88 protein-coding genes, 1 pseudogene and 1 riboswitch (1 of these 90 running past the window's edge) are annotated in these 115,343 nt (G+C 47.0%); of the genes and pseudogenes, 49 read left to right on the top strand and 40 right to left on the bottom strand.

Annotated elements, in window-relative coordinates; translation table 11 throughout:
• The 3 genes in view from NC994_RS07585 to NC994_RS07575 are tightly spaced (at most 52 nt apart) and all read left to right on the top strand, a layout consistent with a single transcriptional unit that may run on beyond the window.
• Positions 1 to 1,381, top strand: the 3' portion of a protein-coding gene (locus tag NC994_RS07585) for an efflux RND transporter periplasmic adaptor subunit (RefSeq protein WP_190432460.1). 266 nt of this gene lie to the left of the window's left edge; 1,381 of the gene's 1,647 nt are visible here — the last part of the coding sequence; its start codon lies beyond the left edge, outside the window; it ends in the stop codon at positions 1,379 to 1,381.
• Positions 1,382 to 1,411: 30 nt separating this feature from the next.
• The gene (locus tag NC994_RS07580) at positions 1,412 to 4,537 is read left to right on the top strand and encodes an efflux RND transporter permease subunit (protein WP_190432457.1); all 3,126 of its coding nucleotides are present in this window, start codon (positions 1,412 to 1,414) and stop codon (positions 4,535 to 4,537) included.
• Between the two features lie 52 nt (positions 4,538 to 4,589).
• The gene (locus tag NC994_RS07575) at positions 4,590 to 5,078 is read left to right on the top strand and encodes a hypothetical protein (protein ID WP_190432455.1); all 489 of its coding nucleotides are present in this window, start codon (positions 4,590 to 4,592) and stop codon (positions 5,076 to 5,078) included.
• Between the two features lie 228 nt (positions 5,079 to 5,306).
• On the opposite strand, the gene NC994_RS07570 is transcribed toward NC994_RS07575, so the two are convergent.
• On the bottom strand, positions 5,307 to 5,666 hold the full coding sequence (locus NC994_RS07570; RefSeq protein WP_190430095.1) for a hypothetical protein: 360 nt from the start codon (positions 5,664 to 5,666) through the stop codon (positions 5,307 to 5,309).
• 137 nt (positions 5,667 to 5,803) lie between these two features.
• Positions 5,804 to 6,931 carry a saccharopine dehydrogenase NADP-binding domain-containing protein gene (locus NC994_RS07565; RefSeq protein WP_190432453.1) on the bottom strand — a complete coding sequence of 376 codons (1,128 nt, stop codon included), beginning with the start codon at positions 6,929 to 6,931 and terminating at the stop codon, positions 5,804 to 5,806.
• Positions 6,932 to 7,373: 442 nt separating this feature from the next.
• On the opposite strand from NC994_RS07565, the gene NC994_RS07560 reads away from it, so the two are divergent.
• On the top strand, positions 7,374 to 9,893 hold the full coding sequence (locus NC994_RS07560) for a GAF domain-containing protein (RefSeq protein WP_190432451.1): 2,520 nt from the start codon (positions 7,374 to 7,376) through the stop codon (positions 9,891 to 9,893).
• A gap of 47 nt (positions 9,894 to 9,940) precedes the next feature.
• On the opposite strand, the gene crtO is transcribed toward NC994_RS07560, so the two are convergent.
• Complete coding sequence (gene crtO, locus NC994_RS07555; RefSeq protein WP_190430098.1) at positions 9,941 to 11,635, bottom strand: beta-carotene ketolase CrtO; 1,695 nt, start codon at positions 11,633 to 11,635, stop codon at positions 9,941 to 9,943.
• A 439-nt stretch (positions 11,636 to 12,074) separates the two neighbouring features.
• Between crtO and NC994_RS07550 the strand changes: the two genes are divergently transcribed.
• A complete protein-coding gene (locus tag NC994_RS07550; protein WP_190411640.1) occupies positions 12,075 to 12,395 on the top strand; it encodes an STAS domain-containing protein in 321 nt (106 codons plus the stop codon).
• Positions 12,396 to 12,465: 70 nt separating this feature from the next.
• Here the strand turns inward: NC994_RS07550 and NC994_RS07545 are convergent, their stop codons facing one another.
• Positions 12,466 to 13,605 (bottom strand): SpoIIE family protein phosphatase, encoded by a 1,140-nt coding sequence (locus NC994_RS07545; protein ID WP_190411641.1) that lies wholly within the window; start codon positions 13,603 to 13,605, stop codon positions 12,466 to 12,468.
• A 174-nt stretch (positions 13,606 to 13,779) separates the two neighbouring features.
• Between NC994_RS07545 and NC994_RS07540 the strand changes: the two genes are divergently transcribed.
• The 3 genes from NC994_RS07540 to NC994_RS07530 all read left to right on the top strand — a co-directional run bounded on the left by NC994_RS07540 (position 13,780) and on the right by NC994_RS07530 (position 17,084).
• Positions 13,780 to 13,962, top strand: coding sequence for a hypothetical protein (locus NC994_RS07540; protein WP_190432444.1), 183 nt, complete (start codon positions 13,780 to 13,782; stop codon positions 13,960 to 13,962).
• Between the two features lie 116 nt (positions 13,963 to 14,078).
• The gene (locus NC994_RS07535; RefSeq protein ID WP_190411642.1) at positions 14,079 to 14,513 is read left to right on the top strand and encodes an ATP-binding protein; all 435 of its coding nucleotides are present in this window, start codon (positions 14,079 to 14,081) and stop codon (positions 14,511 to 14,513) included.
• Positions 14,514 to 14,870: 357 nt separating this feature from the next.
• Positions 14,871 to 17,084: a phosphoketolase gene (locus NC994_RS07530; protein ID WP_190432442.1), complete on the top strand. Its 2,214-nt coding sequence runs from the start codon at positions 14,871 to 14,873 to the stop codon at positions 17,082 to 17,084.
• A 473-nt stretch (positions 17,085 to 17,557) separates the two neighbouring features.
• On the opposite strand, the gene NC994_RS07525 is transcribed toward NC994_RS07530, so the two are convergent.
• Together NC994_RS07525 and NC994_RS07520 are read right to left on the bottom strand one after the other, a co-directional pair.
• Positions 17,558 to 19,372 carry a hypothetical protein gene (locus tag NC994_RS07525; RefSeq protein ID WP_190432440.1) on the bottom strand — a complete coding sequence of 605 codons (1,815 nt, stop codon included), beginning with the start codon at positions 19,370 to 19,372 and terminating at the stop codon, positions 17,558 to 17,560.
• Positions 19,369 to 20,673: a hypothetical protein gene (locus NC994_RS07520; RefSeq protein ID WP_190430946.1), complete on the bottom strand. Its 1,305-nt coding sequence runs from the start codon at positions 20,671 to 20,673 to the stop codon at positions 19,369 to 19,371. Before NC994_RS07520 ends, NC994_RS07525 begins: the two co-directional genes overlap by 4 nt.
• Positions 20,674 to 21,284: 611 nt before the next feature.
• Here NC994_RS07520 and NC994_RS07515 point away from each other — a divergent pair.
• The 14 genes from NC994_RS07515 to NC994_RS07450 all read left to right on the top strand — a co-directional run bounded on the left by NC994_RS07515 (position 21,285) and on the right by NC994_RS07450 (position 48,315).
• Positions 21,285 to 22,610: a four-carbon acid sugar kinase family protein gene (locus NC994_RS07515; RefSeq protein ID WP_190432439.1), complete on the top strand. Its 1,326-nt coding sequence runs from the start codon at positions 21,285 to 21,287 to the stop codon at positions 22,608 to 22,610.
• 125 nt (positions 22,611 to 22,735) lie between these two features.
• Positions 22,736 to 23,536, top strand: a complete 801-nt coding sequence (gene minC / locus NC994_RS07510) for a septum site-determining protein MinC (RefSeq protein ID WP_190432437.1) — start codon at positions 22,736 to 22,738, stop codon at positions 23,534 to 23,536.
• A 298-nt stretch (positions 23,537 to 23,834) separates the two neighbouring features.
• Positions 23,835 to 24,641, top strand: coding sequence for a septum site-determining protein MinD (minD, locus tag NC994_RS07505; RefSeq protein WP_190411646.1), 807 nt, complete (start codon positions 23,835 to 23,837; stop codon positions 24,639 to 24,641).
• Between the two features lie 20 nt (positions 24,642 to 24,661).
• Complete coding sequence (gene minE, locus NC994_RS07500; protein WP_190432435.1) at positions 24,662 to 24,946, top strand: cell division topological specificity factor MinE; 285 nt, start codon at positions 24,662 to 24,664, stop codon at positions 24,944 to 24,946.
• A gap of 536 nt (positions 24,947 to 25,482) precedes the next feature.
• Complete coding sequence (locus NC994_RS07495; RefSeq protein ID WP_190432432.1) at positions 25,483 to 27,054, top strand: PKD domain-containing protein; 1,572 nt, start codon at positions 25,483 to 25,485, stop codon at positions 27,052 to 27,054.
• Positions 27,055 to 27,748: 694 nt separating this feature from the next.
• A complete protein-coding gene (locus NC994_RS07490) occupies positions 27,749 to 28,051 on the top strand; it encodes a hypothetical protein (RefSeq protein ID WP_190690037.1) in 303 nt (100 codons plus the stop codon).
• 619 nt (positions 28,052 to 28,670) lie between these two features.
• The gene (locus NC994_RS07485) at positions 28,671 to 29,363 is read left to right on the top strand and encodes a hypothetical protein (RefSeq protein ID WP_199299433.1); all 693 of its coding nucleotides are present in this window, start codon (positions 28,671 to 28,673) and stop codon (positions 29,361 to 29,363) included.
• Positions 29,364 to 30,030: 667 nt separating this feature from the next.
• A complete protein-coding gene (locus tag NC994_RS07480) occupies positions 30,031 to 30,849 on the top strand; it encodes a PEP-CTERM sorting domain-containing protein (protein WP_199299432.1) in 819 nt (272 codons plus the stop codon).
• 496 nt (positions 30,850 to 31,345) lie between these two features.
• Positions 31,346 to 31,528 (top strand): hypothetical protein, encoded by a 183-nt coding sequence (locus NC994_RS07475; protein ID WP_190432427.1) that lies wholly within the window; start codon positions 31,346 to 31,348, stop codon positions 31,526 to 31,528.
• 552 nt (positions 31,529 to 32,080) lie between these two features.
• A complete protein-coding gene (locus NC994_RS07470; protein ID WP_190411652.1) occupies positions 32,081 to 32,929 on the top strand; it encodes a choice-of-anchor L domain-containing protein in 849 nt (282 codons plus the stop codon).
• 942 nt (positions 32,930 to 33,871) lie between these two features.
• On the top strand, positions 33,872 to 34,690 hold the full coding sequence (locus NC994_RS07465) for a choice-of-anchor L domain-containing protein (RefSeq protein WP_190432425.1): 819 nt from the start codon (positions 33,872 to 33,874) through the stop codon (positions 34,688 to 34,690).
• A gap of 443 nt (positions 34,691 to 35,133) precedes the next feature.
• Positions 35,134 to 36,582, top strand: coding sequence for a F0F1 ATP synthase subunit beta (gene atpD / locus NC994_RS07460; RefSeq protein ID WP_190411654.1), 1,449 nt, complete (start codon positions 35,134 to 35,136; stop codon positions 36,580 to 36,582).
• 98 nt (positions 36,583 to 36,680) lie between these two features.
• A complete protein-coding gene (atpC, locus tag NC994_RS07455; protein WP_190428339.1) occupies positions 36,681 to 37,097 on the top strand; it encodes an ATP synthase F1 subunit epsilon in 417 nt (138 codons plus the stop codon).
• Positions 37,098 to 37,905: 808 nt separating this feature from the next.
• Positions 37,906 to 48,315 (top strand): CHAT domain-containing protein, encoded by a 10,410-nt coding sequence (locus NC994_RS07450; RefSeq protein WP_190432423.1) that lies wholly within the window; start codon positions 37,906 to 37,908, stop codon positions 48,313 to 48,315.
• Between the two features lie 27 nt (positions 48,316 to 48,342).
• Here the strand turns inward: NC994_RS07450 and NC994_RS07445 are convergent, their stop codons facing one another.
• Positions 48,343 to 49,215 (bottom strand): S-methyl-5'-thioadenosine phosphorylase, encoded by an 873-nt coding sequence (locus NC994_RS07445; RefSeq protein WP_190411657.1) that lies wholly within the window; start codon positions 49,213 to 49,215, stop codon positions 48,343 to 48,345.
• Between the two features lie 233 nt (positions 49,216 to 49,448).
• Here NC994_RS07445 and NC994_RS07440 point away from each other — a divergent pair, with 233 nt between their 5' ends.
• Complete coding sequence (locus NC994_RS07440; protein ID WP_190432421.1) at positions 49,449 to 49,652, top strand: hypothetical protein; 204 nt, start codon at positions 49,449 to 49,451, stop codon at positions 49,650 to 49,652.
• 174 nt (positions 49,653 to 49,826) lie between these two features.
• Positions 49,827 to 50,222 carry an SH3 domain-containing protein gene (locus NC994_RS07435; RefSeq protein ID WP_190432420.1) on the top strand — a complete coding sequence of 132 codons (396 nt, stop codon included), beginning with the start codon at positions 49,827 to 49,829 and terminating at the stop codon, positions 50,220 to 50,222.
• 146 nt (positions 50,223 to 50,368) lie between these two features.
• On the opposite strand, the gene NC994_RS07430 is transcribed toward NC994_RS07435, so the two are convergent.
• The 6 genes from NC994_RS07430 to glgP all read right to left on the bottom strand — a co-directional run bounded on the left by NC994_RS07430 (position 50,369) and on the right by glgP (position 58,467).
• A complete protein-coding gene (locus NC994_RS07430; RefSeq protein WP_190432417.1) occupies positions 50,369 to 51,964 on the bottom strand; it encodes a cytochrome P450 in 1,596 nt (531 codons plus the stop codon).
• Between the two features lie 295 nt (positions 51,965 to 52,259).
• Positions 52,260 to 52,745 carry a WbuC family cupin fold metalloprotein gene (locus NC994_RS07425; protein WP_190432410.1) on the bottom strand — a complete coding sequence of 162 codons (486 nt, stop codon included), beginning with the start codon at positions 52,743 to 52,745 and terminating at the stop codon, positions 52,260 to 52,262.
• A 72-nt stretch (positions 52,746 to 52,817) separates the two neighbouring features.
• The gene (locus NC994_RS07420; RefSeq protein ID WP_190432408.1) at positions 52,818 to 53,843 is read right to left on the bottom strand and encodes a GDP-mannose 4,6-dehydratase; all 1,026 of its coding nucleotides are present in this window, start codon (positions 53,841 to 53,843) and stop codon (positions 52,818 to 52,820) included.
• Positions 53,844 to 54,535: 692 nt separating this feature from the next.
• Positions 54,536 to 54,991 (bottom strand): pentapeptide repeat-containing protein, encoded by a 456-nt coding sequence (locus tag NC994_RS07415; protein WP_190432405.1) that lies wholly within the window; start codon positions 54,989 to 54,991, stop codon positions 54,536 to 54,538.
• Positions 54,992 to 55,280: 289 nt separating this feature from the next.
• On the bottom strand, positions 55,281 to 56,117 hold the full coding sequence (locus NC994_RS07410) for a Tab2/Atab2 family RNA-binding protein (protein WP_190432403.1): 837 nt from the start codon (positions 56,115 to 56,117) through the stop codon (positions 55,281 to 55,283).
• A 154-nt stretch (positions 56,118 to 56,271) separates the two neighbouring features.
• Positions 56,272 to 58,467 carry an alpha-glucan family phosphorylase gene (glgP, locus tag NC994_RS07405; protein ID WP_190432401.1) on the bottom strand — a complete coding sequence of 732 codons (2,196 nt, stop codon included), beginning with the start codon at positions 58,465 to 58,467 and terminating at the stop codon, positions 56,272 to 56,274.
• A 467-nt stretch (positions 58,468 to 58,934) separates the two neighbouring features.
• Here glgP and NC994_RS07400 point away from each other — a divergent pair, with 467 nt between their 5' ends.
• On the top strand, positions 58,935 to 60,212 hold the full coding sequence (locus NC994_RS07400; protein ID WP_190432399.1) for a valine--pyruvate transaminase: 1,278 nt from the start codon (positions 58,935 to 58,937) through the stop codon (positions 60,210 to 60,212).
• A 266-nt stretch (positions 60,213 to 60,478) separates the two neighbouring features.
• Positions 60,479 to 61,126: a ribosome maturation factor RimM gene (gene rimM / locus NC994_RS07395; RefSeq protein ID WP_190432397.1), complete on the top strand. Its 648-nt coding sequence runs from the start codon at positions 60,479 to 60,481 to the stop codon at positions 61,124 to 61,126.
• 154 nt (positions 61,127 to 61,280) lie between these two features.
• Here the strand turns inward: rimM and NC994_RS07390 are convergent, their stop codons facing one another.
• The gene (locus NC994_RS07390; RefSeq protein ID WP_190432393.1) at positions 61,281 to 61,859 is read right to left on the bottom strand and encodes a hypothetical protein; all 579 of its coding nucleotides are present in this window, start codon (positions 61,857 to 61,859) and stop codon (positions 61,281 to 61,283) included.
• 301 nt (positions 61,860 to 62,160) lie between these two features.
• Here NC994_RS07390 and NC994_RS07385 point away from each other — a divergent pair, with 301 nt between their 5' ends.
• Positions 62,161 to 62,772: a L,D-transpeptidase family protein gene (locus NC994_RS07385; protein WP_190411671.1), complete on the top strand. Its 612-nt coding sequence runs from the start codon at positions 62,161 to 62,163 to the stop codon at positions 62,770 to 62,772.
• 49 nt (positions 62,773 to 62,821) lie between these two features.
• Here NC994_RS07385 and NC994_RS07380 read toward each other — a convergent pair whose 3' ends face one another.
• The 3 genes from NC994_RS07380 to NC994_RS07370 all read right to left on the bottom strand — a co-directional run bounded on the left by NC994_RS07380 (position 62,822) and on the right by NC994_RS07370 (position 67,338).
• Entirely contained in the window at positions 62,822 to 64,315 is a 1,494-nt protein-coding gene (locus NC994_RS07380; protein WP_190432391.1) for an ATP-binding protein, read from the bottom strand.
• Between the two features lie 130 nt (positions 64,316 to 64,445).
• A complete protein-coding gene (locus NC994_RS07375; RefSeq protein ID WP_190432389.1) occupies positions 64,446 to 65,987 on the bottom strand; it encodes an ATP-binding protein in 1,542 nt (513 codons plus the stop codon).
• Positions 65,988 to 66,246: 259 nt separating this feature from the next.
• On the bottom strand, positions 66,247 to 67,338 hold the full coding sequence (locus NC994_RS07370; protein ID WP_190432387.1) for a diguanylate cyclase: 1,092 nt from the start codon (positions 67,336 to 67,338) through the stop codon (positions 66,247 to 66,249).
• Positions 67,339 to 67,620: 282 nt separating this feature from the next.
• Between NC994_RS07370 and NC994_RS07365 the strand changes: the two genes are divergently transcribed.
• From NC994_RS07365 to NC994_RS07335, 7 genes are all read left to right on the top strand, one after another.
• A complete protein-coding gene (locus NC994_RS07365) occupies positions 67,621 to 68,634 on the top strand; it encodes a permease (RefSeq protein WP_190432380.1) in 1,014 nt (337 codons plus the stop codon).
• Between the two features lie 94 nt (positions 68,635 to 68,728).
• Positions 68,729 to 69,511 carry a TIGR03943 family protein gene (locus tag NC994_RS07360; protein WP_190411676.1) on the top strand — a complete coding sequence of 261 codons (783 nt, stop codon included), beginning with the start codon at positions 68,729 to 68,731 and terminating at the stop codon, positions 69,509 to 69,511.
• 108 nt (positions 69,512 to 69,619) lie between these two features.
• Positions 69,620 to 71,095, top strand: coding sequence for a hypothetical protein (locus NC994_RS07355; protein WP_242030501.1), 1,476 nt, complete (start codon positions 69,620 to 69,622; stop codon positions 71,093 to 71,095).
• A 111-nt stretch (positions 71,096 to 71,206) separates the two neighbouring features.
• Positions 71,207 to 72,976: a pentapeptide repeat-containing protein gene (locus NC994_RS07350; protein WP_190432378.1), complete on the top strand. Its 1,770-nt coding sequence runs from the start codon at positions 71,207 to 71,209 to the stop codon at positions 72,974 to 72,976.
• A gap of 82 nt (positions 72,977 to 73,058) precedes the next feature.
• Positions 73,059 to 74,066, top strand: coding sequence for an endonuclease/exonuclease/phosphatase family protein (locus NC994_RS07345; RefSeq protein ID WP_190432376.1), 1,008 nt, complete (start codon positions 73,059 to 73,061; stop codon positions 74,064 to 74,066).
• A 305-nt stretch (positions 74,067 to 74,371) separates the two neighbouring features.
• Positions 74,372 to 75,256: a lysophospholipid acyltransferase family protein gene (locus NC994_RS07340; protein WP_347275958.1), complete on the top strand. Its 885-nt coding sequence runs from the start codon at positions 74,372 to 74,374 to the stop codon at positions 75,254 to 75,256.
• Between the two features lie 277 nt (positions 75,257 to 75,533).
• Positions 75,534 to 76,382, top strand: a complete 849-nt coding sequence (locus NC994_RS07335) for a hypothetical protein (RefSeq protein WP_190411679.1) — start codon at positions 75,534 to 75,536, stop codon at positions 76,380 to 76,382.
• A gap of 90 nt (positions 76,383 to 76,472) precedes the next feature.
• On the opposite strand, the gene sipA is transcribed toward NC994_RS07335, so the two are convergent.
• The 5 genes from sipA to NC994_RS07310 form a co-directional block, all read right to left on the bottom strand.
• A complete protein-coding gene (gene sipA / locus NC994_RS07330) occupies positions 76,473 to 76,781 on the bottom strand; it encodes a regulatory protein SipA (RefSeq protein WP_190432374.1) in 309 nt (102 codons plus the stop codon).
• 109 nt (positions 76,782 to 76,890) lie between these two features.
• The gene (locus tag NC994_RS07325; protein ID WP_190432372.1) at positions 76,891 to 77,925 is read right to left on the bottom strand and encodes a sirohydrochlorin chelatase; all 1,035 of its coding nucleotides are present in this window, start codon (positions 77,923 to 77,925) and stop codon (positions 76,891 to 76,893) included.
• Positions 77,926 to 77,967: 42 nt separating this feature from the next.
• Positions 77,968 to 78,103, bottom strand: a riboswitch (cobalamin riboswitch).
• Positions 78,104 to 78,394: 291 nt separating this feature from the next.
• Positions 78,395 to 79,111, bottom strand: a complete 717-nt coding sequence (locus tag NC994_RS07320; RefSeq protein WP_190432369.1) for a hypothetical protein — start codon at positions 79,109 to 79,111, stop codon at positions 78,395 to 78,397.
• A 684-nt stretch (positions 79,112 to 79,795) separates the two neighbouring features.
• Complete coding sequence (locus NC994_RS07315) at positions 79,796 to 80,233, bottom strand: nucleoside deaminase (protein WP_190411683.1); 438 nt, start codon at positions 80,231 to 80,233, stop codon at positions 79,796 to 79,798.
• A gap of 142 nt (positions 80,234 to 80,375) precedes the next feature.
• Entirely contained in the window at positions 80,376 to 80,546 is a 171-nt protein-coding gene (locus NC994_RS07310; protein WP_190432367.1) for a hypothetical protein, read from the bottom strand.
• 150 nt (positions 80,547 to 80,696) lie between these two features.
• On the opposite strand from NC994_RS07310, the gene NC994_RS07305 reads away from it, so the two are divergent.
• Both NC994_RS07305 and NC994_RS07300 read left to right on the top strand, forming a co-directional pair.
• A complete protein-coding gene (locus NC994_RS07305; protein ID WP_190432365.1) occupies positions 80,697 to 81,809 on the top strand; it encodes an acyltransferase family protein in 1,113 nt (370 codons plus the stop codon).
• A gap of 138 nt (positions 81,810 to 81,947) precedes the next feature.
• Positions 81,948 to 82,151, top strand: a complete 204-nt coding sequence (locus tag NC994_RS07300; RefSeq protein WP_190432363.1) for a hypothetical protein — start codon at positions 81,948 to 81,950, stop codon at positions 82,149 to 82,151.
• 12 nt (positions 82,152 to 82,163) lie between these two features.
• Here the strand turns inward: NC994_RS07300 and NC994_RS07295 are convergent, their stop codons facing one another.
• Together NC994_RS07295 and NC994_RS07290 are read right to left on the bottom strand one after the other, a co-directional pair.
• Positions 82,164 to 83,228 carry an ADP-ribosylglycohydrolase family protein gene (locus tag NC994_RS07295; protein WP_190432361.1) on the bottom strand — a complete coding sequence of 355 codons (1,065 nt, stop codon included), beginning with the start codon at positions 83,226 to 83,228 and terminating at the stop codon, positions 82,164 to 82,166.
• 42 nt (positions 83,229 to 83,270) lie between these two features.
• The gene (locus tag NC994_RS07290) at positions 83,271 to 83,696 is read right to left on the bottom strand and encodes a GxxExxY protein (protein WP_190411688.1); all 426 of its coding nucleotides are present in this window, start codon (positions 83,694 to 83,696) and stop codon (positions 83,271 to 83,273) included.
• Positions 83,697 to 83,757: 61 nt separating this feature from the next.
• Here NC994_RS07290 and NC994_RS07285 point away from each other — a divergent pair, with 61 nt between their 5' ends.
• Both NC994_RS07285 and NC994_RS07280 read left to right on the top strand, forming a co-directional pair.
• The gene (locus NC994_RS07285; protein ID WP_190432359.1) at positions 83,758 to 86,763 is read left to right on the top strand and encodes a valine--tRNA ligase; all 3,006 of its coding nucleotides are present in this window, start codon (positions 83,758 to 83,760) and stop codon (positions 86,761 to 86,763) included.
• Between the two features lie 157 nt (positions 86,764 to 86,920).
• The gene (locus NC994_RS07280) at positions 86,921 to 87,379 is read left to right on the top strand and encodes a hypothetical protein (RefSeq protein ID WP_190432352.1); all 459 of its coding nucleotides are present in this window, start codon (positions 86,921 to 86,923) and stop codon (positions 87,377 to 87,379) included.
• Between the two features lie 127 nt (positions 87,380 to 87,506).
• On the opposite strand, the gene NC994_RS07275 is transcribed toward NC994_RS07280, so the two are convergent.
• On the bottom strand, positions 87,507 to 89,624 hold the full coding sequence (locus tag NC994_RS07275; protein WP_190425425.1) for a cation:proton antiporter: 2,118 nt from the start codon (positions 89,622 to 89,624) through the stop codon (positions 87,507 to 87,509).
• A gap of 59 nt (positions 89,625 to 89,683) precedes the next feature.
• On the opposite strand from NC994_RS07275, the gene NC994_RS07270 reads away from it, so the two are divergent.
• Positions 89,684 to 89,863, top strand: a complete 180-nt coding sequence (locus NC994_RS07270) for a hypothetical protein (protein ID WP_190411691.1) — start codon at positions 89,684 to 89,686, stop codon at positions 89,861 to 89,863.
• A 50-nt stretch (positions 89,864 to 89,913) separates the two neighbouring features.
• On the opposite strand, the gene NC994_RS07265 is transcribed toward NC994_RS07270, so the two are convergent.
• The 5 genes from NC994_RS07265 to NC994_RS07245 all read right to left on the bottom strand — a co-directional run bounded on the left by NC994_RS07265 (position 89,914) and on the right by NC994_RS07245 (position 94,154).
• On the bottom strand, positions 89,914 to 90,582 hold the full coding sequence (locus NC994_RS07265) for an HAS-barrel domain-containing protein (protein ID WP_190411692.1): 669 nt from the start codon (positions 90,580 to 90,582) through the stop codon (positions 89,914 to 89,916).
• 115 nt (positions 90,583 to 90,697) lie between these two features.
• On the bottom strand, positions 90,698 to 90,895 hold the full coding sequence (locus tag NC994_RS07260) for an NAD(P)H dehydrogenase subunit NdhS (protein WP_190411693.1): 198 nt from the start codon (positions 90,893 to 90,895) through the stop codon (positions 90,698 to 90,700).
• Between the two features lie 96 nt (positions 90,896 to 90,991).
• A complete protein-coding gene (gene rodA, locus NC994_RS07255) occupies positions 90,992 to 92,245 on the bottom strand; it encodes a rod shape-determining protein RodA (protein WP_190432350.1) in 1,254 nt (417 codons plus the stop codon).
• 71 nt (positions 92,246 to 92,316) lie between these two features.
• Positions 92,317 to 93,381, bottom strand: a complete 1,065-nt coding sequence (locus NC994_RS07250; RefSeq protein WP_190425392.1) for an Mrp/NBP35 family ATP-binding protein — start codon at positions 93,379 to 93,381, stop codon at positions 92,317 to 92,319.
• Between the two features lie 281 nt (positions 93,382 to 93,662).
• A complete protein-coding gene (locus tag NC994_RS07245; protein ID WP_190411696.1) occupies positions 93,663 to 94,154 on the bottom strand; it encodes an SRPBCC family protein in 492 nt (163 codons plus the stop codon).
• Positions 94,155 to 94,519: 365 nt separating this feature from the next.
• Here NC994_RS07245 and hemF point away from each other — a divergent pair, with 365 nt between their 5' ends.
• The 3 genes from hemF (at position 94,520) to NC994_RS07230 (ending at position 96,694) form a co-directional block, all read left to right on the top strand.
• Positions 94,520 to 95,566 (top strand): oxygen-dependent coproporphyrinogen oxidase, encoded by a 1,047-nt coding sequence (gene hemF, locus NC994_RS07240; protein WP_190432346.1) that lies wholly within the window; start codon positions 94,520 to 94,522, stop codon positions 95,564 to 95,566.
• Positions 95,567 to 95,640: 74 nt separating this feature from the next.
• Positions 95,641 to 96,063: an anti-sigma factor antagonist gene (locus NC994_RS07235; RefSeq protein WP_190425388.1), complete on the top strand. Its 423-nt coding sequence runs from the start codon at positions 95,641 to 95,643 to the stop codon at positions 96,061 to 96,063.
• Between the two features lie 262 nt (positions 96,064 to 96,325).
• Complete coding sequence (locus NC994_RS07230; protein WP_190411700.1) at positions 96,326 to 96,694, top strand: STAS domain-containing protein; 369 nt, start codon at positions 96,326 to 96,328, stop codon at positions 96,692 to 96,694.
• Between the two features lie 50 nt (positions 96,695 to 96,744).
• On the opposite strand, the gene NC994_RS07225 is transcribed toward NC994_RS07230, so the two are convergent.
• The gene (locus NC994_RS07225) at positions 96,745 to 97,359 is read right to left on the bottom strand and encodes a chromophore lyase CpcT/CpeT (RefSeq protein ID WP_190432344.1); all 615 of its coding nucleotides are present in this window, start codon (positions 97,357 to 97,359) and stop codon (positions 96,745 to 96,747) included.
• Positions 97,360 to 97,576: 217 nt separating this feature from the next.
• Here NC994_RS07225 and psb29 point away from each other — a divergent pair, with 217 nt between their 5' ends.
• Positions 97,577 to 98,314: a photosystem II biogenesis protein Psp29 gene (gene psb29, locus NC994_RS07220; RefSeq protein WP_190425383.1), complete on the top strand. Its 738-nt coding sequence runs from the start codon at positions 97,577 to 97,579 to the stop codon at positions 98,312 to 98,314.
• 451 nt (positions 98,315 to 98,765) lie between these two features.
• On the opposite strand, the gene trxA is transcribed toward psb29, so the two are convergent.
• Entirely contained in the window at positions 98,766 to 99,083 is a 318-nt protein-coding gene (trxA, locus tag NC994_RS07215; RefSeq protein ID WP_190411703.1) for a thioredoxin, read from the bottom strand.
• Between the two features lie 141 nt (positions 99,084 to 99,224).
• Here trxA and fabG point away from each other — a divergent pair, with 141 nt between their 5' ends.
• Positions 99,225 to 99,989, top strand: a complete 765-nt coding sequence (gene fabG / locus NC994_RS07210; RefSeq protein WP_190411704.1) for a 3-oxoacyl-[acyl-carrier-protein] reductase — start codon at positions 99,225 to 99,227, stop codon at positions 99,987 to 99,989.
• 134 nt (positions 99,990 to 100,123) lie between these two features.
• Complete coding sequence (locus tag NC994_RS07205; protein ID WP_190411705.1) at positions 100,124 to 100,423, top strand: protealysin inhibitor emfourin; 300 nt, start codon at positions 100,124 to 100,126, stop codon at positions 100,421 to 100,423.
• 45 nt (positions 100,424 to 100,468) lie between these two features.
• Here the strand turns inward: NC994_RS07205 and NC994_RS07200 are convergent, their stop codons facing one another.
• Entirely contained in the window at positions 100,469 to 101,542 is a 1,074-nt protein-coding gene (locus tag NC994_RS07200) for a M4 family metallopeptidase (RefSeq protein ID WP_199299430.1), read from the bottom strand.
• A gap of 252 nt (positions 101,543 to 101,794) precedes the next feature.
• On the opposite strand from NC994_RS07200, the gene groL reads away from it, so the two are divergent.
• The 4 genes from groL (at position 101,795) to NC994_RS07180 (ending at position 107,048) form a co-directional block, all read left to right on the top strand.
• Complete coding sequence (gene groL / locus NC994_RS07195) at positions 101,795 to 103,489, top strand: chaperonin GroEL (protein ID WP_190432341.1); 1,695 nt, start codon at positions 101,795 to 101,797, stop codon at positions 103,487 to 103,489.
• Between the two features lie 323 nt (positions 103,490 to 103,812).
• Positions 103,813 to 104,973, top strand: a complete 1,161-nt coding sequence (locus tag NC994_RS07190) for a hypothetical protein (protein ID WP_190432338.1) — start codon at positions 103,813 to 103,815, stop codon at positions 104,971 to 104,973.
• 51 nt (positions 104,974 to 105,024) lie between these two features.
• Positions 105,025 to 106,194: a magnesium/cobalt transporter CorA gene (corA, locus tag NC994_RS07185; RefSeq protein WP_190432336.1), complete on the top strand. Its 1,170-nt coding sequence runs from the start codon at positions 105,025 to 105,027 to the stop codon at positions 106,192 to 106,194.
• 188 nt (positions 106,195 to 106,382) lie between these two features.
• On the top strand, positions 106,383 to 107,048 hold the full coding sequence (locus NC994_RS07180) for a hypothetical protein (protein ID WP_190432334.1): 666 nt from the start codon (positions 106,383 to 106,385) through the stop codon (positions 107,046 to 107,048).
• A gap of 148 nt (positions 107,049 to 107,196) precedes the next feature.
• On the opposite strand, the gene NC994_RS07175 is transcribed toward NC994_RS07180, so the two are convergent.
• From NC994_RS07175 to NC994_RS07145, 7 genes and pseudogenes are all read right to left on the bottom strand, one after another.
• Positions 107,197 to 108,033, bottom strand: a complete 837-nt coding sequence (locus NC994_RS07175) for a J domain-containing protein (RefSeq protein WP_190411709.1) — start codon at positions 108,031 to 108,033, stop codon at positions 107,197 to 107,199.
• 107 nt (positions 108,034 to 108,140) lie between these two features.
• The gene (gene cysK, locus NC994_RS07170; RefSeq protein ID WP_190411710.1) at positions 108,141 to 109,103 is read right to left on the bottom strand and encodes a cysteine synthase A; all 963 of its coding nucleotides are present in this window, start codon (positions 109,101 to 109,103) and stop codon (positions 108,141 to 108,143) included.
• Positions 109,104 to 109,226: 123 nt separating this feature from the next.
• Complete coding sequence (locus NC994_RS07165) at positions 109,227 to 109,664, bottom strand: Rrf2 family transcriptional regulator (protein ID WP_190411711.1); 438 nt, start codon at positions 109,662 to 109,664, stop codon at positions 109,227 to 109,229.
• Between the two features lie 243 nt (positions 109,665 to 109,907).
• The gene (locus NC994_RS07160) at positions 109,908 to 111,929 is read right to left on the bottom strand and encodes an iron uptake porin (RefSeq protein ID WP_190432331.1); all 2,022 of its coding nucleotides are present in this window, start codon (positions 111,927 to 111,929) and stop codon (positions 109,908 to 109,910) included.
• 197 nt (positions 111,930 to 112,126) lie between these two features.
• Complete coding sequence (locus NC994_RS07155) at positions 112,127 to 113,818, bottom strand: iron uptake porin (RefSeq protein ID WP_347276576.1); 1,692 nt, start codon at positions 113,816 to 113,818, stop codon at positions 112,127 to 112,129.
• 647 nt (positions 113,819 to 114,465) lie between these two features.
• The gene (locus tag NC994_RS07150) at positions 114,466 to 114,549 is read right to left on the bottom strand and encodes a hypothetical protein (RefSeq protein ID WP_347275959.1); all 84 of its coding nucleotides are present in this window, start codon (positions 114,547 to 114,549) and stop codon (positions 114,466 to 114,468) included.
• 684 nt (positions 114,550 to 115,233) lie between these two features.
• Positions 115,234 to 115,343, bottom strand: a pseudogene (locus tag NC994_RS07145) (photosystem II protein D2); the annotation flags it as partial.

The following is a 115,343-nucleotide window of genomic DNA, read 5'->3' as shown; positions in this document are numbered from 1 at the left end:
TTTGCCCAGCCAAAAAGCGGAAGTCACAGCACCCACTCCAGGGAAAATCGTTGAGCTTCTAGTGGAACCCGGTGCAGTAGTGCAAGCAGGCAAAGTCGTCGCTGTCATCGCCGCACCCGACTTAGTAGAACTGCGCGTAGGTTCCCAGGAAAAACGAGCTGAAGCCGAAGCGGATCTGCAACAGGCGCAAGCAGATTTAAAGCTAGCTCAAGAAAATTATCAGCAATACTCGCAGATAGCCGCCTCAGACATTCAGCAAGCTCGCACTGAACTAGCAGTCGCTCAAGAACAGTATGAACGCGATCGCGAGTTGGAGCGTGCAGGAGCGTTGCCACGTCGCCAAATGCTGGAGTCTCTTGCTCACCTGGCAGAAGCCAAAACGCAATTGACCAAAGCAACCAGCCGTCGGGAAGTGCTGGAAGCCGAAGCGCAACTCAAACGCGCCAAATCGGCTGTAAAAGTCGCAAATTCCCGGATTCGCCTGAGTAATACCGCTTATCAGACGCGGCTGCAACAACTGGGAACCCGCGCCAATGACAAAGGGTTGGTGACGGTAACAGCTCCCATTTCTGGCACCGTTGCCGACCGGGAAATTACCCTCGGTCAATCGGTGGAGGAGGCGGGGGCAAAGCTGATGACCATCCTGAATAATAATCGGGTGTGGGCTACGGCGAGTATCTACGAAAAAGATTTAAATAAGGTAAAAATTGGGCAACGAGTTAGGGTGAAGGTTGCCAGCTTGCCGAATCGCACCTTCACAGGCAAGATTGCGGTGATTGGCTCGGTTGTAGAAGGGGAAACGCGAGTCGTGCCAGTCAAAGCTGAACTGGATAACCCTGGCGGACAGTTGAAGCCGGGGATGTTTGCAGAATTGGAAGTGTTAACCAACCAAACTCCCGCGCCTATCTTAGTCATTCCGACTTCAGCCGTGGTGGAAACCAATGGCAGGCAGCGAGTTTACGTGCAAAATGGTACCGCCTTTGAGCCAGTTGAAGTCACCTTGGGACGAACTGTGGGGGATGTAGTTGAAGTCAAGGGAAGTTTGTTTGAGGGCGATCGCATTGTCACCCAAGGCGCAATTCAACTGTATGCCCAATCCTTACGCGGCGGCAGCTCAGAAGGCAAAAGCGAAGAGAAACAGCCTTTAATTCCAAACTCAGACGCGATTAATCGGGTTTCTGCCATTCAAAACTCACTTCCTTGGTTGTGGGTTTTGCCAGCCGGGGGAGCGATCGCATTCGTTGCCTTTTGGTTAGGACGCCGCACTCAGTCGCGCCGGGTGCCTAAAACCTTAGAGGCGTTGCCTTCAATACCTTTACCCCACGAATCAGAAATTGTTAATGACTCGGCAAGCAAACAGGAAAAAGTAAAAAGTCAATAATTCTCTTTCTTTTGTCTTTTGCCTTTAACTATGCTTAGTGCGCTTATCAAGTGGTCTATTAAACAACGCTGGCTAGTTGTCCTTGCCGCCATGCTGGTGACAGTTTGGATATTTCGCGTGGCGTCACAAATGCCAGTGGATGTATTTCCCAGCTTTGCTCCACCCCAAGTCGAAATTCAAACTGAAGCCCCCGGATTAGCTCCAGAAGAAGTAGAATCTCTGGTTACTTTACCGATTGAAAGTGCTATTAATGGGACTCCCGGCGTCACAACAGTACGGTCTGCTTCAGCGGTGGGGCTTTCAGTTGTGAAAGTTATCTTCAATTGGGAAACTGATATTTATCAAGCCCGACAGTTAGTGACAGAGCGATTGCAGCAAGCGCAAGAAAAGCTGCCAGAAAGTGTTGATTCGCCACAAATTTCTCCGATTAGTTCTCCAATCGGCACTGTATTGCAATATGCTTTCACTGTTGAAGAAGGTAACAGGCAACAAGCATCTTCACCTAGCACTGACTTGATGGAGGTCAGGCGTATCGTAGATTGGCAGGTGACAAACCGCCTTTTAGCGGTTCCTGGCGTCTCGCAGGTAATCGCTTATGGGGGTGATATTCGCCAGTATCAAATATTAGTCGATCCAGCGAAACTAAAAGCGTTTGATGTGTCTTTACAGGACGTGACTGAAGCCGCAGAAAAAGCCAATGTTAACGCTCCGGGTGGATTTCTCATTAACCCTGACCAAGAGCTATTAATTCGGGGTGTTGGGCGGATTGAGTCCATTGAAGACTTGCGACAATCAGCGATTACCGCTCGAAATGGAACACCGATTCGATTAGGCGAGGTCGCTGATGTCAAAATTGGTGCCGCACTCAAGCGGGGCGATGGCAGTTTGAATGGCAAAAAGGCAATTGTGGTCATGATTAACAAACAGCCACAAGCCGATACTCCCACGGTCACTCGTGCCATTGAGGCGGCAATGAAAGAGGTGAAATCGAGTTTGCCTCCGGATGTAAAAATGACGGTTACTTTCCGTCAAGAAGACTTTATCGACGCCTCGATTGAAAATGTTCGGGAAGCACTCGTTGAAGGCAGTATTATTGTTGCTTTTATTCTTGTCCCGTTTTTGATGAATTGGCGCACGCTTGTCGTGAGTCTCACTGCACTTCCCTTGTCTTTGTTGTTAGGATTGCTAGCGTTAAATTGGCTGGGATATGGTCTGAATACGATGACTCTGGGAGGCTTGGCAGTTGCGATTGGTTCAGCCGTTGATGATGCCATTGTGGACGCTGAAAATGTCTACCGTAGCTTACGAGAAAATAAGCTGGTAGGGAAACCAAAGTCACCATTAGAAGTTGTCTTTGAAGGTTGTCAGGAAGTACGCGATTCTCTATTTGGTGCAACTTTAATTACTGTGGTGGTTTTCTCGCCAATTTTTGCCCTTGCTGGTGTGGAAGGTCGCATTTTTACACCGATGGGAGTGGCTTATTTAGTGGCAGTTCTGGCTTCTAGCGTGACCGCACTTACCATCACTCCAGCTTTGTGTGCCATCTTACTCCCTCACAGTCGTTTGCCAGAAAAAGAACCGTGGGTGGCGAGATTTTTTAAAGGACTTTATCGTCCGTTTTTAATGTTTTCTTTGCGGAATTCTCAGCTGATTTTGGGAGTTGCGACTGCTAGTTTGGTGGCTGCAATTTTAATTGTCCCTTCCTTGGGACGGGTGTTTTTGCCGGAGTTCCAAGAGCGATCGCTCGTCAACACCCTGACTCTCTATCCCGGTGTCTCCCTAGAAGCGACTAATCGCGCCGGTTTTGCCCTTCAGGATGCGCTTAAGGATGACCCGCGCTTTGATTTTATCCAGTTGCGATCGGGGCGTGCGCCGGGAGATGCGGATGCGGCGGGTGTCAACTTGGCGCACTTAGATGTAGAACTGAGTGAAAAGGGGATAAAAGACCGGAAAGGAAGTATTGAAAAGTTGCGAGCGGAATTTGCCAGATTACCAGGAGTTGCGCCGAATATTGGCGGATTTATCTCTCACCGGATGGATGAAGTGCTGTCTGGGGTGAGGAGCGCGATCGCTGTCAAAATTTTTGGTCCAGATTTAGAACAACTCCGCACTCTGGGTAAACAAGTCGAAGAGATTATGAAAACTGTTGGGGGTGTTGTAGACTTGCAACTCGAACCCCAACTGCCCATTAGACAAGTACAAATTCAGTTTGATCGCCAACAAGCAGCTCGTTATGGCTTAACCGTCGGAGAACTTTCCGAAACGATTGAAACTGCGCTCAATGGACGTGTAGTTTCTCAAGTTTTGGAGGAACAACAAACTTTTGACCTGGTTGTATGGTTAAAAGAAGATGCTCGGAGCAATCTAGAAACCATCCGCAATTTATTAGTGAGTACACCAACAAATCAAAAGATTCCCTTAGCTCAGTTAGCACAAATTGGCTACGGCACTGGCCCGAATACCATCAACCGCGAGAATGTTTCCCGCTTAATTGTCGTCTCGTCTAATGCTAGCGGTCGAGATTTGCGCTCTGTCGTTGATGAAATCAGAGGCAAAGTTAAACAACAAGTACAATTACCAGCTGGTTACTTTATCGAATACGGCGGTCAATTTGAGTCGGAACAACGCGCTACTCAAAACATCTTGATATTCAGTGCGATCGCATTTGTGGTGATTACGGTCTTAATCTACTTGTCTGTTAAGTCCATCCCCTCAACTGCGATGATTATGATTAATTTACCCTTGGCATTGGTGGGAGGTGTCATTTCAGTGGCATTAACGGGTGGGATTATTTCCGTCGCCTCTCTGGTTGGCTTTATTACTCTATTTGGAGTTGCCACTCGCAACGGATTGTTATTAGTTGATAATTACAACGCTAAATTTGCCACGGGAATGCCTTTTTGGGAAGTAATCATTCAAGGTTCGATGGAAAGGCTCAATGCCATTTTAATGACGGCTTTTACCTCCGCTTTGGGGTTAGCACCTCTGGTCGTGGGAGGAGGTGCAGGAAAGGAAATCTTGCAGCCGTTGGCGGTGGTTGTGTTAGGAGGGTTGTTTACTTCTACAGCGTTAACGCTGTTAGTTTTACCCGCTTTGTATGCCAAGTTTGGCAAAGTTTTGCTGCCGAAACAGGTAAATCCGGTGTCCGATCTATAAGTTGCGAAAAGAAGAATTTAAACCACAAAGACGTAAAGGACATGAAAAGAAAATGAAATTATTGAAGGCAAATTTAATTATTTTGGGAAGTGTCGGAGTGCTTTTTTTAGGCGCTTGCACTGGCGAACAGCAGGCATCGAAACCTGATAATAGTCCCACAGAAGCGAAAACGAATGTTCCTGCTGTTTCTCCTTCAGAAACGGCAGCCAAACCTGACCATTCACAACCTTCCAAAGGGGGTAAAGTCGTCGAGACGGGAAAATATCATTTAGAGTTCGTGCCTGAAAAAGAAGCGAACGGCACTCACTTAGATTTGTATCTTCAGAAAGGCGACACCCACGAAGCAGTTTCTAATGCCAAAGTCACGGCTCAAGTTCAGTTACCCAATGGGAGTCAAAAAACCCTAGACATGAAATACGATGTTCAGGGTAAGCACTACGCTGTTTTGCTACCCGAACAAGCATCAGGCGAGTATAAGGTGGTCATCCTCTCGGAAATCAATGGCGAAAAGGCGAACGGTCGTTTTACTTTTAATCGCTAGCAATGCTAGGGGTACGAAGCTATAGCAATCCTATTTGAGTTGTGAGATCCAGTGGTTTAGATACCCGACTTCTCTAAGAAGTCGGGTATCTCGCTTTAACGAATCATTTGGGACTGCTGTTGTAGGTTGGGTTAAGGAATTAAACCCAACCTAATACTAAAAAATGACATCGTTTCATTCAGCTCTTTTACTGAAAATCCCGTACTCTTAGAATGCTAAAGATTGGATTTAGTCGTTGCCTGTGACCTTTTGAATCAAGTCTTGTGCTTTTTCGATTAAATTAGAGTCGTTATTGTTTTCTGTGGAATTGAGTACAGTCTTTTCGTTTGCCTTTTCGCTATAGTCAAAGGGTTCATTGGGGTTTGCTGATTTTTGCTGCTTATCCTCTTCAAGAAAACCTGTTGCTTCGCTATATTGATAGGCGCGGTCAACTCGGTCGTCTGATGTCAGCTTATCTCTTGAATGTAATACTGCATAACTAGGCTGTGCGGCGATGAATAAACTTGCCACACTGATTAAAGTCATTAAACTTAAAACAAAAATATTTTTATGGAGTTTTTGTTTTAAAGTTACTAAAATTCGTTGCATGGAAAATTCCTCCCAATTGCTTTTTGTGAGAATTGATGATGCACGAGTAGATAGGACTACTAACACAATTTATTAAGTACGAAATGAATCGTACTTATCTAGTTACATCTATGCCGTCTGCCGCAGGATACATTCGTTTATTTTTTTAACCATTCATGATGAATTTTTATTCCTCGGCTCTGCATAGTTTGTTCAAATAAATCGGTGGAAAGTGCCTGTTCTACAGGCCAGACGCCTGGTTTTTTGAGTTTGCCTGCTAGCAATAATTCGGCAAGGGTGCCGGTGCCATAACCGGCTGCCACGGCTGTATTTTCATGCACTAAAGTTGAGCAATAACTTGCTGGCCGATCATCTTTATAACCGTTGACTTCAGAGCGAATTGCTACACCGATGCCAGTGAAGCGATCGCTAACATCTGTCATTCGGTGGCTGACGCGAGCTAAAAATTCGATGACTTTTGGATTGTTGAGCCAGCTAGAGGGCCACCAGTGGGCAACGCTCCAAGTTAGATAATTGTAAAAATCGGGAACTGTACCAAATTTGGTAATGACGGTTTTAACAGGAAAAGTGTCGGGTAGCGTGAAGGCTTCTGGCATATCAAACCAGTAAACGCCGATGCGACCATAGGGAGCAGGAAATTCAATGGTTTCGCGATCGCTATACGGCTTGATTATCTGCCACTGACCATTTATCCAAGCTTTAAAAGGGCTTTGTAGCCCTAAAAATGTTGTTCGCATCACCGTAATGCCAGCGCCCCCCGACCCCGATACTAGATAGCTCAGATGAATGCGTTCTGTCTCATCTAGTTGCTCGACGCCCTGGCGTACCATGCTATTAGAAATACCGGGGAAAATACCCGTATTAATAATTGCTGTAACTCCAGCAGCAGCAGCTTCGTCTCGGAAATCCAATGCTTTGCGAGTAAAAGATGGGTGATCGCTGACATCCAGATAGTTGACACCCACTTCTATACAAGTTTTTAGGACTTGGGCATCTCGGTAGTGAAATGGTCCCGCACAGTGGATTACAAGATCGCAAGCAGCGATCGCATCCCTCAACACTTCTCGATCCGCTAAATCTAAAACCTGGAATTGCACTTGCGATCCCAGCTTTTCGCTGACCAACGTTGGCAAGCTTGCAACACCGTGCGCCCCGATTGGGTTTCTGCCAGTAACGGTAATTTGCGCCTGTGTGTGAGCGACGATATCCGCCGCCACATTGCTACCAATCCGTCCGCTTCCTCCCAGAATTAAAACCCGTGTCATTAATCAAGTTGTTAACGCTATCTTCAGTTCATCAGGTTTGCCTGCTTCTCTCCATCGGTACCAAGGCAGACTTTTTTTCAGTAGAACAGACAAATTTTATCGAAATCCGGAAGATCAATTTGTCGATCGGCTGACCTACATGAGATATTAGATGACTTTCACACCCAGCTTTGGGAAGTAGTATCTACCCGAAAACTTCACTTTGTTACACTATACTTAAGAAAGATGTATAAAAAAATCTTCTATGATAAACAAACAAATACCCATGAAGTACCCATAAAGCGGGCATCAATCGTTCGTGAATCAAGGAAAATAAAATCTTTTTTTTAATTGCTAAGAACTCCTAAATTCTAAAGATAACTTTAGGTTGGCATCATTGAGTTGCGAATGAAGGGAGTAATTAGCTGGATTTGGTATAACTTCTCAATGGAAGTGTCCAGCGGTGAAAAAGGAAATTTTCGAGCAGCAGATTGAGGCGACCTCACAACGCCGGAAAGAGCTTTGGCAACGAACTGAAGAATTTCCCACCCAGGACAAGCAACTACTGGTGGAAAGTTTGCAAGAACACGACCAAACTCTAGAAGAATTGCAAGTAACTTTAGAGGAACTGCGATCGCAGAATGAAGAGCTAATCGCCAGCCGTCAGACTGTGGAAATCCAGCGACAGCGCTACCAAGATTTATTCGAGCTGGCTCCAGACGCTTACTTGGCGACGAATCTTGATGCCGTGATTCTAGAAGCCAACCAAGCGGTAGCGCACTTGCTGAATATTTCTCAGGAACACTTGCTCGGCAAACCGTTAGTTATTTTTGTAACGGGTAAGGCTTTGCAAAACTTTTATACAAACTTAAGCCAATTCCTCGCAACTGACCAAGTAAGCAAATGGGAGGTTGAGATTCAAACCCGGCAGGGTACGCGCTTTCCCGCCACCTTCAAAGTTAAAGCAGTGCGCGACTCAAGCGGGCGGGTGGTAGAACTGCTCTGGCTGTTACAAGACATTACCGAGCGCAAGCAGCACGAAGCGGCTTTTCAGAGCGATCGCCATCTTCTCGAAACCCAGGTTGAACAACGAACGGCTGAGCTTGTGGAAACTAACGAGCAACTCAAACAGGAGATCGCTAAGCGTCAGCGGGCTGAAAAAGCACTGTGGCAGCGGGCGGAAGGGGAATGGGCAATCCGGGTGATTACCGAACGCATCCGCCAGTCGCTCAACCTAGAGGAAATTCTCAACACGACGGTGGCAGAAATTCGACAAGTTCTAGGGAGCGATCGCGTACTGATTTTCCGCACAGAGCCGAATGGGGATGGCGTCGTGGTGGCTGAATCAGTAGATGCAGCTTGGCTCTCATTCTTAGGCAATACCGCACCCGCAGCCATGTTTAGAGAATGTATGCCCCTCTATCGGCAGGGGAACGCCAGAGTAATTGATGACATTCAACAAGCAGGGTTTCCAGCAGATATCACTGAGTTTTTCCACTCGTCGCAAGTCAAAGCCGCCTTAGGCGTTCCCATCATGCATGGGGAGCGGTTTTGGGGGTTACTTGCAGCTCATCAATGTTCGGCACCGCGTCACTGGGAACCGCTGGAGATCGATCTGCTCAAGCAATTGGCAATCCAAGTATCTATTGGCATTCAGCAATCAGAACTGTATCGGCAAGTCCAGCAACTGAATACGAACCTGGAACGCCAGGTACGCGATCGCACTGCCCAATTGCAACAAGCGCTCGACTTTGAAGCACTGCTCAAACGCATCACCGACGATGTCCGCGATCGCCTTGATGAAAACCAAATTTTACAAGTTGTCGTCTGGGAATTAGGCGTCGGGCTGAATATTGATGGCTGCGATACAGGTTTATACGATGCCGACCAGACCACGTCTACCATCAGCTACGAATACACCCTGGGAATCCCTTCTGCTCAGGGGCAGGTAGTGCAGATGGCAGACTTCTGGGAGGGTTATTCTCAGCTGCTGCAAGGCAAATATTTCCAATTTTGTCAGATGGTGCCCGATAGTCGAGGTGCGCTGACCAGACTCGCTTGCCCCATTGTTGATGACCAAGGGGTATTGGGGGATTTATGGTTATTTAAGCCCCAGCAAGACGTCTTCAGCGAGCTAGAAATTCGACTGGTGCAACAGGTCGCGAATCAGTGCGCGATCGCCCTTCGGCAAGCCCGGCTGCATCAAGCAGCGCGATCGCAAGTCGAGGAACTGGAAAAACTCAATCGCCTCAAAGATGACTTTCTCAATACCGTTCCCCACGAGTTACGCACACCAGTCTCTAACATGAAAATGGCGATTCAGATGTTGTCCATTGCTTTGAATCGTGACTATGCCTTATTTGCCGAAATGGGCAAGCCGAGGGAACAACAAAGCAAAGTCGCTCGCTACTTTCAGATTTTACAGAACGAGTGCGAACGAGAAATTCGCCTGATTGATGACCTGCTGGATTTACAAAAACTCTATGCAGGCGCTCACCCTTTATTACTGAGTGCGATTCAGCTCCAGGAATGGCTGCCGCCCATTGTAGAACCTTTTCAAGAGCGAGCCAGAAACCACCAGCAAACCTTGCTCCTTGACCTCCCTCGCGACCTCCCTCGCTTCATCTGCGACCCCACGACGCTAGGCAGGATTTTGAGCGAGTTACTAGAAAACGCCTGCAAGTACACCCCCGCATCAGAAACGATCGCATTCAAAGTCCAGAGTCAGCCAGGGAGCGTTCAGTTTAGCGTCAGCAATTCCGGCGTGGAGATTCCGGAACGCGAACTTCCGCATATCTTTGACAAGTTTTACCGCATTCCCAGTAATGACCCGTGGAAGCAAGGGGGAACGGGATTAGGGTTGACGATCGTGAAAAGATTAATCGCCCATTTGAAAGGGACTCTGCGAGTGGAAAGTAAGGATCGTCAGACCTGCTTTATCCTCGAGTTACCGAGCGATCGCTCAGCTCAAATTATCTCCTAATCCTTCCATTGGTAGGGGCACGGGCAATGCCGTGCCCCGATTTATCGCTACGAAATTTTAAACACAGACTCAACCGTAGATTTGAGAGAATTTCCCGCATCCTTCAGCTTTTGGGCAATTGGCTGCTGAGTATGCAGGAACACACGAGCGCAGTTGCGTCCCGGCATCCCGGAAATAGAACCGCCTGGATGAGTACCCGCACCGCTGAGAAATAACCCTTCAATCGGAGTTTTGTAGTTCGCCAATTCCGGCAACGGACGGAAAAAGACCATTTGGTCGAGGGTCATATCAACGTGGTAGTAGTTCCCCTTATAAGCGCCCAAGCGATCGCCGAGTTCCGCTGGACTTTCAACAGCACGAGCGATAATCGAGTGCTTGAGATTCGGTGAATAATCGGCTAACTTATCTAACACCCGATCTGCGACTTTGTTTTTCAGTTCATCCGTCCAGCCAGTACCATGCAAACCCGTACCCTCCGCACCGGCAATCTGATAAGGCGCGAAAAACTCAATCCAGAGCGTATGCTTACCTTCCGGAGCCATTGACGGATCGAGTACCGTGGGTACGACCACATACATTGAGGGGTCGGCATCGGGAATGTTGCCGATAGAAGCCTCGCTGTGAGCGATTTCCACATGGCGCACCGAGTCAGCAATTAGAACTGAGCCAATCAGGTACTCATCCTGGTGATTGTGGTGTTCAAAGCGTAAAGGCTCCGATAGGGCGCAATCGATCTTGAGAATTGTTTCGTTGTTATTGACAATTCTGCGCTCTAAGCGCTCCCTTAAATTCGGGTCGGCTGAATCAACATCGCTCTCATCCATGTGGCGTAGGAACAAGCGCTTGGCATCAATGTTGGAGATCACCCCAGTTTTAGCGCGGTATTCGGTGCCACCTGCCACCCGCACGCCCACTGCACGACCGTCATCGATTAATACTTTTTCAACGGTCTGGTCGCACAGGACGACACCGCCTTTACTTTTCACTAACTTCAGCAAAGCATCAACCAGTGCGCCGCTACCACCTTTAGGTCGCGCCATTCCGGGGTCATGGCGCATCGCCATCATGATTGAACCGACAGAAATGGTTTTTTGGGACGGAGGTGCGCCAAGCTCTGCGGAGAGTCGAGCCAAGGGCGCTTTCAGAAACTCGGAATCAAACCACTCGTTGAGGATATCTTCCGGGCTGGTGAGCATGGTACGAATCAGATCCAACGTCTTATTTGGCCCACCCAAGACGGAGAATAAATCTTGCAGCTTTTTGAGGTCGTAATTGCCAGCAATGTCAACGATCGATTTTGGCGGTGCGTTGAACACCGGGATCATTGCACCCAGTACGCGCTGCCAGTACTCGGTATATTCGGCATATTTTTTGGCATCGCGATCGCTATAACGTGCAATCTCTGCACAAGTTTTTTCAACGGATTTGTGACCTAAAAAGTATTTGCCATCAGGATGGGGGCAAAAAGCGACTGGGTCGCAATATAAATATTCCAAGCCATATTTAGTGAGTTCTAACTCTTCGACTACCGGACCCAAGTGAATGAACTCGTGGTCAATCGAGCAGAGGTTGAACTTAAAACCCGGTGCCTCTTTCGGTAAGATTTCTTCGGTTGTTGCGCCGCCGCCCGGAATGGAGCGCTTTTCTAGTAACAGAACGCTATAGCCTGCTTTGAGCAGATAGGCGGCACAGACAAGTCCGTTGTGACCGGCACCAATAATGACAACATCGTACTCTTGCATGGACAATACTCTCAGACCCGTGTATATCCCCGATTCTAAGAAAGTTAAGAACTTTAAAGGGTCTATCACTCGAAGGATATCCTCCGCCCGGAGCCGCCAGCTAGACGCGGGAGAAAACGCCTTTAGGGCTGTTTGTGATGAGGCGCGAATATCAGGGCAAGCACAGGGCAAGCAGCCGCTAAGGGCATGGCGTCTACTCGGAGAGGCGTAGGGCAAAGCGGACAGAATCGTGAGAGGTGGTGAGAGATGGTAAGAGGCGCGATAGCGAAGCGCTGACTTGTCAGTTCGCGCTCATGCCAAGCGAGGCGTTAGCCTAGCGCAGAAAAAGTCAGTTCGCTGATTTTCTTCGTTAACCGCGGCTAAACTCTAGCCCAAAGCAATTCTCGCAGTTATACTGGCTAGGTCTACATCGTCTTGGAACGGGTCAGCACTACAGAATATGAATCCTGTTGTCAAAATTGTTCAACCCTCTGGCATTTTAGACGGTATGAAGGCGACTCAGTTTCGTCAAGAAATTAGCGATATTGTTGAAAACGGAGGCAATATGGTGTTAATTGACTTTAAGGACGTTACCTTTATGGATAGTTCTGGGTTGGGGGCGCTAGTGCTTGCACTCAAAACTGTTCGCGCCGCTGGTGGTAAACTCTTTATTTGCTCGATTAATGAGCAAGTAAGAATGTTATTTGAACTGACCAGTATGGATCGCGTCTTTGAAATCTTTCCGAATCGTGAAGAATTTAATAACGCGATTAGTCAATAGCTAATGGCTAATCGCTAATGGCTAATCGCGATCGACAATTAGCACTTAGCAATTAGCACTTAGCACTTGACTAATCAAAGTTGATTTGCAGCAACGATAAATCATCGTCAAAATAGTCTTTTGGATTCCTATCTTGAACAGAATTCACGATCCGATCTAGATTATTCTGATGATTTTTCGGAAATTCCGTCAGCAGATCGATGAATGCATCAAGACCCCAAATCGTGCCGTCTGGTTGGTTAATTTCATAAATTCCATCACTGAAAATGTATAGGGTACTGGATTTTTCCACCTCGCAGCTACCATCCATAAATTCAGCATCAGGAAACATCCCAACTGGCAACCCTGGGGTTTTTAAGCGTTTGACTTGGGTTACTAAATTCGAGTTTGCAGAGATTAAAACTGCCGGTGGATGCCCAGCACTGGCGTAAACTAGGGTGCGCTTAACTCGGTTATAGACTCCGTACCAGATAGTGAAATATTTATCATTTCGCTGAGTCATCTGGAACGTTTCATTCAACGCCTTCAGGACATCACTAGGCTCATAGTAATTAATTTTAGGAAGGGCTTGGCTTTTGAGTAAGTTCATTACAGAAAGAGACGGTAAAGCAGCCCGCAATCCATGTCCGGCGACATCTAGCAGATAAATCGCTAAATGATCTGGATCTAGCCAGTAATAATCAAAGCCATCCCCTCCTAATTGGCGGGAAGGAACAAAACGAGAATCAATGGTTACAGGAGGTGAGGTCAGCGGAGAAGGAAGGATGGAACACACATACTCGGCTGCTTCTGCTAATTCCGCCTCCAACAGCAGTTTTTGGTGCTGCAAGTCGTGGCTGAGTTGGTGCAACCTCAAGCCTGCCCGCACTCGCGCCTTCAACTCATACATATCGATGGGCTTGCACAAAAAATCATCCGCCCCAGCATCCAGCCCTTTCACCCGATCCTCGACGGAACCCATCGATGTCAGCAAAATAAAGAAAGTTGTTGAAAGTTCTGCGGTTGCCTTGACCTGACGGCACACTTCCAGTCCGTTCATGCGCGGCATGATCCAATCGCAAATTACCAGTGCGGGTCGTAACTTTTGCGCTAGGGTCAAACCGGCTTCGCCATCGCTGGCGACGGTTAATTCATAACCCTCGCTTTTTAGCGTTCTTTTCAGCAATAGCTGAATCGCCGGGTCATCATCAATAATCAGAACTTGAACCATGAGATAGAGGGACTACAGGTCGCTTAAGATGGAAGGCAGTTAAAACTGAAGGATGACACCTGAGGCAAGCGTGAAGATCGCTAAACTTCACCGAAAATATGCACAATCATAAACAAGTATAGTCATCGGTTGCTCGAAGTTATCTAGGCTTTCCACTCGTTACTGACTCGCATTATGATGATCAACATTGTTACTGCGATCGAAAATGCTCATGTAGATATTTTGAGAGCCGTCATCACCAAATCTAGCAAGTTCTACGCCCAAAGCTATCAATACATCCAGTCTAAGCACCTCCGACTTCTTGACTCATGCCACCCATTCATGAGGCTAATGAGAAAGTGGCACGCTGCCCACTAACCAGAAAATTCATCGCGATCGCAACGATTACCTATAGGCTAGACTGGATTCTCTCTAATTTGTGCCGATGTTTAATACAAAGTTTCAGTGTCGTTGATTAAAAAGGCTTTGAACAGTTGAAACTCATCAAAAAAATCTCTGTACAAGTTTCCAGCGACCTCAAGGCGTTAGATGGTGTTTTGTCATGGTTTGAAGGTTTAAATCAACCTGAGATTCCTAAAAAAGTTTGGCTACAGTGCCAATTAGCTCTGGCCGAAGGCTTTACTAACGCAGTTCGTCATGCCCACAAAGGCAAAACTTCAGATGTTCCAATTGATATTGAAGTTAATTTGTTTTCGGAATGTTTAGAAATCCGAATTTGGGATCAAGGACCGCCTTTTAATTTAGAAGCCCGCCTTAAAAAACCAGAGGAGATCAGCAAGAATGCCACGGGGGGAAGGGGTATCGCCATTTTACAAAAAATCGCGGACTATCTGAGTTATACCCGCACTGACAACCGGAATTGCCTGTTAGTTGTAAAAAATTATTCTAATTTGTTAGCCTCTGATTGAATTTCACACAAAGATAAGTAGAAGTTTAATTTCTAATAAGATTTTAATCTTCACAACTGGAGAAAGAAAAGAGATTTATAGACCTAGAAGGCTGTAGGATCGAGGGTTAAGAGGCTAGGAGTTGGCTGAAGGACGGACTTCTTAGCGTCTGGAGTACGAATGTCTTCAGGAAAACGGTTTTTGGGTTGATGAGCGCCTACCGGCTGAAATAACCATACAACAGAGCGAGCAATGGGATGGGTGCGAGTAGCGATCGCGCAATCCTAGCACTGCTGACGAACCTACCCTACGGGAAGCCAACGCCATTTTACGTTTTTAGCTTCTCGCGCACTTAATTTACAAGAGGAATCTGAGATTATGACCGCACCGACTCAAGAGGCGATGTTAGCGACGCCTGCTTTTTGCGATGGAATTCAATATTTTGGCGAGAATTTGCCAGGATTTGAGACGGCTGGAAAATCTCCTGCCATAGAAGAAGGTAAGCCAAGCATCGCATCTGCCACCGATCCGGCTGCTGTCTTCCAAACTTTATTGTATGCAGATGCTTTACGCTATTTGACCCTGCAAGTCACTGCAAGTAAGGCGTCTGGGCACCCTGGCGGTTTTGCGAGTCAAGCGGAAGCGTATGCCGCATTGGTTATGCTCGGTTACAAGAATATCATCACCGAAGTCGGGCATCACGCCCCCGGATTTTATAGTGCCATGTTCTTGGATCGGTCGCTAGAGGACATGGGAATCACGACCGTGCAGCAATTGCGCGATCGCTTCCGGGAAAAACACGGACTCTTAGGACACCTCTCCGGCTACATTCCGGGCATTCTCGCACCCGCGGGTCCCTTGGGACAAGGGCAACACTTCGCAATGGCAGCAGCAAAGCTGCATCGCGACAAGCTTTTCCCCTTCACTCTGGGTGACGGAGGCTTAGGCGAACCCTACATTATGAGTGGGATGGGACACTTCCACACGGCTTACCCCGAAGCCACGAATTTCTTGCCGGTGCTGGTTTGGAACGGCTACAGCCAGGAACACCATAGCATGGTGTCCACTAAGTCCAACGAGCAGATGATCGGTTACTGGCGTGGCAATGGGTTTGAAGAAGTTGTCTTAATTAACGCCAAAGACTTCGACGATCAAAACCAGCCAGGAGATTATGTTGATAGCACAGCCTTTTCCTTCGAGAAGCGTCTGGAATTCACCAAAGCGGTGCTACTGGCAGTAGATAAAGCAGCGAAATCTGCACTCGGCGGCAAACTCACCGTACTGATTATTAAACAGCTCAAGGGTGCGGGTGTCCACGCCAAAGGTGCAAAATCCCACAACCTCTATCCTAAAGACACCCTGGATAGTGCCCACATCTCCAACGCTTTGAAAGCACGCGCCTTATCCTCTGCGGCGTGGGAATTGGTGCGGACGAATTGCGAACGCGCCGGTGGTGGTCCCGCAGCTAAGACCGTTGTGACAGAATTTGAGTTACCGTTGCCAGACTTGGGTGAATTGCCCTTGGAAGAATATTCTGTCGGTGGCGAGGCAAAGGTGTCAACGACAGCAATGGGGCGTTTGGTGGGGAAAGTGGGAGAAAGCGATCGCAATTTCCTCGTTACCAACGCCGATGGCAACGAAGCTTCTGGGATTGCCAATATTAACCAAGCCCTCAAGATTATCCACCCCACAGTGGACGATCTCTACAATCAAACACCCCAAGGGCAAGTTTACGAACCCCTGAGTGAAGACGCTTGTGCCGGGTTAGCGGTTGGCTTATGCCTCATGGGTGCTAGAACTCTCTGGTGTTCCTACGAATCCTTTGCCATCAACGGCTTACCGATTTGGCAAACCGTAACGCAAGCGATGGCAGAATTGCGCCGTCCCACTCCCTCTACGATTACCTTATACACTGCTGGAGCATTGGAACAAGGGCGCAACGGTTGGACGCACCAACGTCCGGAAATTGAAGCGTATTTTGCCGCCATGATGCGGAATGGCAACGTTTTCCCCCTGTTTCCCCCTGATGCGAATAGTATCCAAGTCTGCTACGAATGGGCGCTGACAACGAAGAATAAGGGAATTGTGATTACTGCCAGCAAGTCACCGCTCCCGATTCGCACGACTTTTGAACAAACTCGCCAAGGGTTGCGCGACGGTGCCATTGTGCTGCATGAAATCCCCGGTGACAAGATGGTGGTGTTTGCTGTGATTGGCGATATGACGCTGATGCCTGTTTTTGAAGCCGCCGCGTTTTTAGAAACCGAAGGAATTGGGGCGCGGATTGTCTCGATTGTTAATCCCCGCCGCTTGTATCGTCCCCATGATGTCTCCTGGGATACCTGTTCCGAATCCGATGGCGACTTCTTGGACGATGCTGGCTTTGCCAAACTATTTAATGGTGATGCCTTAGTTGGCGTCACGGGTGGCGCGTCTGGGATGCTGGAACCCATCATGCTGCGGAGTAACTGCAAGCGCGATACCTTCGCCTGGAAGCGTGGCGAAACGACAGCGAGTGCGGGTGAATTGATGGCGTTTAATGGATTAACTGCCGAAGCGTTGACAAAACGCGCCACTGAGTTAGTGCATTAAGCTAGATTTAATACCCCTACCTAGTTTACTGGGTGGGGGTTTGATATAAATACATTAGCAAGTTACTTAAATTGTATATCTAGGAGAAATAGAATGGCTAAAAAAAAGATAGCAACTTACTTGATGAACTTAAAAATTAGTTTTTATCAATGGGAAAAGATTGGTCATTATATGGAGAATTGCTACTTTCTTTAATTAATTGAAAAATTAAAAATATCTCAATAAATAATTTGTTGTTTTAAAAAATTATTTATTTTGAGTGTTGACAGAGCAAAAAGTGCCCTCGTTGTGTCTAGATTTAAAGTGCTAAAGCCAAGACAATTTTTTAAAGCATAGAGCATTTTTACCACGCTGAAACTGAGCCAAAACCTCTATAGACAAAACTTTCAAAATCTTTTTTACTGGCGACATTAATGTGTTAAAAGCAACAAATAATTTGTTCGACCCTATCTGGTAATCTAACGCAATCATCCCTATGGTTTACGAAGAATAATCACAGTCTCGTAATAGTCATCAAGTGACCGTGGTCTTGCGTTCCTATTTGCCTTTTTTAATTGAATGTCCAGAAGTTGTTCAACAGAAAAACCCACATGCATTGCCTCTTCAGCTAACAGTTCAGCCGTGGGAACAGTATAAAGTACCTTGCGCGTTGAAAACTCATAGAAGGTATTCTGTTTCCCACTTACTATTGCAGCAAACGCTCCGCTGTTAAGTACACTAAACATTTCTTTAAAAGCCTGTCTCATATCCAGGAAATATTTGGCTGTAGGTTGTGCCTTCACATAGCGTAAAGCATCGGCTGCAAGCCAATCAACGACTTCCCTTTCTTGATTACTAAGTTGTGTTAAATCTATTTTCTGTTCGCTCATCCCACCGACAGCGTTATCTATCAAATCATCAACCATTTCGAGTTCTGCTATCTTGAGAGACCTTAAAGATATTGCTCTAGCTTTTGCGTAGCTTTCTCGGCCACTAGATGCTGGCAAGTATGGAGGAGATGTAATAAGTAAATCGAATGTTCCTAAATCTTCAGGCAAAAATCTAGCATCCCCTATTACTGCCTTAGCTGGAGCAAAATCTATTCCAAGGGTTTCCCGTAACCATTCACCAACGGCTGCGACCTTCACATAACTCTGTAGCGACTTAGTGAATGTTCTACTTAGAGGAGTTTTAGCAAAACTCAACGAAAATCTACCGCTTCCCGTCCCAAGAATCCGCATTTTTACTTTTCGTGCAATAGCATCAGATACAAGCACTTGTAAAAGCTCCTGGAATTGGGGTGCGGCTGTTTCTAAACATGCTCTCAAATGATTTATTTCCGTAGCAATTTCTTTTGCTACAACTGCTGTCATCTTACGATTTTTAAGCAGCCATTCTGGAAATAATTCTTTCTCGCTCAAGAATGTTTTTTGCTGTTGAGGCTTTATTTCAATAGTCTTTGTAATACGCTTGGCTTCCTCATATAGAAGGTCACTAGGATAATATAAAGCTTTAATTTTTGTATTTGAGATAAGAACAGACAGTGGATCTATATCTGTTCCTACGCTCTCAAAACCTAGTGTCGCTGACTCAAGCAATGCTGTTCCACTTCCCACAAAATTATCGATGACTTTCGGATTTTTGCTATCAACAGTATTACTCCCTATATTAAGTAAGGCACGTACCATTCTTGGAAAAAACTTGGCTTTGTAGTAATGAATATCATGTGAAAGAAGAGAAGATGAATTTTTGATTTTAAGCGCATCACTTGCAATTTTATATGAGGTTATTACACTTGAACCGCCAAGCAATTCATCAATTAACAAATCTAAATTTTTTTTTACTTGTTCCGGATTATTAGCCTTTTTTAATGCAGCTTCAGAAAGCTCAAATATTGTAAAGTGTGGCACAGCTTCAATAATGATAAAACCTTCCTTCTCATGTTGCCTAATCACTTTTCCGCAACTCTTTGGAAGCTGAGCCAAGTGAGATTTTGCGCTAGAGATATTATCTGTTAGACAGTAGAAACGTTGAACAAAACTTAATCGCTTAATAAGCTCGGATATTTTTATAATCGGAGCGTAAGCTACAAATCCTTTAGCACCATTGACACGACTAAGCGAATGGAGGTTAGAGATACCCTCTAGTTGAGCTAAGAGAGGTTCTTGCAAAGCTAACTCATCTAGATCAGTAAGTACCTCTATTTTGTTTGATATCAAAGCTTCAATCTCTAAACGGGCAAGCAGAACATCTCCCTCTAGTTCAATATTTTGCTTTAGTTTGAAATAATACTTAGTTAACTGATTCATCTCAAGAACGCTTCCAGGAATTTTTTATAGCTAAAAATTTCTTCAATTTTTTCGTTGTAGAAAATAGCCTCTGTGAAGCATATAATTGCATCATAGAGATTAAAAACAGCATCTTTTCTAAAGCCTCGCATCTCTGTTTCATAAGGTGTATCTTTGAGATGAATTTCATACTTTGGCTTAGTCCAAAGCACATCTTGGATTTCTTCAAGATAGCGAGTGTTTGTATGGTAAGCAAAGAAATTTGCAACAAGAATCGTAGAAATGTTCTTCTCTGGTGCTTTTTCTTTGTAATAAGCTCCTAGCTTTAAAACCTGGTAGGTTCCCTTTTTGATGTCATCCGTGCGATCAATACCAGGCGCATTTTTTGAATCATCAACTCCACCGCCACATCCATATGTAATCCACTTTCGATTGTCTATTCTTCCATTAGAATCCCGTCCTTTTGCCCTATAAACATCTTGAAGCTCACTCCAAGCTTCAATTAGGAAGGCAACATTACGTTTATCACTGACATAATTAATCAACTCCGAGTAAGCCCAGTTGTCTTCAGAACGTGTTCCTAGCCGAATTCTTTTATTTTTATGTGCAATATATAAGCTAATATCTTCTCTTTCAACACGTGAAGTAGCAGGTGAATGATCTCTTAACTGTTGAGTAATGCCGTTCTTAACCTCTGTCATTGGACTAGTCAGTAAGATTTCGAGCGGATAAACAACTAGAGGTGAAGATTTAATTTCTGCAAGAATAAAAATATCATCATCTGAAATTACTAAATCAACATCACCTCGGCGGTCTGTTGATTTTCTAATCTGTGCAGTTGGGCGAGTGTACTCTAAAATTTTACAGAGAAGTAATAGGGTAGCGTTGCCCGCAATCGCACCTATAGAATCTGATCCTGGTTTGTTACTTTTGACTGGTTGTCTTTTACCTTGATGAACGCTGCAACGTGGGCAGGCTTTCAGAAAAGGGAAATATAGGGCTGAACCTTCTGGATATTCGTTACCCCGGCAGTATGTCCAACCTGCATCAGCTAACATACGCTTCGCATATTCTGCTGTTACAAGCAAATCAAAAATAGTAGGGAAAGCAACTTGTGGAGAGTAGTAACTGCCTTCCTTCAGTAACTCCTTATATGAGTTAAGAAATGCATCAACTAGCTCTGAAGAAGCACTCTTCTCAACCAAAATAAGTGTACTAACAAGAGAGTCAAGTTTTGCTTGAATATCCTCATCCGTTAGGGCTTCAAACTCTTTTTCAATATCGTCTTCGTCTCTGGAGTCTTTTGGAAAGTTTGATGTCATAGAGATGAAGCCAAAACGTGAATTTTCCCATAGGCACATAAATCAAGCCACAAGAACATTCCTGAATTTAACTCTTACGACTAATTTTGCTCCAGGAATTATGGTATTACATGGCTGGTTTGTTGTCGAGTAACAAATTATTTGTCGTTTTAGCAAATTCTTGCCTTTGAGTGTTGACAGAACCAAAGTACCCTCGTTGTGGCTAGATTTAAAGAGCTAAAGCCAAGACAATTTGTTGCAACGTAGAGCCATTTTCACCTCATGAAATTAGATCAAAACCTTTGTATTCAAAGCTTTCAGAATCTTTTCTACTGACGAGACTAATGTGTTAGGAGCAACAAATCATTTGTTACTCGACACCAAGCATGGTAAGCCTTATGGGGTTGCAGATTGGCGTCAGCGTACAGGAAGAGATGAGAAAATACAGAATCAACCTTAAAACCAATAGACCCGGCGAATAGAATTCGCGGCTACACAAACAAAGTCCGCCTGCGCGGACTCAACCAATTAGATGGAAAACCTGCCCTAAACTCTACTCAAGGGGAAACGATGGCAGGTTTAGTCTGTATAGCTGCGATCGCTTTCTCGCTAGGAGTCGCTAGAGATTTAGCATGACAACCAAACCAAAAATTATTGTCCTTGATGATGACCCTACTGGTTCTCAGACGGTTCACGGCTGCTTGCTGCTGACGCGCTGGGATGTAGATACCTTGCGGTTGGGGTTGGCGGACGAGTCACCGATTTTCTTTGTACTGACGAATACGAGGGCGCTGACTCCAGAAGAAGCGGCAAAGGTTACTAGAGAAGCTTGTCACAACTTGAAGCAAGCCATTACCCAATCAAACATCCATGATTTTCTAATTGTCAGTCGTTCTGACTCCACTCTGCGCGGACATTACCCAGTCGAAACGGATGTAATTGCCGAAGAATTGGGTTCCTTTGATGCTCATTTCCTGGTTCCTGCCTTCTTCGAGGGGGGACGAGTGACCCGCGATAGCGTACATTATTTGATAATTGATGGCGTTCCTACACCCGTTCATGAAACTGAGTTTGCCCGCGATTCAGTCTTTGGCTACCACCATAGTTATTTGCCTGATTATGTGGAAGAAAAGACAAAGGGTAGAATTCCAGCTAACGAAGTAGAACGCTTTTTACTTGCAGATATTCGGGCTGGAAGTTTGGAACGGCTGATGAACCTCAGTGGCAATCGGTGCGGCGTCGTAGATGGGGAAATTCAAGCAGATTTAAACCGCTTTGCAGAAGATATTCTAGCAGCAGCCAGTCAGGGAAAACGCTTCCTATTTCGCAGTGCTGCCAGTATCTTAACCGCCTTGGCTGCTTTGCCTCCGCAACCTGTAGCCGCAGAAGATATGGCGCAATATGTGCGGGAAGGCAAACCGGGCGCAGTGATTGTCGGTTCTCATGTCAAAAAGACGACACAACAGCTAGAACAACTGCTAAAAGAACCAGGTACGGTTGGCATTGGAGTAGAGATTGAACGTTTACTTGATGATTCTGTCACTGCGTTAGAAAGTCTCCTCAATGAAACACTGGAAAAAGTTCACGCAGCGTACAATTCGGGGAAAACACCTGTAGTTTACACTAGCCGCAAAGAACTTACTTTTAAGGATGTGCAAACGCGGTTACTGTTTGGGGAAGATGTTTCCGCTTTATTGATGGATATCGTACAGGGTTTACCTGCAAATATTGGGTTTCTCATCAGCAAAGGCGGCATTACTTCTAATGATGTGTTGAGTACAGGTTTGGCATTAACTTCAGCGCGGTTACTCGGTCAAATTTTGGCCGGATGTTCGATGGTACGGACTCCAGAGAATCATCCCCAATTTCCGAATTTGCCCGTGGTATTGTTTCCCGGCAACGTGGGGGATGCCGATGGGTTAGCCACGGTTTATCGGCGTCTGAGCCAGCATCGTTAGTCATCAGGAAGGTTGAAGGTTGAGGGATAAGAAGTTCTCCTGTTGCCCTCTTGTCTCCTTGCCCTGATGCCGCTTGCCTATATCATGGATAATTAGTCAATCCACCCAGGTCAGGCTTTTCGTCCATGACTTCTGATTCGTCCGTTCCGATAGCTGTTTCAGTTGTTCCCGAAAATACAGGGGAAGTAAATTGCCACGAACAAGTCCGCATCAAAAGCGACCAGAGGTGGCTGACATTAATTTTGCCCCCGGAAGCGGAGACACCCACCACGGCTAGCTGGTCTGACCTTTGGCAACAGCTGAAGCAGCGCCTCAATGCCGGTGAACGCTTCTGGCAGCCGAATACAGAGGTGCATTTGGTGGCAAAAGATCGCTTATTAGATGGACGCCAGCTGCAAGCGATCGCAGATGCCCTTGCCGAAGATCGGTTGCAACTCAAGCGTGTCTACACCAGTCGCCGTCAAACTGCTGTTGCGGCAGCAGCAGCCGGTTACTCGGTGGAACAGGCACCTCCGGTTTCCCCCCTCAATCAACCGCCTTCGCCGCCAACGACTGTATTAGCTGAACCCCTATATGTGCAAACGACCGTGCGTTCGGGAGTGGAAATTCGTCATCCCGGTACTGTCATTATCCTGGGAGAAGTGAATCCGGGCGGCAGCATCATCGCATCGGGCGATATCTTAGTGTGGGGACGTCTGCGCGGGATTGCTCATGCTGGTGCCGAGGGCAATCAAGAGTGTTTAATTATGGCGCTACAGATGGAACCCACCCAACTGCGAATCGCTGATTATCTGGCGAGGGCACCGGAAAATCCACCCGCTCAATTTTATCCGGAAGTTGCCTACGTAACGCCGGAAGGAATTCGGATCGCAAGAACAACTGAGTTTTCTAAAACTCAGTCTTTATCGATGGGGGTTGGACGTTAAAGAGGCAATCTAGGGCGAGTGATAAGTTCTGTAGGGGTTGTAAGGGCGATGTCTACTTGGTGCCTGCCCTCAGTTTGGCGCTAGTTTTAAGTTAAGGCGTTATTATTTTTGAGGAGTAAGTATATACTGAACTCAAAACAAAAAAACTCAAAAATAATTGATTGACCTAATTTAAAACGCCAAAATCAAAACTCTCTCAAGGGCGAATTTAATAGGCATAGCTGTGGGAGAATAGACAATTCGATTAAACTCGCCCCTATACATTCACGCACTAAAACGAAGCTAAGAACTTTTCAACATGAGTCGCATTATTGTGATTTCCTCCGGCAAAGGAGGGGTGGGGAAAACCACCGTAACGGCAAATTTAGGTATGGCTTTAGCTAGGGCGGGGCGTCAAGTTGCTCTAGTCGATGCAGATTTTGGCTTGAGAAATTTGGATTTGCTGCTGGGGCTGGAAAATCGGATTGTCTACACGGCGGTTGAAGTCTTGGCAGGCGAATGTCGGTTAGATCAAGCGTTGGTGAAAGATAAGCGGCAACCGGGATTGGTATTATTACCCGCTGCCCAAACCCGAACCAAGGAGTCAATCAGCCCAGATCAGATGAAACAGCTGGTTAATGAATTAGCTGCGAAGTACGAATATGTCTTGATTGACTCTCCGGCGGGGATTGAGATGGGCTTCAAGAATGCGATCGCTGCCGCCCAGGAAGCCTTGATTGTGACAACGCCAGAAATTGCCGCGGTGCGGGATGCTGACCGGGTTGTCGGCTTACTAGAAGCCCAAAACATTAAGCGTGCCCACCTGATCGTCAACCGCATTCGACCGGCAATGGTGCAAGCCAATGACATGATGTCGGTAGAAGATGTGCAGGAACTTCTCGCCATTCCTTTAATTGGTGTGATTCCTGACGATGAGCGGGTCATTGTCTCCACCAATCGGGGCGAACCTCTGGTACTGGCTGAAAATCCCACCCTACCGGGAACGGCATTTTTCAACATTGCCCGCCGCCTAGAAGGGGAGCCAATTGAGTTTCTGAATTTGGATGCTGGGAATGACAACTTCTTTTCTCGCATCCGAAAATTATTGTGGTCTAAGATTATCTAACCTTCACATCTGCCCGATCCATGATTAGCGAACTTTTAGAACGACTTTTTCCTCGCATTAGTGCTGACAACAGCCGCGCGGAAGTCAAGCGCCGCCTGCAATTGGTCATTGCCCACGATCGAGCTGATTTAACACCAGAGATGGTGGAGTCAATGCGGAAGGAAATCCTGGAAGTCGTCTCTCGCTATGTCGAAATCGAGGCAGAGGGGTTGGAGTTTTCTCTAGAAAGTAACCAACGGGCAACGGCATTGATTGCCAATTTGCCCATCCGGCGGGTCAAAGCAGATGCGGATGGGGATACATAATAGCGATCGCATTGAGCGCATTGAGCGCATTCAGGAGCGATCGCGTACAGCCCTTTGGGCATGAAAACAGCGAAGCGAGGCGTTAGCCTCGCGCTGAAAGAGTCAGTTCGCTACTCTGCATAGGAACTTCCTGACATCTGCCGGAGGGCGGCACTCATCCTATTAAAGCCTTCACCAAGTTTTTAATCCTATTTTTATTTCTTGAAACCAAAATAAATCGGCTTCTTTCTCAGGCTTTTATGCTCTCCTGTCTCCTAAGAGCGAACTAAGTTTTCATGCAAACTTAGGGCGAATTGGTCTAATTTGTCATCTAACTTAATCCTCTCTCTAAAGCCAAACTTAAACGGATTGGCTGTTTTTACTGCTGTGGGTGGATAGGAAATTTATGGGTTGCCTTTAACAATAAAAAGAGAATCACTCCAGCATTTAAAACTCTTTTTCCACAAAAAAAGAGCTTTTCAGGAGTCGGTTGATTAGGGCATCGAGAAAACCCGTTGCAGCATAAAAATATCTACTTTTGAGGATGAGCCGGTTCAATGACTACCTCTTTGTGGAAACATCTATCAGCCGGTGTCGCGACCACCTGTATCGCTTTGGGAACAGCCGCACCCTCCCTAGCAACCACTCTCTCCGGTTATGCAACGACCGGAAACATGATGAGTGGGATGCAGATTACAGTTGGTTTCCTGGATGGAACTTCCCAAACGGCAACTTGGGGGGTCACAGATTCTATTTCGGGAGGAGCATTTGGGAGTGGCTGGTCTCTCACCCAAGCGGGTAATACATACGGTTACGATCCAGCCTATGGTGCATACGGCTGGAGATTGACCCACTCCGGCGTCAGCCCCATTGCCTCGCTGCTAATCAATGCAATTCCTGGAAATGCCGTTTTTGATACTTATCCTTATTTAGATGGCCCCCAGAATACGCCTGGGTCAGCAGAGGGTTGGGAGTTCCAGGTACTATCAGGGCAATCTCCCTCTGCCTATGCCTACTCAGTTCCGATTGACATTTCAAGAGGCGACTTATTTGGGACACTGTCGATGTCCTGGAACGGCGGATTTAACGGGACAATGCGATTTATCGCCGATACGGATAGCGGCACTACAGCCGATCCAGTGAAGCCCTTAGAACCACCATCACCGCCACCACCGCCCCCACCGCCCCCACCGCCACCACCGCCCCCACCGCCACCACCTCCACCGCCACCTCCAAACATCGCGCCGGTTCTAAGTTTCGACAATTACACAATTTATGAGGGTCAATCGGTATCGCCGATACTGTATGCGACCGATCCCGATCCCGACTCGATCGCCTTCTTGCTAAATGGGAATGTCGTTGGTAGCGATCCAAATACTTCAGGAGTCCGTGCATTGTCCGTACCCTTAGGGACTTATGCAGATGAGGGAAGTTTTGCCTTAACGGCGCAAGCACAGGATAGTCGAGGTGAGAATAGTGTGCCCGTCACTCGAACGCTGACGGTTCTGAATGTTGCCCCCACCATCACTAGCCTGACCCCAAATTTAACCATTAAAGAAGGCGATCGCTTTAATTTTGATGGCACCGCAACCGATCCGGGGATCTATGATGTTCTCACCTACAATTGGGACTTAGATAACAACGGTCTGTTTGATAACTTCACTGGACCCAACGGGCAATCTTCCTTTGCCGATGAAGGTTTCAACCCGATCGGGCTGCAAGTCTCAGATGGCGATGGCGGGTATGCTAACGGTGGTTTTAACGTGACGGTTGAGAACGTTGCCCCCACCATTACCAGCATCACTTCGGCGCTTACGGTTTTAGAAAACCAGAAGTTTGATTTTGCTGCTACCGCAACCGATCCGGGCATCCTGGATCTGCTCAGCTTTGATTGGGACATCAATAATGATGGCCTTTTTGACGACTTCACCGGCGCGGCGGGGCAGTGGGCTTTTAGCAATAGCGGGACTTATACCGTTGGCTTGAGAGTCTCTGATGGCGATGGTGGGTTTGCATTCAGTTCTTTTGATGTGACGGTTGAACACGTCCCCGAACCTTCGAGTGCGATCGCTCTATTGGCGTTTGGTGCTGTTGGTGCGGGTGCTATCCGCAAGCGCAAACATCCCTAAAAAATTAGCTTCTTTATTAGGCAGGTTGGCACAGCCCAACCTGCTGATTTCTCATATCTAGATAAAAATTTTGTCAAAAAGCGATATGCTCCTAGCATCCGCTTCGCTACGCATCTGAACGGCTCCAACCCAATTTGGATACAGCAAACTTAACACCCTCAACCACCGTGAGCGAAAGGGAAAGGGAAGCAGGACCCCTTTAGATTGGGGTGGAGTCTTCCTAAAGGTGCGTAGCGAAGCGAATGCTAGGAGCATATTGCTTCTCCCCAATTTATAAACGGGAAATTCCATATAAGTTTATGTAGGACTAAAAAAGGGAAAAATTTCAGTTACAAATCGTACAGTAGCTTTTCAAATGGCTAGGTAGCAACCATGTGGGAAAGTCATATATTTGGTGCGACCCTTGTATGGTTTGAATCTCTGAAACTGCCTATCAAGCGGCATTTCCAAATCAATAATCCCAAATCTAAAGTTCAAAATGGGATGACGTGGAATCCACAGGTTTAGGAAGTGTCTGGAGAACCAGATTCTGCATTCAGGGGATGGGTGATTAGTGCTAATAATCACAATGAAATGCTGAAGCGAAAATGGGAACAGAAAGCTACGGATAAACATCCTTAACTAACTGCAAGGAAAAATTAGCAATTGCCGGATCTTCCTTGGAAGGCATCGCAATTGTTACCAGAGATGAGAGGTGTATTGGGCAATACTATTTGCTACTTCACGTTACATCCAACACCCTAGCTGCAAAGCAGCTACTTTGCAGTTAGCCTATGCCGCGATGATTTGGCTGCTCTCCCGAAACCTCTTTTTCAAAGGAGAAAATTGCGTCAAAGCCTATTATTTAAGGGGGGGTGGGGGATATCCAATAACGACTTTGCGTAGTTTATGGCGGATTGGGGAGTATCTGCACGGCGCGAGCCGAAAAAGCGCCAAATCAGCGCCAAATCAGCGTTCTGCATCCCTAAAACCCGATGCGATCGCCTCTAGAAAGTGAAGTTGCAGGGCGATCGCGCTGAAAGGCTATTAAACTCCTATTCTCAATAGCGATCCTTTATTAAAAATTCATGAACCCTTCGTATAAATTTTTACAAACTAGCATCAACCGAGTCATATAAATTCAGTCTGAGGGCTGATTTCGGCTGCCGATTTTGATTCAAATTAGCGATTTCAATATATTGTTTCAATAAAGATTATCGAAAGGTACTGGTAATCTATTCAAAAAATATGCCAGACTTTGCACAGAAATATGTACAACAAAATTTTGATTTTTAAAAGTATACAAAGACACAAGGAGATTTGTAGGTTTTATTGAAACAACAGTGATATTGGCACGTCAGAGAATATACAGTTATCAACATTTAACTGTATAGGCACGAAGTTGTAAAAAGTTATATCCAGAGCGGCTTTGACGAACGGTTGACACAAAACCTTCAAAATTCTTCTGTAGCGATTGATTCTATCTGAGAGTAACCGAAATCCTCATTAGTCATCCTTGCCGGTGCTTGGGCTTGCGATCGCCACGAAATCCTCAAGATTCCCTCAATCCGAACGGGCAACCTATACAGTCAATATTCACTTTTTTAGAAAAAAGTTTTATGAGTGCCTTGAGTTTTATGAAAAAACTATCTATGACTGCTGCTGGAGTAGCCTGTTTCTCCGTGGGAGGGATGTGCGCGAATGCACCCCCCCTCAAAGCGGCAATTCTCGCAGTGGATGATTCAGCGTCATGGGCAACAGGGTCAAATGCCCTATCTAAGCTGGGTTTCAATATGGTTCAGGTAGAAAATAGTTCCCTACCAGAGTTTTCGATTCTCTCGACTCTCTCGTCGCCGTTGGGCAATTTGACCTTCAGCCCCCAGGTTCAGAAAATAAATATTAATTCCGGTTGGACAACCTGGAGTCATGGCTACACCGGGGAGGTATATTTTAGCGGCTGGAATGTCTTAACCACGACGATTACATTGCCTGCTGGTATTAGTGCATTTGATTTATATGTAGAGCCAAACCTCTTTGGCTTATTCGACATCGCAGTAACGGGTATGAATGGTACCTCGACCACCCTGTTGCAGAAAGTCAGTGGTTTGTCAGGTGCTAAGTATTTTGGGTTCTACGCCACTGAGGGAGATTTCCTTTCCACCATCAAAATTACTGATCTCTCAAACGGTGCTGCTCATGGATTTGGCATGGCTGAGTTCCGTCTGGCATCCCGTACAGTTGCTACTGTTCCTGAATCCTCTTTTGGATTGGGTCTGTTAGCGTTTGGTGCGTTAGGTTCCATTTCGTGGCTATTGCGGAAACAACAGTAAAACAAAGTTTAGGAAAACAGGCCCAAGTGAATCTAAAACCAATATTGAGAACTGCTGTGTCTTCCATCCGGAGGCACGGCAGTTTTTTTGAGAAGGGATGTTGAATTCGAGTGTCTCTACCAGAGCGATCGCTTCTTGTGCGTGTATGAACTAGGTGCGAACTGACTCTTTCAGCGCAACGCTCTCGCGTACACTATCTTCAGTAACTTGCGCTCTCCAACACAAAACCCTTTCTAAGCTTCACACAGCCTCAGCATCTTTTTCTACGTTTTAGTACAGCTAAAAACCTTATGCAGTCTGCCAAGCTTGCATATTTGCGCTGGTATTCAGTCAAAGTTTATCTATCTAAAGATATATATTTCTGGTGAAGATTCGGGAAAAGCACTGTAGTTGTTAGGAAAGGTGTGCCAGACTATTTCTAGATGAAGGCAGGGTTCTGGCGATCGCGCTTCGGGATACTACCATCACTATCCACGACTCAATTGAAAGCGATCGCCAGTTGGCGAGACGAATTCATAAGCAGGGCATTCTAAGAATTTCTATCGATCTATAAGAGCTTTCGCAATCGCACTTTGGGGTATTCATCGCATTACCCTTCAGATTTCATGCGATCGCACTGGCTGGGTATTCAGACCGCAACATTCACCTTTTTGGAGTCAAAAGTTTAATGGCTATTTCTACCCTGGTTAAGAAATTTATTCCTCATGCTGTCATAGTAGCAACCGCAGCCCTCGCAGCAATCGCCGCGGTTGCTCCAGCCCAAGCTTTAACCTTCTACTCGGATCGTGCCGCCTTCAATGCTGGATCAAAAAATCTCCAGAATATTGACTTTGAAGGTTTGTACACAGGCGATACCTGGGGGTGGGGATCGGGGACATACCACGAAAGCATTACGGAGAAAGGTGTCCAGTTCACAGGTTCTTACAAGTCTGTTTACGGGGATTCCAGCTACTATGGCTCCTACTATACCTTGGGTTCAGGTGATGCACTATTTAGCGGTGGCTATACCTCCTCGGAGTCATACTCATACGGTGACTATTCCTACTCCTATTCTTATAGCAACCTCCTCAACATTCTTCTCCCCTCTGATACGACAGCGATCGCATTCGATTTCAAAAACTTAGGGTGGGGTTCTGCCTTTAAGATGAGTATCGATGACCAAATATTTGATTTCAATCCCTCAATTAATTTTGTTGGATTCACATCTGATACGGCAATCAGTTCAATCAAGTTGCTGGGAACTCCCTACGACTACTCCTACAACTACTCCTACGACTATGACATCAACTACGACGGCGTGATTGACAGCAACGACACCTACTCCTACTCCCAAACTGGCTTCAATTCCAGCGTAAGTCTCGATAACTTCACTTTCGGGCAAGCGGCTACGTCAGTCCCCGAACCGGCTTCAGTCCTAGGTTTGCTAGCAGTGGGCGCTTTAGGCGCAACTTCACAGATCAAGCGCAAACAGCAAGGCAAAGCTTAAGATAACAGCCAATCCGTCTCGCGCCAGTTTAACTGCATGACTGCCATGCCTTCTATAAAGAAGGCATGGCAGTTTTTTTGCGGAATGATTTAGGCGAGGTTTTCTCTAGATGCGAACTGACTCTTTCAGCGCTAGGCTAACGCCTCGCTTCGCTGTTTTCATGCCCAAAGGGCTGTACGCTATCGCGCTGGTGAATGAGCAGATTGCAGTGCGTATTGCTTAAGATGCCCAGAATGCGATCGCCCGAAGATAAAGCGAATGTATTCCGGACAAATTCCTGGCAATCGTCGAAACAAGCAAAAAGCACTAAAAACTTAATCCGGCTGGGATGGCAAAGATAGTTTAGGTGGTTGAGTGCCTATCTTAGGCATAAGAGTACGACGTTTAACCCAAAACCCAATTTTGACTGCTAGCTAGCTGTGTCTTTTAGGAAGCACAGCTTTTTTTATGGCTACTCACTTGCTCTTGATGCCGTCATCTCATTACTGATTCAACGATGAGGGCGATCTCCGCTGCTGGCAGGAACCCAAAGGTGATACGGCATTGTCTCTCGGTTGAGTATACAAGAGAGCGATCGCTCAGAATTCACTTGCCTCACATAAAGGTGCGAACTGACAAGTCAGCGCTTCGCTATCGTGTCCTGCCTAAGAATGCCTTACAAGCGATCGCCCAACGATGAAGCAAAGTCTTGCAGGCACATTGTGGACAATAAAAACTTGTTACTACGTAATCCTATTTAAGTAAATTTACGTAGCTGTCAACTTAGAGCTTCATAGAATCTTCATTTATTTTTGAGCAGCAAATTACTATTAAAGCTTTATTGGATAAGAAATTCCGCAACTATTCTTCCTTTATAACTTATTTTATTATTATAAACTTTCTGTAAAGCTACGGATAAATCTTGATGAATAAACACTATACCTGGAAAGAGTTTCACGACTTGATGACTGATAAGTAGAAACAACATTAAAACCTAAGTAATTTCTACAAATCGTTTTTTTCTAACTTTACAGGATTCACTTATTGACATTTTGAGTTAAATATACACCTGTATAAGGGCTGAAGAATTATCAAAATTAATGCTAGCCCTTCCGAAATACGCATACTTTTACCTGTATTCAAAGTAAGCCTAAGAAACGAACTTTCTAAGTAGTTACAGCTTCTGTTTATAAAAAAGCTGCGAACACCTAGGCATTTTCACTGCCAGCATCTATCTTGTATGAGACCGACTATGAATCTTTTTGCTAAAATCTCTGCTTCAGCCGCTATTGGTGTTACTGCTGCCCTGACGATGTTTGGGAATTCAGCAATGGCGTTCACAGTAACTCCAAACAACAATACGAATGCTTTGCTGCAAGCCTTGTTGGGCGACACGACTGGATTGAGTAACTTTTCTGTCAATGCCACAGGCAATGCTACTGCTTTTGGTCTTTTCAGTGACGACCCCTTCGGTTTGAAAGATGGCATCATCTTGAGTACCGGGAATGTCACCAATGTAGTGGGTCCTAATAATGCTCCAGGCAATGGTACAAGTTTCGGAACACCAGGTGATACGGAGGGTTCCTTTGATTTGGCTCAGCTCGATATTAGCTTTGACGCTGACGCTACCGTAGATAAGCTGTTCTTCGAGTATGTCTTCGGCTCGGAAGAGTTCCTAGAGTACGCTGGTACCGGGTACAATGACTCTTTTGAACTGTTGCTTAATGGTGTCAACCTAGCTAAGTTGACCGATGGCAAAACCGTCACGATTAACAACCTTGTTCCCAATCTCAACAGCCCTTATCACGCCGACTACATTGACAATCCAGAAGGGAGTCCTGGCACTGAGTTAGATGGCTACACCAAAACCTTGGCTTTCGAGGGTTTGCTGAACAAAAATGCCAAGAACACTCTCAGCATCAGGATTAAGGATGTAACTGATAGTCAATTAGATTCGGCTGTATTCATCAAAGGGAAGTCTGTGGGAGTCGTAGAGCCTCCGAAGGATGTTCCTGAACCCAGCTTGATGCTTGGTTTGCTGAGTGTTGGTGGTATGACCTTGATCAGCCGTCGCAACAAGCAAAAAGCACTAAAAGCTTAATCCGGCAGGATGGCAAAGATAGTTTAGGTGGTTTGCCTATCTTAGGCGCAAGAGTCTGATCTTGGACTCAGAACGCATAATTTTGACAAAGCTGTGTCTTTACAGAAGGCACAGCGATTTTTTTTATGGCTACTAACTTGCTCTTGCTGCTGTGATCTCGTTACTGATTCAACGATGAGGGCAATCTCCGCTGCTGGCAGAAACCCAAAGGTGAGACGGCATTCTCTCTCGATTGAGTATACAAGAGAGCGATCGCTCTGAATTCACTTGCCTCACATAAAGGTGCGAACTGACAAGTCAGCGCTTCGCTATCGCGTCTTGCTCATCCACTAGCGCGATCATAGTGCGTCTTGCCTAAGAAGGCCTTACAAGCGATCGCCCGACGATGAAGCCAAGCTCTTGCAGGCAGATTGCAGCCAATAAAAACCTGTTCTACGTAATACTTCTTAAGTAAATTTACGTACTTGTCAACTTAGAGCTTCATAGAATCTTCATTTATTTTTCAGCAGCAAATTACTATTAAAGCTTTATTGGATAAGAAATTCCGCAACTATTCTTCCCTTGTAAGTTATTTTATAATTGTAAGTTTTCTGTAAAGCTGCGGATAAACATTGATGAGCAGACACCTTACCTGGAGAGGCTTTCATGCCTTGATAGCTGGTAAGCAAAAACAACATTAAAGCCTAAGTAATTTCTACAGTTCGTCTTTCTCCAACTTTATAAGATTCACTTATTGACATTTTGGGTCGAATATACATTTGTATAAGTGCTGAAGAATTATCAAAATTAATCAGTAGCTTTTACGAAATACGCATACTTGTACCTGTAGTAAAAGTAAGCCTAAGGAACAAACTTTCTAAGTAGTTACAGCTTCTGTTTATAAAAAAGCTGCGAACGCCTGGGTATTTTCACTGTCAGCATCTATCTTGTATGAGACGAACCATGAATCTTATTAGTAAAATCTCTGCTTCAGCCGCTATTGGTGTTACTGCTGCCCTGACGATGTTTGGGAATTCAGCAATGGCATTCACAGTAACTCCAAACAACAATACGAATGCTTTGCTGAATGCTCTGTTGGGCGATACGACTGGATTGAGTAACTTTTCGGTCAATGCCACAGGCAATGCTGATGCTTTTGGTCTTTTCAGTGACGACCCCTTCGGTTTGAAAGATGGCATCGTCTTGAGTACCGGGAATGTCACCGATGTAGTGGGTCCTAATGATTCTGAAGGTACTTCAGGTTCTGGAACGTTGGCTCAGCTCGATATTAGCTTTGATGCAGGCGCTTCAGTAGAGAAGCTGTTCTTCCAATATGTCTTCGGCTCGGAAGAGTTCGTAGAGTGGGGTGGTTCTGCATACAACGACTCTTTTGAACTGTTGCTCAATGGCGTCAACCTAGCGAAGTTGACCGATGGCAAAACCGTCACGATTAACAACCTTGTTCCCAATGCGGCTGGTCCTTATCATGCCGACTACATTAACAATCCCCTAGGGAGTCTTGGTACTGAGTTAGATGGTTACACCAAAACCTTGACGTTTGAAGGTTTGCTCAACAAAAACGCCAAGAACACTCTTAGCATCAAGATTAAGGATGTAGGAGATACTTCATTCGATTCCGCTGTGTTCATTAAAGGTAAGTCTGTGGGAGTCGTAGCGCCTCCGAAGGATGTTCCGGAACCCAGCTTAATGCTCGGCTTGCTGAGTGTCGGTGGTATGACTTTGATGAGCCGTCGCCACAAGCAAAAAGCACTAAAAGCTTAATTTGGCTGGGATGGCAAAGATAGTTTAGGTGGTTTGCCTATCTCAGGCACAAGAGTAAGACCTTAGATCCGAAGCATAATTTTTGATAGTGCTGTGTCTTTCAGGAGGCACAGCCATTTTTTTATGGCTACTAACTGGCTCTTGGTGCCGTCATCTGGTTACTGATTCAACAATTAGAGCAATCTCCGCCACTAGCAGAAACCCAAAGATGATAAGGCACTGTCTCGATTCAGGACATAAAAGAGCAAACTGACTTTTTCTGCGCTAGGCTAACGCCTCGCTTCGCATGAGCGCGATCGCATCCTATATTCCTATATGGGGATCAACTCAAGCCGCCAGACAGATTCGGCATCCTTTCAGTGGTACTCTGGAAAATGGCATTGCTAAATGTTAAGACTGTTTTCCCGTATCTATACAGATAGATTCACAACATAGGCACAAGCATGGTAGCCACCACAGACAAGACAAACGTAGGGCGTATTACCCAAATCATCGGTCCCGTTATCGATGCGGAGTTTCCCAGCGGCAAAATGCCGCAGATTTACAATGCCTTAAAAGTTGAAGGCAAAAACGAAGCCGGACAGGACGTGTCCGTAACCTGCGAAGTGCAGCAACTTTTGGGTGACAACCAAGTGCGTGCTGTTTCCATGAGTTCCACCGATGGTTTGGTGCGCGGCATGGAAGTAGTAGACACCGGCGCTGCCATTACCGTACCCGTTGGCCCTGCCACTCTGGGTCGGATTTTCAACGTTCTTGGCGAACCCGTAGACAATAAAGGGCCAGTCAATACTGAAGAAACCTTCCCCATCCACCGTCCGGCTCCCAAGTTCACTGACTTGGAAACGAAGCCATCGGTGTTTGAAACCGGAATCAAGGTGTTAGACCTGCTGGCTCCTTATCGCCGTGGTGGCAAGATTGGTTTATTCGGCGGTGCTGGTGTTGGTAAAACCGTCATTATGATGGAACTGATCAACAACATCGCGATCAATCACGGTGGTGTGTCTGTGTTCGGCGGTGTGGGAGAGCGTACCCGCGAGGGAAATGACCTCTATAACGAAATGAAAGAATCTGGGGTTATCAAAGAAGATAACCTCAGCGAATCGAAAATCGCCCTGGTCTACGGTCAGATGAACGAGCCACCCGGAGCGAGAATGCGCGTAGGCTTAGCCGCACTGACAATGGCTGAGTATTTCCGCGATGTCAGTAAGCAAGACGTGCTGCTGTTTATCGACAACATCTTCCGGTTTGTGCAAGCGGGTTCGGAAGTATCAGCGCTACTGGGACGGATGCCTTCTGCTGTGGGATATCAGCCGACTCTGGCAACAGATATGGGCGACCTGCAAGAGCGAATCACCTCCACCACCGAAGGTTCGATTACCTCAATTCAGGCCGTCTACGTACCAGCCGACGACTTGACCGACCCCGCGCCAGCAACCACCTTTGCTCACTTGGACGGAACCACTGTGTTGTCTCGTGGCTTAGCAGCGAAGGGAATTTATCCCGCTGTTGACCCGCTAGATTCCACTTCCACCATGTTGCAACCCAGTGTTGTTGGTGAGGAACACTACGCGATTGCTCGTGAAGTTCAGGCAACGCTACAGCGCTACAAAGAGCTGCAAGACATCATCGCCATTCTGGGTCTGGATGAATTGTCTGAAGATGACCGCTTAACGGTGGCTCGTGCGCGTAAGATTGAGCGTTTCTTGTCTCAGCCGTTCTTCGTGGCAGAAGTCTTCACCGGATCTCCAGGGAAATACGTGAATCTGCAAGAAACAATCAACGGTTTCAAGAAGATTCTGTCTGGAGAGCTGGATTCATTGCCAGAGCAGGCTTTCTACATGGTCGGCAATATTGAGGAAGCGATCGCTAAAGCTGAAAAAATCAAAAGCTAGTCCATAGGCATTTGCCATTAGTCATTAGCCTTTTTTCACTGGCTAATGACTAATGACCAATGACCAATGACCAACTAACAACTGACAACTCACAAATTATGGCTTTAACTGTTCGCGTTGTTTCTCCCGACAGAACTGTCTGGGATTCTAGTGCTGAAGAAGTAATTCTGCCTAGCACTACAGGTCAACTCGGTATCCTCAGCGGTCATGCTCCTTTATTGACAGCCCTGGATATCGGTGTCATGCGTGTCCGTTCTGGTAAAGATTGGGTGCCCATCGCCCTCATGGGTGGCTTTGCAGAAGTGGATGAGAATGAAGTAACCATTCTGGTTAACGGTGCCGAGCGCGGCGACAAAATCGATCGGGAACAAGCCCGTGCTGCTTATACCGAAGCTGAGGCGAGGCTTAATCAGGTTGAGGGTGGTGGTTCCCGTCAAGAGCAAATTCAGGCAACTCAAGCCCTCAGACGCGCCCGCGCTCGTTTTCAAGCTGCTGGTGGCATGGTTCAAGCCTAAAGTCTGTCAACACTCAAGTCTTCTGAAAAGCTTCTCCTGTAACTCAACGGGAGAAGTTTTTCGTTTGGGAGAGGTTAACAATCATGAGTATTGCACTCAGCGAAGCGATCGCTTGCTTGAGAAATTTATAGCGTTTGTCAGTTGGGTGGAATATAGTGCAGCTCTAACGTTCGGTAGGGACTTTTTGACTGCCATGTCCTTACAGATGTATCCCACTTCTCAATTCATCTGCAACTAATTTGGGATAGCTAATGGCAAGATTGCTAATCAATGAACAATTAGCAATAAAAAATAATATTTATAAAATCTTCCCATACCTGAGAATCTTTCCATCTATTCACCCCTAAATGATCGAGCCGATTCATAACGTATATTTCGGCTAAAAATTACTATAAATAAATACACAAATATTTTTAGAAATCAATAATTATTTTTACACTTACACATCGGCTTTTGACGAAAAATGATTAACCACTAGGCTCCTTTGTCTAAAAAATCAGGTTTGCTGCTGAATGGTCGAATATTAATCCTGCTACCTGCCGAAAGTTAAAAAATGCAAAGTTGAGGCAGGTCTCAAAAAGGCTTCAGTTGCAATGAATTCAACAAGCAGCCTATAAAAACCAAAGCAAAAATAGCCAGCTTTATGAAAAGTTCCTAAAGCAAAATACCCATCTTTATCAACTCTTTAAAGTATTCAATATCTAATTAATCATTCCTTTATCAAAGCTGTGATATTACGGAGTGACCCAGAAAAATTGGGGATTGTAGAGTTGCCGCAAATTTTTCATCAGCCCTAAGGAAGAGATTGATGTCAGTATTTACCAGTAGAATCGGTGCCCTGTTCGCCCTGTTGTTGTTTGGGGCTTCTGTAGGTGCCACATCCACCTCAGCTCAGTCAATCATTCCGGCTCCCAATGACACGAATACTCTGGTTAACCAGAATGGAAACCAGATTGACATCAGTGGCGGCACCCTTTCTAGTAATGGCTCGAATCTCTTCCACAGCTTCACTCAGTTTGGGCTGAATCAAAACGAGATAGGCAACTTCCTCTCAAACCCATCCATTCAAAACATCCTGGGTCGCGTCAATGGGGGAAATGCCTCAGTAATTAACGGTCTCATTCAGGTTACGGGTGGGAATTCCAACCTGTTCTTGATGAACCCCGCGGGCATTATCTTTGGCGCAGGAGCCAGCCTAAATGTGCCTGCCTCCTTCACCGCCACCACTGCTAACGGTATTGGCTTTGGCAGCAATTGGTTCAGCGCCACGGGTGCCAACGACTATAACGCTTTAATTGGTACGCCCAACGGCTTTGCCTTCGCAATGAGTCAGCCGGGAGCGATCGCAAATGCCGGAAACTTGGCAGTCAACCCCGGACAGAATTTAACCTTACTCGGTGGCACCGTAGTTAGTACCGGGCAATTGTCAGCACCGGGAGGTCATATCACGGTGGCAGCAGTGCCTGGTGAGAGCGTAGTACGCATTTCTCAGGCAGGAAGTTTACTGAGTGTAGAAATTCAACCCCTAGCAGCAGCAGGCAATCAACCGAATGACTGGAAGCTGCCGATTGCCTCCTTACCTCAGCTGTTGACAGGTGCTGGGGAAGTGGGAGCCACGAAAATGACTGTCGCCGCTGACGGCACAGTTCATTTAACAGGTTCCGGTACTGCAATACCCACAGATACAGGTACTGTAATTGCTTCTGGTTCCCTGAATACCTCAAACACTGCCCCAGGACAAACCGGAGGCACAGTCCAAATTGTCGGTAATAAAGTGGGATTAGTAGGTGCCAACATTAATGCTTCCGGCACCCTCGGCGGCGGCACAGTGCGAATTGGCGGCGATTATCAAGGGAAGGGCACACTACCAAATGCATCGCGCACCTATGTCAGTAGCGACTCTCTGATTGCCGCAGATGCCCTCCTCAACGGCAACGGTGGAAAGGTAATTGTTTGGGCAGATGAGACAACCCGCTTTTACGGCAATATTACAGCTCGTGGCGGCGCTAATTCTGGAAACGGCGGATTTGTTGAAGTTTCGGGTAAAGAGAATTTGCAATTTGCTGGAGTAGTGGATACTGTGGCTCCTTTTGGTCAGGTGGGCACTCTCCTCCTTGACCCCAAGAATATTACTATCACCTCAACCGGAACCATTACTAAAACTACGGACATACTCAATAACAATGACTTCGATGAATCTCCAGCCGCTAATGTAACAATCACCGGAAGTGCCCTTTCATCTGCGATTAATTCAGCTAGCGTGATTTTGCGGGCAAATAATGACATTACGGTTGATGATAACGTCACGGGTACCAGTGCGGGAAATGGGCTGACCTTGCAGGCGGGTCGTTCTATTGGCATCAACCCTGGGAAGACAATTACTTTAAATGGAGGCAACTTTATCGCCACCATTAATGACCAAAAAGCTAACCTCGCTCATCGAGATGCGGGTGCCGCTCAATTTAGTATGGGTACTGGCTCCCAAATCATCACCAAGGGCGGTTCTATAACCATTGAAAGTGGAACCGCAGCCGCCAGTGACAGTATTATTTCCCTCTCTGGTAGCCTTGACTCTTCTTCTATTACTAGCGACGGGGGAGCGATCGCGCTGACTGCCAGTGGCGACATAACTACCAATAGCTTAAACTCCAGTGCTTCTGTTACGGGTAATGGGGGTGATCTCACCCTCAAGAGTACGGGGGGAGCAATTAAGACAAATGGAAGTTTGGATTCTAGCTCTACAATTGGCGGCGGAGGAGCGATCGCGCTGACTGCCAGTGGCAACATTGCGGTTAATAACATCAATTCCTCTGCTATTACTGGTGCCGGGAAAGATATCATCCTCACTGGCAACGTGTTGCTGAATGACAATGTCACCTTCAAAACCACAGGGACTACTGGCAACGGTAACATCAAAATCGCTGGCACACTGAATGGCATAGGTACAGCAGGCGGTCAAACGCTGAATCTGGAAGCTGGAACTGGTGGCAGCATTGAGTTCGGTGGTGCTGTGGGTAACAGCAAGCCAATCGGCAACCTCACTGTCGTTAGTGCTAACAAGGTCACGCTCAACGGTAATGTCACCACAACCAGTAGCAGCAACATCAGCTTCTCCAGTCAGGTCAATATAAAAGGGGATGTGGCACTGACAGCCGATGAGATTAACTTTAACGGCGGCAATAATTCAGTTAGCGGAGTCGGCCAACTAACTCTCCAACCGAAAACAACCACTCAAGCGATCGCCATCGGTGGTAATGCTGGTATGGGAAATGTTTTGGATCTAACAGCGACAGACTTGGCTGCATTGAAAGATGGCTTTAGTAAAATTACGATTGGTCGAAACAACGGGAGTGGAGCGATCGCAATTGATTCTGCTGGCGTCACCTTCCAAGACCCCGTGACTATCAAAGCTCCTTCAGGCTCAATTGCAGTGAATGGGAAGATTACAGGGTTAGATAACGCTTCAATCACGCTCGACGCTGCCACAACTACGCTGAAGCAAGACATCACCACTGCAAGCGGAGACATCACCTTTAATAAAGATGTCGTGCTTGGTGCAGATGTCTCGCTTTCTTCCAATGGGGGCAATATCACCTTTAAGAAGACCGTTAATGGGGACCAAAAGTTAACACTTGATGCTAGCAGTGCGGGTGCGATTCAGTTTAACGGAGTTGGCAACGAATCAAACCCGCTCAACAGCTTGATCGTTAGCGCCGCAGATGTTGTCAACGTAACTGGTAACATCTACACTGTCAACGCTCTGACTTTTAACAGCAATGTAAACCTTAGTGGTAATACAGAGTTTAATGTCAAAACTGGTTCCCTGACCTTCTCTAAACTCCTGACCGCAGGCAGCCACGCACTGACTCTAACAGCGGATGAGATTAACTTAACCGGGGGAGCCGATTCAATAACTGGCACCAATACCGTTGTACTTCAGCCAAAGACACCTAGCAAACAGATTGCGATTGGCGGGATGTCTGATAGCGAGACAGGATTGACACCCGTAACGGATATTTTGGATCTGACAGCGACAGACCTTAGTGTATTAAAAGATGGCTTTAGCTCCATCACTATCGGACGGAATAATGGCAAAGGCTCCATTAACGTCAATGCGATCGCCTTAAAAGACTCGCTCTCCGTCCGGTCTCCTGAAGGTGGCAACATTAACTTCCTTGGCACTGTCGATGGGGCGAATAATCTAACCGTCAATGCTGGTACTGGGACAACAACCTTCCAGGAAGGCGTCGGGTTAACAACCCCCCTGGGAAATGGAACTGGGTCTGCCATCACCCTCCTCTCTACCGGATCAACCACTTTTTCCAACCAGCTATTAACTAACTCCGGAATCAGTGCCACTGGCTCTGTGGAGTTCTCTGGCAATGTCAAGATTGCAGCCGGAGATACAGAGACTACCCTCAACGGCGACGTCACTCTGGATGGAGTAAGTTTTGAGGCCGGTCGTAACGTCACTTTTGGCAATCAGACGACCCATAAAATTACCCTAAAAAAAGGCCCAGTTTCCATTAGCATCACAGCCAACAACGGCAATCTGGAATTCAATGGGTTAGTTGATGGAGCGCAAAACCTGAGCTTAGCAACCAACGGTGCTGGAAGCATCGCCTTCAAAACCGATGTGGGTAAGACTGCTGCAATTGGCATAGGCACCGGAGCCGCTATTGCTATTACCAGTAGTAAAACTACCTTTAACAGCACCCTCACCGCTAACTCCGGTATTACGGCTACTGGCGATGTCATTTTCAAAAGCAATGTCAACCTAAACGATGGTGACACAGCCACCACCCTGAATGGCAACGTCACCTTAGATGGTCTCACCTTTAGTGCCGAGGATGGCGTTGCCTTTGGAGATACCGCAACCGACAAAGTGACGCTTTCAGGTGGAGATGTCACTGTTGAGTCTATTAACAGCGCGATCGCTTTCAATAGCAAAATTGATGGAACGCAAGACCTGAAAGTAAATGCTGGGAGTGGCAACATTACCTTTAATAACGCTGTGGGCAGTAACACAGCACTGGGAAACCTAACTATTAACAGTGGCAATCTGTTGACAATTACCGCCGCCGCAGACATAAACTTGGCGGGAAAGTTTGTGCAGAATGGCGCGGGTAATGTTGTCACAGGTGGGGATATTACCGCTAGCAGCATTCAGTTTGACGGGGGCGTTGGCTTAACTGATAGCGTCTCTTTTAATACCAGTAGCAGTAATGGCGCGATCGCCTTCAACAGCACAATTGATGGCAACTACACTCTCACCCTGAACGCAGGTAGCGGCAGTATTAACTTCAAGAATAACCTTGGCACCGTTACCTCTTTAGGCAACCTTACAATTGACAGCGGCAATGTCAACGCTACTGCTGCCATCAACGTCGCTAGCCTCACTCAAAAAGCTGGCAGCGGGACTTACAGTGCGATAACTGCCAGCGACATTAAGCTAACTGGTAATATTTTTAACCTCAACGGTGCCATCAATACTACGGGTGGCGGTGTCACGATTACCAACAGCGATTTGCTGACCATTGCCTCTGTTGCCGACATGAATTTGGCAGGAAAGTTTGTCCAGAATGGCACGGGTAAAGTCTCTACAGGTGGAAGTATCACCGCCAGCAGCATTGAATTTCACCAAGGCATTAACTTAAGCGGTGATGTTAATTTTGATACTAGCGGTAGCAATGGCGCGATCGCTTTCAACAGTACAGTTGATGGTCAGAAAAATTTAACTGTGAACGCTGGTATCGGTGATATCACCTTCAACAGCACTGTCAATACTGCTAGCCTAGCTACCACTGGAGTTGGTGGGACAACCAAGCTCAACGGCAACGTGACCACTGCTAATAGTCAAAGCTATGGGAATAATGTCCTGCTGACCGGGGATATAATCCTAAAGGGGGATGAAATTGACTTTTCGGGCGGAACGGATTCGGTTGCTGGCACGGGAAATCTGACACTTCAGACAGCAACGGTGGGGAAAGCGATCACAATTGGGTTCGACAAAGATAAAGATGCTTCCCATCTAAATATCACCGATACCGACCTGGCTGCTTTAAAAGACGGATTTAGCAGCATCACCATCGGGAATCCCAGCGAAAGCCACAACATTGTTGTAGATTCGGCAACCTTCAAAGATGCTGTAACCATTCAAGCTGGCACAGGGACGCTGACGGTGCAGGGAACATCGCCGGGAATTACCAGTAATGCATCGATTAATCTCATCGGCGGTGCAACGACCCTGGATTCAGGCATCAACACCACAGACGCAGGCAATCTCACCATCACTAACAGTGGTTTGCTGACAATTGCTTCGGGTGCAAATATGACCTTAAGCGGAGCTTTTGTGCAAAATGGCACGGGTAGCGTTTCCACGGCAGGGGATATCACCGCTAGCAGCATTCAATTTACCCAAGGCGTAAATCTTACAGGTTCTATCTACCAGGAAACGGGTGCAGGCGATATTAGCTTTGGCAACACCCTGAATGGCAATCACGACCTATCTTTGACTGCCGGTACTGGCAACATCAATTTTACAGATGCGGTTGGGGGTAGCAACAAACTCGGTTCTGTAACCATTAACAGTGCCCAAAACGTACAAGCAGCAGCAATTACAGCCGTCAGCATTACCCAAAGTGCAGGGAGTGGCACCACTACATTCAACGGCACACTCAATACGAATAGCGCCAGCGGCATCAACTTAAACGGCAACAACTTTGTTTTCAAAAACCCAGTTACTACGACGAATAATGGTGGCGTCAGTATCAACAATACTGGAACGCTGACAATTGACGCTGCCGCAGATATGAACCTCGATGGAGTCTTCAGTCAAAGTGGGACGGGAGGAGTCATTACCGCTGGAGATATTACTACCACCAACGACACTATCAGCTTCAGCGGTGCGGTGAACCTAACCGGCGCAGTCTCTCTCAACACGGGTGCGGGAGTAGGCGATATCAGCTTTAGCAATACTGTCAATGGAACTCAGAACCTGAATCTAGCAGCAGGTACTGGCAACGTTATCTTTAATAATTGGGTGGGAAAAAGCGCTGCACTCAGCAATTTGACTGTGAGTAATGCAGCATTGGTCGCATTTAAAAGCACTGCCAATCTGACCGGAAATCTCAATTTGACGGCTGCTGAAATTAACTTTGACGGGGGAGACAATACAATCGTTGGCGGCGGTACCGTTCAGCTTCAGCCTGCAACACCCGATCAAGCGATCGCAATTGGCGGATTTGAAGAAACACCGGCGCTGGATATCACCCAAAAAGATATTAATGCCTTGGGTGGCTTTAAGCCCATCATCATTGGTAGTGACAGCGGAACTGGGACGATTGATGTCAATGCTGTCACCTTCGACGATCCGGTGAAAATTCAGTCTCCGAATGGCATCATCAACGTTAATGGGACAATTCAGGGAGTGGATGATGCTGCGATCGCTCTCAACGGTGCAACAACCAAATTGTGGGCAAACATTTCCACCCAGGGGCAAGACATTACCCTCGGTCAACTCGGCAAAACTGTGGAGCTTCAGACCGATATTGCACTTGCAAGCGGCGGTGGTAACATCATCTTTGAAGGCAATGTTAACGCTCAAGCCGATAGCGAGCAGGGGCTGACGCTCAATCCGGGTGCAGGTCAAGCGATTTTTAAAGGGAACGTCGGTAGTCCGAATCTCCTGGAGTATTTGACTATCAATAATGACTTGGGTGTTGTAATTATCGGTGGCGAGAATGCAACCTTAAAAGGCAACAGCGCCGATATATACCAGGAACTGACTGTCAACGCCAAGCAGACACTCTTATCAGGCATCATCACGACTTTGGATGGCAACATTATTTTTAACGGTGATGTCACCCTGACTGATGATACTTTCCTCAATACAGGCTCATTGGGTGCGGGTAACATTTCTTTCAATGGCACCCTAGATAGCGAAAAGGGTGAATACAACGACCTAAAGATGATCGCAGGCACCGGCAACATCTTCTTCGGCAAAACGGTGGGTGCGGGAGAAGGTAAAGGGTTAGGCGCAATCTTAATCGAGAATGCTACCGATGTGACAGCCCTTTCGACGATTGTTGCAGACAGTCTAACCCAGTTATCTGGTAGCACTACGACGCTGGCGGGTGACATTACGACAACTAAGCCAGCTGGTGTAAGTATTACCGCCAATAATATTCAGGTGGGAGGCAGTCTCAACACTAATGGTGGCAAGGTAAATCTAAATGGTAATGGCGGAGTCAGCGCTAGCAATATTACTTCCAAAGGTGGGGAAATTGCTCTCAATAGCACTCAAGGTGCGATCGCTAGTAATGGCACTTTAGATTCATCCGGCGGTAAGGTGAATCTCACTGCCAATCAAGGCGTCACCGCAGCCAATATCACTTCCAAGGGTGGGGAAATTAGCCTCAATAGTAGCTCTGGCGCGATCGCTAGTAATGGCACTTTAGATTCATCCGGTGGCAACGTTAATTTAATCGGCAATACTGGCGTCACCGCAGCCAATATCACTTCCAAGGGTGGGGAAATTGCCCTCAACAGTACTCAAGGTGCGATCGCGAGTAATGGCACTTTAGATTCATCCGGCAGCAAGGTTAATCTAAATGGGAACGGCGGAGTCAACACTAGCAATATCACTTCCAAAGGTGGGGAAATTGCCCTCTATAGCACTCAAGGTGCGATCGCTAGTAATGGCACTTTAGATTCATCCGGCGGTAAAGTGAATCTCACCGCCAATCAAAAAATCACCACCAACAATATCACCTCTAAGGGTGGGGGAATTAGCCTTACCAGTGACACGGGAGCCATTAAAACCGCAGCCTTGGACTCCTCTTCTGCAACGGGTGCTGGCGGCGCGATCGCGCTCAATAGCAAACAAGGCTCGATACAAACGGGAAGTTTGACATCCAAAGGCGATACGGATGCTGGAGGAATTACAGTGATCGCCAATGACAGCATCACGACGCTGGATCTAGACGCCACTTCTACCAAAGGTGCTGGCGGTGCGATCGCGCTTACTAGCCAAAACGGAACCGTACAGACTGGAAATGTGAAAACTTCCGGTTCTCCCATCACTGTCTCTGCTCAAGACAATATCACTGCTGCCAATATTGATTCTGCTTCCGAAAAAGGCACCGGGGGAGCGATCGCACTTACCAGCCAAAAAGGAGACATCACCGCTGCAAATGTGACCTCCAAAGGTACAACCGGCGGGGGTGCAGTCACCGTTGCGGCTCCAGGTAGCATCACCACAGCAAATATTGACACCTCTTCTACCAATGGCACCGGGGGAGCGATTCGCCTAACGGCGATAGCTCCGCTTCACGCTCTCCTAAGCGATGCAGCAGCCATTCAAAGCGGTAATTTGCTCTCTCAAGGAACAGCAGGCGGTGGGGATATTGAAGTTTCCGCTCAAGGCATCATCACTGCTGGAGTGATCGACTCTAGTTCCAGCTTCGGGAAAGGTGGTAACGTCACCTTGGCAAACCCACTGATTGAACTCAACAAAAAGCCAATGGATGACATTCAAGTTGTCTCCATCAATGCCCAAAGTGGAGGGAGCGCCTTCGGAGGCGTTGTTAAAATTACAACCGATCGGTTCTTCCGCGCTACAGGCACTTTCACCGATTCCAAAAACCCATTTGCGACCAGCATTTCCACAATTGGAGGCGCTGGGGACGGCGCGATTATGATTTCCCACGGAGGCGGTTCCTCCTTTACTCCCTTTGTCGTAGGAGATGCCACAGAAAACGGAACGGCTGGCGCTCTCACCACCGGAACTGGGTTCCTCAGTACGATTTTGCCATCTAAAGAATTTCCTGGCCCTTACCGCCAAGGCAATATTCAAATTACTCCCCGCCGTCCGGGAGACAACCTGCTTCCCTACTTCGGCGCGATGCCTCTGAATACGCCTACTAGCGTCTCTGACGTAACGGTTGATACTACGAGCGACCTGGATAGCACAATCACCTCTAAATTTGACCAACATCTGGGGCAAACGGGAAATATCACCAATCCGAAAGCAGCCGCCAACCTATTGAGCCAAATCGAGAAGCAGACGAGCATCAAATCAGCATTTGTTTATGCAGTCTTTGCACCGGATCAAGTTTCTAGTAGCCAAAAAACTCAAATTAACAAAGACGATGAGCGACTAGAGCTAATTTTGGTAACAGGAGAGGGGAAAACGAAACGGGTGCGTGTAGCAGGTAGCAAGCGAGGAGCGCTTGGCGCATCCGCTTCGCGATCGCAGATCCTGAAAGTCGCTGGAAAGTTGCGGAACGCCATTACCAATAAAAATAAACTGAATGACGACTATCGTGCCCCCTCCGAACAACTGTATCAGTGGCTAATTGCACCCATCAAGGATGAGTTAGAAGCCCAAGGTATCCAGAATCTAGTCTTCATTATGGATGCAGGCTTGCGATCGCTTCCTATCGCCGCCCTCCACGACGGTCAACAGTTTTTAATCGAGAAATATAGCATCGGTCTCATGCCTAGCCTCAGCCTTACCGATACCCGCTACGCTAACATTAAAAACGCTAAAGTCTTGGCAATGGGTGCCGACCGCTTTACCAACAAAACGCAAAATCCATTGCCTGCTGTGCCGGTAGAATTGTCGATGATTACTTCTAAGCTATGGCAAGGTAAATCCTTCCTCAACGAAGCTTTCACCCTCAAGAATTTAAAAGCACAACGCACTTCCACGCCCTACGAAATTATCCACCTCGCAACTCATGCAGAATTTAAGTCAGGGGCACTCGGCAACTCCTATATTCAGCTGTGGGACACCCAATTGAGATTGGATCAAGTGCGTCAGTTGGGCTGGAATAAACCAGCGGTGGAATTATTAGTGCTGAGTGCCTGTCGTTCAGCACTGGGAAATGAAGAAGCCGAGTTGGGCTTTGCCGGGTTTGCGGTGCAAGCAGGCGTGAAGTCAGCGCTGGCAAGTCTTTGGTACGTCAGCGATGAAGGCACATTGGGGCTGATGACAGATTTCTACAAAGAATTGAAAAAAGCCCCTATTAAGGCGGAAGCTTTGCGACAGGCACAGCTAGCAATGTTAAAGGGAAAGGTGCGACTAGAAGGGGGACAACTGCATACTTCTGATGGCAATATGCCTCTACCTTCCTCTCTTGCATCAATCGGAGATAAAGACCTAAAGCATCCTTATTTCTGGTCAGCTTTCACAATGATTGGGAGTCCTTGGTAGAAAGTTAATGCATGAAAAACCCGCTGACTACAAATACTTCTTCAACAGCAACTCCATTTTCTCCTTCGTTGCTGCCGGAACGTTCTCTAGTCGCGTGAGGATTGCATATTTTAAAGCCGAGTGAGCATCAGAAACTGGCGGATTTTCACTCAGACGCCGAACAGTTTCTTGAATTACTTTTTGAGCATTGGTTGCATTGCGTTGCAGATTGGCAATCACCATTTCTACCGTTACGCTGTCGTGATCGGGGTGCCAACAATCGTAATCGGTTACTAATGCTAAGGTTGCATAAGCAATTTCTGCTTCTCTGGCTAACTTCGCCTCTGGTAAATTAGTCATGCCAATGATTGTGGCACCCCAACTGCGGTAAAGATGCGATTCAGCTTTTGTAGAAAATGCGGGTCCTTCCATACAAACATAAGTACCACCGCGATGGAGCGTGACATCGGGTAAGTTTAAAGATGCGATCGCATCTGCCACAACTCCAGCCAATTGATTGCACACGGGATCGGCAAACCCAATATGAGCCACAATCCCTTCCCCAAAAAAGGTAGAAACTCGATTTTTGGTGCGGTCAATAAATTGATCCGGCACTACCATATCTAAAGGTTTCGCTTCTTCTTTGAGAGAACCCACCGCTGATGCAGAGATTAGGTACTCGACGCCTAGCTGCTTCATGGCGTAGATGTTGGCTCGAAACGGCAACTCAGAAGGCAACAGCGTGTGATTGCGACCGTGACGTGCCAGAAAAGCCACTCGCGTTCCTTCCAAAGTTCCCAATATCAAAGCATCAGAGGGGAAGCCAAAAGGCGTGGAGATTTGCATCTCTTCTACATCTTTGAGCGCCTCCATCTTGTAGAGACCGCTGCCACCGATAATCCCAATCCGAGCCTGAGTCATTTTTTTGCCTTCTTGCTACAACGCCAAGCTATTTTACGGGATATTCGGGAGTGTTTGGATAGGCAATCTGATTTGTCAATGATGAGAATCACCAAATTATGAAGGAATTGTTACATTCTCTTGAAGATGGCGATCGCGCAGGATTGTAAAGAAATATTACAATATTTTTATATGTCCTCAGAATCTCGTTCTGCGGGATTCGCAGCAGTATTACATAAAGTTGCTAGAGAACTATGCCAGCTTCAGCTAGTTTACCCACAATCTCCGTTCAACAAATTGTTGAGCGAATCTTTGTCTTTCGCCAAATTTCTCGTACCGATCAACGTCTATTGATGTCAATATTCCTATCGCAGGAAACCCTAAGTGAAGCAGAACACCTGCTAATTAATCGCGTGTTTGATGCACTGAAGCAGGGATTGCTAAAAGTAGTGGATTAATTAAGAAGGGTTGACTTTTGACTTTATTTATATCAAACCGCTCAAAGTCACAAGCTTGCGGGGTTGATAGCCTTTTAACAATTTAAATAAATATCAAAAAATATATTATTTGGAAGTAAGTCAGTTAAGGTGAGACTGAATTTACTTCAGTGCAGATGCACTTAATCCATAAAGATGAGCAATTCGAGAAACTCTCTGACAGCGATCGCACTGCTATGTTTCTATACCACTGGCTTGCAGCTAATCGCCCAAACAAAGGCAAATGCAGCTACACCAATTTTACAGGCTCAATCGAGACCTGCACAAAACCAAGGCGTATGTTCATTTATTAATGGAAATAACGTCAATATCCGTAATCTACCCAATACTCAATCCAATATAGTCGCCAAACTCAATAGAGGCGATACGGTTCGGGCAGTGCGAAAACAGGGTAGCTGGGTTCAAATCTCTGGAAGAGTAACCTCACAACCCGGAGTGACTCCGGAGGTGGTTAAACCTCTGAAGGGTTGGGTACTCAATACTTACATCAATGGATGCTCTGAAGATCAATTCGATCGGTGGCGGACATAAAAAATACCACTTAATTCTCCGTTCCATTGAATTAAGCCAATATTGGGTTAGTGCTAAAAAAGTAATGATGCATTAATTTTTTAGCACTACTCCATACACTACTATTCTTTAGCGTTGGCAAAACTTTTCGAGCTACTGTAAATAGTTTAATTTAAACCTTGGAGATAGGTTTTTTCTTGTGGAAGCGAATTTCTCAATTTAAAGCGCACTGGCATTTTATCAGACGGATAAATTAACAGGTTTTGCTGTAATTGTTCTAGAGAAGAACGACCCTTGACTAACTCCCAGTCGAAGTTGCGGAGCAATAATGCTAGCATCATCGTTCCTTCCAGCATTGATAAATGCTCCCCCAAGCAACGATGAGGTCCTGAGCCAAAGTCTATCATTGGCAGCGAACTATTTTCCTTGCTCTTCTCTAACCAACGTTCTGGCAGAAATTCCTCTGGATTAGCATAGACTTCTGGATCTCTTCCCGCAGCAAGCATTGACCAAGCTATTCTTGTACCGCGAGGAATCGCTTTACCATCAATGAGGGTGTCGCGTTGAGCCTCCAATGAAGTCGAGCCTGAGGCTACTGAATAAAGGCGCAAGGTCTCCTTAATAATTGCGCTAATATAAGCCAATTCCTTGAGGCTTTCGGTATTTATCAAGCCTTTGCTTTGCCAAACTTGGTCAACGATGTCTCGTGCTTGCTGAAAAACCCTTTGATGGAAGCTCAACTCTCCTACTGCAAAGGATAAAGTATGGGCTGTTGTATCAGTACCAGCGATTAAGAGTTCAACACATTCTGCTATTAATGTGTCGCGATTGTATTTTGGCTCTTTGGCAGCGATTTTGACTAACATTGATTCGGAGAACCAAGAACTTACCTGTGGTAAATCGGTCTTGTTTTGTTCTCTGAATCGTAAAGCTAAGTCTACACGGGGCGTTAAAAATTCCTCAAAATATCGCTTTGCTGCCCAATAATCTTGTGAATTTTTAGAGGGCAAATATTTCATCCATATCTTCTCGCCAGTAGCTTGTCGTAGGAACCGATAGCCTACAACAGACATTGCTTCGTACAGCTTGGAAACTTCCAGGGGTGGCCCTTCAGGACTCGCGAGCTTTCTATCCACAGGAATGCCCAGTACGAGACAAGAAATCACTCTCATTGTTAGTTCTACAAACAGAGGATCTACCTGAACTTCTTTTGGTGGTGGTGCTTCCTTCAATGTTGCAATTACTTGTTCGCAAGCTTCGCTAATAATTTCTGCATATTTCGTGAGGCTGCTAGAACTGAATTCGGGATTCCAAGCTTTGCGTCGCCACTGCCACTCAGCTCCAGTTTCTCCTAATAGAATCGGGCCACTGACATCGTTCCAAGCTTTGCGTAATTGCTCCGATCTGATTAAGGTACCATCTTTCATCCCATTGACAATGGTATCTTCGATAACTTTTGCTTTACTTAAAATAACAGCAGGCTGATTGACCTTCCATATAACATACATCGGACCTAGCTCTTGACTCCAATCAAACATTTGCTGGAATAATTTCTTCTGTTTGACTGCTGCTAATAGTTGAGGAAGATTTCCTAACAGCCAGTGTTGAGGAGGTGAAGGGAGCGATCGCAGCGATTTGTATGTATTATTTTGTTTCCACCAGCGCCACCCACTTATTCCCGCTATGCTAGTAACGCCTAAGACTGTGGCTAAATATGGAAGTGAGTCGAAATAAGCAATCTCAGTAGTAATGTTTTGAAGCATGAATCCGCCTTTATCCACAAAAAAACTACAGATTACCCAGATACTAACTGAACGTGAGTTCGATGGCTAGAGAAAGGCAAAAAGTTCGACAGATATGAAGCGCGAGAAACTGGGCAGGTATCGGCGATCGCGCTCGATTGATTGGGGACTTCCAAGCAATCAATTAATCAACAAAAGCCAAGAATCCATGCTTAAACAATAGCGATCGCTCAAAACAGAGAGTTATAAAGGACAAATAGCACTGTAGTCCTATTAAATCCAAAACCATCACAAGATAGGCGTGGCATGGAGCGAATTATATTGGGCTAACAAAGTAACTATGCCAGGTTTGCACCAGTTTCTCAGCCGCTATCGTTCCTTCCAGAGGGAAACATGAAAGAAATTCTTTATCAGTAGTGGAATCGTAAGGCCCTTCTTTAACTTCAAAAATTACAGTATTTGGTACTAAAGCGATCAGTGTATGATAAGTTCCTTCGAGGAATTCAATACCAGAAGTTGTTCCATCGGCACTAATCTGTTCTTGGTGAATAATTGCGCCTTGATCGTTAAATAGAAGCATTCCTACGGCTCCCTGCAAAATCAGGCACAGCTCGAATCCATTGTGACCGATTGCCCGTTTATGGCGATGGGGACGCACATACGTCCCTGGTTGCAGACAAATAAGCGATCGCTGAACTTTTTCTTCTAAGGTGTGGAAGTTGTAGCTTTGTCGTAAGCGATCGCTACTGGATGCCTGTTGAGCAACTGTATCTATTAAATTTTGGTCGAGACGTTTAAACATTTTTCTCCAAGGAAGTTTCTGACCAGACTTAGAAGTCTGGTCAGAAGGTAGGGTAAAAATACTTCCGATCAACTAGACACTTAATACTACTGAAGATGGAATATTGCCCACCATTGAAGGTGATAAATACTCCAGATACCACTCAATTGTTTCAGCTAGTCCTTTATCAAAAGAATATCGGGGACTCCACCCAAGCATTTTTTGCGCCTTTTCTGCCGATACCTGCTGGTGCCAAATTTCCCCGTGGCTTTGATTCATAATTACCGGCTCTATGTGTTCGCAATTCATCAGTTGCTGGAGCTTTTGCACGACTTCTAGCACCGTCCAACTACCACCCATTGCGAAGTTGAAAGCCTCTCCATGAACTTCTGGACGAGCTAGCCCTTCAAACATTGCAATATAGGCATGGGCTGCATCTTTGACATATAAAAAGTCCCGCATAAAATTACCTTTATCGGGCATACGAATGAGAGGACTTTCATTGCTCAGTAGCCTTCGGATCGTATTTGGGATCAGTCGGCTCCAGTTTAAATCTCCACCGCCGTAGATATTACCAAATCGCCCTACAGCCACAGGCAACCCGTAGCTGTGATAGTAGCTTCGAGCAATTAGGTCAGCGCAGCTTTTAGAGACATCGTAAGGATGTCTGCCCAGCGTTGGCATATCTTCTGTATAGGGTAAGACGGGACTATCACCGTAGGCTTTATCACTTGATGCCACGATTACCCGCCGCACCAAATCCGAACGGACGCGACAGGCTTCCAATATGTTGTATGTGCCACGAATGTTTATCTCAAATGCCAATCGAGGTTTCTCAAACGCCAAACCTTCTACCGACACTGCTGCTAAGTGAAACACCGTATCAATGCCGCGATCGCCAATCACCTTTTCAAGTAAATCGTAATCCTCAATTGACCCAACAACATTGTTGACACGATGAACGATTCCACTACGCACAAAATGACTGTCTGGGTTCCAGTCAGCCAGTATCGTCGTCACCGTCGCGCCCTGCTCTAATAAGCACTCAGTCAACCAAGAACCCATAAAACCGGAAGCTCCGGTTACTAACACTCGACGATCGCGCAGAATATCACTCACTGATGCACCTAAATAAGAAACGGATACGCATAAATATACAGTTTTTACAACTCCCACAAGTGTGATTTATAATACTTTTTAAGGAGAAAATTAGTCTTTTGTGGGTTTTGCGCTCATCAGTGCGATCGCACTGATGAGATGAGCCATCGGCGAACCAAAACTCTAACCAGAGATTGCAGAATCTCTTTAAAGTTGTTTGAAATCTTAGTCTTGGAAGGCTTCGGAGTTTCCATCTTCCCCTCAAAACAGCCAAAAGCCGCTCTAAGTCATCCCACCATCAATCAGGTTACACAAGTAAAAAATGCAATCCTGACCCTGCTGCTGGCGCTGTTCATATAAGCTTGAGCCTTTGCATACAAAAGGCGTCTGTTCATTGATTAACGCTAATAATCTCAATATCCAAAAAAGTTCCAGCACTAAATCACAAGCGCTCGCTAAACTCAATAGAAGCGATCGTGTCCAGGCGGTGCGAAGACAAGGTAACTGGGTTTAAATCTCTCAAAGAGTAACATCACAACCTGGAGCGACACCGGAGGTGGTTAAACCTCTCAAGGGTTAGGTACTCAAATACTGATATTAATAGATACTCAGAAGATAAATTTAATTGATGGCGAAAATAGGGAAGCCGCTCGTTTTAAATCTATTGGACTTCCCCAATTCTCCGTAAAATCCTAAGCGCTAATCAGCACCATCTAGTCCCAACGAGGAATATCGGCATCTTCCCCACCAATACCGATTCCGGTGTTAAATATTTCAGCATCCGTGAGAATCAGGTCATCCATTGATGCCCCATACACATTAGCGTCATAAATTTTAGCGTTCGTAAAATTCACGGCGTTGAGATTGGCTTGCTGAAAATTGGCATTCGTTACAAAAGCTGATGTTAAATTAGCTGCTGTCAAGTTTGCCTTCGTCAGATCAGCACCTTCGAGGTTTGCATTCGTCAGGTTAGCGCCTTGCAAATTGGCTTCTCTCAAGTCCGCACCAATCAAATGTGCGCCGCTGAGATTGGCTCCTGATAAATCGCACCGAACACATTCCCTCGTTGACAATAGCTGTTTTACGTGTAGCGGATTCTCCGCTTTCACTGGCATAGTTAAAAATAGTGGAGCGAGTAATGTTAGGGTCGCGAATAGCTTGAGTTTCATAATACTCCCCCTTTATCAAAAAGGTTGTTCCGTTTTCTTCCTCACACCTTTATTATCTCACTAAGATTCTGTGGTAGACATTGATTGATGCCACATATAACTTGTGATAGAGAACATAGGATTTAATCACTCGTTAGCAGGATTGCGATAGTGCTTAATTGGGATAAGATGCGATGAATTTCTACCGCTCTTGCATCTTCAATCTGGGTTGAGTGTACCGGGTGCAAGGCGCGATCGCACCAAATCGCATCAATCTGCTTTTAATCTATCTTTTGGTAGAGAAAGAACCTCAATCCTCTCCTCGCAACAGCCAAAAGCCGCTATAAGTTATCCCCGACTCATCTGGTTGCACCAGCAAAAAGTGCAATCCCCGACTCTGCTGCTGGCGCTGTTGATAAGCTTGAGCTGCTGCCGTAACTTCTTTATCCTCAAAAGTGGCAACAATCCAGCGGTCAACCAACCCAGCTTCTAATACCAACCCATCCGGCGCACCCGCAATGTAATTGAGAGACACGGGACGCGCTTCTTGTAGCCAACGCGCCAAACGCATCGATTGCCGCCCACCGTAAATTACCACACCGGGGACTGGCACCGTAGACGCTAAACCCAGATTGATCGGCAAGAGAAATTCTGGCATCTCCAGAATCGGAATTGGGCGTTCTGCAAAAGCTTCCACCACAGCAACCGCCGGAAGCGTGGCAAATCGCCATTGTTCTCCCCAAAGGTTTTCTGGCAATGGGACTGGCGGCGGTTTGTCCAGCGATGGGAGTTCGCCAGTGTAGGTATAGTTATCGAGATTGGGATATAGTTTCGCCTTCTGTTGCAAATATTCCTTCAGCGCCCCAGTGCGTCGAGTCGCTTCCACCTGAATACCCAGTTGTTGCGCCGCTGCCTGAATCAAACTTAACGACTGGGGACGAAACACTTGGATGAGATTCGGCAAATTTCCACCGGCTGCTTGCTGTAACTGAGAAACCAACCAACTAGCATTCGCTTCAGATTGAGGACAAAAGGCGTCATAACGAAAGCTGCGTGTGGCATCGCAAAGCAACAATTCCCACAACACCTGCCCTTTTTCATCTTTGAGAGGACGCCGATAAAAATCAGCTTGCCAAACCCGATTCATCTGTTCTCTCTTCCTTTGCGTCCTTTGCTTCTTTACGGTTTGCTTCTTTGCGGTTCAAAAAAAAGCAGGTGGGCACTGCCCACCCTACTTTTAGCTCAAAATCGAGTCAATTCATACCTAATGTAGGGGCGTGCCGTTTGCCCCTACAAATTTGCTACGCCAGCGCGCTTGCCAGAATCGGTTCAGTACCGACTGAAGTTCCCGGCGCGTACACCTGAGTAACGTAGTCCGCAATCATCCGGTCAGTGTTGAATAGCGGCGAATTTGTCTTAATCGACGCCTTCATCATCTGAATCCAGCGATGAGGAACTCCATTCTCATCTTGGTCATAGTAGAGAGGAACGATTTCCTCTTCTAGTAGGTGGTAGAGAGATTCCGAATCAATCCGGTCTTGCAACTCCTGGTCGCTGGTGTGGGCATCTTCACCGATTGCCCAGCCATTGCTTCCCTTGCCATCTTGCCCTTCTTGATAGCCTTCGCACCACCAGCCATCGAGGACACTGCAATTAATGCCGCCGTTGAAGCAGACTTTTTGCCCACTCGTTCCGGAGGCTTCTAGAGGGCGACGCGGGTTGTTCAACCAAACATCAACACCTTGCACCAAATGTTGACCCGTGTAGATGTCGTAATCTTCAACTAAGGCAACTCGGTTGAGAATGTCTGGGTGCTTGCACCACTCCATTAACCGCTGGATAATCCGCTTGCCTTCTTCGTCGTGGGGGTGCGCTTTACCGGCAAAGACAATTTGCACGGGGCGTTGGGAATTTCCAAATATCCTCAAGGCGCGTTCGGCTTCCCGCAGCAGCAAGTCACCCCGCTTGTAAGGGCTGAAGCGTCGTGCAAATCCGATCGTCAGCACGTTGGGGTCTAGCAGCTTGTCGGCGGCATCAATGCGGAATTGCTCTTCACCGCGACTAATCCGTGCCAATTTCACTTTAGAACGGGTATGAGCAATCAGGCACTCTTTGAGAACTTGGTGCCGCCACCAGATTTCTTCATCAGGAATTCCGTCCACCTTTGCCCACATCTGTTTGTCAGCCATGCGGGTTGACCAATCTTCACCCAGGTACTGGGAATAGAGGTCGCCCATTAGGGGTGCTGTCCAGGTACGCGCATGGACACCATTGGTAATGTGACCAATGGGCACTTTCTCTTCGCTACGGTCGGGATAGAGAATGTTCCACATCTTGCGGGAAACCTGACCGTGCAGTTCGCTGACGCCGTTGGCAGTGCGACACATCCGCAAAGCTAAGACGGTCATGCCGAAGGGTTCCCAAGGGTCGCCCAGTCGGCGTGCCCCTAAGGAGAGGAACTGTTCGCGCGACAAGCCCAATGTAGGCCAGTAGTGGGCGAAGTAGGAATCCATCAGGTCTGAGGAGAAGACATCGTGACCTGCGGGAACGGGGGTGTGGGTGGTGAAAACGCAGCGATCGCGCACCAATCCCTCGATATCATAGAAAGACTTGCCGGTACGCTGAATTTCTTGTCGCGCAATCTCTAGGGTGCAGAATGCCGCATGACCTTCGTTCAGATGACACACCGACGGAGTAATCCCCAATGCTGTCAGCGCCCGAACGCCGCCAATTCCCAGCACGACTTCCTGGGCGATGCGGGTTTCTTGGTTGCCACCGTACAGGTGCCCTGTCAGCCAGCGGTCAATGGGATCGTTGTCGTGTCGGTCGGTATCTAGCAGGTAAAGATTGACACGACCGACTCGCGCCAGCCAAATTTGGGCTTTGACTATCCGTTGCCGGATTTCCATCTCAATCGTGATGGGTTCCCCATGAGTATTTTTGATTAACTCTAGGGGCATCTGGTCAAAGGGATTGTTAACGTAGTTTTCTTCTTGCCAACCGCCGCTATTCAACCGTTGACGGAAATAACCTTGGCGATAACAAAGCCCTACCGCAACCATCGGCACGCCTAAATCAGAGGCGGACTTGAGGTGATCTCCGGCTAAAATTCCCAAACCGCCGGAGTAGATAGGGAGGGATTCGTGGATGCCAAATTCCGCACAAAAATAGGCGACAGGTCGCTGTGGGGAAATTTGCGGCGCGACGCGCGACGCCCAAGCATTTTTTTCGTTCATGTACTTGTCAAATTGCTCGACAAGTGAATTCACCCGTTTGATGTAAGCAGGGTCTTGAGCGAGCTGGGTAAGTCGCACTAAAGAAGCTGATTCTAAGATGGCGACAGCGTTATGTCCGCAGCGGTGCCATTCATCAGGATTAATGTTCTGAAATAGAGAAGTGCGATCGCTCGTCCAACTCCACCAATAGTTATATGCCAGGTCTGCCAATCGCTTGAGAGGAAACGGTAGCTTCGCACGCAGCGTTTCAATTGTTGTCATAAATTCCGTTGCACTACACTTGACAGGCTTGCTCTTGACGTTCGTCTGGATAGGGAGCGTGTTATCTTCTACGGGTTGTTTGGCTTTTAGCTAAAAAAGTAGAGGCGCTAAGAGCCAGAAAACCTCCGGCTATCCAGCCCGATTTATAGCTTTACAGGATTTCCTATATAAACTGGGTTTTTTTACACTCTTTACATTTTTCCCCCAAAAATTAGTCAAGTAATCTAAGGAAGATTATGGTTTTGTTAAGTTTTATCAGACAACGCCCAAACCGTGCCTAATCTAAACAGCCGGTTTTGCGACTTTCTCAACCCCAGACTGGCTGTAGTTGTGCCAATTAGTCATGAAAATTACAGTTAAATTGGTTAGAGTACCAACGATTCATTAAATTAACTAAGGGGGAAAAAGCCTCAACTGACTCGGCACCCCGGTTGTTAAACTCTCAATTTTCAAAGTCGCTTTAGCTTATGAATCCTGCCCTGACTCAATTTGGCGATTGTATGTCCCACCTCACTGGGGTGCGGGCAATTATGAAGGATATTAAGGAAACTCTGCAAGCAGGTATTGGACAGGAATATATTAATTTAAGTCCTGGGAATCCAGTGATTTTGCCAGAAGTAGAGCAGTTATGGCGGGATTACACCGAAGAATTGCTCGCTAGCTCAAATTACGGGAATGTAGTTTGTCGCTATGGTGACTCTCAAGGCTATGAGCCATTAATCGAAGCGGTAGAAAAGGATTTCAATCGCCGCTACGGGCTAAATCTGACTCATCGCAATATTCTGATTACCCCAGGCAGTCAAACGCTTTATTTCTTTGCAGCGAATGCCTTTGGGGGGTACACCACAAGCGGTAAATTAAAGCAAATTATCCTGCCCCTGAGTCCAGATTACACGGGGTATGGGGGTCTGACTTTAACCCCAGAGGCATTATTTGCCTATAAACCCGCTTTAGACATTGATGCCGCTGCCCACAGGTTCAAATATCGTCCGGACTTCAGCAAACTGAAGATTACGGAAGATACGGGTTGCGTGTTATTCTCGCGTCCTTGTAACCCAACCGGCAACGTCCTCACGGATGACGAGGTGAAAAAAATTGCCGATTTGGCTGCGCCATATGATGTCCCAGTCTTGATCGATTCTGCGTATGCACCTCCGTTCCCGGCGTTAAATTTTACCGAGATGACGCCGGTATTTGGAGAGAACATCCTGCACTGCATGAGCTTATCGAAAGCGGGGCTACCCGGAGAACGGATTGGGATTGCAATTGGGGATGAAAAGTGGATTCAGGCGCTGGAGTGTTTCCAGACAAATATGTGTATCCATTCATCTCGGTATGGACAAGCGATCGCTGCCCGTGCGATTGAAACGGGAACGCTGGCAGAAATCGCTACCACGGTGATTCGCCCCTACTACCAGAAAAAGTTTGATGTTGTGGAAAGCAGCATCGAACAGGCAATGCCCAAAGATTTGCCTTGGTTCCTGCATCGCGGCGAAGGAGCAATCTTTGCATGGCTGTGGTTACAAGATTTACCCATTACAGACTGGGAACTGTACCAGCAGTTAAAGCAAGTCGGTGTCATTGTCGTACCAGGTAGCTCTTTCTTCCCCGGATTGCGCGAAGAATGGGCGCACAAGCAACAATGTATTCGTATTAGCCTGACTGCTACGGACCAGGAGATTGAAATCGGGATACAGCGCTTAGCGAAGGTGGTAGAGCAAGTATATTCAGTTGTTAAATGTTAGAAAGCCCTGCCGGACAGAATTCGCGGCTATGCAAACTAAGTCGGAAAAGCGCGGACTTTTAGAAGTCTCTGTGTCGCCGCCCCTTCCAGTTATCAAAGCATTCACTACCGTGTACACATATCTTTGATTAAGTGGCAAAACGTTGATTGCTCCCCCAATTTATCGGGGGGTTAGGGGGATCAAAACCGGACTGGCAAGTACAAGAAGATTTGTGCGTACACGGTAGGGCATGAAAAAGAATACGGAATACGGAATACAGAAAGCTGATGACCAATGACCAGTGGTTAGAAATTGGCACAATTGTTGCCGCTCAAGGGATGAAAGGGGAGTTGCGGGTGTATCCGGAATCCCAATTCCCAGAACGCTTTGAGGAACCGGGAGAGCGTTGGATGTTGCGACCGGGCGAGACAGAACCGCAGCCAGTGAAATTGGTGAAAGGGCGGTATATAGATGGTAAAAATCTATACGTTGTACAGCTTGCTGAGGTAGAAAATCGGGATCGAGCGGAGGCGCTAGCGGGAACCAAGTTAATGGTGAAAGCTTCCGATCGCCCGATCTTGGAAGAAGATGAATACCACGTTCTAGACTTAATTGGTTTGGAAGTTTTCGTTCAAGAATCGGGAGAAAACTTGGGCGTGGTGGTGAATGTAATTCCGGCTGGCAACGATTTACTGGAAGTCCAGTTGCACCAGCAACCTGTAGCTGTAGCGCCAGAGGATGAGCCGGAAACACCCCAGAAAGGGGAAGTGAATCGAACCAGCAAAAAACGGAAAGTTCTTAGACCCAAGCCACCGAAGCCGTCTACCATTTTGATTCCTTTTGTGAAAGCGATCGCGCCCGTGGTAGACCTGGAGAATCGGAGAATTGAAATTACGCCACCGCCTGGATTGCTAGAAATGAATCAGGACGTTTGAATTTGTTCAGAATCCTAGCGCGATCGCAACCAAGCATCTATCTCGGAATCTATCTCGGAAAATTATTTCCTAAAATAACCATGCCGTCCTTTTGGGGACGGCATGGCTAGATTAACGATTCTTTGTTAATTGCTCAAGAATGCTGGTGAAGTCATTACCAAAGCGCTGGTACTGGCGCTGCCTCAGTCGTCTGCGGTTCGGTTTGAACTGTATCTGGAGTACTTGTGGTCTCTCCAGTGGTTGTTGTCGGACCAGGAGACGGTGTTGTCTGCACCGTTCTTCGCTGAATCGTTGTCTCTTCCACTCGACGGGTTCTGTTGAGGCGAGTAGTATCTGTCGCATCGGCTGCTTCAACCATACTCACATTGCTAGCCATATTCTGGTCATCCAATGTGGCGCTAATCTCCATTCCTGGCATGAGGTTCAACCGAGTTAGATCCTCTGGTGAGAGCATCATACTTCTGGTTGTACCGTCTGGCAGTCTTAGCGTGACTACATTGCCTCTAACGCTGCTGACGGTGCCTCTAACTACTTGATTCGTATCGGTTGAGTTAGGAGTAGTTGTGTTGGTGTTGGTTGGATTGGCAGTAGGTGTGTCGGTGTTTGTTTGGCTAATGAGCTGCCTTGATTCACCTTCAGATACTGGGCGAGCGATCGCTGGCAACACTGATACTGCCGAGAGTAACAGTGTTAGCATCGTACCTGTCAATACTTTGGTTTTTTGTAAACGCATTACACCCTCACTTTTAAAATATTTGGGTAATAAACTTGACTATCGGCAACAGTTGTCCTTAGCAACGGATGAAAATGCCTGGATTATTGCCCAAATCCTATCTAGCTCTACTGAAGATTCAATCTACCGGACTATATAAGCCCTTAGGAGGAGAGCTGGGAATAAAATCTGACTTTGTGAGACTTGACAAGACTAAGAAAAGTCAATTTTAAATAAGTCAGTCAGCTCTGTGCGATTTATTGTTTTGATCTCAGATAATAATTCGATAAGAGTCGTTGACCAGGGAAAAGAGAGGACAGGAATGCTCAGGGGTAAATTACCGTCTGGAAGCTTCAAGGTGCTGTACTTCGCAGCCATTCTATTGCTGGGCGTTCGGCAGCCATCTGGTGCTTCAGTGCCAACAGAAATGGCAACTACCAGACAGGCAACAACGATTGAATTGCCTTCGGAACCCCAATTGCCTCCGCTGGGGGCACCCTCTCTCTATCTACCTTTGGAGGAACTCTCCCCGGCGAGTACCACGCCCGATACTCATTTGGTGATTAAATTAAGCGATCGCCGCGTCTATGTCTACCGAGACAATCAGGTGAAAGCAAGTTATCCTATCGCAGTCGGGAAAAAGGGCTGGGAGACGCCTACAGGCACGTTTAAGGTGACGCAAATGCTACGCAATCCAGCTTGGCAGCATCCTTGGAATGGAAAAGTCGTTCCTCCAGGTGCAGATAATCCTTTAGGAGCCAGGTGGATTGCTTTTTGGACAGACGGACGCAATTTTATCGGGTTTCATGGCACCCCCCAGGAAAAACTGGTGGGACAGGCAGTTTCTCACGGCTGCGTCCGGATGCGTAATCAGGATATTTTGGCTTTGTATGCACAGGTCAACATCGGAACTCCTGTAAAAGTAGAGCCTTAGAGTCCTGAAAGTTGCCCAATTAAAAATACAGCGGCTTGTTAATTTTTAATTAAACCAAAGGCAACAAAATCTCAAATTCGGTGCCAATGCCTGGTTTAGGTTCTCCGCTGGAATTGCTAGGAGTGGCATACCCCTGAGGAGATCCGCTCTCTGGGCATCCACTGCGCGAGTAATCCTCAGGACATACACTAAGCGAGTCGCCCAAACGGCATACACTACGCGATCGCATTCTTAATTTTCCACCATGCTTCGCCGTCACAATCTGATAACTTACCGATAAACTCGTCTCTTTAGCAGAGCGTTTCTCTACAGAAAAAGACTCAAGAATTTGCTGCTGTACTTCAGGAGACATCCCAGGGCCATTATCGGCAATGCGAATGGAAACCCACCGCGAATCAGAAATTCCTGTCTGACTTGCCTTGTGCGAACAAACCTCAGTCGTGATTTCGATCCGAGGTTTCTCTTGAATATTCGGGGGCAATGTTCCTTGAAAATCTTGAGTAAACTGCTGAACGACTGCTTGATTAATCAATGCATCAATCGCATTCGTCAGGATATTCATGAAAACCTGATTCAATTGACCCGCGTAGCATTGTACCGGCGGCAAATGACCATAATTTCTGATAATTTCAATTTCGCTGTTTACACGACTTTTTAAAAGCAAAACAATACTATCTAAACAAGCGTGCAAATCGGCAGGCTTGGGATAAACATCATCAATATGGCAGAAGTTTTGCAGACTCATCACGAGCTTTTTCAATCGTTCTGCTCCGGCTCGGATGCTGGAAATTGAGCGAGGTAAGTCTTGTTGTACAAAATCAAATTCTATGTCTTCTTTCAGAGCCGCAATTTCTTCAGGAATCTGCGGCAAATATGTCTCATAAGTAGACAGCAATTCTATCAAGTTTTCAGTGTAAGTTGAGACATACGTTAAGTTCCCCCAAATAAAGCCAACCGGGTCTAAAATTTCGTGAGCAACTCCGTCCACTAAGCGCCCTAAGCTTGCCATTTTCTCACTTTGAATCATCTGAGCTTGGGTGCGTTCATATCGCACCTGAGCTTCGATTCCCCGGATTTGCCAAGAAACAACATTCAAATCCTGAACATCTAACAGCCGATAATCAGATTCTCCCACTTGCACTACGACAGGTTCTGCCAAAAATTCAGGCGATCGCCGCAGCGCCTGCTGGGTTGCTGTCAAAATCGGCGTACTATCGGGAAGGATTAAAACCTCAGAGTGGGCGTACTTGTAGAGGATGTGCAGCGGTTTGTGCAAAAACAGCTCTAGTCGATGAGGACGGATCAGGTACTCCAAAAGCCGCCGCCGCGAAATCATCCCGGCAAACTGACCCTGTTCGACTAAGATGGCTCCTGGCAGTAGAGGATGCTTCTCAAAAATCCGGGCAATATCCACACCCAGACAGATGGGTTTTACCAGAAAGTTGTACAGCGGCAATTCCCCAAGAGTTGACTCTATAGAGAGGTCGCGATCGCTCCCTTGGGACAAGGACGGAAGTGATATAAATCCGTTTGGTACCGACACACAACGCCCACAAATGCAGCAGTGAAGCTGGAATCAGCTATGACCATAGACTACCATTTTCAGCAGTTTTCCACCTGCCCTTGAGGTTAATTTCTGCTACTATTTTCCAGAAAAATTGTGAACAAGCGCCTTAACCGAGTGGCAATCGGATCTCGAATTCTGTGCCCATCCTTGGTTGTGAATCTTCTATCTCCCTGGAATTAGCTAGCAACTGTGCCGCTGCTGGTGCCTCGCATCCGCTAGCCGCACTATAGATTCTGTCTTGCCGGGGATAGGAATCTGCGATTCCTATTCCTACGGCGGAAGCTACGGGCACCGACAACGCTTCAACTACGGAACCATTATGGGAGGCGGTGCTAGGAGGAGGATACGCCAAAGGCGAGCAATCCTCTGGACATACACTACGCGATCGCACCGATAAATGACCCCCGTGTTTCTCAGTAACAATTTGATAACTAATTGCCAATCCCAATCCCGTTCCCTTGCCCACCGGCTTTGTAGTAAAGAACGTCTCAAAAATCCGATCCTGAATTTCTGGTGGAATTCCCGGCCCATTATCCGCAATCCGGATTACAACCCATTCAGAATCTTGGATTTCTAAAACTTCCGTCGTAATCTCTATCTGGGGTTGCCAATCCGACCCGTCAGTGACTCGATCTTTGAGTGCATCAATCGCATTACTAATGATATTCATAAATACCTGACTCAGTTGACCTGAGTAGCAATTCACCAGTGGTAAATCGCCATATTTTTTAATTAATTGAATCCCCTGCTTGATGGGATTATTTAAAATTAATAAGGTACTTTCAATACATTCGTGTAAGTCAGCAGGCTGTCTCTTGGTTTCATCCATATGAGAAAAGTTTCGCAGACTGCCAACGATTTTTGTTAATCGTTCCGCACTCAGCTTCATACTTCCTATCAACTTAGGCAAATCTTCTAGAAGAAAATCATATTCAATTTCCTCTTTCAATTCTTCGATTGTATTCAAAGTTTCAGCTTTTTCATAAGCTGCCAATAAACCGATTAAATTTTTGTAATAAGTTTCTACAAAACCAAAATTACCATTAATGCAGTTAATGGGGTTTCTAATCTCATGGGCAACCTCAGCAACCGTCCGTCCCAAACTCGCCATTTTTTCGGTTTGCAGCATCTGAGCTTTGGTTTGCTCGTTGAGTAACTCGGTTGTGAGTTCATGAATTTTTGACTGCGCCACCAATAATTGATGTACATCTAGTAATCGGTAAATTCCTGGCGCTAACTCTACCACAATCGGTTCATAGAGTAGCTCAGGAGGTCGTTGCAAAGACTGCTTTGCCGCCGCTACAATTAACGTATCGCCAGAAAGTTTCAAAACATGGGTACTGGCGAATTGATATAAAGATTGTAAGGGTCGTTTTAAAAATAATTCTAGTCCATAAGGACGGCTCATTTGTTCTAAAAATCGTCGCCGCGAAATCATTCCCGCAAACTGACTTTCTATCGTTAAAATGACTCCTGGTAGCAGCGCATTTCCTTCAAATTCTTTGTTAACTTCCTGCCCCAGACCAGAGGCTTCTATCTGAAAATCGTATAGCGGAAGCTCTTGAAGGGTTGACTCTAAATTGAGGTTCTTTATCTGGGACAGAGGAAGAACTGATAATTCCGGCGGAGATTCTTGCCAAGCCATCATAAATTACCTCAATCAGTTCTTATTCGCTGTATAGGGAGATGCAAAATTTACTTTATCCCCACATTCTACTGATTTAAGTTATAAATTTTACAGCTAAAACCTTAGTTTAACTTTAAATATGATTTAAAGATTTGATTAACTTTTGGTTAAAAAATGACGACTCAAGAGGTTTTTTAATTGTTATAAAAATACAATAATTTACACTTTTTACTAAACTAAAACAACTCTATATATTTATCTAAAGCGGAATAATTTGTATTCAAGAAGTTGCAGATGGCTCAAAAACGGATGAGCGATCGCGCGGTACGCAAAGCAGATGGCCTTCAGCCTTATCTCGTCCTGTCTGTTTTGCCTGATAAAGCTTTTTGTCCGCTGCTGCAATCAGCATTGCAGGCATAAACGTTGAGCTAGGAAAGATCGTAGCAACACCTAAACTTAAGGTGATGTAATCGCTTTCTGAGCAAGCATGGGCTATCTTCAAGGCTTTCACGGTCAGTCTGATGTGTTCTGCGACCTGAAGGGCACCCTCTAGCGATGTGTGCGGCAAAATCACGGCAAATTCTTCGCCCCCATAGCGTGCCACTAAATCTTCCGGTCGCTGCACTGCTTGCTGGATGGCACCCGCTACCTGTCGCAAAGTGTCATCACCCGCTTGATGACCGTAGGTATCGTTGTACTTTTTGAAGAAATCAACATCGCACAAGATCAGCGATAATGCTGAATTACTCGCCTGCATCTGGTGCCAACAGGAATCGAGATAGCTATCAAAACGGTGTCGGTTAGCAACCCCAGTCAAACCATCAGAAGTGGCAAGGCGCAGCAATTGTTGGTTTGCTGCTTCCAGATGAGTATAAAGTTGAGTGAGCAGTTCAGTTGCTAATTCGTGAATTTGCGACTGAGCAATCAGTAATTCATGTACATCTAATAATCGATAAACTTGCGGCGCGACCTCCACCACAATCGGTTCATAAAGTAACTCAGCCGCTCGTTGCAAAGAGTGACGCGCCGCCGCCACAATTAACGTATCGCCGTTCAGAATCAAAGTTTCCGTTTCGGCAGAACGATATAAACATTCAATGGGACGTTTGGAAAAGAGTTCCAATCCGTAGGGACGGCTCATGTATTCCAAAAATCGCCGCCGCGAAATCATCCCCGCGAATTGACCCTGCTTCATCAAGATGACGCCTGGGAGTAGGGGATTGGCTTTAAGAGTCTGAGTTACTTCCCAACCAAGTTGATGATATTCAATCTGACAATCGTGAAGCGATAGCGATCGCAGCGTGGACTCTAAACACAAGTCTTGCTGGCTTCGATTGGATGACAAAGGAAGTGATAAAAATGCGTTCAGCACAGGGTACCCCGCTGCATGAAAACGCAGCAATGGAAGCTTGAGTATACTTCAAGCTTAGGATAGCATTTTCACTAGCAATCGTCCGTGTTACAAACTACAAAGGTTCGGTAAACTCCGTAAATTTACGGTAAAGCAACCGATAGATAAGGGAGAAAGCGAGCAACTTTTGGTAATCGGGTTCGTCCACTAGCACATTCATCAGCCCTAGTGATGAGTAGTAATAACCGCTAAAATGTCTTGGCAACCTCATAAAGCTAAAAAAGGCTTCTCACGATCCAAAGCATGAATCAACTGCACAACGCTTTCACCTTGTTTTTGAGTTTGCTGGTAGAGGCAATGCCTTTCTTACTACTGGGGGTATTGCTCTCCGGTTTGCTCCTGTTGTGGATTGATGAGGGCAAGCTGATTTCTGCCATGCCGAAGAACCCCATTTTGGGGGCATTTGTAGGCAGTTGTGCGGGCTTTTTGTTTCCGGTGTGTGAGTGCGGCAACGTGCCGGTGGCGCGACGGTTGCTAATGCAGGGAGTGCCTGCACCTGTGGCAGTTGGGTTTTTGCTCGCGGCACCGACCATTAATCCGATCGTCATCTGGTCAACCTGGGTAGCGTTTCGAGATCAGCCAGAAATTGTCGTGTTGCGGGTGGTATTTTCTTTATCGATCGCGACAATTATTGCCTCGGTTTTCAGCGTTCAATCTAATCTGAAGCCGTTACTGCAACCCGCGATCGCTTGCGCCATACCTCAGATGCAAACTCAAGGGGCACAGGAAGACGATACTCCCACCTTGTTAAAATCCGGCACGTTTTGGCTGGGACAACCGCAACCGATAATGAGCGCCGTTGGCGTCTCCGGCGGTGGGATGATGGGTCAATCGATTACGTCAAAACCCCTGCCTTTCAAGCTGCGGATGTTCCTTGATAATACAGTGCAAGAGCTGCGGGAATTGGGAGGCGTGTTAATTTTGGGAAGCGCGATCGCAGCGGCGATTCAGGTACTCGCTCCCCGCGAACTGATCCTCAGCTTGGGTCAGGGACCAATTACCTCCATCCTTGCGATGATGGGATTAGCGGCTCTCGTGTCCATTTGTTCAACGGTCGATTCCTTTTTTGCCCTTTCCTTTGCCACAACATTTACCAGCGGCTCCTTGTTAGCCTTTCTGGTATTTGGCCCCATGATTGACCTCAAAGGCATCGGTTTGATGTTATCCATTTTCAAACCCAGAGCTGTGTTTTACCTATTTGGTCTTGCAGCTCAGCTGACTTTTATAATGACTCTCCTGTATACGTACTTTTTCTAAGATGAGTGGTGAGTTGCAATTGGCTCAGGGAAAACAGATTCCTAGAACGATTCACAATCAACCCGTCTTAAATTAGCGATTCGTACCCTTACCAATGACCAATCAACCAAAAATTATTTCTCAAAAATTTATAATTCCCGGCTTGGATGTCCTAGCACTAACGGCTTGGGGAGCCTTGCTCCTGAAATATTGGTTCACGGGTCAGTTATACCTGCTGATTCACAAAGATTACTTTAAATATGTTGTTGTCACTGCCATCTGCTTGTTAATTATGGCGGCATTGAGCGCCATGCAACTGATTGGGAAAATATTAAATAACCGGAAGGAAAAGCGGTCGGTGGCAGTTCTTCAGCACATCACCCTATTTCCTCCTGGTTGGAGCAGTGTATTGTTACTGTTGACGGCAATCGCTGGTTTATTGGTTGCCCCCCGCGCCTTTAACTCAAGCACAGCGCTCGATCGGGGAATTACCGATTCTTTGACCTTGACACGAGTGCAACCCCAATCATTTCGCTCTTCAACAAGACCGGAAGAGCGATCGCTCATGGACTGGGTGCGGACGCTCAACTTCAATCCAGAACCCGATACCTACACGGGTCAAAAAGTTAAAGTAAAGGGATTTGTTGTCCATCCACCAAAACTCTCTGAGCAATATCTGTTAATTTCGCAATTTGTGATTACCTGCTGTGCCGCAGATGCTTATCCCGTGGGACTGCCAGTGAAACTCACTGAAAACCGGACAGCTTATGCCCCTGATACTTGGTTAGAAGTTGAAGGTGAGATGATCACTGAAACTCTAGAAAACAAACGCCAACTCACCATCAAGGCAAACTCCCTCAAAAAAATAGAAGCACCGAAGAACCCGTATGATTATTAGACGATTTTAGATTTTAGATTGGCGAGGACGAAGGCAGTGATAAATCGAAAATCAAAAATCGAAAATCGAAAATGGGGGCAACCTGTTGACCGTCTAGCGCTAGCGCTAATGCTGGTGCTAAGCGTGGTGATTGGGCTAGTCGTGTGGGGTGGCGATGCCTGCGGCACGAACTGTTTTTTAGTCACCGGGCCTCGCGTGCGGGATTTCAACTGGCAGGGAGAAAAAATAGGTGTTGAGGATACTTCCTTTATCCTCACCTTTAGCCGCCCGATGGAACACAGCAGCGTGGAAGCAAATCTGCGAATCGCTCCACCTTTGGGGGGTAAATTCAGTTGGGCGGGGCGGAAGATGTCTTATACCCTCACTTCCCCAGCATCCTATGACACTGACTATAAAGTGGAATTACAGGGGGCGCGAGAGCGCTTGGGGACTCAAGGAAAAACAGGAAGGGCAATTCAGCCGTTTACGAGTCAGTTTCGCACCCGCGATCGCGCTTTTATCTACCTGGGCGTTGAGAAAGAAGAACAGGGACAGTTAATCCTCTACAACCTCACCCAAAACAAAAAAACCGTTCTGACGCCTAAAGACCTCGTAGTGATGGACTTTAAGGTGTATCCAGATGGTGACAAGGTTTTGTTTTCTGCCACCGACGCGACGAATAACCAACCCGGTGTATTGGCGCAACAACTGTACACCGTCAGTACCGGACTCCATTACAAAACCAAAGGAAAATCTGAAAAGGATCTCGATCCCCCAGGCAGAATGAATCTGGTTTTAGATAATAAAAACTACCAGAATCTCAAATTTGACTTAGCGGCGGATGGGCAAACGATTGTTGTTCAGCGGGTGAACAGCCAAAATCCAGCCGAATTTGGCTTGTGGGTAGTCCGACCGAATGCACCGCCGCAACCGCTGAATAACCAACCGGGGGGGGATTTTTTGATTGCGCCGGATAGTGCCTCGGTGGCAAGCGCTCAGGGAGAGGGCATCGCGATTCTGCCCCTGACACCAGGAGCCAAACCGCTAGATTTTCTGCCCAAGTTTGGGATGGCGCTGGATTTTGCCAGAGATGGCTCGGCAGCAGCGATGGTGAAATTTAATACAGATTACACGCGATCGCTCTTTTTAGTCACCAACCAAGGCGCACAGAAAGAACTGCTGCGAACAAATGGCTCAATACTCAACTGTCAGTTTGCTCCTTATAAGGAAACGCTCTACTGCCTGCTGACTCAGTTACTGCCAGGCGAAGAGTACCAAGAACAGCCTTACATTGCGGAAATTGACCTCCAGACAGAGAAAGGAATTCTGGATGCAAAGGCGATCGAGCCGCTGTTGCTCCTGCCCACCCAGCGGGATATTCAGATGAGTCTGGCACCGGATGGGTTAGCGCTGCTGTTCGACCAAGTTGTGACCAACGAGACGGCAACCGCGGCAGACAGTTTGAGAACTAGTGAAGGACAAGCGATCGCGACCAGTCGCCTTTGGCTGCTTCCCCTGAGCCAGCCAGAAGCTGCACAACCCCAAGCCCAGCTCCAACCAGAGGCACTGCCTTTCGCTGGATTTCATCCGCGCTGGGTACCATAAAAGAGCCAAGTTTTACTCATTTAAAAGGCAAAATAAAGAAGGAAATCCCTAAAAATTTTGCCTTTTAAATTTTTTATTTTTAAAATTTAATAATTTTTATCCTTCAAGGGTGTGCAAATACATAACTTCCTCGATCGGTACCGACAAGGAGAACGCGATTTTTCCTATGTAGACCTCAGTGGAGCCAGCCTCGGCGGGGTCAATCTCCGCGATATAAACTTAACCGGAGCGAACTTGAGCGGTGCCAACCTCAGTTGGGCTTCTCTGAACCAATCCAAGCTGATTGGTGCTTGTCTGCGCCAAGCCGATATGCGGAGTGTCAACCTCACAGGTGCCAATCTTAACCAGGCAATTTTGAGTCGCGCTCGGATGGTGAAAGTGGACTTGCGTTTAGCCACTCTCCAAGACGCCGACCTCAACTGGGCGGTGCTTCAAGAAGCCGACTTGAGCGGTGCTGACTTGCGTAGGGCGAAGCTGGATCAAATCAATCTCGAAAATGCCAAACTCAACGGCACTCAGTTAATCGAAGCCGAGTTGATGGAGGCAAATCTCCGTCGCGCTAGCTTGGTTGGCGCAAACCTCAGCAGTGCAAATCTTCGGGAAGCGCATCTAGAAGCTGCGAATTTACGAGATGCAATTTTAGTCGGCACCAACTTGACGGAAGCCGACCTCAGTTCCGCCTACTTGCGGGCGGCAAATTTGACTGAGGCAGACTTGCATCGGTCAATTCTCATCGGTGCCGATTTGAGCGAGGCGATTCTCAATAGTGCTGACTTGAGTCGGGTAAATTTAACGGGAGCGTATTTACTCAAAGCCAGTTTGCGAAAAGCTTATTTACTGCGAGCGATCTTGCAGGATGTGTATTTGTTACGTGCCGACCTGAGCGAGGCAAATTTACGCGGGGCGGATCTGCGGAAAGCTGATTTGAGCGGGGCATACCTGGGCGACTGCACGATGTCCGAGGCAAATTTGGGCGACGCCTATCTTCTAGAAAGTCATCTGATTCGCACCAATCTCGACCAAGCGCAACTGACCGGCTGTTGCATCAGCAACTGGCATCTTGAGGATGTCGATCTTTCTAAGGTGGAGTGCCGTTATGTTTTTACCCGGTTTAATTACGCGACTAAAAAACCGACTGAGCGCTTTCCAATCGGTCGGGATTTTGAGCCGGGGGAATTTGGCAAGGACGATAGCACCGGGGACGCGGAGGGTGCGGAGGGTGCCACTACCATAGAAGTTTTTTTGAAAGAAGCTCCGAATTGGGAAGCGCTGGTGTTTACTTTGGCTCAGGTGCAACTCGATTCTCCTGACTTGCAACTCAGTATTAAGTCTTACCAACCCCAGGAGGAGCAGTATCTGCTAAAACTGGCGTCGAGTCATTTTGTGAATGCGAAAACTCTGTCTCAACGAGTTTTGCAGATCTACCCGGAGATGCTCCAGTTGGTGGAGTCTAAGCGACAAGCGATCTTGGATCTGCTGGAAATCAAGGTTCGCCCAGAAAATCCACCTGTAACGCTGAAGGTACCGCCACCGCCACCGCCACCGTTACTACCGTCGCCTCCACCCGATTATCGGCTGCGGATTTATCAAGAGGTGGTGAAACAGATCCAACTGATTATCCTCTCCCAAGCGCCAGAGCAGTTGGTCGAAAGCGTGCAGCGGTTGTTGAATTTCCTGAAGAACGAGGGGATCTCGACCGAAGAAATCCAAAAGACAATGATTAGTCAGGCGCTGGTAAAGCGAGCAAAGCAAGACCAGACGTTCCAAAAGCAGTTGTTGCAGTGGGAGAAGACGGCGGATGAAACGGTGCGTTTTTCAATGGTGGGGGAGTCACTCCGGTTAGCGATCGCGCTCATTTGGCCCCACCTTCCGCAAAAATAGAGTTGTCTATGTAGATGAGACAGCTCTAGCCCCACCCGCGTTCAACCTGGTACGCTCAAGGGAGGCGCTGGTGATACCGTGTATGCGATCGCTGAATAAAAATTCCCACAACCATATCTTCATCAAGGTAATTCCCTATTTATTATTCTTGGGGATTTTGGGGATAACGCTGCTTTCTTTGCTTAGCTTAGTTGGCTGGAATATCTTTTTAGAACAGCTTTCTCACTTTAAACTGCAATATCTCATTGTAGGGTTAGTGTTATTTGCCTTACTCTTACTGACTCGCAAAAAACTCTTAATCTTGATTAGCCTATTTTGTATTTCTCTACTCTTAGCAGAGATACTCCCTTGGTATATTTCTCTATCGCCAAAACCGGGGAATAATATTGAATCTATCCGAATTTTAAGCTCAAATCTGAATACGCAAAATAAAAGCTATTCAAAAATATTATCTGTTGTTAGAAAAGAAAAACCAGAAATTGCTGTCTTTTTAGAAGTTAACGACGCTTGGATAAAACAATTAGATTCTCTTCTTGATATTCTTCCCTACTCCATTAAAAAACCTAATCCTTATAATCTAGGTATCGCCGTTTATAGTAAGCAGCCTCTCACCAACGCTTCTATCAATCTTTTTGGGACAGATAAAAATAATAGTATTGTTGGCAACTTTACGATGAACGGACAATTGATTACCCTGATTGCCACTCATCCGCTACCGCCCGTCAAACCTACCTTCTTTCATTCTCGGAATCAACAGCTAGACAAAATCAGCCAATATATACAAAAATTGAAAACCCCAGTTGTAATGGTTGGGGATTTAAATATAACTATGTGGTCTCCTTATTACAAAAGATTTATCAATAAAACTGGGCTGCATAATGCCCAGAAAGGATTTGGAATTCTACCGAGTTGGCCTATGAAAGCTTCTTATTCTCAAACTCTCCCACCTTTCTCTTTTGCTTTATCCATTCCTATCGATCATTGTTTAATCAGTCCAGAAATTAAAGTCAAGAATATTCGCACTGGGCCGAATGTTGGTTCAGATCACCGACCTTTAATTGCAGACTTAGTAATTCCAGAAAAGAAATGAACCACTCCAGGCGCAAACAACACAAAAGGTAGAAATGAGGGCAAGATAGGTAAACTGAGAGCGCAAGTAATGCAATACGTCCCCTTAGTGGTGTTCGCTCCTTAGAAATCCCTTCCCTAGCCCCTTAAAAGGGAGGAAATTTGCCCCTTTTGTTAATCAGGGTTTGGGGATCGAGCCTTAACCGAAAAAGATTGGGAAACGATCGCTAGAAAAAGGGAAAATGTTTGCCAATAGACTCGGCAGCAGATTATCCTAAAGAACGCAATTTATGAGTTTCGGGTGGTTAAAAACCATTGTTTGACAATATTAATGTTTCTACGGGTAGCAGAGGCAGTGACGGCAAAACCGCCGGTCATCAGTTTGATGGTTGGTCGCTAGAAGAGCGAAATCCCGATGTGATTAAAGCTTGGATGCCGGTATGGGAATGGTTCTACCGCCACTATTTTCGGGTTCAAACGGATGGCTGGCATCATATGCCCCCCGAAGGGAAGGTGCTGGTTGTCGGTTCCCATAATGGAGGTTTGGCTTCGCCCGATACTTCGATGTTTTTGTATGACTGGTTCCGCCGGTTTGGCTACGAACGCTTAGCTTATGGACTCATGCATCCGTCTGCTTGGAAAACTCCTATCTTCGCGGTGCCAGCTGCCCAGGTAGGGGCGCTGATCGCGCATCCGAAAGTAGCGATCGCTGCCCTCCAGCGGGATGCTGCGGTACTCGTCTATCCTGGCGGGGCTGAAGATATGTTTCGTCCTTACAACCAGCGTTATCAAATTCATCTAGCAGGGCGTAAGGGATTTATCAAACTGGCACTGCGGGAAGAAGCGCCAATTGTACCGATTATTTCTCATGGTGCCCACGAGACGCTGATTGTTCTAGCAGATTTCTACCAGCAAGTGCGACAACTGCATGAATGGGGCTTTCCCTGGAAGTTAGATGCTGAAACGGGTGTATTTCCACTTTATTTAGGGTTGCCTTGGGGAGTGGCAATTGGCCCGATCCCGAATTTTCCGCTGCCAGTGCAAATTCATACTCGTGTCCTTGCCCCGATTGTGTTTGAACGCTATGGTCGTGCAGCAGCGAGCGATCGCGCTTATGTGAATGCTTGCTATGAAAAAGTTTGTACCCAGATGCAACTTGCACTAGACCGTTTAGTTCGAGAAGTTAGCGCGAGGCAATCATCCGCACCCTAAAAAGGCACAGGAACTAAACCAACTGCGAAGAAGCCAGAGAAAAGAATACAAGAGGGCGATCGCACCGGGGATCTTCCCCTCCCAACTCACTTTTTCACCTAGGAGCGGTGAATTAATGAAGGCGAAGCACGCTTGAGAGTAACGTTGCTTCGCTATCCCGCGACTAATTATCTATATTGATTCATCCTCGGTATCGTGATAGAGATGAGGACTTGAGGGTGCCAAAGCTCAAGTGAATCTAGGGAGAAGCAATCGAGATGAAAACAAAGGGGTTGAGATGAGCATAGAGAGTTATCCACCACCAGTAAACCAGCTGCTCACCTATGGCAATTGCGCCGAGATGGACTTTGACAATTGGCCTGACTATCTGGAACTCGGTATTGCCCCCACGGACATTCCTAACTTGATCCGCATGGCAACAGACAACGAGTTATACCGGGATGATGAAGACACGCTCGAATCCTGGGCACCCATTCATGCCTGGAGAGCATTGGGCCAACTCCGCGCTGAGGCTGGCATTGAGCCGCTCATGGGCTTGTTTGAGAAAGAGGAAAGCAACTATTGGGAATGGATTGCCGAAGAACTGCCATTAGTCTATAGCATGATCGGGCAAGCCGCGATTCCGGCTCTGGCGGCTTATCTAGCGGATACCTCTCAGGCGATATTCCCCCGCACAACGGCTCTTAACTGTCTGGAAGACATTGCAATCGATCATCCTGAGGCTCGTCCTGAGTGTGTTGCGATTCTCACCCATCAACTGGAATCGTTTGCAGAAAACGGCTCAGAATTGAATAGCTTTCTCATAGGTTCCCTGGTCGATCTGAAGGCGGTAGAGTCCGCGCCGCTGATAGAGCGTGTCTTTGCTGCTGATACCGTGGATCGTTTCTTGGTAGGAGACTGGGATGATGTGCAGGTGGGATTGGGCTTGAAGTCGCCTGAAGAATTACCGAAGAAAGAATTTAACCAGAGCTTTCAAAGAAAGGGGGTCAGCGATTCTGGCTTCACGGGTTCATCAATTTCTCAGGAAGCAAAAGGCTTTCGCCCTGGCAAGAGCGATCCCAAAGCCAAGTCTAAAAAAAAGATGTCCAAGGAGTCACGCAAGAAAAACCAGAAAAAGCGGAAGTAATTTAATCGGGGTTAGCGATTGTTGAGGTGCGAACTGACAGGTCAGCGCTAGGCGAACGCCTCGTTTTGAAGACACGCGATCGCCTCTGACTCAGCTGGGATCAACGATATATTTTTGCTCCGGTAGTACATTGTGCGATCGCACATCAGTTGCCTCTGTCGCTGATTCGGTATCAGCGATCGCCTGCACAGACTCTATAAACTGGCTATCCAGCAAAAAAACTCCTCTGGCAAAGCGGACGCTCCAATATCCCCCTGGACGCCGGTCAACAACGACCCCCTCTTCCCCAAGCTGAATCACATCAGGAGGACGCAGCATCGGCATCGGTTCCGCTGTTTTAACGTAAGGCGGCAACGTTACCACACGGACTCGCTCACCAATTACAAATTCTTTAGACATCAGTTTTTAGGTAATGAAGTAGTTGGGTGTCAGTAGTCATTAGTTCTAAGTTCTTTGCGAGTGACACCAATGACTAATAACAACTGACTAATGACTACTTATCAAATATTCAAGGCGCTTGCCAAATCTTTTGGTGATATTGCTCTACATTTCTGTATGGATCTTCAACAGGGTGAGCATGATCGTGACCATGCCCGTGCCCATGCCCATGCCCATGTCCATGCCCATGATGAGAATGATCGTGGGCGGGAGTGTGCCCGTTACTGTTGCTATTGGCTGCTATCCTGAATTTGCACATTTCGCAATTCATTTGCACTTGCCCCAACTGCGTCTCAATTTCTCGTTCTCTTAATACAGACAACAACTGAGGGTGAATGCCCATTTCTGGTAGGCAAGTCATGGAAATATCCGGGTATTGCTCCTGTTGTTGCGCCGTGATGTCGAAAATCTTTTTAACTAAGACGCCGGTAAATAGGAAGTACGGTAGGACGATAATGCGTTTAGGCTCGTAGAGTCTAGCACGGCGGAACCCTTCTTCCAGACGGGGATGGGTAATGCCAATAAAGCAAGTTTCAACGGTGGCGTAGCCGCTACCTTCCCACAGAATCCGGGCAAGCTTATAAACATCGCTGTTCGCATCAGGATCGCTGGAACCCCGACCGACAAAGAGCAGAACCGTTTCTGAGCGATTGTACTGGGGTTGGTCTAATTCCGAAAGACGCGATCGCCACAAATCCAAAATCCCTGGCGTAATCCCAAAATGACGCCCATAGTAAAACTTCACCTGGGGATGTCTAACCCTTGCCCGGTCTAACTCATTCGTAACATCAAACTTATTGTGTCGAGCTGCAAATAGCAAAATCGGCAATACAGAGAGTTCCGTGTAACCCTCTTCTACACAGCGATCCACCCCCTCCTGTATCGTGGGGGTAGTGAGTTCTAGAAAACAAGGTAAAACAGGACGCGACGGGTCTAACGCTTGATACGCATCGGCAAAATCTAGAAGACTCTGCCGTCCATCCTCATCTTTGGTGCCATGACCAACCATCAACAACGGACGACGCAAAGGTAGCGGCGGCAATTGAATCGACTGGGGAGTAGGGGATTGCAGTCCCATCAGATCGGTTGAATTTATACTAGGCATCAATTTGATTGCTCCTTTCCCGTGCAAGGCAGGAAGTTAGACTGTATGAAGGTAGTACTAAGTAGGCATTCTGGCTTCCGAGAGTCACCTCGTTTACAGCTGCCGCACAGCCCCGGATTTGCACCGGCGTTTCCCCACGTTGTTACCCTTTACGTGTGCCTTGATATCTTAGCCGATCCGGTCGCAGCTCAAAATCCAGGGGGAGGGGGTATTCCCAAGACTCTCCAGATGCCAGTTTTTGATGCCCCATCAAAACTGAAGGAAAATTTTCCCCACTTTATCGAGTATCATTCGCAAGTTTGGCGATCGATCGGGCAACTCTAGAATTGATTGACCGTTTGTGGCTTTTTTACAAAAGCGGGATGCTCCCATTTTTTGTAGCTTATAGAACCTTATCAATCCAAACCATTGCTGACTATATAAAGCTAACCCCATACATAGAAGTCTGATAAAAAATACAAATTCTCCATTACAAAATACCGCCCTGAGTGCGACGACGTACAGCCAGTGCTAACCCGGCAAAAACTAAGGAAGTCATGCTTGAAGGCTCAGGTGTAGATACGGGTGCAACGTTTAATTTTACTCGACGCCCTGTTTGCATCGAGAGTGAAATATTTGCCAAGGTTGATGAAGAATACACTTGCCAGCGGTTCAACTCTCTAGGCGGTGCAGTAAATTGCACTAACATTTCCCAATTGCTGTCAAGCGAACCAATGGCTAAACCATCAGTGCAACAAGCTCCCCAACCCTGATTTGAAATAAAGAGGGTGCCAGTGGAATTTGCAGTTGCCTCACCTAAATCGTCAACAATTTTTAATTTCGCCGTATCTCCCAACAAGTTAAAGCTCATTTTAGCTGCTCCACCTGTTAGATTACCCGGCTTAGAATGAACGATGAACAGTGACAGCCCATCAATAGCATCTACAAAAAAAAGGTGAGATTGCTTAGCCGTTAAACTCAGGGATGGGTTACTAAAGGATGAATTATAACCTTTGCTATACTGGTAGTAATTGGCTGCTGTTTTATTTGTACTGAAAGCTTCAACAAAACCCAAGATATTACTATCAAAGTCACCCAAGCCGGGTTTAGATTCTTGCGACACCTTAAGTATCGTCGCGGCTGCGGAGCGCTGGGCAAAGAATGGAACGAACAGCGCGATCGCTACCAACATCAAAAGCTTTTTCATGACTTGTTATTTTGTAGATGCTCTGCTTACTAAAACCAGAATACGTTTATTTAAATAAAGTTAGAATAAAGTCAAATTAATAAAATTGTAAATTTAATAATTGCTACATCTTTATTTCAGGGAAAATACGAATTGACTTTAAAGGAAATATTAGTTCTTCTGAAACGCTTCCTCCTAGACGGAATCACCCCATTTAATTTTTCTTGATTTTCCACAGCGAACCCTCTTCTGTTACCTTCGCCAGTACAGAAGAGGGTTTGCCAATTGATATGCTTTCTAAATGAGCTGAATTAAGGTTTATTTAGAAAACTGGAAATTTTACCTTTAATTGCTGCTGAAGTGGCACGTTAACGAAATCCTGCGGAAGAGGATGTCCCTCCTAATATCCGCGAGTATCCGCTCCCCCTAAGGAAGTTTAAAAAGCAGGGTGGTTTCATACAACCCTTAGAAAATATCGAGGCATTGCGACATTTTGTAGGGGCATAACAATCAAAAAGCCCCTACCGCCAACCAAAATTAACGTTACAGAATTTTCTTTTAATAAATGAAACCACCCTGGCCTAGGGAAGCTTAAAAAGGAAGGAACCGAGCCACTCAAAGTCCCCTTTTTAAGGGGGATCATCAGTGGGTAAGCGTGTCACAACAATTTTCACACCTCGGCTAAGCTGCCTTTACCCAATAAACCTAGCCGCATGAATGATTGAATAATTGTAGAGCTTCTTCTTTGAGAATTCCTTTGGTCACTTTTATTCTCTTAGACCCTTTTTTAATAATTTCTTCGCTAGATAAGTCAAGCTGGGGAACACCAGCCTCAATTAAGTCTTGAATGGAAGCTCCAAATATAATTTCAGATATCCCTGCCCATATACAAGCTGTTGTACACATTGGGCACGGTTCGCAAGTTGTGTACAAGGTATAACCTTCTAAAGAAGGATTTTTTATTTCTTTTGTTAAACACCGAATTGCGTTAAGTTCTGCATGGGCAGTTGGATCATTATCCGTTTCGACAGTATTGTGCGCTTTAATAATTACTTGATTATCTTTAACAATTACTGCACCGTAAGGAGCATCTCCTAGCTTTGCTTCTTCCAGGGCTATCTTCATGAACTTTTCTATTTTCATCCAACTCCTGCGACAAAAAAATCTTTCTGGATAAGACTTATCTTATCCTATTTTAAGGTAAGGCTATAAATTATCATCCTTAAATCAACTGAATAAAATGCTAAAAAACAATTGCTTAATTTTTGAACATTAGCAATCTATATCAACCACAGGAAAGTATTCCGTCCATCAGAATATGTTCGACTTCCTTCAAGAAAGCCTGCAACAACGCCGCGCTTAGTTGTTGCGGGTCAGTACGAGTAATTCGCGATACCAAAATTTTATCGAGCAGTTTCGTGACCCTAGTATAAGCTTGAACGGCTAGAGCTAGCATCACGCTCCTACAACTCTTTAATTAATCGGGAATTATTTTGATTTCCTTCCCCGTGATGTTACCCTAAGCGACAAGATGAACGTCTTCGTTCGATAGAGTGATGCCTATCACCCTGTTATTTATTAATGTCTTGCTTCTGGAAACTCTACTATGCGCTTGACTTCGCTCGATGTGTTTCGAGGTATTGCCATTGCGGGAATGATTTTAGTTAATCAGGCGGGAGTTGCCGACCAAGTTTATCCTTTCCTGGAACACGCAGAATGGCACGGCTGCACCTTGGCAGACTTGGTATTTCCCTTCTTTCTATTTATTGTCGGCGGGGCAATGACCTTTTCCCTTTCCAAATACGCGGAAGGGAACCGCCCTACTGCCGATGTTTATAGACAAATTTTACGCCGAGCGGCGATTCTTTTTATTCTTGGTTTGCTGCTGAACGGCTTCTGGAATTATGACTTCAGCTCCATCCGCATCATGGGCGTCTTGCAGCGGATTAGCCTTGCCTACCTGGTGGCTGCTCTGATAGTTCTTAACGTGCCACGCAAAGGACAGTGGGTACTCGCAGCACTGCTACTCATTGGGTACTGGATGGCGATGTCTTTGATCCCGGTTCCCGATTATGGAGCTGGTGTCTTAACGCGGGAAGGGAATTTTGGCGCTTATATTGACCGCCTGATTATTGGCACAGCGCATCTGTATAAGGGAGATAATTTCAACTCAATGGGAGATCCTGAAGGTCTTTTCAGCACTCTTCCAGCAGTTGTCACCGTCCTCACCGGCTACTTTACGGTTGACTGGATACGCACCCAACCAGTACAGTCACGCACCAGTATCGGCTTGGTCTTGTTTGGCATTGCTTGCCTAGTCGCTGGATGGGCGTGGGGGTTAACGTTTCCCATCAACAAGAAACTGTGGACGAGTTCTTTTGTGCTTTTCACAACTGGTTGGGCGTTGCTGTTGCTGGCAGCTTGTTATGAATTGATGGAAGTGCGGAAGTTCCGTCGATGGGGAAAGCCGTTTGAAGTTATGGGGTTAAACGCTATCTTCGCGTTCGTCGCCTCAGTTGTGCTGATTAAAATCCTGGCTAAAACCCACGTTGGAACCGGCGAAACCGCCCCAACTACTTACAACTGGATCTATGAGAATGTCTTTCTGTCTTGGGCAGGAGCGATGAACGCCTCTTTATTGTTTGCCATCGTGACATTGCTGTTCTGGTGGGCGATTCTGTACGCAATGTATCGCCAAAAGTGGTTTTTGAAAATTTGATACAGCACTTCCTCAGGACGCTAGAAATGACCGGGATCACTTAGTTTCTAAGGTGTTGTCACAATTTTTTCTAGCTTGCATCACTGGGGATGGTTCGGAAAAAGCTGAGAGTAGAGATATCAAATTCTTGATCTGACCATGACATCTGAGTTTTTTCCGACCCAAGTGACTATCGAGGATCTAGTTGCTCAGATATTCGTCTCCCGCCGGATTACTCCTGTGAACCAGTACCAGCTGCAAACTGTCCTGCTCACTAAAGATTGGCTGGATGAAGAAGAACAAACCATGCTCAATCGGCTATTTTATGGTGTCCGTCATGGTTTGCTAAAACTAGGCGAATAAGTGAATCGCTACTCAATAGGGTGGTAATAACCTACGGAATCCATGCAAGATCACCACAAGCATGAAGAATAGATTCCTCAGGAAAAGATTAGGCACAGGCAGAAACAATGCTCGTTGTTCTACACCTCGCTCAGACACCTCAGTTAATCTCCTTCCCAATACTTCCATCCAATTAATATTTCTCGGCATTTCCCAAAGACCATCAAGCCACAGGGAGGGAATGCCGACTTTGCCTACAGATGCCCCGATAATTCCGCCTAAAATTGCCGCTGTGGTATCTGTGTCCCCGCCGCAACGAATGATTTCTAGGATGGCGGTTCGATAATCTTGCTGATATCTCAACCAGACATAAATCACCACCGGTACTGTGTGATAAATATAGCCAGTGACGCCTGTGCCCAGCCCCATGTGGGCGGCAAAGGATTCTGTACTTTCTTGGGCATCTGCACTGTCGCAAGCTTTTTTAATTAGCTGCAAGAATTCACCAGACTCTGCTCCTAGGATCTTTTCAAGAGTGCGATAGTAATCTTGGGGCAAAACATACGATTGGTGACTGGATAGATGGGATGCGATCGCTACCGCCAAAGCCCCATATTCTGCTTTAGGATCGGTATGGGTGATGTGGGTGGATATTCTGACGAACTCGCGTAATTTTTGGATGTCATCCCCATAACAGACACCAATAATGGCGCTTCTCATCGCGGGGCCATTTCCAGCAGAGAAAACACCAGCGCGATCGCAGGGAAATCCTAGCCAAAGCCTCACAATCGCTTTTAAGGTAGCGTATCCGATACCTGCTGGTAGACCCAGTAGCCAGAAGCGCAATTTCCAAGCCAGTTGTTTCGCAAATATCTGGACATCCCCGTCTGCAACGATTAAAGCCTGGGCAACCATGCAGGTGTGTTCCGTATCATCGGAAACCATGCCTTTACCAAAGAAGAAATGGTGGCTGTTTATTTGAGGATAAAGGCGATGTTGCCGTTGTTTTGATAAGCCTTCGTAAGGGAGTCCGATGGCGTCACCTACAGCAGTTCCAAGTATACAGCCAATGATTGCATCTGCTTTTTGAAGGGGCATGGAATTAACGAACCGCCAAGGACGCAGAGGACGCAGAGAGAGTTAGGAAGAGAGAACGATGCGGCGGATGCCGTCTTTGAGGAGGGAGACGTTAAAGTTGATGAGCAGGGCAAGGGGATAGTTGGTCATTTTAAGGTAGGAGAGGACTTGGGCTTGGTGAATAGGATCTAGGTTTTGAACAGCTTTCAATTCAACAATTAGGACATCACCAACCAGAAAATCTAATCTGCCTTCACCCACTTGATGACCTTTATAGGTCACAGCTAGCGTTTTCTGAGGTTTAGAAAATATTCCCCGCAACCGAAACTCTACCTCTAACGCCTCCTGATACACAGACTCCAAAAATCCCGGCCCCAGCACTCGATGCACCTCCATCGCCGCACCTATCACAGCATACGCAAGTTTATCCACCTCCTCACTTGGCTCTCTTCTCTTGGCGTCCTTGGCGTCTTGGCGGTTCGTTCTCATATACCCTTCCCTACCGTATGGCAAAATTTATGTAAAGCCGTCTTCATTTATTCTTCCCAGCATGACCGCAACAATCCCCGCCCTCGCCAGCCAATACGACCCCACTACGACAGAAACCAAGTGGCAGAAGTTCTGGGAAGAAAACCAAGTCTTCAAAGCCGACCCCAATCATCCAGGCGTTCCTTACTGCATCGTGATTCCGCCGCCTAACGTCACGGGTAGCTTGCACATGGGACACGCCTTCGAGAGTTCCCTGATTGACACCCTCGTACGCTACCACCGGATGAAGGGACGCAACACGCTGTGGGTACCAGGAACCGACCACGCCAGTATCGCGGTGAACGCCGTACTAGAAAAACAACTGAAGGCAGAAGGAAAAACTCGCCAGGATGTGGGACGCGAGAAGTTTTTAGAACGGGCTTGGCAGTGGAAAACCGAGTCTGAGGGAACCATTGTTAATCAGCTGCGGCGTTTGGGCGTCTCGGTGGATTGGACGCGGGAACGCTTCACGATGGATGAAGGCTTATCCAAAGCAGTGTTGGAAGCTTTTATCCAAATGTATGAGGAAGGACTGATTTATCGCGGCAATTATCTGGTGAACTGGTGTCCCGCGAGTCAATCTGCCGTGTCTGACTTGGAGGTGGATAATCAAGAAGTCAACGGGCATCTGTGGCACTTCCGCTATCCCCTCACGGATGGCAGCGGCTATGTGGAAGTAGCGACGACTCGACCGGAGACGATGCTGGGCGATACAGCGGTGGCGGTGAATCCCAACGATGACCGCTATAAGCATTTGATTGGGAAGACGCTGACGCTGCCCATTATGGGGAGGGAAATTCCGATTATTGGCGATGAATTGGTCGATCCGGCTTTCGGGACGGGTTGCGTGAAGGTGACACCCGCCCATGACCCCAATGACTTTGAAATGGGTCAGCGTCACTCTTTGCCGTTTATCAACATTATGAATAAGGACGGCTCTTTAAACGAAAACGCTGGAGAATTTCAGGGGCAAGACCGCTTTGTTGCCCGGAAGAATGTGGTGCAGCGGCTGGAAGCAGACGGCGTTCTGGTGAAAGTGGAGGAGTATAAGCATAAGGTTCCTTATAGCGATCGCGGGAAAGTCCCGGTCGAACCCCTCCTCTCAACTCAGTGGTTTGTCAAAATTCGCCCTCTCGCTGACCGGGCGCTAGGGTTTCTGGACGATCGGAATTCACCGGAGTTTGTCCCAGAACGCTGGACGAAGGTTTATCGCGACTGGCTAGTAAAACTAAAAGATTGGTGTATTTCTCGCCAACTGTGGTGGGGACATCAAATCCCAGCTTGGTATGCGGTGAGTGAAACAGGCGACGCAATTACCGACGAAACGCCGTTTGTTGTCGCCCGTACCGAGGCAGAGGCACGGGAGAAGGCGTTTGCACAATTTGGGGAAAATGTCAAGTTAGAACAAGATCCAGATGTTCTCGATACCTGGTTCTCTTCTGGTTTGTGGCCTTTTTCGACGCTGGGTTGGCCCGAACAGACGCCAGATTTAACAACCTATTACCCCACCACAACCCTCGTGACAGGCTTTGACATCATCTTCTTCTGGGTTGCCAGAATGACGATGATGGCGGGGCATTTTACGGGACAAATGCCTTTCCAGGACGTTTACATCCACGGCTTAGTGCTGGATGAGAACGGCAAGAAAATGTCTAAATCTGCCAACAATGGCATCGATCCGCTATTGCTGATTGACAAATACGGCACCGATGCCCTGCGCTACACCTTAATTAAAGAAGTGGCTGGGGCGGGTCAAGATATCCGGATGGAGTACAACCGCAAGACCGATGAATCGGCTTCGGTTGAAGCTAGCCGCAATTTCACGAACAAATTGTGGAATGCTGCCCGGTTTGTGATGATGAATCTGGATGGCAAGACACCGCAACAATTGGGGAACCCCACCCCAACCGTCCCGGATAACGGAGGAGATTTAGAACTATGCGATCGCTGGATTCTCTCCCGCTACCATCAAGTAGTGCAGCAAACCGGCGACTACATCAACAACTATGGTCTTGGTGAAGCCGCTAAGGGACTGTATGAATTCTTTTGGGGCGATTTCTGCGACTGGTACATTGAACTGGTCAAACCTCGCCTGCGCCCAGACGCCCCCGCTTCCTCGCGGTTGGTTGCTCAGCAAACTCTCGCTTATGTGCTGGAAGGAATTCTAAAATTACTCCATCCTTTCATGCCGCACATTACCGAGGAAATTTGGCATACGCTGACTCAAGCGAATGAAGGCAAAAGCTTAGCGTTGGAATCTTATCCCAAATCCGATCCAGCACTCATTAACCCGGATTTAGAGCAACAATTTGAGCTGCTGATTGGCACAATTCGGACGATTCGCAACTTACGGGCAGAAGCAGATATTAAGCCTGGGGTGAAGGTGTCAGCAATCTTGCAAACTGAAAGCGATCGCGAACGGCATATCCTCTTGGCTGGCCAGTCTTATATTCAAGACTTGGCGAAGGTGGAAGAATTAACCATCCCAGGGACAGCCGAAACACAACAGCCGCCTTCATCTGCCGAAACACCCAATCAGGCGGTATCTGCCAACGAAAAAGGCAACTTTAAAATTAGCCCAATTTTCTTGCCATTTTTACTGTTGCTGCCCTTGCTCTTTTTAGTGGGCACTGGTGTAATTGCGGTGGCAACAGTGGCAAAACAAATTCTCGGAACCCGTGTCTCAGAAGCCAAACAAGTTGGTGCGACGAATCCTCCATCCACCGTTTCTCCCCCAGAACCGGCGAGTACCGCACAAGCGGATACGCCACAAGCGATCGCTTGTGTCGTGGGTACGGTGCAAGTTTCGATTCCCCTGGCTGGTGTCGTCGATGTGGATGCTCTGCGTGCCAAGTTAGAGAAAAATTTGAACAAAGTTGAAGCAGAAGCAAAAGCCCTTTCGGGACGTTTGAGCAATGCCAAATTTGTTGATAAAGCACCCGCTGATGTCGTCAAGGGAGCGCGGGATGCCCTTGCCGAAGCCGAGACACAGGCAGAAATGCTGCGCGAACGACTCGCGCAACTGTAGAAGCGATCGCGTAGGGGTAAAGATTATCTCGCCCCTACGAATCCCAAGCTGGGTTACGCTCTCCTCCTATAGAAGGAAGAAGAAAAGGGTTGTTTAAAATAAAATACGCCCGTAAAGTTAGGGTGCCCAGTTTTATTCATTTAAAGACAAAATAGCAATGCGATATTTTGCCGAAGTGCAAAAAAATGAATCGTCAGGCAGTATGGAACTGCGAATCCTAGCTGAGCAAACCTCTGACAATATCTGGGCAGTGGTGGAGAAGGCATCTGTCGTTCCCGCCGCTGAGATTCCATCCTTAAGCGAAGGTTTGTTGGTTCTGGCAGACCTTGGCGAGAATCAGCAGATTCTAAGTATTCACGAAGCCAAAAACTGGGTTTTGGATTTAGTGCAGCAGTACCTGACAAGTAGCATTACTCCCGCTTTTTTGCAGCAGGAAGCCGAACGTGCTGAACACTGGCGGCAAGACCTTACTTTACAAAGTCAGGAATTAGCTCGCAAAAATTTGGAAATGGAAGCGCGTCGCGAACAAATTCAAACTTTAGAACAAGAACTCGAACAGAAGAAGAAGCAACTAGAAGCCTTAGAAGCAGACCTAAAAAAGAGAGGCAGTAACTAGAGGGAACGCCGCATCAGGGGACGTTTGCAACCCTTGGCAATACTTCTGGGATCTGAGATAAGAACCCTAAACCCCAAACCCCACCCCTTACAAGGAAAGGGTGGGGCAGAGGTGAGAAACCAATTACTCACGTTAAGACATTATCGTTGGCAACCCTTGGCGACGGCTTGGGGAGAAGCACGCCGGTGGTGGTTCGTTGCGGCTCCCCTAACAGCACCACAGAGCAAGCGAGATGTTGAACCAGCTGGGTCGTGATATCGCTAACTTCCAGACCGCCCGCAGTGCGGTATCGTAGCGATCGCAATACAATCAAATCAAACGAACGAGCCGTATTGAGAATCGCTTGCGCCACATTCTCATGCTTAATCACTTCAATCTCAAAGTTCGTCTCCGGTGCCCACTTCGAGGCTAAAAGAGACAGTTGCGATCGCGTCCACGCTACCTTAGCTGCCGAAGTTCTAGCATTGCAGACGTGTAACAACGTTACCTGAGCTTGATTGGAATCGGCTAGAATTTTCGCAAACCGTAACGGTTGCGTCCCTTGCCCCGTCAAGTTTTCCACCGGCACCAAAATGCGGTGAAAATTCATAGGCGAATCCAAGAGGCGTGTCACCACAACTGGACAATGGGACGCCCACAGCACGCTATCAATCACATTGCCAAACAAACGCGCCCTGAAGCCCGTCCGTTTGCCCCAGCCCATCACAATTAAACTCGCTTTTTGTTCGCGGCTAGCGCGGCTAATTCCGCGAGCAATGTCGTCATCTAGGCGCAGCAACGGCTCGGTTTTCACACCCAGTTCCCCAGCCAGTTCCGTGGCTCGCTCAAGTAGCATCTCACTGCGTTGGAACGCAGCTTCCATCTGCGGTGCGTCCATCTGAGCATTGGTTGTCGTAATCGCTAAAGGCACAATTCGTCCAGCTTCATGCCGCGCCAATAGCGCTGCCATTTCCATCAAATACTTCTCAGTTTGCGGATTGTAGACGGGTACAACTACTGTAAAAGGATGGCTTGCCGATGCCTTTTCCCCATCCAGTCGAGTTTTATCGCTCTCTAGTGGCTCAGCTTCCGTTACGGTTAATCCGGGTGCGAACTGACTGGTAATCAACGGTCCTAGCGTTGCCGTCACCAGCATTAAGACAATAACGCTGTTTAAAACCTCTTCCGTTAGTAGTCCAACCCGGTAGCCGACGAGAGTAGCAGCCAGCGTTGCCGCAACCTGGGGCAGCGACAGCGACCACATCACGAGCATCTCGCGCCAGTTGTAGCGGTAGACAAATTTAGCCAACAGAGCCGCTAAAAACTTACTACCAATCAAACCCACTACAATCGCTAGCGTCAGCCAGATAGAACTGAGCGTTTTAATAAATGCTGGGATATCAATCAGTAGCCCCATATCCACAAAGAAAATGGGGATAAACAGGACGCTTCCGACAAAAACCACCTTTTCTTTTACTTGCCCTTCCCCCACAACATCATTCACCGCCAGACCGGCAAGGAAAGCTCCGACAATTTTTTCCACACCGATTAGCTGGGCACCCAACGATGCGAGAAATAGTGCCAAGAGTACAAATAAAAATTGATTGCCTTCTTCTTGCCCAGTGCGCCGGAAAAACTCTCGACCCACCCAGTCAAAGCCAAACAAAATGACGGCAGAGTAGACAATCAAAGAACCAAAAAGGGTGAGTAGCTTCACAACCGTGAAGTCACCCCCATGAATTCCCACACAAACAGCCAATACCAGTAGAGCGCCAACATCAGTGAAGATGGTCGCTCCAATTGTCACCGTGACGGCTTCGTTCCCTACAACGCCGAGACGGCTCACAATCGGGTAAGCCAAGAGAGTATGGGAGGCAAACAGAGAGCCAATCAAAATTGAAGCGTTCCAGTCAAAGTTGAATACACGCCCCACGATTGTTCCCATAATTAGGGGCACTAAAAAGGTAAACGTGCCAAAACCGGCAGAGCGATGCTTCGTTTTGCGGAACTGTTCAATGTCAACTTCTAGCCCTGCCACAAACATCAGGTAAACTAACCCGATATCTGATAGCAGCTTCATCGTCTCTGATTCTTTCTGAAGCAGCTGCAACCCATTAGGCCCAAGAACCACTCCCGCTACCAGCAAACCAACCAGTCCTGGCAGTCGCAGCCGCTCAAAAAGGATGGGCACGGTCAAGATGACTACTAGCAAAAGAGCGAAGGGAACAATTGGTTCCTCTCGGAACACATGCAAAATCGGTTCCATAAACAGCGGCTTGGAGATGAGTTTGAAGCGATGCTTGCAAAAGTCAGCGATGCTGACTTTTGAAAACATGGTGGTATCACTGGAGACATCCTACAGAAAAACCGTTTTTTGCGCCCTACCCTAAAGAAATAGGGGTGCTGGGTGCAGTAGATGAATATATTTTGGATCTACGGGGTGCCCCAATGGAAGTAGAGTTACAGAAGTTTTTGCGCCCTAAGCGCGAAGGACGGATATTTTGAGGACAAGACACCTTTATTTTTAGGCGTTAAGTTTCTAGGGCATCCGCTGCCTATAAACGGATTTGGCTCAAAATATACCTCAAGCGGTCGTAGTCGTCCTTGAGAAGGACGCTGAGGGTCCGTCCTGCCTGCACCAACCAGTCACGGTCAGCCTTGCGTAGTTGATAAATTTCTCGAATCGCTGCTGCAATCAGCGCCTCCACCGGCGCACCCATGACCTGCAATAAGGTTCTTAAGAAATCCATCTGTTCGCTGAAGTGAACAATTTCCTCCGGTTCGCACTGGTAAACCGCTTGATGAATTTGCGGTGGACGAGGCGGCAGGTACTGATAAATCGTTCCACCCAGGCGCTTAGAACCATTGACCCCTTGATGGGTAGCTTCAAAACCAACAATAGCGGCGCGGAACTCGGTTTTCAGCATGGCAAATATTTGGGGTTGCTGCTCTCGCAGTTCCTGCAATGATAGCCCCAAGGCTCTTGCGCGGTGAATGGAATCAATGGGACTGGTCGCCGCATGATAAACAACAGCAAAGACGAGATTTCCCGACTCTTCATCCGTAGCTTTGACCCAACTGCCAAAGGCTGGCATGACAGGGAAGCTCAAGTCTTCTGGATCGAGACACTGTGCCAGGAATTCAGTCGTTGCCGTCTCAATCACCTCAGCAATATGGTTGGCGGGGCGATCGCCTGTGGCAAACTGTGGCAGGGGAAGTCGCATATTTTTGGTAATGGATAATCGGTAATGGGTAATCGGTAATTAGTCGTTCATGTTTCTTTAGGTAAAAACCATGAACTTTGAAGCATGACTAATTACCAATTACTTTTTTCCAATCTTATTTTGCTTTTTTGCGACCTGCTGTTGTCTCTGCAAGTTCTAATTCTGATAGTTGGAAGGTGACGAGTTTATCCCAATTTCCCCCTTCAAATAGGACTGCTGCCTTTCCCTCGCCAACCCGTTGGACTAGCCCTTTATAGCCGTAGTAGATATCGTTAGTGTTCTTTACTTGAACGACCGCTCCAGGCAGAATCATGATTTTTTCTCGGTTAAGTTTTCATTTATTAGCTTAATAGCAGTTAGCTGTCATTCGTCATAGGTCAAACCACGACCTATGACGAATGACAAAAAGCTAAAACTTCAATCGGTGTCGATAATTTGCTACAGACTCTACAATCCCCAGCGCCAAAAAATTCTTCAACATCGCCGAACGACCATAACTAACCCAGGGAAGGGGAATGCCGGTTACGGGTGCAAGTCCCATCGTCATGCCTAGGTTAACGACCACCTGAAACACAATCATCGATAAGACGCCAATTGCTAATAAAGATCCAAAGTTGTCTTTGGCATTTTGGGCAATAATCACCAAGCGCAGGCAGATCAACCAAAAGATAAATAGCAGAAAGAAACTGCCTGCAAGTCCGAATTCTTCACCAATGGCAGAGAAAATGAAGTCAGTGTGCTGTTCCGGAATAAAGTTAAGTTGGGTTTGGGTTCCCTTGTGAAGCCCTCGTCCCCAAAGTTCGCCTGCACCAATGGCAATACGAGATTGGATCAGGTGGTATCCGCCGCCGAGGGGGTCTAGATCCGGGTTAAGGAACAAAATCAATCTGTCTTTTTGATAGTCTTTCAAAACTCCCCAGAAGATTTGCCCTAACTCGCCTCCCACCAAGTTGACGACAATCGCTCCAATGGCACCCGACAAAGGCCACGGTAAGGTGCGCCAACCAATAATGCCCATGATTGCCGTCCAGATGAACCATCCGGGCATAAATACGTTAAACAAGATAGCCGAAATCACCGGAGAAGCTAGCAGGATTAGCCAACCAGGATTGGCATTCCCCCAGTAGAGCATACCTAACACAATCGCTCCAAACACCAAGGAGGTTCCTAGGTCGGGCTGCACAAATACTAAAATCCAGGGAACCCCAGTCACCGCTAAAGCTCTCAAAACAGCGGGAATCGTGGAGGCGGGTCGAGCATGTAGAATAGCAGCCAGGGTGATTATCACCCCTAATTTGGCAAATTCAGAGGGTTGAATGTTAAAGTCGCCGATAGTAATCCATCTTTGGGCACCTTTGGCGCTGGTACCAATAATCATCACCGCGATCAGGGACAAGTTGGTAATGCCATAAAGAATCCAGTGCCACTGGAGCAGGTTCTCGTAACGCGATCGCGCGATAAACATCGCCAATATCAGCCCAATGAGGCCCACCAGCCAGTGCCACCACCAGTCGGTCAATCCCTGGTTAAGTTCGGCACTGCGGATCATCACACCTCCAAAAATGGTGAGTCCAACAATCAGTCCCAATAGCAGCCAATCTACCTCTTGCCAAGGGGAGAGCAGCGATCGCCAGCGAAAACCAGTTAGTGACTTATGCAACATTGCTAAACAATTAAAAATTAAAAGTTAAAAATTAAAAAGGCAAATTTTTTACTTTACCTTTTTAATTTTTCTTAAGTTAAGGCAGCGACAGAAACTTTGCCCGCGATCGCTTGAGCGATCGCCATCAGCGCTTTGGCAGAAGCCGACTCTGGATCGGCAACCACAATCGGCACTCCTGCATCGCCCCCCTCTCGCACGGGCATTTCTAGCGGTACGCAGCCCAGCAACGGTACGCCGAGTTCTTGCGCCATCTTTTCACCGCCTCCAGAGCCAAAAATGTCATATTGCTTATCAGGCATATCCGGCGGAATAAAATAACTCATATTTTCCACCATTCCCAACACGGATACTCCCAACTGCTGGAACATCTTCAAGCCCTTACGCGAATCCAACAAAGCCACCGTCTGCGGCGTCGTTACAATGACTACCCCAGCCATTGGCACCGCCTGCGCTAGCGTTAACTGGGCATCTCCAGTGCCGGGGGGCATATCTACAATCAAATAATCCAGTTCCCCCCACTGTACTTGGTAGAGAAACTGGCGAATAATTCCATTCAGCATCGGACCCCGCCAGATCACCGGCTGATCCTTGTCAATCAAAAATCCCATTGAAACTAATTTGACGCCGTAGTTAAAAGCCGGTTCCAACTCTTCACCATTGGCACCTTGCCGCACGCTTATCTTGGCGTCTGACAATCCCAGCATTGTCGGGTCATTAGGCCCGTAAATATCCGCATCAATCAGACCAACTTTAGCTCCTAAATGTGCTAAAGCCACTGCCACATTCACCGCTACAGTACTTTTGCCCACACCGCCCTTGCCACTAGAAATCGCGATGATATTCTTTACACCAGCAATTCCGGCGCGATCCGGAAGCGACTTTTGTTGGGGTGTCTCAGCGGTGACATCTACCACGACATCTGTCACTTCTGGCAAATTTTTCTTGAGTGCCTGTTCGCACTCTTCCACGATGAACTGGCGTAGTGGACAGGCAGGTGTCGTCAGCACCAGAGTGAAGCTGACTTTTCCGGAGTCAATTTGCACATTGCGAATCATGTTCAACTCGACCAAACTCTTGCGGAGTTCGGGATCTTGCACGGGTCGCAATACTTCTAAAACTGAGCTGGCATCGAGCATAACTAGGTTACTTGCATTCCTTATCCCAGATATTGCACCTGGGACAAAACGATCGGGGTTCTCTCTCTTCAAGTATCTTAACGGTTTGTTTGACGCGATCGCGCTATGCAGTTCAGGGTCTAAATTTAGATTGTTAATTGGTAATTACTAATTAATAACTCCCTCTGTTTGCCTCTCCCCCTCTCCTGAAACCTGTATTCTCGCTCCTCAGTCCCTCAGCCCTCAGCCCTCAGCCCTCAGTCCTCAGTCCTCAGTCCTCAGTCCTCAGTCCTCTCTAGTTTCTAGCCTTGAGCTTGTAAACCCACCTGTTCGGCAGCTTGGGCTAATTCAGTGGCAACACGAGCTGAGTAAGACCCAATCATCCACCAAATTAAAGGTGACAACCAACCGCGCAACGTCACTGAATAAGATACATACGTGCCGCAGACCGTCGATTCTACCTGGTACGTCACCCGTTTCTCAACTCCTGGGATTGCCAGCATTCTCACACTGAGTAACTCACAGGGACGGACACGCTCAACAAAAACCCGGATGGGAATAGGTAGCCAGCGCGTGACTACCTTGTAAATCAATCCCGGTTTGGCAATCAACCCGCTGGGGACATTGGTGCTGGCAAGTAGAGGATGCCAGGATACATCGCCAATATTGATTAATTTTTGCCAGAGGACATCCACAGAAGCAGAACTAACGGCGCGGTAAGTCCGAACCAGGGAAAACTTAAAGGAAAAACCCTCTCGACCAGCGATAAACTTTAAGGAAAAATTGAGAATCACAACACTCCTCCTCGCACCAAGTCTTCAAGGGAACTTATTACTTTAATCCCTGGGATCATTAGGTAGCATCCCCCTGTAGGATATTTCGATAGCCTGTAGACGCTTTATTCAACTTGCTGCTTGGGTTCAGCAGACCCGATTTAAGATAGGCTGTAAGTTCCCCTGCGATCGCATAGAGTTGAGTGCTTTGACCCGATCAAAGCGGCTCACCCTTACCCCGAAAAGCAAGCTGACGTGGTACAAGCGATCGCGCCCGTACAAGCCGGTATCCTGGGTGAACTCAGGCGAACTTCCATCCCGATTTATTCAATTCAATACCTTTTTCCTTTCCCAATCGCTTTTGTGAACAATATTGACTTGAGATTATGACAGCTTTTCAGACGGACGTAACTACTTCTGCTAAGGTTTTGCCCCCAGATGACTCGAAAGCTAGGGTCAGCCAGTTTATGCAGCAGCTGCAAGACCAAATCTGCGAAGGTTTGGAACAACTGGATGGAGTTGGGAAATTTCAACAAGATGCCTGGGAACGAGAAGAAGGCGGCGGCGGTCGTTCCCGCGTCCTCCGCGAGGGCGCAGTTTTTGAACAGGGTGGCGTTAATTTTTCTGAAGTCTGGGGTCAACAGTTACCTCCGTCGATTCTGGCGCAACGCCCGGAGGCGGCTGGGCACGGCTTTTATGCGACTGGCACCTCAATGGTGTTGCATCCGCGCAATCCCTACGTCCCGACGGTTCACCTCAATTATCGCTACTTTGAGGCAGGGCCAGTTTGGTGGTTTGGCGGCGGGATCGATTTAACCCCTTACTACCCATTTGCGGAAGATGTCGCCCAATTTCACCGCACTTTAAAGCAAGCCTGTGATGCCCACCACCCAGAGTACTACCCCACGTTTAAACTCTGGTGCGATGAATATTTTTATCTGAAGCACCGACAAGAAACGCGGGGCGTTGGAGGACTCTTTTTTGACTATCAAGATGGTCAAGGAGCTTTGTATCGCGGCCCGCACGCCGATGGACCAGCCGCTGTTTACAGCAACCAAGTGGGGACGCCTTCCCCACGCAACTGGGAAGATTTATTCGCCTTTGTGCAGCATTGTGGTCAGACATTTTTACCGGCTTACGTTCCCATTGCCGAGCGGCGGCAAAAGATGGAATATAGCGATCGCCAGCGGAATTTCCAGCTATATCGTCGCGGTCGCTATGTGGAATTTAACCTCGTTTACGACCGAGGCACCATTTTTGGTCTTCAGACGAACGGGCGCACTGAGTCAATTTTGATGTCTTTACCGCCTCTAGTTCGCTGGGAATATGGCTATCAACCCGAACCGAACACCCCAGAAGCCGAGCTTTATGAAACTTTCTTAAAGCCACAAGATTGGGCAAACTGGACACCTCCCTCGGAATCGCCGGTCTGAGTTAGACTACGGGAAAAATCCCGCTCTCATCGCACCCGGTTGATATACTTGCCCATCTTTAGAGGTGAGTGTTCGTGCTTCACATCGACCAGAAAACATACACGACCCAAAACGGCACGAAGATTATCGTTTTGACACCAACAGGACGGCTGGATATCACCACAGCTTTGCAATTTCGCGTGAAATTACAAGAGAGTCTTTATACACTCAGTCGTCATGTGGTCGTAAATCTTGGGAGAGTGAATTTTATTGATAGTTCTGGTCTCACCTCATTGGTGGCAGGGATGCGAGATGCGGATAAGGTAAACGGGAGTTTCCGCCTTTGCAATCTGCTTCCAGCCGCCAAGGTGGTGCTGGAAATCACCATGATGGATTCGGTATTAGAAATCTACGAGAACTGTAACGACTGCTTCAACCCCCCGGATGCCCCTGGAACCATCCTCTCCCCTAGAAGAGGAGGCGATCCCTTTTTTCCGGATATTGAAGCAGAGTTGTGAGTAACACTGGAATCTTCTACCTGTATGATTCTGAGTGCTATCTTAATGGGCGATCGCGCCAATCCAGTCTGCTAGAAGCCGAATTTAATGTAATTTTTTTCAAGCTTTGCTTTAAGATTAGGCGAGCTGAATTTTTGGTAGCTCTAATCTCTAAGTTAGAGTTAGACTACTGAAAGCTCAAATCATGGGAGCAATCGTAGTAAAATGCGGCTCCTATCTAGATATTAAATATAGACGGAGCTTCCGGAGCAAGGAGGTCTTGGTGATTCATATCGATCAGAGAACACATACGACTCAAGACGGGACGACAGTCATCGTCTTAGCCCCCACTGGACGCCTGGATATTACAACCGCATGGCAGTTTCGTCTGAAGTTGCAGGAATGTATTTCCAAACTCAGTCGCCACGTAGTTGTGAATCTCGGTCAAGTTAATTTTATTGACAGCTCTGGTCTAACATCCTTGGTGGCAGGAATGCGAGATGCTGACAAAGTAAAAGGCAGTTTCCGCATATGTAACGTCCATCCAGAGGCAAAACTCGTTTTTGAAGTCACCATGATGGATTCGGTGTTTGAAATTTTTGAAACCGAGGAAGAGGCTCTTGAAGGAGTGCCTCGCAGCATGGTCAGCTAAATTATTCATGAGTTATGCAGTCAATCGTCCTTAACTAAGGACAAAAGATTTCAAATTGCTAGCTCAGCGGAAAAATCTTCGCGCTTAGTGAAAATATAGGGGCCAAGCAGTGCCCCCCAGATGGCTCTGCCTGTTTGGGGGTCAATTCCCTTGTCATAGCTTCTAAATTCTTGATGCCGCGCCTCAAACCCTAAAGAAACCTGGTAAGTTTCTCCTTGATAGGTAAAACAGCAGGGGGCATCAGTCGCGGGTGCGGTAGAAAAGTTATAGGTATTTTGAGGTAAGGGTTGCTGAATGACGGCGAGGGTACAGCCGGGGAGAAGTTCCATCTGTTCTGGTATAAGCGTCTTCAGCAAGGCTGGATTTTGACCGGCACCTCTGACCCGATCGGGATCTTTCAGCATATAGTATTGCACCATCAGCGAGGCTTGAGAGGTGTCGCTGTGGCGCAGGCGCAGAATCCGAGGACGATAGGGACGATCCAGTTGCAGGATGTTCGCTTGCTCTGCAAACAGGGTGAGGCTATCTTCTGCAAACAGCGGTACGGGTCGCAGCCAAAGGCGGAGGTTTACGTACCAAGCGGGTTCTCTTGTCGCTTGTTCTGAATTCTCAAATTCTCCAGCTATATATTGAGCCAGGAGCGTTAGTTCAGGAGAAAAAGTCATTGGGAATGGCTAATCGATAATGGGTAATCAGCAATCGGAATTTAGGATAAGGAAGGCGTATCTCTAACTTCTAAGACCCTTTTCCCAATTACCAATGAATAATTTCTGCGATCCCCGGCATTGTATCGCCGAGAGTCTCTACAAGACATTGCCTTGGCAAAGGTGTCCAAAAGCTGTGACAATGAGTTTACATCGCCCTCAAACTTAAAATTTTCCGGTGAATAACGTCCGCACTGTATCAGACACCAAAAGAACTTTCTATACCCTACACACCCGCCCCATTAACTCCATCTACCGGCGGGTGGTAGAAGAGTTGATGGTGGAAATGCACTTGCTTTCGGTCAATGTGGACTTTCGCTACGACCCCATTTATGCATTGGGCGTGGTGACATCCTTTAACCGCTTCATGCAAGGCTATCGACCAGAACGAGATAAAGAACCGATTTTTGAAGCCCTCTGTCGAGCAGTCGAGAACGAGCCGCAACAGTACAAGCAGGATGCCCAGCGGCTGGAAGAATTAGCCATGCGTCTGGGTGGGAAGGATATCGTTGCCTGGTTAAACCCAACGGCTCCTAGTCACGGCGCTGATGACTTGCACGCTGCTGTGCAGGCGATCGCTAACAATTCTCCGTTTAAGTACAGCCGTTTGTTTGCGATTGGTTTATTTACGCTGCTGGAAGTAGCAGATTCCGATTTGGTAAAAGACGAAAAGCAGCGGATTGAGGCGCTCAAGCAAATCTGTAATGCCTTAAACCTGCCAGAAGATAAATTACTCAAAGACCTAGAGCTGTATCGCAGCAATTTGGAGAAAATGGCTCAAATGCAGCTGGCTATGGAAGATATGCTAAAAGCAGATCGAAAAAAACGCGAGCAACGTGGGGATAAAGGGGTTGTGGTGGCTCCTCCCAATAGTTCTCCAGAATCAAGCGTTGCTCCAGGCACTTCTCAAGACTAGGCAACTTGTGTTGAAGCTGAGAAAGCCTTCCGTATGATAGCGATCGCTCATCCGATTCCCTTTTGATGGGCTAAACATCAATAAGTGGTAATGGGTCTTTAGTCATTTGCCAATAGTCATTAGCAACAAACTAATGACTATTGGCAACTGATTTAAGGGTTCGCTTTCTTTAGCTTTGTAGATTACCAACTGCTCTCCAGAAATGAATTTCGGTTTGGCATCTCGGCGGTAAAAATGCAGCCTCCCTTCGCAGCACTTCTCCCAGCTTTCCGAGATATGCACCAAGTTGAAAGATTAGCCCGGAAGTCAAGTTCCGGGCTGGTTTGGCAGCTGACTCAGAAGGCGGTAAGATAGGAGTTCCCGTACATATCCGCGTCTGCGATCGTCAGCATCTGTGGATGCTTTCGCCAAAGAGAGCTATTGGTTACACCCAGATACTGCCGATGTAGCCTTAAACCAACGCTTCTAGGCGCTGGATAAGTTGTGGGGCTGTCAGTACACCCTCAATGCGCTCAACTACCTGACTATTTTTAAATAAAACCAACGTTGGTAGGGCGTGAATTTGATATTGGCTCGCCAAGTTTGGATATTTATCCGTATCAATTTTTACAACCTGTAACCGTTCGTTCATCTGGGCGCTTACCTGCTCCAGGATCGGGACCATCATCTGACAAGGACCGCACCAAGTCGCGTAAAAATCCACCAACACTGGCTTTTCAGACCCAGACAGTAACTCTTGGAAATTGTTGAACTGCTTTTTAGTTGCCATGCGATCAAAGTGTTTTCTGCTCTTTCACGACAATCGTAATCTTTTGGCGTATTGATTCGTTCAGTCCGAGGTACGAATCGACCTAAGATCGTTAGCGCAGTTAAATAACCGCGTTCATAACGGATCGAGAGGAATTTATTGATGGAAGCATTGCCAGAGAGCCAGCAAAGATTGCGCGGACAGGTTGCCATCGTTACCGGCGCTTCACGAGGAATTGGTCGAGCGATCGCCCTAGAATTGGCATCTGAGGGAGCCAGTGTAGCGATTAACTATGCGAGTTCTAGTGGAGCAGCCGAAGAAGTCGTGAGTGAAATTACCGCAGCAGGCGGTAGTGCGATCGCCCTCCAAGCAGACGTATCCAAAGCCGATCAAGTAGACGCCCTCCTGAACACCGTGATGGAGAAGTGGAAGCGCGTTGATGTCTTGGTGAATAATGCTGGAATTACCCGCGATACCCTGTTGTTGCGGATGAAGCCGGAAGATTGGCAAGCCGTGATTGACCTTAACCTCACTGGCGTCTTTTTGTGTACGCGAGCTATCAGTAAGGTGATGCTGAAGCAACGCTCCGGGCGCATTATTAATATTTCATCCGTTGCCGGTCAGATGGGCAACCCCGGTCAGGCAAACTACAGTGCTGCCAAAGCGGGAGTGATTGGGTTTACGAAAACCGTCGCCAAAGAACTCGCCACTCGCGGCATTACAGTCAATGCTGTTGCCCCTGGATTTATCGCCACCGATATGACGAGCAATATCAAATCAGAGGAAATCTTAAAATTCATCCCCCTCGGTCGTTACGGTCAACCAGAGGAGGTTGCTGGTTTAGTTCGATTCCTAGCCGCCGATCCGGCTGCCGCCTATATCACGGGTCAAACGCTCAATGTGGACGGCGGTATGGTGATGGCATAGCGACCATAGCGGCAGAGGACTGTGAGCGTAGTGACGCTCTCCTCGCGGTCGGAGTGGGAAAGAGAGAGGCCGACAAAGAATAACATCCATCACTGCTTACTATGGAGTTAGTCTTGCTCCCTGCGAGGGAAACTATGCGAATTTCTTTTGAACGGACTGGCGGCTTTGCTGGGATGCGCCTGACAAAAGTTTTTGACACTACGACTCTGCCTGCAAATGAAGCAAATCAGCTGCGCCTCCTGATTGACGCAGCTGATTTCTTTGATTTGCCTGCCGCGATCGCTTCCAACACTCCCCAACCCGACCGCTTTCAGTACAAGCTAACGGTGGAAGAAAACACTCAGCAACATACTGTTTTAGTGAGTGAATCCGCCGTACCTGGAAACTTAAGACCGCTGCTGGAATGGCTGATGGCAGCTGCACGCAGAAATTAAAAATGAAGAATTGCCTCTTCCATTTTTAATGCACGCATTTTTAATTTAAATCACTCCCACTTCTTGCCAACCTTTGCGGACTGCATTCTGCTCCTTGGAGCCTTCGCCGTAGAGTTCTCCAGCGACTGTAATGAGAGTATTCGCAGCCCGTTTAAAATTCGCTCTAGAGCGCAGGCGATCGCGTAAAGCGATATACCAGATTTTCCCTGCCTTTTCCCAAGCGTAGCCGCCAATTTCCACTGCTGCTAAATAAAAGGCACGGTTGGCAATCCCTGAGTTAATATGCACGCCTCCGTTATCTTCCAGCCCTTTGTAGCGGTCTTTATAAGTCGCAGGCTGGGGGTCTTTGCCTAGCACTGGGTCGTCGTATGCTGTCCCCGGTGCCTTCATTGAGCGAATCCCAACGCCCTTAACATTGGCGGTAAACAAACCTTCCCCGATAATCCAGTCAGCTTCCTCGGCGGTCTGATTGAGAACCCGCTGTTTTACCAGAGAACCAAAGACATCGGAAAAAGATTCATTCAGTGCGCCGGATTCGCCGTAATAGATTAGATTGGCTTCATATTGGGTGACGCCGTGGGTTAGCTCATGCCCAATCACATCAATCGCCTTGGTGAAGCGTTCAAAAATCTCTCCATCCCCATCACCGTAGACCATTTGGTCGCCGTTCCAAAAAGCGTTGTCATACTTCACGCCAAAATGAACCGTCGAGTCCAAACGCAGCCCTCGATTGTCGATGGAATTCCGCTCGAACACCTGCTCGTACAAGTCATAAGTTGCACCCGATCCGTCGTAGGCTTCGTTGATCGCGGCATCTTCGCTGGGAGGATCGCCTTCACTCCGCACCAAGGTGCCTGGTAGATCGTTGCCATTTTTAGCATCAAAGATGGTACGACGCTTCTCTCCCGCTGATGCTGCGAACGAGATATTTCCCACTGTCAAGCGCCGTCCGCGAAACTGTTCTGACACGGTTAAGGTTTGAAAAGCCCATGCCCGCTGCTCAGGGTTGCCATTCTGGAGAACCTCCTTCAGCATATGAGGAGGAACGATACAACAAATGGGATGAAGTCTATCGCAGCAAGGTTGCAGCCCTACCGCTCTTTTTTTTGGTGAACGCATAAATTATTTCCTTTGTCAAGGACAGAGCATCAAAAAGTGGATGATAAACGCATTCAATCCAATCCGCTCTAGTTATCGAGAATTCGGCAATTTCGTTACAAAAAGTAACTCAAACGTGCCATTGATTGCTCTAGCTGTTTATTATGTACCTCCCCCATATCAGTCGAGGTGAGGACTCTCATCCTCTCGGATTAGCACTCTGTGCCAGTGAGTGCTAAATTGACTAATGGAAGCGCTCTGAAAACCTAAAACATGGCAAAAATCGTTGCATTTAATGACGAATCGCGGCGGGCACTAGAGCGGGGCGTGAACGTCCTGGCAGACGCCGTTCGCATTACGCTGGGGCCGAAAGGGCGGAATGTCCTTCTAGAGAAGAAGTTTGGCGCACCCCAAATTGTGAACGATGGTATCACCGTTGCCAAGGAAATTGAATTAGAAGACCCCCTGGAAAATACAGGCGCTCGACTGATTCAGGAAGTGGCATCCAAGACGAAAGATATTGCGGGTGATGGCACGACGACAGCGACGGTTCTGGCTCAAGCGATGATTCGTGAGGGCTTGAAGAACGTAGCGGCTGGGGCAAATCCAGTGAGTTTGCGGCGGGGAATCGAAAAAACGATCGCCTTCTTAGTGGAGGAAATTGTAGCGATCGCGAAACCAGTGGAAGGTAGTGCGATCGCGCAAGTGGCAACCGTCTCCGCTGGTAACGATGAAGAAGTCGGCAAAATGATTGCCGAAGCGATGGATAAAGTCACCAAAGACGGCGTGATCACCGTTGAAGAATCCAAATCGATGGCAACGGAACTGGATGTCGTCGAGGGGATGCAGCTGGATCGCGGCTACATTTCTCCCTACTTCATCACCGATTCCGAACGGATGGTGGTGGAATATGAAAACGTCCGGATTTTGATGACGGATAAAAAAATCAACTCTATCCAGGATTTGATTCCCGTCTTGGAAAAAGTTGCCCGTTCCGGTCAAGCTTTGCTGATTATTGCCGAAGACATCGAAGGAGAAGCTTTGGCAACTTTGGTGGTAAATAAAGCGCGGGGCGTACTGAATGTAGCCGCCATCAAAGCGCCTGGATTTGGCGAACGCCGCAAAGCGATGCTGCAAGATATCGCCGTTCTCACTGGCGGTCAGCTAATCTCAGAAGAAGTTGGTTTGAGCCTAGATACCGTCTCCCTGGAGATGCTGGGAACCGCTCAGAAAATCACCATTGATAAAGAAAACACCACCATCGTCGCTGGTGATGCCAAGACGGCAGATGTGCAAAAGCGGATTGCCCAAATTCGCAAGCAGCTAGAAGAAACGGATTCTGACTACGACAAAGAAAAGCTGCAAGAGCGAATTGCTAAGCTTGCCGGTGGTGTCGCCGTCATCAAAGTGGGTGCGGCGACCGAAACCGAACTCAAAGACCGCAAGCTGCGGATTGAAGACGCCCTCAACGCGACCAAAGCTGCTGTGGAAGAAGGTATCGTTCCTGGCGGTGGCGCGACGCTGATTTACCTAAGCAAGAAAGTTGCTGACATTAAAAATAGTCTGGACGCCGAAGAAAAAGTCGGTGCTGACATTGTGGGCAGATCTCTAGAAGCCCCCCTGCGTCAGATGGCAGATAATGCCGGTGTCGAAGGCTCTGTCATTGTCGAGAAGGTGCGCGAGACTGATTTGAATATCGGTTACAACGCGGCTACCGACACATTTGAAGACCTGATCGCCGCTGGGATTATCGACCCTGCGAAAGTTGTACGTTCGGCGTTGCAAAATGCCGGTTCGATTGCCGGGATGGTGTTGACCACTGAAGCCCTGGTTGTCGAGAAGCCTGAGAAGAAAGCGGCTGGTGCCCCGGATATGGGCGGCATGGGCGGCATGGGCGGCATGGGCGGCATGGGCGGCATGGGTGGCATGGGCGGCATGGGTGGCATGGGCGGCATGGGCATGATGTAGTCCATTGTTCGCGTCCCCAGCGCCCACAGGTTGAAACCTGAAGCTAAAAAAACAAAGCCCACCTTTGTGGACTGAAAGAAAAGCAGCTTGTCTCAAACGGCAAGCTGCTTTTTTGTAGCGATCGCTCATTGTAAGAGTGTTACAGTATTGAAAAATTATAGGGTTCAAACCTACTTAACTGGGATAATTCCTCAAACTTCTGTTTAATCAGCATTTTAGGAAAATTTTCAGTAAATACTGTTACTTTAGGTAAATCATCGGGAATCTTATATGAAGGTAGTTCCTTAGATATTTTTCTTTCAGCTAGAGGATTAACTTTAACAATGCTAGTCTTTTTTCTTCACGGGGTTGCTACACGGGATGTTAAATATGGAGATAAATTGAAAGGTTTTATTACAGAAGAGTTTACCAAAAGAGGTGAATTACTCCCTCACTTTTATTATAGTTTTTGGGGCGATGTTTTAAATGATGTTGGGAGGATGTGGAACTGGATTCATCAAGATTTACAGGAAGTTAAAAAGGAATCTCCAAATTTAGATATTCAAACCATTTTGAGGTATCAACACTTTAGACAAGGCTTTCTATCTGAATTCGTTGGAGATGCTTTCACCTACCTTAATCAAGAACGGGGCGTAAAAATTAGAGAACTGATTGCAGATCAACTAGAGGACTTTATAAGACGTAACCCTGAAGAAACTGACCTTCATATTGTTGCCCATTCCTTGGGAAGCGTCATCCTATGGGATAGTTTGTTCTCCGATAGATTTGATTCTGATGATGCGGCGTTTCATATCCGTGCAATGATTAAAGGACTAGGTGATTCCACCTCCAAAAGACAAGTTTACCTAAGGAGTATTACCACAATGGGTTCTCCTATTTTATTCTTTAACACCATGTTAGGTATTAATCCTAATAAAGTTAAATGTTTTGCTAAAAATTATAAAAACCAAGGTTTGAGATGGATTAATATAATTCATTCCTCTGATATTATTGCCTATCCGCTTCGGACAAGCTTTAACATTAATTCGTCTGATAACATATTTTTACAAGATGAGTATATTTTAGATCATGCTAACCTGGCGGAAAATACTGCCTATACTGTCGGTCAAGTGGATGCAGCCTTAGCTTTAGGAGTTGTTGATGCTCATCACTGGTATATGAATTGTTCTAAAACAGCTAATTTAATTACTGATAATATTTTATCTGGTAAAAATATTATGTATGATGTTATATCTCGCTTAAAAAAAATACCTGAAGTCAAAAATGTTTTAACTCCAGTAAACTATATCTTTGATAAAAAATTACTGCATCTAAATTTTAGAGATGGTAGCGGTAGTATACAAATGTATGTTAATTTTGCCAATATACACCATGCTTATATATTCGATACTAATGAAGATCGCGAATTTGCAGGATATTTTGGGTGGAATTATGCTAATAGTTTTCAGGAAGAAATTGAATTAATTAAAAGAGAATTTTGCTGAATAAAGAATAGATAAAATTCTAAAATAAATACTGAATAGGAGTAAATGCAAATGACACAAAGACGCCCCCAGCCTGCGGAAGTAGTTACACAATACAATGTAGACGAAGACGATGATAATTCTTTGTTTGAAGACTTTTACGATAAACCCGGTAGTCTACCAGGAACAATTTTTATTAATAAAAATTCTCCGCCACCCAAAATTATCTTAATTGACTACAACGAGGCAAACCGCATCTGCATGCCACTTGAGACCCCAGCAGCGTGCGCTAGCTATTTGGATACCGAGTCGGTTTCTTGGGTGGATGTGTTGGGCTTAGGAGATGAAGAAATTTTGCGAGAATTGGGACAGGTTTTTCATTTACATCCATTGGTTTTGGAAGATGTGGTAAATGTACCCCAGCGACCCAAAGTGGATGATCAGGGAGACCATCTGGTGCTTATTAGCCGGATGGTGATGCCTAAAGAAAAAGGCACTGGCTTCTACAGCGAACAAGTGAGTTTAATTTTGGGGAAACATTATTTGCTCACTGTGCAGGAGGAACCACTGCGGGATTGTTTTACACCCGTGCGCGATCGCATTCGTCACAATAAGGGCACTATCCGCAAGCGCGGTGCCGATTATTTAGCCTACGCACTGTTGGATTCAATTATTGATGGATTTTTTCCGGTTTTAGAAGTTTATGGTGAGCGAATTGAAGATTTAGAGGAAGAAGTTATCGCCAATCCTACACGCAAGACTCTAGACAAAATATATCAAGTTAGGCGCGAATTGTTGGCACTCCGTCGCGCTATTTGGCCCCAGCGAGATGCCATAAATTCCTTAATTCGAGATGGGAGTCCTCTTATTTGTGAAGAAGTCCGAATTTATCTAAGAGACTGTTACGATCATGCGGTTCAAGTAATGGACATGGTGGAAACATATCGAGAACTATCCTCTGGGTTAATGGATGTTTATATGTCTTCGGTTGGCAACAGAATGAATGAAGTCATGAAGCTTTTGACTGTGATTTCTAGTATTTTTATTCCCCTCACTTTTGTTGCTGGAATCTACGGCATGAACTTTAATACAGAAAAATCACCATTCAATATGCCGGAACTAAACTGGTATTTAGGCTATCCGCTTTGCTGGGCATTGATGATAGCGATCGCATCTGGTTTAATTTACTTTTTCTGGCGGCGCGGCTGGTTTGATAATTTTTCCACAGTTAAGGATGACTAGCATCATGTTCATAAATTACTTTTCTTATAGCCTGTAATTTTTTGCTAAAAATTAATGGGAGACAAAAATTTTTGTTTTTAATTACTTAATTCTAAAGTACAAATAAGTAAGTTTCTTTTTTTCAAAAAGTAAAGTTTGTAATTAAAAACTTTCCCCAATTAACAATTACCAATCACTAATTACTAATTTTGGATGACCGCAATTTATTCATCTTGACTGTCTACATCATCTGTGTCACCTACGTTTTATACCGAGTTTTTAAATCGGTAGATAGAAATCAAGTGATAGTCCATCTCGATCGAGAATCCTTAAATGGACAACTGGAAGCACAAAATCTAAGAGATCGCGTCGATATCCAATTTAAGCTGGAAAAGCGATACCAACTAGATCGACTGCGCGAACTATCGATCCAGATTGACAATAAATCTGCGGAGCATTCAATTGACGTAGACTGGGATCGCAGTTCGCTGACAGATTTCGACGGGCGATCGCGGCGAGTGATTCGCCTGACGCCCAGCATGATTCTGGATCTCTCCCAGCGTCAAGTTTATAGCTTCATTGGATCTGGAAAAATTCTTAAAGAAAAAATAACTGTTGAAGACGTTCTCCAGCGCGACTTGCAAACCGATGTTTTGAAAATCTCAGCGTCCCTTTTTGATCCATCCAAACTCAAAAAACTCTCTAGTCCTGAGAGTACGCTGCACTTTTCTCTAACGCTGGTGCTACATTTATTGAGGTCTACGAGTGAGACGGGCAATTCCGTTACTCACATTTTGTCTTGTGACTTTACAGTTAAAAAAGCTCCTTGGACAGATGTAATGCGTTGGAATCCCAGAGAAACAACTAAAAAATAAAAATTGAGAAATTCTTAAATTTTTATTTTTGTTTTGGTCACTGGGGAGGCTGTACTTTCATCCAAGCCCCGTTACCACAGTAGGGGACGGGACAGAAAAAGCCCCTACTGGTAACGAGAAAAAAAAGCTAGTTTCTAATTTTTAATGGTTAAGCAATGTCTTTGACTGCGTATTGCGCTTCGCAGCGCAAACCAGTGGCAATTCTAAAAAGTTCTTGACCTGTGTGCAGGTAGCCTTCATCATAGTTGAGCGTAAAAAGTTCTAACTCTTCAATGCCATCTGCTACTTGATTGAGGCAGTAGTAAAGGTGAACTGCTGCGCCAGCAACATTGGCTGGATTAGGCAAAGAACGAAAAGCCAGCTGAGCTTGTTTGAGATAGTTACGACACTCTTTCAGGTAAGCCTGAAATTGTTCCATCAGTTCATCATCAAAAGGATCGGCTGAAAGTTGGTCTAGTTGGTCTGCCAGAGGATTGAGAATGCGACAGATCAAGCGATTGACCGGCACATAGACTTTCTGAAGCCATTGCTCCAGTTGTTCGTCGGCATCTATTGCTGTCTGTCGATGCGCGTAGTATCGGTTTTCAGCGTTGGCTTGCTGTTGTCGATGCGCGTAGTATCGGTTTTCGGTGTCGGCTTGCTGTTGCCGCTGCGATCGCGCCGAAGCATCGGCTTGCTGGTATCGCTGCGATCGCGCCGAAGTATATGTCGCTGATGATTCGGCTCGTCGCGACGGATGATTGTTAACAGATTGTTCGTGTCTCAGGCGATCTTTGAGCAGCATCTGGTCATAAGACTGCCGCTGTTGAGGGTCGCCCAGTATTTCGTAAGCAGCATTAATCCGGACAATTTGCTCGTGGTTCGCTGTTTCGCGATTACCATCTGGATGAAACAGCTTCACTAGACGCCGGTAAGCTTGCTTGATCTGTACCGGAGTCGCTGCGGGACTAATATCAAGGGTGTCGTAGTGAGTGGAATCTGTCATGGAAATAGCTTTCTGTCAGAGGCATGAGTCATTAGTAGGTAGAGGTATGACTAATGACTCATAGCTCATGAGCTTTTAACTAATGACCACTAACAGTTACTGTAGCGTCAACCCAGCACAGCTGGCACTCGCGGTTCTGGATCTTGGAACAGGGGTGTACTTAAGTAGCGTTCTCCAAAGCTAGGCTGCACCATGACAATCAATCGCCCCTCGTTTTCGGGGCGCTGAGCGACCTTGATGGCAGCATAGAGGGCAGCACCCGTGGAAATGCCGGAAAGCAGTCCTTCTTCACGAGCAAGACGACGACCGTAGGCGATCGCATCATCATCTGTCACTGCGATTACCTCATCAATCAGCTCAACTTTCAGCACTTGGGGAATAAACCCAGCACCGATGCCCTGAATTTTGTGGGGGCCAGGGCGTCCGCCGGACAACACTGAGCTACTGATGGGTTCGACGGCGATCGCTTGAAAACCCGGTTTTCGTGGTTTAATCACCTCTGCAACACCCGTAAGCGTGCCGCCGGTGCCCACTCCAGCGACCAGGATATCCACCTGCCCGTCCGTATCCTCCCAGATTTCCTCAGCAGTGGTTTCCCGGTGAATCTGGACGTTGGCTGGATTGCTAAACTGTTGCAGCATATAAGCATTAGGCGTGCTGTCAACAATTTCTTGCGCCCTACGAATGCAGCGGCTCATCCCCTCAATGCCAGGGGTCAGTTCCAGTTCTGCTCCATAAGCCCGCAGCATCGCCCGTCGTTCGGTACTCATCGTGTCTGGCATTGTCAAGATCAGCCGATAGCCCCTGGCTGCTGCCGCCATCGCTAGAGCAATACCCGTATTCCCAGAAGTCGGTTCCACTAAAATTGTTTTGCCTGGGTGGATCAACCCCTGCTCTTCTGCCGCATTAATCATACTCACCCCAATGCGGTCTTTGACCGAGGCAGCTGGGTTCATACCCTCCAATTTCACCACGATCCGAGCCAAACAGCCTTCCTCTTGGGGAATGCGGTTCAACTGTACTAAAGGCGTCCGACCGATTAATTCTGTAATGTTTTGAGCAATCCGCATAGATTTTAGTTTTTTTCTTGGTTATGAGGAGTCAGAAGTCAACATCAATCATTAAAAAGTGCAAAATTAAAAATTAAAAGAAGTATGCTTCTTTTTAAATTTTTAGTTTTCAATTTTTAATTTTTAAATGTAATACATGATGTCAAGCTGACGCCTAGAATCCCGTTTTTCTGCTAAATCTTGAAGCGTGTATCCTTGTAAGACCGAATTAGCTGTTTGATGCACTTCCTGCCAGATTTCCTCTACCACGGCACTTTCTACCGTTTTGGAAGTGTTGTTGTTCTCAGAAGGTTTGGCATCCAATCCTTCCAGGCAACTCACAACTTCTAAGAGCGTAATTTTCCAAGGTTCCCGCGACAGCAAATAGCCTCCCTTTGCTCCACGTTGGCTACGCACTAAACCGCCACGCCTCAATGTCGCCAGCAGCTGTTCTAAATATCGATCGGGGATATTTTGTTGAGCCGCAATCTGCCGAATTTGTAACGGTTCGTTGTCGTTGTAGTGACACGCTAGCTCTAACAGAGCCAACAGCGCATATTCTGTTTTACAGGAAAGTTCCACAAGCTTGAGATCGAGTGTGAGGGATCGTCTATTCCAGTATACCCCGGTTCTCCACCGGAGTTTGCCGGTTTAAGCATTCGCCAATAAAAAAGCCCCGCTAATACGGGGCATAACCGGGTTCGCAAAATTTACGACACAAAAGCTGGGAGCAGGGGATCAAGGGAGAAGAGGGACAGAGGGAGTAATCACCCCTTACCCATTACCACCTGTCCTAGCAATGTGCGGGCTACTACTTCCGTCTCCCTAGAAGCTGAACGTTGTTCTGAGCGTGCCAATAACGGCATCTTCGTTATCGTTGTTTTGGTTGGGAGCAGTAATCCAGATAATGCCGGGAGTCACGGAGATGTTATCCGTCAGCTGGTACTTGTAGAATCCTTCGAGGTGATAAGAGAGATCGTTCTTAATCCCGACTGGGCTGCCTTGAACTTCAAGACCTGCCAAGTAGGGTTCTACACCTGCAAAAATTCCCAGGATATTCCCCCGCTTACCCAAATCGGGGAAAGCCACACCTAATCCGTAGTACCAGACCTCGCCTCTGGTACTATTTTCAACCGCGCTAATATCAGTCTTACCAACGAAGCCGCTCAGGGAGAATCTGTCGCTCAGTCGTAAGGCAGCCTCAAGACCATAGGAGTTAGTGATCAGTGCGGTATCCCTAGCCAGTACTAATGGAAACCGAGCGCCTGTTCCAGTTGCAAGAGTTGGATCGTTAGCTCCGAGAGTACCTGTTACCGGCCTACCGCCAGCCGATCGCGGACTTCCACCAAGGTCGAAAATCCCGTCACCCGCGTTATGGTAGCCGTGGACGTAGGTGGCAGCTAAGCCCAAGCGATCGCTAACTGTAAAATTCAGTTGCGCCAACGCCGAATAGTCTCCGTTGAATAGACCAAAATCACTGGTTCCGCCATCAGGTCTGGTAAATGAGCCAGGATTATTGCCATTATCTGCCAAGTAACCCAGGCTCAAGGAAGTAGGACCGAGAATCGGTGCTGTACCTACACCGAGCCTGATCCCGATACCGGCACCGCCACCGATTCGATAAATAGGACTCTGCTGAGCAAATGACGAAAGTGCGGCGGTACCTCCGTCTCCGTCATAAAAGTAAGGGTTGAGGACGGGAGCGTAGTCGGCATGAATTCCTCCCGCAGCGGCAATGTAGACTTTGGAAGCTCCAAAGGGAAACTCATACGCCAGCCAATCTAAAGCGATATCGTTGTTGTTACCGGGATTAAGGTCAAAGGTCTGGTTGCCCTCGAATGAACCATTAGGTTGAAAAGGTGTAGTGTTACCAGCCGCAAGACGGGTGTGCAAAACATCTCGACCCGTGAAGCTGGTTTGGAAGTCTAAACGAACGCGATCGCCAAAAATGGTATTGGTGTCCTCGCGATCGCTAAACTCGTCCGTGACAGCGAAGATCGCTTCACCCACGAGTTTGGTGGTTGTCGAGAACTGATGGTTTTCTAGGAACGTCACCCGCCCTTCCAGGTTATCTACCCGCGTGCGGAGGGTTGCCAGTTCTGCCCCAAATTCATCGATCAGCCGCTGAAGTGTGGCTAAATCTTCTTTGGTAACGAAATCTGCTGTAGACGCGGCAATTAATTTCTCGATTTGCAGCAAACAAGCGTTCAAACCCGCCGCAAATTCATAACGGCTCATTGCCCGGTTGCCCCGATAGGTGCCATCCGGATATCCTGCTATACAGCCATAGCGCTCTACTAGGCTTCGCAGCGCTTCGTATGCCCAGTCGGTTGGTTCCACGTCCGACAGTTGGGAGACGTTTGTGACTTGGCTTTGGGAGTTATTTCCTTCCTGGCTGTAGCGATTGATTTGTTCTAAAACGCTGTTGTTGCCAACTGTATTTCCTGCTGGAGCTGTTTGAGCCAGCTTTGAGTCGGCAGCTGGCATCACAGGCAAAGATGTGCCTTCAATCGTTTCTACCCCTAGTGCTTGAGCTGAGTCAGCGGTTGCTGGCTCCTGGCTGGGTGCGACTGCCAACTGTTCTGGCGCTTCCGTCGCAACAACTTTCTGCTCTAACTCTGACTTCTCAGCGGTAGCTGAAAATACAGGGATTGAGCTGACTGTTGGGGTTTCTGGCGCAGTAGCGATCGCTACTGGCTGCAATTCTGGTAGTGCCTCTACCGTTTGGGGCTGAATCACTTCTTTAGCAGCAGGCGTTTGTGCAGCGATCGCTGCCGATGAAACCACCAATGCTGCCCCCAAAACTGCTGGGCTGAATACCAGCGATTTCCAGATAAATTTAGCCATCTTTCCTCTTTTCCTCACACACACCTTATTCAGAAAGATTGACATCCTTCTTAATTTTTCCTGTCATCCTACCACAGCCCAGAAATTGCATTAGGTAATAAATCATACAAAAAAGCCCCGCATTGAGCGAGGCTTTACTGATTTCATTTCATAATATTAGGCAAGCTATATAACCCAGCCGCCTAGCTTTTGTGCCACTAGAAGCTGAACGTAGTTCTGAGCGTACCGATAACAGCGTCGTCGTTATCATTGCTTTGACCGGGAGCTGTCAGCCAGACAACTCCAGGAGTAACAGAGATATTCTCCGTCAGCTGGTACTTGTAGAAAGCTTCAATGTGGTAGGGTCGATCTTTACCAACTGGAACCCGAGCACCCTCAAGTTCGAGACTTCCCAGATAGGGTTGGGCACCGGCGAAGATCCCCAAAACGTTACCCCGTTTCCCTAGGTCAGGGAAGGCTACCCCTAATCCATAGCTCCAGACTTCACCATCTCCGTCACCAATCACTGTGACGTCGCTATAAGAGACAAAGCCACTGAGTGAAACTCTGTCACCCAATCGGAAAGCACCTTGTAATCCATAGGAGTTACTGACCGTTGGACTTGCGTCAGCTGATATACCAAGTGCGGATGAAACGAAGGGACCAATAACCCCTGGATTATTGGCTAAAGCGGTACCAACTACACCCTGGCCTCTGCCACTGTCGAATATCGAGTTGCCGGAACTATGGTAACCGTGAACGTAGGTAGCCGCCAAGCCGAATCGGTCGCTGACAGTGAAATTTAGCTGCGCCAGAGCAGAATAGTCACCGTTGAACAGACCACCATGCTGATTAATACCTAGTCCAAGCGGTGTGCTATCGGCAGGATTATTGGCATTATCTGCTAGATAACCCACCGTTAATGAAGTGGGACCGAGAATTGGTGCCCGACCGACACCCAGTCTCAGACCAGCACCAGCACCGCCCCCGATGCGATAAATGGGGCTGTACTGAGCAAAGGTTGAGAGTGAGCCGCTACCACTGTCACTGACTCCGTTATAGAAGTAAGGATTCAAAACAGGGGTGTAGTCGGAATGGCGTCCTCCAGTGGCTGAGATGTAAACTTGGGAAGCGCCAAACGGAAACTCATACGCCAGCCAGTCTAAGCCAATATCATTGCTGTTGTCGTTGTTGAAACCGAGGTTAAAAGTCTGAGTTCCCTCGAATGTGTCGGGGGTTAAAAGTCCCAGGTTCCCAGCGGCGAGACGAGTGTGCAATACATCTCGACCTGTGAAGCTAGTTTGCAGGTCTAAACGTACCCGGTCTCCAAAGATGGTGTTGGTGCCACGGTCATCGACATCCACATCCAAGTCGCTAACGCTAACATCACCCGTAAACGAGTCCGTGACAGCAAAGATCGCTTCACCCACCAATTTGGTGGTTGTCGAGAACTGATGGTTTTCTAGGAACGTCACCCGTCCTTCCAGGTTATCTACCCGCGTCCGGAGGGTTGCCAGTTCTGCCCCAAATTCATCGATCAGCCGCTGAAGTGTGGCTAAATCTTCTTTGGTAACAAAATCTGCTGTAGACGCGGCAATTAATTTCTCGATTTGCAGCAAACAAGCGTTCAAACCCGCCGCAAATTCATAACGGCTCATTGCCCGGTTGCCCCGATAGGTGCCATCCGGATATCCTGCTATACAGCCATAGCGCTCTACTAGGCTTCGCAGCGCTTCGTATGCCCAGTCGGTTGGTTCCACGTCTGACAGTTGGGAGACGTTTGTGACTTGGCTTTGGGAATTATTTCCTTCCCGACTGTAGCGATTGATTTGTTCTAAAACGCTGTTGTTGTCAACTGTATTTCCTGCTGGGGCGCTTTGAGCCAGCTTGGTGTTCGTCGGTGCTGCCATTGGAACCGACACGCTGTTGTCTACGCCTAGAGCTTCGGCTGAATTGGCGGTTGCTGCGTCCTGGATGGGCGTTGCTGCCAACTGTTTTGGCGTCTCTACTGCTGGCACTACAGGTACAGACGTGCTATCGAGCTTCTCTACCTTTAGCGCTTCTGCCGAGTTGGCGGTTGCTGCATCTTGAATCGGCGCTACTGCTAACTGTTCTGGCGTTTCCACTTCAACTGCACTCAGCGCTTCGGCTGATTTAGCGGTTGCTGAAAACACGGGGGCTGAGTTAGCTTCCGGGGCTTGGGGTGCAGTAACCAAAGCCACTGACTGAACTTTCGGTAGGTTTGCCTCAGTCGTTTGGGGCTGAATTACTTCAGATGTTACGGGCTTTTCAGCTGCGATCGCAGCTGAAGAAAGCACGAGTGCCGCTCCCAAAACTGCTGGACTTACTAGCAGAGATTTCCACATTAATTTAGCCATCTTTCCTCTTTTCCTCACACACACTTTTTCAGAAAGATATTTCAGAAAGAGTGACAATCCTTCTTGATTTTTCAAGTCATCGTAACACAGATTGGACGGTGCCACCACCTCACCAGCGCCTGAAATGATTGCTAGAGCGCTTATTGAGATTTTTCGTGTTATTTTTCGGATGACCTAAGTCACTCTTTAAAAATGACTTGCGCCCTATCAAAGTCTTTTGTTGTCAACCCATCGCTATCATCTGTTGTCAGTGTTAGCGTCACCTTATTGTACAAAATTTCTCGTAGATGATGCTTTGTTTCTATTGAGATGCAGCAACAGCAACTAATTTGTTAATCTGGGCGATCGCTTCTCCAAACTTTTTTCATTTTCTCTTCTACTGCTTCCCTGGCTAACTTGATAGCTGATGAATGCTTTGTTAATTGCCAGCTCGCTGAGTATCTACGCCATCGCCTTCCTGAAAAAAAGTCCCTAAAAAACTATCCGCCCCCACGGGAAGCGTTTTGGTATCACCATTACACTCAATGTGAGGGCGGTCTAGCGGGTCTTCAAATTAGCACCAGACTGTCGGAAGGAACTCAAAATACCAGCCTAGCTCTTTCAGCCTTTAGTTAATCCCACTAGGGGATTAAAACCGGCTTTTAGAGAACAGCTCCGACGCTCAGCCGGTTAACGCTAATTTGATGACCCATAAATTTACTACTATCACTCATGGGCATCACCTCCTTGTTGCCTGAACGGTCTAATTCTCAAAAGGAGTAGGGGAAAAATCGCTAAGGATTCATTCCCTTCATTTAGATTAGCACAGGCTAGAGCAGATGTGGGCTGGCTTGAAAAAAAATACCCCGCAAGTGGCGGGGTATCGTTCAATGAGGAGTGCTGTAGGAGCGGGATCGCCCCGCCCATGCTGAGTTAGAGAAAATTAACTCAATATTTCACTCCTGACATTACAGTGCGTTACCGCGAGGCAGAACCTCTTCAGGGAAGATAAAGTTCTCGTGGGGTTGATCCTGAGGAGCCATCCAAGCCCGGATGCCCTCATTGAGGAGAATATTCT

This window comes from Trichocoleus sp. AS-A1, assembly GCF_039962015.1.
Classification (GTDB): domain Bacteria; phylum Cyanobacteriota; class Cyanobacteriia; order Cyanobacteriales; family FACHB-T130; genus FACHB-T130.
This window is presented reverse-complemented; position numbering and strand designations above follow the sequence as displayed.

Coding starts and splice junctions, on each gene's coding strand:
- NC994_RS07175 (WP_190411709.1), bottom strand. CDS start 108,033: ATGACAGATTCCACTCACTACGACACCCTTGATATTAGTCCCGCAGCG.
- NC994_RS07570 (WP_190430095.1), bottom strand. CDS start 5,666: ATGCAACGAATTTTAGTAACTTTAAAACAAAAACTCCATAAAAATATT.
- NC994_RS07435 (WP_190432420.1), top strand. CDS start 49,827: ATGAGCAATTCGAGAAACTCTCTGACAGCGATCGCACTGCTATGTTTC.
- hemF (WP_190432346.1), top strand. CDS start 94,520: ATGACAGCTTTTCAGACGGACGTAACTACTTCTGCTAAGGTTTTGCCC.
- NC994_RS07540 (WP_190432444.1), top strand. CDS start 13,780: ATGATGATCAACATTGTTACTGCGATCGAAAATGCTCATGTAGATATT.
- NC994_RS07285 (WP_190432359.1), top strand. CDS start 83,758: ATGACCGCAACAATCCCCGCCCTCGCCAGCCAATACGACCCCACTACG.
- NC994_RS07300 (WP_190432363.1), top strand. CDS start 81,948: ATGACATCTGAGTTTTTTCCGACCCAAGTGACTATCGAGGATCTAGTT.
- NC994_RS07550 (WP_190411640.1), top strand. CDS start 12,075: ATGAATCCTGTTGTCAAAATTGTTCAACCCTCTGGCATTTTAGACGGT.
- corA (WP_190432336.1), top strand. CDS start 105,025: ATGACACAAAGACGCCCCCAGCCTGCGGAAGTAGTTACACAATACAAT.
- NC994_RS07155 (WP_347276576.1), bottom strand. CDS start 113,818: ATGGCAGCACCGACGAACACCAAGCTGGCTCAAAGCGCCCCAGCAGGA.
- NC994_RS07355 (WP_242030501.1), top strand. CDS start 69,620: ATGCTGGTGCTAAGCGTGGTGATTGGGCTAGTCGTGTGGGGTGGCGAT.
- NC994_RS07345 (WP_190432376.1), top strand. CDS start 73,059: ATGCGATCGCTGAATAAAAATTCCCACAACCATATCTTCATCAAGGTA.
- NC994_RS07260 (WP_190411693.1), bottom strand. CDS start 90,895: ATGATTCTGCCTGGAGCGGTCGTTCAAGTAAAGAACACTAACGATATC.
- crtO (WP_190430098.1), bottom strand. CDS start 11,635: ATGCAAGAGTACGATGTTGTCATTATTGGTGCCGGTCACAACGGACTT.
- NC994_RS07390 (WP_190432393.1), bottom strand. CDS start 61,859: ATGCGTTTACAAAAAACCAAAGTATTGACAGGTACGATGCTAACACTG.
- NC994_RS07315 (WP_190411683.1), bottom strand. CDS start 80,233: ATGAAAATAGAAAAGTTCATGAAGATAGCCCTGGAAGAAGCAAAGCTA.
- NC994_RS07450 (WP_190432423.1), top strand. CDS start 37,906: ATGTCAGTATTTACCAGTAGAATCGGTGCCCTGTTCGCCCTGTTGTTG.
- NC994_RS07160 (WP_190432331.1), bottom strand. CDS start 111,929: ATGGCTAAATTTATCTGGAAATCGCTGGTATTCAGCCCAGCAGTTTTG.
- NC994_RS07200 (WP_199299430.1), bottom strand. CDS start 101,542: ATGCGTTCACCAAAAAAAAGAGCGGTAGGGCTGCAACCTTGCTGCGAT.
- trxA (WP_190411703.1), bottom strand. CDS start 99,083: ATGGCAACTAAAAAGCAGTTCAACAATTTCCAAGAGTTACTGTCTGGG.
- fabG (WP_190411704.1), top strand. CDS start 99,225: ATGGAAGCATTGCCAGAGAGCCAGCAAAGATTGCGCGGACAGGTTGCC.
- minD (WP_190411646.1), top strand. CDS start 23,835: ATGAGTCGCATTATTGTGATTTCCTCCGGCAAAGGAGGGGTGGGGAAA.
- NC994_RS07360 (WP_190411676.1), top strand. CDS start 68,729: ATGACCAATCAACCAAAAATTATTTCTCAAAAATTTATAATTCCCGGC.
- NC994_RS07205 (WP_190411705.1), top strand. CDS start 100,124: ATGCGAATTTCTTTTGAACGGACTGGCGGCTTTGCTGGGATGCGCCTG.
- rimM (WP_190432397.1), top strand. CDS start 60,479: ATGACCAATGACCAGTGGTTAGAAATTGGCACAATTGTTGCCGCTCAA.
- minE (WP_190432435.1), top strand. CDS start 24,662: ATGATTAGCGAACTTTTAGAACGACTTTTTCCTCGCATTAGTGCTGAC.
- NC994_RS07485 (WP_199299433.1), top strand. CDS start 28,671: ATGAAAAAACTATCTATGACTGCTGCTGGAGTAGCCTGTTTCTCCGTG.
- NC994_RS07440 (WP_190432421.1), top strand. CDS start 49,449: ATGCCAGCTTCAGCTAGTTTACCCACAATCTCCGTTCAACAAATTGTT.
- NC994_RS07495 (WP_190432432.1), top strand. CDS start 25,483: ATGACTACCTCTTTGTGGAAACATCTATCAGCCGGTGTCGCGACCACC.
- NC994_RS07480 (WP_199299432.1), top strand. CDS start 30,031: ATGGCTATTTCTACCCTGGTTAAGAAATTTATTCCTCATGCTGTCATA.
- NC994_RS07475 (WP_190432427.1), top strand. CDS start 31,346: ATGAGGGCGATCTCCGCTGCTGGCAGGAACCCAAAGGTGATACGGCAT.
- NC994_RS07320 (WP_190432369.1), bottom strand. CDS start 79,111: ATGAAAAAGCTTTTGATGTTGGTAGCGATCGCGCTGTTCGTTCCATTC.
- NC994_RS07445 (WP_190411657.1), bottom strand. CDS start 49,215: ATGACTCAGGCTCGGATTGGGATTATCGGTGGCAGCGGTCTCTACAAG.
- NC994_RS07310 (WP_190432367.1), bottom strand. CDS start 80,546: ATGCTAGCTCTAGCCGTTCAAGCTTATACTAGGGTCACGAAACTGCTC.
- NC994_RS07545 (WP_190411641.1), bottom strand. CDS start 13,605: ATGGTTCAAGTTCTGATTATTGATGATGACCCGGCGATTCAGCTATTG.
- atpC (WP_190428339.1), top strand. CDS start 36,681: ATGGCTTTAACTGTTCGCGTTGTTTCTCCCGACAGAACTGTCTGGGAT.
- NC994_RS07290 (WP_190411688.1), bottom strand. CDS start 83,696: ATGAGAACGAACCGCCAAGACGCCAAGGACGCCAAGAGAAGAGAGCCA.
- NC994_RS07325 (WP_190432372.1), bottom strand. CDS start 77,925: ATGCCTAGTATAAATTCAACCGATCTGATGGGACTGCAATCCCCTACT.
- NC994_RS07265 (WP_190411692.1), bottom strand. CDS start 90,582: ATGCGACTTCCCCTGCCACAGTTTGCCACAGGCGATCGCCCCGCCAAC.
- atpD (WP_190411654.1), top strand. CDS start 35,134: ATGGTAGCCACCACAGACAAGACAAACGTAGGGCGTATTACCCAAATC.
- NC994_RS07275 (WP_190425425.1), bottom strand. CDS start 89,624: ATGGAACCGATTTTGCATGTGTTCCGAGAGGAACCAATTGTTCCCTTC.
- NC994_RS07225 (WP_190432344.1), bottom strand. CDS start 97,359: ATGACTTTTTCTCCTGAACTAACGCTCCTGGCTCAATATATAGCTGGA.
- NC994_RS07430 (WP_190432417.1), bottom strand. CDS start 51,964: ATGCTTCAAAACATTACTACTGAGATTGCTTATTTCGACTCACTTCCA.
- rodA (WP_190432350.1), bottom strand. CDS start 92,245: ATGTTGCATAAGTCACTAACTGGTTTTCGCTGGCGATCGCTGCTCTCC.
- glgP (WP_190432401.1), bottom strand. CDS start 58,467: ATGACAACAATTGAAACGCTGCGTGCGAAGCTACCGTTTCCTCTCAAG.
- NC994_RS07415 (WP_190432405.1), bottom strand. CDS start 54,991: ATGAAACTCAAGCTATTCGCGACCCTAACATTACTCGCTCCACTATTT.
- minC (WP_190432437.1), top strand. CDS start 22,736: ATGACTTCTGATTCGTCCGTTCCGATAGCTGTTTCAGTTGTTCCCGAA.
- NC994_RS07425 (WP_190432410.1), bottom strand. CDS start 52,745: ATGTTTAAACGTCTCGACCAAAATTTAATAGATACAGTTGCTCAACAG.
- cysK (WP_190411710.1), bottom strand. CDS start 109,103: ATGCGGATTGCTCAAAACATTACAGAATTAATCGGTCGGACGCCTTTA.
- NC994_RS07335 (WP_190411679.1), top strand. CDS start 75,534: ATGAGCATAGAGAGTTATCCACCACCAGTAAACCAGCTGCTCACCTAT.
- NC994_RS07565 (WP_190432453.1), bottom strand. CDS start 6,931: ATGACACGGGTTTTAATTCTGGGAGGAAGCGGACGGATTGGTAGCAAT.
- NC994_RS07280 (WP_190432352.1), top strand. CDS start 86,921: ATGCGATATTTTGCCGAAGTGCAAAAAAATGAATCGTCAGGCAGTATG.
- groL (WP_190432341.1), top strand. CDS start 101,795: ATGGCAAAAATCGTTGCATTTAATGACGAATCGCGGCGGGCACTAGAG.
- NC994_RS07365 (WP_190432380.1), top strand. CDS start 67,621: ATGAATCAACTGCACAACGCTTTCACCTTGTTTTTGAGTTTGCTGGTA.
- NC994_RS07575 (WP_190432455.1), top strand. CDS start 4,590: ATGAAATTATTGAAGGCAAATTTAATTATTTTGGGAAGTGTCGGAGTG.
- sipA (WP_190432374.1), bottom strand. CDS start 76,781: ATGTCTAAAGAATTTGTAATTGGTGAGCGAGTCCGTGTGGTAACGTTG.
- NC994_RS07385 (WP_190411671.1), top strand. CDS start 62,161: ATGCTCAGGGGTAAATTACCGTCTGGAAGCTTCAAGGTGCTGTACTTC.
- NC994_RS07190 (WP_190432338.1), top strand. CDS start 103,813: ATGCTAGTCTTTTTTCTTCACGGGGTTGCTACACGGGATGTTAAATAT.
- NC994_RS07410 (WP_190432403.1), bottom strand. CDS start 56,117: ATGAATCGGGTTTGGCAAGCTGATTTTTATCGGCGTCCTCTCAAAGAT.
- NC994_RS07520 (WP_190430946.1), bottom strand. CDS start 20,673: ATGACATCAAACTTTCCAAAAGACTCCAGAGACGAAGACGATATTGAA.
- NC994_RS07515 (WP_190432439.1), top strand. CDS start 21,285: ATGACAACCAAACCAAAAATTATTGTCCTTGATGATGACCCTACTGGT.
- NC994_RS07375 (WP_190432389.1), bottom strand. CDS start 65,987: ATGATGGCTTGGCAAGAATCTCCGCCGGAATTATCAGTTCTTCCTCTG.
- NC994_RS07525 (WP_190432440.1), bottom strand. CDS start 19,372: ATGAATCAGTTAACTAAGTATTATTTCAAACTAAAGCAAAATATTGAA.
- NC994_RS07250 (WP_190425392.1), bottom strand. CDS start 93,381: ATGCTCGATGCCAGCTCAGTTTTAGAAGTATTGCGACCCGTGCAAGAT.
- NC994_RS07295 (WP_190432361.1), bottom strand. CDS start 83,228: ATGCCCCTTCAAAAAGCAGATGCAATCATTGGCTGTATACTTGGAACT.
- NC994_RS07465 (WP_190432425.1), top strand. CDS start 33,872: ATGAATCTTATTAGTAAAATCTCTGCTTCAGCCGCTATTGGTGTTACT.
- NC994_RS07470 (WP_190411652.1), top strand. CDS start 32,081: ATGAATCTTTTTGCTAAAATCTCTGCTTCAGCCGCTATTGGTGTTACT.
- NC994_RS07530 (WP_190432442.1), top strand. CDS start 14,871: ATGACCGCACCGACTCAAGAGGCGATGTTAGCGACGCCTGCTTTTTGC.
- NC994_RS07305 (WP_190432365.1), top strand. CDS start 80,697: ATGCGCTTGACTTCGCTCGATGTGTTTCGAGGTATTGCCATTGCGGGA.
- NC994_RS07580 (WP_190432457.1), top strand. CDS start 1,412: ATGCTTAGTGCGCTTATCAAGTGGTCTATTAAACAACGCTGGCTAGTT.
- NC994_RS07400 (WP_190432399.1), top strand. CDS start 58,935: ATGAATCCTGCCCTGACTCAATTTGGCGATTGTATGTCCCACCTCACT.